Here is a 115,343-nt window from a genome sequence, read left to right on the forward strand (position 1 = left end):
CGATACGTACCTGGTTGCCTTTCACACCCAATACGGTAACCGTCACATTGTCACCAACCATCAGCGTTTCACCGATACGGCGGGTTAAAATTAACATTACCTACATCTCCTTGATCATCCTGTGATTTGGTACGACCGGTTATCCCTGGTCCGCACCTTGGATCATAATAACCCGAGAAGGCCACAAACCGAGAATCTTGTCCGTCACTTTATTCAGTATCGTCCAGACGCGGAAAATCTCAATAGGTCGTACCACACGCCAAGCAACCGAATTGTTATGGTTACCTGGAAGATCCTTCACTTTAGTTATAATCAGTCGGCGATCCTGGATTCGGACAACTCAAAAGCGCTGTGCAACGCACGTACCGCCAGCTCGAGATAGCGCTCATCGATAATGACCGAGATCTTGATTTCGGAGGTGGTGATCATCTGAATGTTGATATTGTCCTGACCCAACGCTTCAAACATACGCGATGCCACATTGGCGTGGGAGCGCATACCGACACCTACGATGGATACCTTGGCGATATTGTCATCCGAGATAACTTCACGAGCACCCAACTCGTCGGCTACGCGCTGGAGTACGCCCTGTGCCTTGCCTGCATCATTGCGGTGTACGGTAAAGGTAAAGTCAGTAGTACCGTCAATGGCGCTGATGTTCTGAACGATAACGTCAACTTCGATATTGGCCGCACCAACCGGGCCCAGGATACGACAGGCAACGCCGGGGGTATCGGGTACACCACGGATTGTCAGTTTTGCCTCGTCACGGTTGAACGCAATGCCGGAGACTACAGGCTGTTCCATATCGTTGTCTTCCTCATCCAGACTAATCAGTGTGCCGTTACCCTCATCAAACGTAGAGAGTACCCGCAGCGGTACTTTGTATTTGCCGGCGAACTCAACCGCACGAATTTGTAAAACCTTGGAGCCCAGGCTCGCCATTTCCAGCATTTCTTCAAAGGTAATGCGGTCCAGTCGGCGAGCGCTGTCTACAACCCGGGGGTCGGTGGTGTACACACCGTCAACGTCGGTATAAATCTGGCACTCGGTCGCATCCAGGGCCGCGGCCAGGGCGACACCAGTGGTATCGGAGCCACCACGCCCCAGGGTAGTAATGTTGCCTTCCTCATCCACACCCTGGAAACCGGCGACTACGACGACCTTGCCGGAATCGAGATCCCGGCGCATGCGCTCCACATCGATACTTTGAATACGCGCTTTGGTATGCGCATTGTCCGTAAGAATTTTTACCTGACCGCCCGTGTAGGAACACGCGTCGTAACCGCGCTTCTTCAGTGCCATGCTCAACAGCGCAATGGTCACCTGCTCGCCGGTGGATACCAGTACATCCATTTCCCGGGGGTCAGGATTTTCCTGAATCTGGCTCGCCAGGCCGATCAGGCGATTGGTCTCGCCGCTCATCGCGGAAAGAACAACAACCATATCGTGCCCCTGGGCTTTGAACCCGGCCACTTTATCGGCAACGGCCTCAATTCGCTCAATGGAGCCTACTGAGGTGCCGCCGTATTTCTGTACGAACAAACTCATCGTTCTAGTGTTCCTTACTACCTTGCTACGCGGTACCAAATCCGCGGGTGCCGCGCACTTAATCACCAAACCGCGGGCAAATCAACTGAAAACAGACAAACTAACCCAGAAAAAATTCGACAAGCTTGCGAACTCCGGAATAATTGGCTGTTAGTTTCATTTGATATTGTTTTTCACCCAATCCGGGATAGTTTTTATCAGCGCGGGCAGCGCGGACACATCGGTACCACCGCCCTGCGCCATATCCGGGCGACCACCGCCCTTACCGCCCAGCTCGCCCGCGGCAAAACGCATCAAATCACCGGCTGCCAGTCGGCCCGTAAGGTCCTTAGTCACTACGGCGACCAAGGCAACTTTCTCTTCACCCGGTGCGGCAAGCAGCAGCACACCACTGCCCAATTTGTTTTTCAGCTGGTCGGCCAGGTCCCGCAGCGACTTCGCATCGGCGCCATCAATAGAGGCCGCCAGCAATTTAACGCCCGCAACTTCTACGGCCTGGCTGGTCAGGTCACCACCTGCACCACTGGCGAGGCGGGTCTTCATATTCGCCAGATCTTTTTCCAACTTGCGATTGCTGGCGATCAGCTGTTCAACCTTCTCACCAAGATTTTCCGGGCGCGCTTTAAGCAGCGCAGCCGCGTGATCAAGACGCTGCTGGGCCAGATCAAACAGTGCCAGTGCGTGGGCGCCGGTGACCGCTTCAATACGACGTTGACCGGAGGCAATTCCACTTTCGGCAACGATACGCAGCAGGCCGATGTCGCCGGTGCGCTCAACGTGTGTACCGCCACACAGCTCTACGGAGAAAGCACCTCCATCGGTGCGCTCACCCATGGTCAACACGCGCACGGAGTCGCCGTACTTTTCACCAAACAACGCCATTGCACCTTTGGCTTTCGCGGTTTCGATATCGGTCTCTTCCGTTTCCACCGCGGTGTTTGCGCGGATCTGACTGTTTACCAGCGCTTCAATCGCACGCAGCTGTTTGCTGGTGACTGCTTCCGGATGAGAAAAGTCGAAACGCAGACGCTCTGAATCCACCAGGGAGCCCTTCTGGGTCACGTGCTCACCCAGCACTTTGCGCAATGCAGCATGCAGCAAGTGCGTGGCGGAGTGGTTTAGCGCGGTGGATTGGCGCACATCGCCGGCAACTTCTGCCGTTACCGCTTCATCGACGGCCAGACTACCGGAGAGCAACTTGCCCTGATGCAGGTGATTGGCCCCGTGCTTAACACAGTCGGCTACTTCAAAGCGGCCAGACTCGGACTGCAGGTAACCACTGTCACCTACCTGACCACCGGATTCCGCGTAAAACGGAGTGCGGTCGAGCACGATGGCTGCAGACTCGCCTTCCTCAATGCGATCGACAAGTTCGCCATCTTTAATAATGGCAACCACATTACCCTGCTCGGTGACGCGGTCGTAACCGAGGAACTCGGTGGCCCCGTCCAGCTCGACGGTATCGGTGTAGTCCTGCTTGAACTTACCCGCTGCGCGAGCGCGCTCACGCTGGGCATTCATGGCTTTTTCATAGCCTGCCATATCCAGCGTCAAACCACGTTCGCGAGCAATATCTTGGGTCAGGTCGGTGGGGAAGCCGTAGGTATCGTGCAGGGTGAACACCAGTTCACCGGGAATTTGCGCCCCTTCGAGGGAAGCCAGTGCTTCGTCTAGCAACGCCAGCCCCTTATCCAGGGTCTTGGCGAACTGCTCTTCTTCCTTGCGCAGGGCGTTTTCGATTACGGACTGTTTTTCTTTCAGCTCGGGGTAGGCATCGCCCATTTCCGCAACCAGTGCGGCGACCAGCTTGTAGAAGAAAATGTCTTTGTGGCCCAGCTTGTGTCCATGGCGCACCGCGCGGCGAATGATCCGACGCAATACAAAGCCACGGCCTTCGTTGGACGGCATTACACCATCGGCAATGAGGAAGGAGCAGGAGCGAATGTGGTCCGCGATGACACGCAGGGACTTCTCTTCGGTGTTGGCACAGCCAACGACCTTGCCTGCCGCGTTCAGCAGCGCCTGGAACAGGTCAATTTCGTAATTGGAGTGCACGCCCTGCATTACTGCCGCGATACGCTCGAGGCCCATACCGGTATCCACGGAGGGTTTGGGCAGCGGATGCAATTCGCCGTCGGCGGAGCGCTCGAATTGCATGAAAACCAGATTCCAAATCTCGATATAGCGGTCGAGATCGTCATTTTCAGATCCGGGGGGGCCACCGGGCACATCTGCGCCGTGGTCGTAGAAGATCTCGGAGCTGGGACCGCAAGGTCCGGTATCCCCCATCTGCCAGAAGTTGTCTTCGTCAAGGCGAGAGAAGCGCTCGGCACTTACACCCATTTCTTTCAGCCAGATATCCGCCGCCTCATCATCGCTGATGTGCACGGTCACCCACAGGCGCTCTTCCGGAAGCTTCAATTCCTTGGTCAGGAATTCCCAAGCAAACTTGATCGCTTCGCGCTTGAAGTAATCGCCGAAGCTGAAGTTACCCAGCATTTCAAAGAAGGTGTGGTGACGCGCGGTGTAGCCCACGTTTTCCAGGTCGTTATGCTTACCACCGGCGCGCACACAGCGCTGTGAGCTGGCGGCGCGAACGTATGGGCGAGACTCCTGCCCCAGGAAGGTATCTTTGAACTGCACCATGCCCGCATTTGTGAACAGCAGGGTCGGGTCATCGCCCGGCACCAGCGAGCTGGAGGGCACACGAGTGTGTCCCTGCTCGGCGAAATAGTTTAGAAATGCTTCGCGTATCTGTGCACTCTTCATTACAGGCTGCTTCCAAATCGTCAGTAAATTCTTGTCAGCCCTGGATCGCTCCGGAACCAACTATTCAATCAGTCTTGCAGGCCTTCAGCGAGCCCTGCCTCGGGCAGCTTGCGCTGCGCGAGTAAATGTATGTGTAAGTGGAACACCGTCTGGCCAGCACCGCGGCCATTGTTGACCACCAGCCGAAACCCATCTTCCAAATGCAGGCGCTCGGCCATTTGCGATGCTACCCACATAAGATGACCGAGCAGTGGTACATCTTCTTCGCGTGCGTCTGCCACGCTCACCAGCGGTTTACGGGGGATGATCAGCAGATGCGTTGGTGCCTGCGGTGCCCGGTCCTCGATGACGATACAGTGCTCATCTTCATACAGCCGCCGCGCCGGCAGCTCTCCGGCAATAATCCGGCTGAATACACTGACATCTTCCATGCTCGTCCCGCCCTGCTCTTCCTTGGCATATGCGCACTGCACCGAAACCCGGCGCAAACTCCGCCTATACCACCTAGGCGGTCACCACTAGGTGTTACTTGGCCAGCTTCTCGTCCGTAGTAAGGGGACGGGCTTCAGACTCCAACATCACTGGAATGCCGTCGCGAATCGGGTACGCCAGGCCGCTTGCCTTGCACACCAGCTCCTGGGTTTCTTCGTGATATTCAAGAGGGGCCTTGCTGACGGGGCAAACCAACAAACTCAGTAATTTCTTGTCCATTTCTATCTCGGAATAACACTCGGATGGCGCCCCAGAACCCGACTCACGGGACTCTCTGGGGCCTTGGAGGGCCAAAAATGACCGCGTATGGTACAACGCTTTTTCGGTGTTTTCACGACTGAGGGGAGAAATCCCCCGCGCAGTCTACCGGCGGGGGTAGATACGGTGGAGAGATGCCTAGAAGTGGCGGCAGGCGGAGACAGCGTTGCGCCACCCCGCGAGAAGGCCCTGACGTGTCTGGGGAGACATCTGCGGCAGAAAATCCTGCTCGATATCCTGCAGTGACGCCGGCAACGACTCACTCTGCCAGATTCCCGCCCCAATTCCGGCGAGCAGCGCCGCCCCAACCGCGGTGGACTCGATCTGGCGGGGGCGTTCGATCCGCAGGCCGGAAATATCCGCCTGGAATTGCATCAGGAAGTTGTTGGCGCTCGCACCGCCGTCGACCCGCAAACACTCGAGCTCAACCCCAAGGGTGCGCGCCATAAGCTCAGCCAGCTCGTGACTCTGGTAAGCGATGGATTCGAGCGTCGCGCGGACAATCTCGGCGCGCCCGGCGCCCCGCGACAGGCCAAATATGGCCCCGCGCGCATCGGCATCCCAATAGGGAGCCCCCAGGCCACTGAAGGCCGGCACCATATAGACACCCCGTGTATTGGGGATTTCCTGCGCCACTTTTTCAGATTCTGCCGCCTGGTGGATGATGCCGAGATCATCCCGCAGCCATTGCACCGCCGCACCGGCATTGAACACCGCACCCTCAATCACAAACTGGGGCATCCCCTTGGCATCACAGCCGATGGTGGTCAGCATGCCCTCCGGAACTAACGGGCGCTCCTGGCCGGCGCTGGCAAGTAAAAAACAACCGGTACCGTAGGTATTCTTCATGGTGCCGGGCTCGAAACATCCCTGCCCATAGAGTGCCGACTGCTGATCACCTGCCACCCCGGCGATGGGTACTGACGCACCGAGAAACGCGGCGGGATCGGTGGTACCAAAGCTGCCTGCGGAAGGCCGGATCTCCGGCAAGATCGCGGCCGGGCAATCAAACATCCGCAGCAGCTCCCTGTCCCACTGGCGGCGATCGAGATCGTAGAGCAAGGTACGGCAGGCGTTGGTGTGGTCGGTGAGATGCTGGCGCCCACCGGTAAAGCACCAGATAAGCCAGCTATCGATGGTGCCGAAGCAGAGCTCGCCGGCTTCCGCCCGGCGATGGAGCTCCGGGGATTCGCGAAAAATCCAGCGCAGCTTGCTGGCGGAAAAATAGGCATCCAGCAGCAACCCGGTTTTAGCCCGCACCATGGGCTCGGCGCCGGCATTGCGCAACTCCCGACAAATACTCGCAGAGCGGCGGCACTGCCACACAATCGCCCGATGCACCGGCTCACCGGTTGCGCGGTCCCACAGCACCGTTGTTTCGCGCTGGTTGGTGATACCCAGTGCTGACAGCTCAGAGGGCTCGATACCGGCCCGCTTAATGGCCGCAGCACACACCTTGAGCGTGACCTGCCAGATTTCACTGGCATCGTGCTCCACCCAGCCCGGTTGCGGGTAGTACTGGGAAAATTCCGAGTAACTGCGTCCGCGCAGGTTGCCGTCGCGGTCGAAGACGAAAGCCGTGGTACCGGTGGTACCCTGGTCAATAGAGAGAATCATGGGCGCTCCTTGCCGTTGTCCTCTATTAAAGTGACGCCTCTTTTACCGCGGGCACACGGGTAAATGGCTTGACCCCAAACTCCGGATACACTTCCGTTGGATAGAAAAACTTGCCATTAGTGGTCACCATCGAGATGGTTTTTATTGCCTTTAGATCCTGAGTAGGGTCGCCAGGTACCAGGAAGAAGTCTGCCTGTTTGCCAACTTCAATACTCCCGAGCGTATTGCCATGCCCCAGATACTCTGCCATATCATAGGTGCCGCGCTTTAATGCTTCCGCAGCACTCATACCAAACTCCTGGAACAGCTCCAGTTCGCGGTGTTGTTCAAAGGCCCCACCGAGATCGGTACCAGGCACCAGCAAGATGCCCTTTTGATGCATCAGTGCCAGAGTATCGATGATTTTTTGATAAGCCGCCTTGTATGCCTGGTCTTCCGCGTCATCTGCCACATTCAACATGGCAACCTTGGCGCGGCGCTGCACGCTCACTGGCATATTTTCGATGTAATCCAGCGCGCCCTGGCGAGTGATTCCATTTCTCGACGTCATGCCAAGTTCGTGAATCACCGTAGTTGGATCAAGCGCAATGTCGTTTTCAACCATCATCTCCAGGGTCTTGGCCACTTTGTCGCTGGTTAAATCCAGGTCGACAAAACGCTTCATCCCCGTAATACGGAACAAGGTGCGCGTGTCCTCTTCTGGGGTCAGCACCCAACCCAACATCAACTGGTTAATATGAGTGATCTCATTGTAGCCAGCCTCAATCATCTGATCGGCGGTATAAAACGCGGGGATATGGCCGGCAACCCGCAATCCCAGTTTATGTGCTTCTTTGGCAACATCCGGGATCCACTCGCCATTCATCGAGCTGTAAATTTTGATCTGCGTGTAGCCATCTTTGGCCGCGTAATCACGCACTAGCTGCAAAGCGTCTTCTTTGGTGGGTGCCAATTCACCGGTTGAATTACTGTATTCACTAACGCCTTCGATAAAACCACTCTTGATAATGCGGGGACCAATCAATTGCCCGCTATCGATTTTTTCTATCAGTGACTCCAGTACATCCGACTCATTACCCATATCGCGTACGGAGGTCACACCGGCAATCACGTTTAGCAGCGCATCGTTGTCACTCATATGGCCGTGCATTTCGTAGAGACCAGCTACCAGAGTGCCGCCCTCACCATCAATCATGACTTCGCCTAGGTTTTGCTCGGCCTGGACATCGTCAATCGCCACGATGACTCCGTCTTTAACCAACACAGACACAGGCTGAGTGAGCCCAAGTGCCTTGGGGTCGAAGACGCGGACGTTATTTACCCGCACCGGCTGTTGGTACTGATGGGTGACCCGACTGGCAATTTCTTCAAACCTGGCGGCGTTCAGTGATGCAGCCAGCTCTCGCAAGCGTTTTTCCTCACCCTCCAATCCCTGGCGAATAAATGCCGCCCGCGGGGACACAATTGCAACGAGTTCCTGCTGCTCATCCAGCACCAGGTATTGTGGATCCATATCGATGCCGCCCACCGCGTACATGGTGGCACTGAGATCTTTACTTTCGCCTTTTAATTGCAGCTCCCGCTTGGGTGTCACAACCAGATCACCCGCCGGCAGAGCCGGATAGCTATCGCGGCCAGATTCCAGCACCGCTTGGGTATACAAAAACAGAGAGTAAGGGCTAGCGTTTTGTGCAATATAGATCGGGTTTGCGGTTACATCTGCTTGCCCCTCACCGGATGCGGAACGCCAGCGTGCGGTACCCTCGGTACGTATATACTCTTCGTCCACCGCATTACCAAAAGTGGTTTTCCCGGTGATTTTCCACTCGGTGGGCACGTTGCCTTCGCCCAATACCAGCGTTTCCTGACTACTCGCACCGCGGCCATTGTTACTGAAGCCAAACTCAATCTGTAGTTGATTGCCGGTGTGAACAACAGTCATATCCCCCACTTTCGTACCACCAAACATGACAGAATAGGTTTCTTCAGTTACGTCTTTTTTCGTTCCCGCGACTTCATCTGCCGGCTTTGAGCAGCCAAACAGAGCAAGCAGGAATAGGCAGGTGGTTAATGTGCGCATGGAAAGTCCTCTGTAATCGTTATTGGGACAGCATTGCATAATCATTTTCGGAAAGCCCATTGCGGGTCGTCCGGACGTTCCCAAAGTATGTATTTGGCATTTTGGCGAGTCAATGTGGCTCGACAAGGCCGGCCTGGCGGGAACTTAGAGAGGACTCAGCCGAGATGGATGCGGCTTTCTGGCATGGCCACGGGTGCATACCGGTTCAAATCAGGCCATCACCGCATCGAGCTTCACGCTCTAAGGTATCCAACGCATAACCGATGGCATCTGCCGAGAAGCCGCGGTATGCCAGAAAGCGTTGGCGCCGAGCGCGTTCGCGCATCTGATGCTCGCGCTTCAGGTTTGCCACCGCACCGCGACCGGCAAACTTACGCTGCAACACTGAGTAGGCCAATTCGAACCAGTCTGTATCGAGGGTGTCGATCGCGCTTGTCGCCATACTGTTGGGGATACCGCGCTGCTGTAAATCCTGACGGATACGCAGGGGGCCGTGGCCACGCTGTACCCGTGAGCGGGCAAACATCTCCGCAAAGCGCTGGTCGGATTGATAGTTGAGTTCTTCCAGCCGCAGGAACAGGGCTGAAAAATCCGCATCGGGGAATTTTGGTGAGAGCTTTTGAGTGAGCTCCCGACGCGAGTGATCGCGTCGGGATAGCAGCTCAAGCGCTGCGGTGAAAAGCGCCTGAGCGGGGTCGGGAGTGGAAAACACTGAAGTAAATAATACAGGGACTAAAATCAGCCCTCTGATACTTCCTCAGCGTCTTCAGCAACCGGCGTTATATCGCCGAGCAGCTGGGAACGCAGCAGGCCTTCAATTTCATTGCGGATATCCACGTTTTCCTTGAGGAACTTCACCGCATTGGCCTTACCCTGGCCAATCTTATCGCCCTTGTAGCTGTACCAGGCACCGGCTTTATCCACCAGTCCCAGCTTCACGCCGTAGTCGATAATTTCACCAATCAGGTTAATACCCTGGCCGTACATGATTTGGAACTCGGTCTGCTTGAAAGGCGGCGCAACCTTGTTCTTTACGACCTTAACGCGGGTCTCGTTACCAACCACTTCGTCGCCCTCTTTTACGGCACCGATACGACGGATATCCAGGCGTACAGAGGAGTAGAACTTGAGTGCGTTACCACCGGTGGTGGTTTCCGGGGAACCGAACATCACACCGATCTTCATACGAATCTGGTTGATAAACACACACAGGGTGTTGGTGTTTTTGATGTTACCGGTGAGTTTACGCAGGGCCTGGGACATCAGGCGGGCTTGCAGGCCAACGTGAGAATCACCCATTTCGCCTTCGATTTCCGCACGCGGTGTCAGTGCCGCTACGGAGTCGACAATCAATACGTCTACCGCGCCAGAGCGCACCAGCATGTCGGCCACTTCCAGCGCCTGCTCACCGGTGTCCGGCTGGGATACGATCAACTCGTCTACGTTTACGCCGAGCTTTTCCGCGTAAATCGGGTCCAGCGCGTGTTCCGCATCGACGAATGCACAGGTACCGCCATTGCGCTGCGCTTCCGCGATCACCTGCAGGGTCAGGGTGGTTTTACCGGAAGATTCCGGGCCGTAGATCTCGACAATACGTCCACGTGGCAGGCCGCCAATGCCCAAGGCTACGTCCAGTCCCAGGGAACCGGTGGAGATTGCAGGGATACGCTCGCGCTCCTTGTCTCCCATGCGCATAACGGTGCCTTTGCCGAACTGACGCTCGATCTGAGACAGCGCCGCCTGTAAAGCCTTGTCTTTATTGGAATCCATGACCCTTCCCATGTGTACCTGAAAATTGGTGAGAAATACTGCAATTGATACTGCTATTGGGGGAGGAGCTTAGAGAAAAATTACTGTATAAGCAACCAGTAATCGGGAATGATCGGTATTCGTTTCGAAGCGGCTAAATTTTGTGCGGAAACAACGAGACACTGGTGCCAACTCTGGTCAGTCGGTATGGCTTTTCGTGATCGCCAGCAGCCCCTCCAGTGCCGTTACCACGGTCTGCGCCTGGACTTCTGCGCGACTGCCGCCAAACTGCATGCACAGGGCCTTTACTTCCAGAGGCTCCTGCCCCTCGCCATGGGCCCAGGCGATCCACACGGTACCAACGGGCTTTTCTTCGCTGCCCCCGTCCGGTCCGGCAATACCACTGACCGCCACAGAAACATTGGCATCCAGGCGATTCAGCACCCCCACAGCCATCTGCCGTACAACCGTTTCACTGACGGCGCCATCGGTGTCCAGCGCGCGCTGATCGACTCCCAAAAACCCGCGCTTGATACGGTCGGCGTATGACACCAGTGCACCATCAAACCACCCCGACGAACCTGCAACAGACGTAATTGCCGCGGCAATGGCGCCGCCGGTACAGGATTCAGCGGTGGTCACCTTCCACTCCAGGCGGGTCAACTCCGCTCCCAGTTCGATTGCCAGGTTTTTGGCCAGGGATAGTTGCTGCGCTGCGCGGTCTTTCACCAGATATCCTTTTCCAAACGCTCTGAACAAATTGAATGCAAATTGGGGCTCAGATACATCTCCCCGAAGTAATAGCGACTATAGCGGTTGCAACTGCCCGTTGAGATACAAGGTCTTGCCACTCTGATCCTGGACCCGGAAACCGGTGCCGCCGTCGCCTCGAGTGTAGAGGAATTGTGCGGACGCAGGCAGTAACACCGGGCGCTTGAACTCTACACTCATGCGGAAGGCAGCCGGCAAACCCCGTTCACCCGTTTTAGATTCCAGGGCAGCGAGACATGCGGCCTTCGTCCACATACCGTGCACGATCGCGCTGGAGAATCCGAACAGGCGCGCCGATGAGGCGAACAGATGAATGGGGTTCCAATCGCCAGAGACTTTGGCATAACTGCGCCCTGCTGCCTCGGAAATGGACCAGGGGATGCTCGAAGCCCCTGCCATATCGGGCATATCCTGAGGGAATGGCGCCAGATTCGCGTGCTTCGGGGCGTCCTTGTCGGCGTGCTTACCTCGCACCAGCATGGCGCTCTCGCACTCCCATACCAGCTCATCCCCCACCTTAACCCGGGTCACCAGGGCAAACTCATAACCGCGCTTTACCGGCACCGGTGCCAGCAAATCACAGTGGATATCCATGGACTCCTCAACCTGGATCGGGCGGTGCTGGGTAATCTGGTTGCGTAGATGCACCATGCCGAGGACCGGGAAGGTAAAGGCATCAGAGACAAGCAGCTTTAAGTGCAGAGGCATGGCCAGCACAAACGGGTAAGTGGCCGGCAGATCAGTCCCCGCGGCAAAGCCACATACATCGCAGTAGGCGCGTACGCGCTCGCGATCCACCCGCTGCTCACGCAGGCTAACGCTGGCCAGAACGGAGGAATTGTGTGCCTGGGTAGTACGCTTTTTACGCGCAGTCAGGGCGCGGAAGTACAACGGCAATACCGCCGGACGGGCATTGAGCTCGATATGAAGGGGGGGTGGTCGGTGGTTTGCCTTGGGCACAGGGATAAATCTCGGCATAAATCTGATGGCTCCAGATAATAACCCGGGCCAGAGTGGCTAGCTAGAGACCATTCGGTCACGCCACTCTGCCCGGCTCACTATGCTATTTGCCAAATACTACCTGTCATAGATGCCGAAACGATGACAAGCAGTCCGGCGATCAGCTCTCCGGAAGCTCGGAGACACCCATATTGAACAGGGTAAAGCCGAAGATGTCCGCGTACTGCTCGATGATCTTCGAGACCGGGGTACCGGCGCCATGGCCAGCGTTGGTTTCGATACGGATCAGGGTCGGCGCAGCGCCTGCCTGCTTGCTCTGCAGCTCGGCGGCGAACTTGAAGGAGTGCGCCGGCACAACACGGTCATCGTGATCGGCAGTGGTCACCAGGGTCGCTGGATACTCGGTGCCCTGCTGTACGTTATGTACCGGGGAATACCCTTTCAGGTACTGGAACATTTCTGCACTCTCTTCCGCGGTACCGTAGTCGTAGGCCCAACCGGCGCCGGCAGTAAAGGTGTGGTAACGCAGCATATCCATTACGCCCACGGCAGGCAGTGCCACCTGAACCAGCTCGGGACGCTGAGTCATTACCGCACCCACCAGCAGGCCGCCGTTGGAGCCACCGCGAATCGCCAGATAATCGCTGGAGGTGTAACCCTGATCGATCAGGAATTCACCGGCGGCGATAAAGTCATCGAATACATTCTGCTTCTGCAGCTTAGTACCGGCGTCGTGCCAGCGCTTGCCGTACTCACCACCACCGCGCAGATTGGGCACTGCGTAGACACCACCAAGCTCCATCCATACTGCATTGGTAATACTGAACGATGGCGTCAGGCTGATATTGAAACCGCCATAGCCGTACAGGATGGTCGGGTTTTTACCGTTCAGCTCCAGGCCTTTCTTGTGGGTAATCAGCATGGGCACACGGGTGCCGTCTTTGGAGGTGTAGAACACCTGCTTGGACTCATAGGCAGATGGGTCAAACTGGGCACCGGACTCCCGGTATACGGCAGATTCACCTTCGGCTACGTCAAACGCGAAAATCGTGGAAGGTGTTTTGTAGTTGGTGAAGGAGTAGTACAGGGTGGCGTCTTCACGCTTGCCGCCCAGGGAGGAGGCACTACCCGGCCCCGGCAGGGCGATTTCACGGACTTGTTCACCGTCGTAGTCGTACTGGTAGATTTTGGACAGCGCATCGACCATGTACTCGGCGAAGAAATAGCCACCGCCGGTGGAGGCCGTCAGTACATTTTCGGTTTCACCGATAAAGTCCTGCCAATTTGCAGGCGCCGGGTTGGCGGCGTCCACGGTGACTACTTTCTTGTTCGGGGCTTCGCGGTTGGTCACCAGGAACAGCTTGCTGCCCTGATTGTCGATTACATAAGTGTCGGAATCGAAATCGGTGAGCACGGGTACCAGCGGAGCATCCGCTTTGGTGAGGTCGCGAATAAACAGGTCGTTGCCGGAAGTGGAGGTCGCTCCGGAAATTACCAGGAAGCCATCATCTTCGGTCACTACACCGGAGACGTAGCGACGTTTTTCTTCCTCGGTGCCGCCGAATACCAGTGTATCTTCTGATTGAGGCTGGCCCAGCTTGTGGTAGTACAGTTTGTGCTGATCGGTTTTTGCCGACAGCTCACTGCCATCGGGCTTGTCGTAGCTGGAATAGTAAAAACCTTCATTCCCTTTCCAGGAAATACCGGAGAACTTCACGTCGACCAGCGGCTGCTCAAGGATTTCCTTGGTCTCGGCATCAATAATGAAGATTTTGCGCCAGTCACTGCCGCCTTCAGATACAGAGTAAGCGGCGATACTGCCATCTTTGGAAAATTTCAGGGTCGCCAGGGAGGTGGTGCCATCTTCACTGAAGGTATTCGGGTCGAGGAAAATTTCCGCTTCGCCGTCGCCCTTCTTGCGCCACACTACATACTGGTTCTGCAAACCATCGTTGCGATAGAAATAAGTGTAATCGCCTTCCTTGAACGGCGAGCCCACTTTTTCGTAGTTCCACAGGGCTTCTAGGCGCTGCTTTAGGGTATCCCGGTAAGGGATCTGATCCAGATAGCCAAAGGTTACCGCGTTCTGTTCTTTCACCCAGGCCTCGGTCTCGGCACTGCGGTCGTCTTCCAACCAGCGGTAAGGGTCAGCCACTTCGGTGTCAAAATAGCTGTCTACCACTTCGCCCATACGGGTTTCCGGATAGGCCAACGCCACTGCGGCAACAGGCTGGGTTGTTTCAGCCTCTTTCGCCACGTCCTGGGACTCTCCCGAGCAAGCTGCCAATACGCCAGCGGCCGCCAAGATGGTTATTTTTTTCACGTATGAGATTCCTTCGGCTGGTGAATGAATAATTAAGCGAGTAACTGCTCAAGTAACTATGCGAGTAACTATGCAAGTGACTATGCGATTAGGTAACCAAGTGGCCTAGGAAACCGAATTCCCGCAGATGAATCAAGGAATTGGTACCCAACGACACCTCACAATGTATTCTCTGGCAAAACTGAAGGTTTAAGGTTTTTTTAACTCCCTATCCTTCAGTTGCCATCAATTATTTCGGATTAAATCTAAACCAACATCACCCAGCAGACGCCGGCGATGATCAGCGACGCCAGCACACTGAGTACGGCCCCCTCACGGACCATCTCCTGAATACGCAGTTTGCCGGTGCCGTAGGCGATGGCATTGGGGGCCGTCGCCACCGGCAGCATAAAGGCACAGCTGGCACACATGGCTGCGGGAATCATCAGCACCATGGGATCAAACCCGGCACTGGTAGCGACTACCGCGAGGATCGGCATCAACAGCGTGGCAGTAGCCGTATTGCTGGTAATCTCGGTGAGGAAGGTGACCGACAGACAGAGCAGAATCATCATCAACCACAGCGGCATGGCGGTGAGGAAGTTCAGGCCCTGCCCCATCATGTCGCTCAAGCCCGAAGCCGAGAAGCCTTTGGCGATGGCGATACCCCCGGCAAACAGCAGCAACATGCCCCAGGGAATACTCTCGGCAGTTTGCCAGTCCAGCAATCGCCCGCCCTTGCCGTTTGGAATCAGGAACATCAACACCACCGCCGCCAGCGCAACGGTGCTATCGCCAGCGCCGGGAACACCCAGCAGATCACTCCAGCCACCAAATGGCTCATTGCGGGTTACCCAAAACAAGATAGCCACCCCGAACACCGCCAGGGTGCGCGCCTCTTCCGGACGCCACGGGCCAACACTGGGCGCCTCGAGGGACTTGTGCAGATGAATCCCGCGGGTGAGCCACAGTGCCATCAGCGGCAGAGTGATCAACACCACTGGCAATCCGATCTTCATCCAGCGGGCAAAACTGAACTCCCGGCCGGTCACTTCCTCGTAAATACCCATAAAGATCACGTTGGGCGGTGTACCCAATGGGCTGCCCACACCGCCGAGACTCGCCGCGTAGGCAATACCCAGAATCAGAGCGACCGTGAGCCGGTGATTGTCGGTGCGGGAGGCAATCGCGAGGGCAATAGGCAGCATCATCAAGGTGGTGGCGGTGTTGGAAATCCACATGCTCAACAGGCCCGCCGCCAGCATGAATCCCAGCACCAGTCGCCGCCCACTGGTAAGACCGACTACACGCAGCATATACAGTGCCAGCCGTTCGTGAGCACCGCTTCTCTCCAGCGCTTTGGAGAGGATAAACGCCCCCATCAGCAACAGGATCACATGGCTGCCCAGCGAAGCGGCCACGCCCTTGTGATCCAACACCCCAAACAGGGGTAAGAGCACAAATGGCACCAGCGATGTTGCCGGAATCGGCATGGCCTCCGTCACCCACCAGATGACGGTCAACAGAGTAATGGCCGCGGTTACCGCGGGCAGATACGCCATACCCGCCGCAGACAGCGCAAAATAGAAGGCTCCGGCGAACAAGGGCCCCAATAGCATTAAAAAGGATTTCTGCACATTCATTTTCTTATTTTCCGTTCTCGCCACGCTCTGCTATCGGCGCTCACCTTATACGCCCGTTTTACTAACAGGGCTCACTCATTTCTTCGGTCTGTGTTGCAGAGTCTTTGGGAGCGATCGGTGGAACTGTCTCCGAATTTACCACCGATCGTTTGCGCAACACCAAATCCTGCATTTCCCAATCCACCGAAGGCGCCTGCTGTGCGTCGCAGCCGGTGATGTTCCAGCACAAAATCTGCACGCGCACATCGCCGTCGACAGTACCGGGCTCGAAACGCAGGGTAACAAAATTGTTGTTACAGCTGTTTGCGGCACGCTTGCCACCGTCACCAATGGCACTGCCTGCCTGCAGATATTCCACCTCAGCGTGGATATGATCGGTCGGACGATCAGGGAAAACCGCAAGAGTCTGATCTGCCCCGGCAACGGCACTGGGAAGGCAAGCTAGCGGCGAAGACACCACCTCTACGACCTGCTTGCCTCCCAGGTCAAAACGGGCGAGACGACTGAAATGCACATCCCCCGCCAGGATCAACAGGTCCTGCGAACAATCGCGTATCGCCCGTACCAGATCCTGGTACTGCCCGGTATCCGCCAGGGAATGATCCCCCAGCCCCAGTTTTACCCGCAGCGACTTGAGCAGGCCCCCGTCGCGGAACTGCCAGCGCGTCAGTAGCGGCGCCGGCAGCACCAGTACCCCGGGGCGGTCCAGCTCTCTGAGCCAAGTGGTGGCCGCAGCAAAGGTCTGGGTATCGGTAAAGTTGGCATCCTGCCCACTGGCACGCTGCAGACGTGTATCCAGCACGAAGAACTTCAATGCATCGGCCACGTCGAACTGGCTGGAAGATGCCCCCGATGGCAGCTGGTATGCGTCGAACAGGTCCCGCGCACAGCTCTGCCAGGTATCACGCACCTTGCGCGACCAGAGCGTGGGTAGGAAACCAGGCGGATTCGGGAAGTCGTTCCAGAATTCGTGATCGCCGGCGAGGAAATAGTGAAAACCCTGCCGCAGCTTGGTGCGTAAACCGCGCCGCCAGTTGCGCAGGTACTCGGCGGTAAATACTGCGTTTAGCTTGCGGCGAATCTTGCTGCGGGAATGGAAACCCAGGGGGGAAAAATTGCGGCTACTGAAGCCGGGGATGACACTGGCACCCCAACCGGTGTTGGAAAATGCCGTATCCAGATAAACCTGGTCACCGCCGAGAAAGGATACCTGGGGGCGATACGCTGCAGGCAACGCGTCCATCGCTTTGCTCAAGGCACCGCCGTCCGCGTCGCCATAAAAACAGGTTCCGTACCAGACATTGAAGCCGTCTTTAAGCGTACTAGGGCGCCCACGGCACTCCGCATCGGCCAATTGATGGGCCGATTCTTGTTGCTGCCACAAAGACAGGCGGTAGCGTACATCCGGAAGTAAGGCGAGGGTTACCAGCGTAAACCCGACGCCGGGTGCGGAGCGATCAAACACAACCGGGATATCCCGGCAGGCTGATTCCCGCGCCAGGGTCGCAGCTGTCCCTTCAATGGGCTCAACCCGCAGCCAGTAACGTAGTGGTGAAGCGACAGCACCCCCGCTTTGCGCATCTGAGGCGGACTCTGGCCCGTTAAAATCCGCTATCCAGACCTGCCCCGAATCACCGGCGCTATACCCGTGCGGCACGATCATGTAGCGATCGTGTTGCGCGCTCTCAGCGGGGTGACACTGCTCCCCACTCGAAACCTCTTCCGCCGCCGGATCGGCCGCGTGCATTTGAATCCTTGTATTCATGCCCCAATAAATTCCCTAAGCACCCTGTTAAATCCTTCTCAGTAAGCGAGAGGCGGGCAACATGGTCGCAGAATTTCACCTCAGGTCAATAATCGACCCGGTAACTCAGGTAACAGGCAGGAACTTCGTGTGGATGCTTTTCTCGTCGTAATTCTCATCGCCGTACTGGCGTGGGTCGTCCCCTTGTTGTGGCAGCGCTGGCGTCGCGACTACCTGCGCTCGCGTCCCCTAAGCGCCAAGCAGGAACGTATTCTTGCGAACCGCCTGGCCCTGTTTCCCTACTTACCTGCAGACAGGCAGCGGGAGCTAAAGGAGAACATCAGCCTGTTCCTGCGCGATAAGGAATTTGTCGGCTGCAATGGGCAGGTAATCACCGACGATATCCGCATAACTATTGCCGCCCACGCCTGCCTGCTGTTGCTGGAACGCCCCAATAACTGCTATCCCGACCTGAAAACCGTACTCGTGTACCCGGATGCGTATGTCGCCAGGGAAACCCGTCACGATGGGCATGTACAGTCGTCACATATGAGTGCGCGCGCCGGCGAAGCCCACTATCGGGGTCCGGTGGTATTGTCCTGGGGAGACTTGATCGATGGACTGCAGAGCCCAGAGAGGGGGCACAATGTGGCGATCCATGAATTCGCACACAAGCTGGACGAAGAAGATGGCTATGTGGACGGACGCCCACCATTCGAGAACAGCGCCGATGGCAAAACTTGGGCGCCGGTCATGCGCGAGGCATTCACCGAGTTGCGCCAGCGAATCCAAACTCTGCACGCAGGTACTGAACTGGCCGCCAGTGAAACCGCGGTAGCGCTTGGGGAAAAACCCTCGGTACTGGACACCTACGGTGCCCAGTCACCTGCAGAGTTCTTTGCGGTAGTGACGGAGGCGTTTTTTATTATTCCGACGGCGATGGAATCGGCGCATCCGGCACTGTATCGGGAGATGCAAAAATTTTTCCGAACAGATCCGGCCGCATTGCTGCGTGGAAGTCGTCCGGGCGGTTGATATCGCAATTGATCGCCGGGTCCGCCACCTCGACATCAATCACCGCATCGGCAAATATGCGCAATACCTTTTCCATACCGGTATTGCGCAAACGGGACAGTGCTGACAAGTATTTGCGACCGATGGCGATCGGGTAACCGCGCGTGCCGGCACACACCGGTACGCAGATACGGTCTTCTTCCGCGGCCTGCATCAGGCGAGTGAGTGTTTCCGGCTCGACAAACGGCATATCCCCCAAACAAACCAGTACCGCCTTGGGATTAGCGCCAGACCGCTGCAACTGTTCGACCACATGGGCCAGGCTGGTACCGATACTCACCGGCCACACCGGCGCATGAATGACCTGAACAGGAAGTTTTTTCAGACCGTTGCCGAGTACGGTATCACGTGCGCGCAATACTACCTGCACCCCCGCATCGTCGAACTTGTCGGCTGCATCCAGCGCCGCCTGCAAGGTGCGCAATATCATGGGCTCCCCATGAATACTCGCCAGGCGCTTGTCGGTACCAAATCGATGAGAGTATCCGGCGGCCAAAACCACGATTGAATATTCCATTATCTTTCTCGCATCGCTTTTTTTTAGAGTTCAGTTTATATAGCTGGTCAGTAGTCCTTCTTCCACTGTAGCTCCACACTTCCGGCACCACTTTCGCTACCGTCGGAGGATTTGATGTCGAGGCGCAAGTTTTTGCGCAGCTCAATTTGCATTTCCGCCTGCCAGGGGTTGAGCGGGTCGGTACTGCGCTGCAACTCCAGATAAATCCGGCTGGTAATGTATTTGCCGAGACTCAAGGAGTACTGATCCCCCTCATCCGTTGCCTCCGAATCGAAGTCCAGCGTATCCAGCCCCACCAGATCGCGGGTGCTGGCCAACGGGTCGAACCCGGTGCCACCAGTCTGCAGAGCGCGCACCACGCTGACCAACCGCACCGCTTGCAGCGGTGAAATATCGGTCAGCGACTTGCCAAACAACAGCTGGGCAAAAATTTCATCCTGGGCGGCCGCCGGGTTCGAACTGAATTCGATTTTGGGATCATCCGTAGTGCCAGAAATTTCTGCGGTAATCTCACCGTCGGTATAGGTGTGCACCCCTTTTACATAAATCGCCGCCACATTATTTTCGAACTGCACCTCACCTTCCTGCAGGTCAAACTTCTTGCCGAGTAAATCGAACTTTCCGCGCACGATGGTGATGGTACCCGCCGCTTCCGGACTGGCCGCGGTGCCGCTGATGTCCACCTCTCCCTTAAGCTGAGAATCCAATCCCAACCCCCTGACGACAGATTGTTGGTCCAGCACAACCTCAATCTGCAAGCCAATATTTTCCAGCAGGCTCGACCCCGTGAATTCGTCTTCCCCGCCATCGACTTCCACCTCAATCACGTCAATTTCCGGCACACTGCTGCCGATAAAGTGCTCCACCTGAACAGTCAACGGCCGTAGGTTAATGGTGCCCGCCAGCAAGGCATCTTCGGTAGTACCTGATAGACGCAGGTCACCGTTAATCGCTCCTTTGGCGCCAGGCATATTGAGCAAACGCGCCCTGCGAGCAGACAGAGTGAAATCCATTGCCGCCGGTGCCGGGGCGTTAAAGCGGGCGGCCCCGGACAATTCAACACGCCCTCGATCCCGGTCGCGGGCACTCGCCTCGACAATTCGCCAGGCACCGGGGGTCAACTCGGCAATAAACACAATACGCCGCAGGCGCGTATTGCTGGGGCGGTGTTCGTAGTAACCCTCACGCAGGTTGATATTGCCGCGCAGGTTGGGCTTGCTGCTGGTGCCTCTGGCAGACAAATCAAAATTCAGGTTGCCCCGCAAGGTATGAATCTCCGGGTCATACAGCACACTTAACGCCGCCAGATCGGCACTGCCACCCGCCTTAAAGTCAATGGGCAGAGGCGGGCGTTCCGACGCTGGTTGTTCGCTAAATAGTTGCGTAAGAATGGGGGCAATGGCGAGCGACGCCCGGGCGTTGGCCGCCTGACGATTTCCGTGGCTTGCACCCAATTGCATCTGCAGGTTTTTCGCAACGGTTTCCCAACTCAGCGACAGAATCACCGGCACTTGCACCAGCGCATCGTCCTGTAACGTCGGCGCCTGCCCGGTAATACGCAGCTCACCGGAAAGGTCTGGGTTGCGCGGAGTACCGGATGCGGTGGCGCGCAAGGACAGCTCACCGGTATCGCTGATATCTGCGTTTAACCACGTATTGAAGTCCGCCAGTACCGCCTGCGCATTCACCTGGAGATCGAGTCCGGAGGCGCTCATGGCGCCATCGATGGAGAGCTGGTTGCGATCGGCCCAGAGTAACTTCACTTCAGACAAGGTGATGGCCGCTTGCCCATAACTCACATCCCCCTGCGCCTGCCAGGGCTCACCCTGAAACTCGCCCATACCCAGCACATTGACACTGGCTTCCACCGACGAGAATGGGCCGGTAAAGTTGCCGTCCAGACTCAATTCACCACTCAGGGAGAGTGGCAACGGCACCCCCACCAGTTCCGCCAGGCCAATGGGAATGTTGCGCCCGGCAACACTGCCATTGACCTGCTGCGCTTTCGGCTCCAGCACGCCGTTTAGTTCCAGCCAAGCGCTGCCTTCTGCGCGGGCGCGCTCTGCGTCCCGCGCTAACGCCCGGGTACCCACTACCCGCTCGGCAGATTGGCGCAATGGATACTCTTCGTCCGGATCGATTACCTCACCCACACGCAGAGACTGTTGATTGGAGCGGCGCGGTATTCCGGCGCTACTGCTAAACAGATCGAGACGCAAACGGTCGAACGTAATCGCATCCAGATTACCGGCGGCACCACCTCTGAGACGATAGCGGTAATCTCGATACTCGCCGTCGGACATAATGCGGGCAGACATTTTGGGGTTATCCCAGGGGCCGGTTACCGATACCACCGCATCCAGGTCAACTCGGGTACCGGGATCAACGGGCACATTAAACTGTTCCGCCGGTTGCAGCCCCCGCGCAGCGACATCCAGCTGCAACTGCAACGTCTTACTCTGCACTGCCACTTCACCACTGCCGCTTACGCGAAGTCCCTCGCCCTCCAGCAGCAAGTCCTGCACCGCAAAGCTTTCCAGGTTACCGCTGGCGTGTGCCTGCGCGTTTACCTCAAAGCTTCGATACTGCAGTGCGCTGGTGACTTCCACGGCGAGATTCGGGTTGTCCCACGGCCCCTTGGCGGTAACACGCAATTGCTCGACGGTGCCGGCAATATCCTCAGGAATCTCCACACTTTGCGTCTGCTCGATTCCCCCGAGTATTTCGCGCACCTCGTCAACCGACAGCTGTTCGAGAGACGCCTTTACATCAATGGATTTCCCTTTAACGTTCACTACACCCGCGACGGCAGCTTTGGCATCCGAGAGTGATAGTTGAGCACTGCGGATATGAATGTCGTCCTCAATGGTTTCCACTTCACCATTGAAGCGAAGCGGCTGGGATTGAAAGGTAGAGCGCAGTTCCAGCGTGCCATTGGCATTCGGCAACTTCAGCGGCCCCTGAATATCGAGCTTGGCCGACAGCCAGCCCCCTTCGAGAAAATTCTGAAACGGCTGCGAAATGGCGACTGGTAAGCGATTTAACCGAACCTTTAAATCAACAGATTCAGCATCGACCTCACCGCGCACGGTGTGGTAGGTATCGTCCACCCGCAAAGTGAGATCGCGAGTGGCGACCGACCAGGGTGACAGGGCCAGCTCCGCCGTTCCCTGCAAACCAAAGCGGTGATTCACCAGCGGCAAGGAAAACTGCTCCACAGTGACTTGCGCATTATTTTCGTCACGCACCTGCAATAGCACACGACCTTTCGCATCCAGGGCTTCCCCATCGGGAAGGTGTAAAAAGCGCCCGAGGAAGCCACCGGATAGCTCACTGGCGGACAGCGTTAAGCGGTACTGTTGCTCCGATATCATCTGCCCGTCGAGACGCAGGTGCAGCTGATGGCCCTGATGCTCGGCAACCTCCAAAGACAGTGCCGACGGCTCTCCGGGCCATTGATAACTTGCCCGTCCATCCACCCGTACGGTGGGTAATCCCGCAACGGCCTCGTCAATAATCGTCAGGCGATTGATCGCCAGCTTCTCCAGCCAGATTGCCGGAATGGAAATTTCGCTGCTTTGTGTCGGCGGAACGTCATCATCCTCCCCTGCGTGCTGCTGGAGATACGCCTGCAGTACCGTGTTATCAAACAGCAGTTTCTCAGCCGTCACTTCCGGAATATGTATCTGCTTGTGCAGCAGCGGCAATAGGTCGACGTGCAGTGTAAGCTGCTGCCCCTCGAGCAACGTGCGCTCCTTGTAGCGCACTCGCAGCAGTTCAAAATACCACTTGCCCCACTGTGGACTTCGCATCCCCTCTTCTTGAATTTCCAGATCGGGCAAGTAATGACGGGCAGCGGCAAGACCAGCGTGAGTTAGGGTTTCCCGACCTTTTTCCGAGCCGAGAAAGACCAGTGCAAAGCACAGTGGTAGTAACAGCAAGACCGCGAGCAAGGTCAGGCGAGGCCGGTTGCGCCAGGGCCGCAATCGTTGCCTGCGCGTTGATTTGGCGGAGCTTGAATCCACCATGGTTCAGAACGCCTGCCCGAGGCTGACATAGATCTGATAACTGCTGTCATCAAGCCCGTCGCGACGATCCAATGGGAACGCGATATCAAACCGCAGAGGTGCAAACGAGGTCATGTAGCGCACCCCAAGCCCGACACCCCAGTAGAGGTCGTCAAAGCTCGGCTGGGGGTCCTCATAGGCATTACCGCCATCCACAAACAGTACCCCGCCCCAGGACTCGGTAAAGCGAAACCGTCCCTCGAGCGAAACTTCACTGAGCGCCCGGCCACCGATGGGGTCAGAAAGTGTCGGTGGCTCCCCCGCAACCGTCGAAGGAATCAGCCGGCGCGGGCCAAGCGCCTGATAGCTGTAGCCGCGCACCGAGCCGCCACCGCCCGCATAAAAGCGTTCGTCAGCGGGGATCTCGAGGTTGTCGATCCCATTGATGACCCCGGCCTTGATGCGCAGTGCGAGCGTCGGGTCAAAGCGTACGTCGTCACCAGTGAGATAACCGGTGGCTACCAGGGTATTTTTGACGAAGCGGGTGCCGCTATTGCGAAGGTCAAAATAGGGCTTCACTTCAAACGCGACGGTGGCACCACGGCGGGCATCCAGCAGATTGTCGGTGGTGTCGATCTTCAGGCCGAGAGGAAACGACAGCAAGTTGTAGTTTTCACTCTCCTCGCCCTCTTCCTGAACCTCACTGAACTTCAGTTCGCTACCGATACTGAAAGTGCGGTGCTTGGTATGGCGGCGGGAAATGGTGCCGCCGATGGTGACGGACTCGGCGTCGTAGGAGTCACGCTCCTCATTGGACGCTTCGGCCTTGGCTGAGAAGTTCTGGTCGTCGCGGAAAAAACGCGGCACCAGAATTTCGGTCTTGATCGACTGCTTTACCTCGTTGACGCGGGTTTCTACTTCGATCTTTTCCCCGCGGCCAAGGATATTGCGATGCTCCCAGCCGGCGGAAACACCCGCCCCCTCGTCGGAGGTATACCCCACCCCGAGGCGTACGGTGCGGTGTTTGCGCTCGGTCAGCAGGAAGGTGATGTCAACGACACCATCATGGGGTTCCGAGACTTCGGTATTCACCCCAGCGATCAGATTGGTGCGCAACAGGCGCAATTTGGCGGCGTCGAGTTTTGCGCGATTGAAACAATCGCCCGTCGACAATTGCAGGCGCTTGCGCAGGTAGGGCTCATTAATACTAGTGACACCTTCCACATAGAGTTGCCCAATGCGGACCTCTGGGCTGGGCGCCACTCGATACTCCAGCCGCGCGGCGTGCTCGCTGTGGATAACCGTAGCTTTGTAGTCCACGTCCAATTCGAGCAGGCAGGCATTTTCCGATAGGTAGGTTTCAATTTTTTTGACGCCCTCGGTGACCTTCACTGCCTCCAGCGGATCACCGACCTGCAGCCCAACACCGGGAAAGCCGGGTTTGAGCCTCAGGGGCATATCGATTTCCAGCGACTTGATCCGAAATACCTGCCCCGGGACTACCCGGTAAAGAATCTCGCCATTGTCGACCGTCTGTCGAACCCGGCCGTCGTAATAACCGCGGGAGCGCAGTAACTTTTCCAGGGTACCGCGCTCGTAGCGGGCCACATCCTGGGGGTCATCGTATGACTTGAGTACGCTGCTGGATTTACGCTGCTCGTTAAGTTGGTCTTTCAGCCATTCCTGCAGTTTGGCGTTTTCCAGTACACGTACTTTGAATTTGGGAAGACGGTCAAAAAATGGAAGTGCAGCAGAGGGGTGCGGCAACAGAAAAAGCACCGACAACAGAACAACAGAAATGTAGTGAAGAAATGCCGCTCCACGAGCGGGAAGAGAATCGCGCAAGACCAAGTCCGTTTGCCAACCACTCCTACTGCGACGCCGTGAAACGAAAAAAGTTGCCTCCGCTTCGACGGCGCCTGCGGTATTTACCGCTGCTTAACCTGTGAATACCCGTGTGCGTCCTGCACCGGGCGTTGAGCCCTCCCCTTGCAATGCTCTCCAGACACCACCTAATTCATTGTTTAGCGAGCGGGAACAGCCGGGCGCTCTTTTGCCTCAATCAATGGATTGCAATTTTTGATGACCACGCGGCCTTCCAGCAGGTTGCCCTTGGAATACTCACTGAAAATACACTCGTTGGTTTCCGGGTTGTAATTCTCAACCCACAGGTTGTCATCTTTCCAGGTGGCGCCGAGGTGCCGCTGGCCGGATGGCACGCTGATATACATCACGCCGCCGAAACGCTTTACAAACACCTGCTCGAAATGGAAGTAGTAGGCGAGCCAACCCACCAGAAAAATGATGGCTGCGACAATCGCGCCTTTGCTGAGGCTGCCCAGGCGCCCACCGGCAAACAAGCTCAAGACCACCAGTGCGATCACTGCGGCCCAATACAGATAGGTAATCATGCAGATCTTCCGTGAATTTATGGTTTATTAGCGGGGAATCACTACCCCACAGGGTAGCGCAGTTTGGCGGATCAGACATGCCCGGGGCAAGCCCCAGCCCTGTAACTCAGCGCAGAAATGGAATGGCGATCGCGGAGGGGGTACCCCTATGAAGCCGTGGCACATGGTGGCGGGAGAATTCGCTGCTCAAATGGGTTATTGCAGGGATTTGTTGTGATATCTGTCCGGGCGCGCATTAAAACCCAGAACCTGCGGGGCGGTTGATCCAAATCAAGTGCGCTCCTGGGCGCCTGCATACACTGGAACCAATCAAGAGTGCAGCAATGCAATAGGAGTAGAAAATGGACGCACTGATCGACCTGTTCACCAGCTTTTCTGGCCTACTGAGCCTCGGCATCATCGGTTTTGTGTGCCTGATGGGCGCTTACTTCACCCGTATGGCGTTGCGCAAGATGGATCAGGAACTCGCGCAGCAGGCGGAACAGCAAGCAGCCTGATCCCATACCTGCCTGCGCAAGACCAGCAAAAAAATGCCGGGCCAATATCCTTTAGCCCGGCAATGTGCTGTTTGAAATTCGGCTAACGGAGAGCGCGCTCTATAGCGCCCTCCCGTGTTCGCTTATCTCGCGGATCTCACTTACTCGCCGGCGAGTGCCTCAAGATCTTCGTAAAGTTTGAGTGCTTCCGGGTTCGCCAGCGCTTCCTGATTTTTTACCGGCTTGCCGTGTACCACGTTGCGCACCGCCAGTTCGACAATCTTGCCGCTAATCGTACGCGGGATATCCGCCACCTGAATCACCTTCGCCGGCACATGGCGCGGGGTGGTATTAGCGCGGATGGTGGTACGGATTTTCTGGATCAGTTCGTCATCCAGCGTGAGCCCTTCACGCAGTACCACGAACAACACCACCCGCACATCGTCACGCCACTCCTGGCCAATACAGATGCTATCCAGCAGCTCCTCGACCTTTTCCACCTGACGGTAGATTTCCGCGGTGCCGATACGCACGCCACCGGGGTTCAGCACCGCATCGGAACGCCCGTAAATGATCACGCCGCCGTGCTCGGTGATTTCTGCATAGTCACCGTGGGCCCAGACACCCGGCCAGCTATCAAAGTAAGCACCGTGGTACTTGCTGCCATCCGGGTCGTTCCAGAAGCCAATCGGCATACAGGGGAAAGACGTCGCACACACCAGCTCACCCTTTTCCTCCAGCACCGGCTTGCCGTCGTCACTCCACACCTGTACCGCCATACCCAGGCCGCGGCATTGCAGCTCCCCCGGATAAACCGGCAGCGTCGGGTTGCCCAGCGCAAAACAGGAAATGATATCGGTGCCGCCAGAGATCGAACTCAGGCACAAGTCGGGTTTAATGTCGCGATACACGTAGCGGAAGCCTTCGTGGGCCAGTGGTGAGCCGGTCGACAACACCGCGCGCAGGCGCTCCAGCTTGTGGCTCTCGCGGGGCTTGCACCCGGCCTTCTCCAGTGCGGCAATATATTTGGCGCTGGTGCCAAACACACTGATGCTTTCTTCATCGGCCATGTCCCACAGGCACTCGGCCGCCGGGTAGAACGGCGAGCCATCGTAGAGCACCAGAGTTGCGCCACAAGCCAGTCCGCTAATCAGCCAATTCCACATCATCCAACCACAGGTAGTGAAGTAGAACAGGGAATCGTTGCGGGAAATATCGGTGTGTAGGCGATGCTCTTTAATGTGTTGCAGCAGTGTGCCGCCCACCCCGTGCACAATACATTTGGGTACACCGGTGGTACCGGAGGAGTACATGATGTACAGCGGGTGATTAAATTCGGTCTGCTCAAAAGTGAGCGGTCGCGCCGGCGCATTTTCCACAAATGCACGCAGGCTCACCGCGCGATCCAGCCCCGCGATATCAGTTTCCGTCTGCTCTGGCGAGCGCGCCACCGGCACCACGACCAGCTGCTGGATCGACTCGATCTGGTCAACGATCTGCTCAAGGCGCGGCAGCGAGTCGATGGTTTTGCCGTTGTAGAAATAGCCCTCGCAGGCAAACAGTACCTTAGGGCCCACCTGACCGAAGCGATCCAGCACACCATTAATACCAAAGTCCGGTGAGCACGAGGTCCAGACAGCGCCCAGGCTGGTGGTGGCGAGCATGGCCACTGCGGTATCAATAATATTCGGCATAAAGCCGGCAACACGGTCGCCCTTGCCCACACCCGCATTGGCCAGCGCCGCAGCCAGCTTCTCCACCTCGGCAAACAGCTCGCCGTAGCTGAGTTCTCGGCGACGACCATTTTCCAGCCGCTCAACCAGCGCCGCCTTGTCGTCGCGGAAGCGCAGCAGGTTTTCGGCAAAGTTCAGACGCGCGTCGGGGAACCATTCCGCACCGGGCATGGTGTCTTTACCCAGGACACGCTCGCCGCGCTCACTGGCGATCACCTCGCCAAAGTCCCACAGCTGGTTCCAGAAGGCTTCGCGGTTATCCACAGACCACTGATGCAGGGCGTGGTAATCCGGCAGCGACTGCTGATGTAGTTCATTTACCTGACGGCGAAACTGGTCCATCTGCGTAGCGGCGATCGCTTCCGCAGTGGGCTGCCAAAGGGGTTGCACGGGATTACTCATTGCGGCGGTTTCTCTCGTTGTTCTATTCCGACGTTCTGCTTCACCCTTATCCACAGTTGTGGGGTCAGGGCCTTAATACGGGGCCGAGTTACGGGGCCAAAATACGGGGTTAGGTCACAGGGCTGCTGCGGAGTTCGTTCGCAGTTTCAGCGCCCGTATGAATGGTTGACCATTATTCGCGGTCTCGCCATGTGCACAATCATGCCTTGGTCTAACACTTTAAACTAATTTAAACTTATTAATATTTATTAAGTTTTACTTATATTTAAACCGAACCTCAAATTACCCATGAGCACCACCATCAAGCAGCTAAGGGCCTTCGTGGCCGTGGCCAAAACCCACAGCCTGGCCGAGGCCAGCGCCCAGCTGCACGTGTCGCAACCGGCGATTTCCATTGCCATCCGCAGCCTCGAGGAATCCCTCGGTGGCGCACTGTTCAGCCGCGATGGCCGCCAGCTGGCACTCACACCCGAAGGCGCTGCCTTTGTGGAGCGCGCACAGCAGCTACTGCACAACTGGGATAACACTCTGGATGCCGCGCAGCAACGTTTTCGCTTGCAGCAGGGGCAGCTGTCCATTGCCGCCATCCCCGCATTCGCCCTGAACCAATTGCCGGGGCTGCTCAAGGAATTTCATCAGCGCTACCCGGATATCAATATTGTGCTGGAAGACATTGTGATGGAGCGTGTAGTGAGCGCGGTGCAGGAGGGGCGTGCGGAGCTGGGGTTCAGCTTCCGCCCGGAGGACTTGGGCAACCTGACCTTCACCGCGCTCGGGGACGATCGCTTTGTCGCGGTACTACCGCAAGGCCACCCACTGCAAGGCAAGAAGCTGGTGCACTGGCGGGATCTGGCGCAAGAGCCCTTCATTGCAATGAACCGGGGATCGGCGGTGCGGCGCTGGACAGATAGCGCCTTCTCCCAATGTGGCAAGCCCGATGATACGAGCCCTCGACTGCTGTGTGAGGCCTATCAGCTCAGCACCATCGGTCGCTTGGTACAAAGTGGACTGGGCGTCAGTGCAGCGCCCAGTTTATGTGTCGAGCAAATGCAGGCTTATGGGCTTATTTGCAAACCACTGGCAGATCCCATCGTAAGCCAGCCAGTGGGCATTCTCGCGCGAGAATTCGGCGCTCTGTCTGCGCCGGCCCAGGCGTTTGTGTCCGTCGCGTTAGACAATAACCCAGGTGCGCGCGCGAACTAAGCGACGCAAGTCCAACAGCAAGTCCCACACCGTAATCGCGATGACAACGCCGACCGCTACCTGCCAGGCACCCTGGCTCGGCTGCCAGAACTCACCGCTTTGCCACTCGACAGAAAACGGCACGGGATTACTGAGGAGGACGCCCAGCAACACTAACCAATAGCTGTGTAGTGCCGCATCCACAATCAAGCGCGAGCGCGTCCAGAAGGGCGAAAGCAGTTTGAACAGTGACATCAATACACTTCCACCCAGCGCTACATTGAGCCAGGGTAGCAGCGACGCCAACAGCGGAGAAAATACCAGCGAAGATGCCCATTCAGAGCCTGCAGACAACCAGATATCATTCAGCCAGGCGATTGCCAGCAGGGTTACAATAAATTCGAATGCTGTATCAAAACGTTTAATCCGGCGGCCACTGTCCACCACCTTCGACATGGAGCGCGGATTCCAGTTATCAAACACGCGGCGATAACCGAAGCCCTCACCGATCAGGTAAAACACCAAAGTAATCCAGGCGAACGAGTGAATCCCGCTTTCATACAAACTGGCAAACCAGCGAATGGTGGCGGACAGCAGGTTCGGGTTTTCATCCACGTACAGCGATGCCACGACACCAATAGCGGAAGCAGCTGCAATGAACAGTAACACCCATTTCAACACCTGCAGATACAGAGGGAACAGTGGTTCACTGATCAGGGCCCGACGCGGCTGGTAGGCCGCCGCCACCGACATGGGGTGCCCCTTTTGCTTCAATAAATCGAGGATATCCTGCTCACCGGGCTCTCGCGCCAGCGAAGCCTGCAGCTCATCCCGCTGATCCTGCAAGTCTGATAGCAGTTCGTTTCCAACATCCTCGCGCAGTCGCGCCGGCAAATAAATGCGGACATTATCGACATAGCGCTGTAACCAATCGACCTGATTCGTCATCGACTTTTTCTCCTAGGTCAGTGTTCTTCTGCGAGATGCCCGATCACTTGATCGAGGCTTTGCCACTCGTCACGCATTGCGGCCAGAGCAACCTCTCCCCCTTGATCGATCTGATAAAAACGGCGTTTACGGCCCTCTTCCTGCTGCCAGTAACTCGACAACAGGCCGTGTTCTTCCAGTCGGCGCAGTAGCGGATAGAGGGTTCCCTCATCGATTTCCAAGCCTTTCGCCGCCAGCTTTTTACGCAGCGAGTAGCCATAGTGAGGCTCGGCGAGCGCGAGCAGCACCGCCAGGGTCAGTGCACCACGGCGCACTTCCATCACCATTCTGTGGAGTTTTTCTGGCGTCTCTACCATTCTCTCGTCATCCATACTGTGCATCACACAGTATATACTGTGCACCACACAGTAAGGATATGCAAGTGTGGATATGCAAGTGAGGATGTGTAAGAAAGGATGTACACAGAAAACTGCGGACATAAAAAAACCGGCCAAAGGCCGGTTTTGATGTGATATCTCTCGATGTCGTTTACTGGGACGTAGCCCGCAACATCCAGGCTGTTTTTTCGTGCTCTCGCATCCGGTCAGAAACCAGAGCCGCGGTCGATTCGTCATCCGCATCCTGCGCCGCCTTCAACACGTCTCGGCAAGTCTTCACGACTTGCTCGTGACCCTGAGTCAGAATACGCACCATCTCCTCCGCCGCAGGTACATCCTCCACTTCCTTGATTGAGCTGAGCTCAGAGAATGCTTTGTACGTACCTGGCGCTACCACATCGAGGGTACGGATCCGCTCGGCAATGTCGTCCACGGCCGTCGCCAATTCCGTATACTGCTCTTCGAACATCAGGTGCAATTCACGAAACAAACGACCGGTCACGTTCCAGTGAAAGTTATGTGTTTGCAGGTAGAGCGTGTACGAATCCGCCAGCAGGCACTTCAGCCCATCGGCAATTTTTTCGCGGTCTTTTTCTCCAATCCCAATATCAATATTGCTCATTAGCAACCTCGTTCGTATGGCTCGATTTCAATCCTTTTGACCGGCACACCACTTCGGATATTCGGTCGTGTTTAACGCAGTCTCGTAGTGAGCAGACAAAAGCATCCCACTCGACTTCCGATAAATCTCCGAACATTTTAAGGTCACAAATTCTGATTCAAACCCCTAACCCCATTGGCAATTTCTAAGCGGCCAATAGGGTCAGGCAATAGACTCTGGCAACAGGAAGGAGCAGTGCGTACTAGCGATTACCAACCACAGTCGCGATCTTTATTTTGCTCTTCCAGATACACCATCAGCGGTTGGAAATAATCCACAATCGCCGTAGCATCCAGCTCGCGCTCACCGGTGAGCGCCTCCATGGCATCCGGCCACGGTTTGCTTGCACCCATAGCCAACATGTTACGCAACTTTTCACCGGCCGCCTTGTTTTTGTAAATGGAACAGCGGTGCAGCGGCCCGGTTTCGCCAGCGGCCTCGCAGAGCGCGCGATGGAATTGGAACTGTTGAATACGCGCTAAAAAGTAGCGGGCGTATGGTGTGTTTCCTGGGATGTGATACTTGGCGCCCGGATCGAAGTTCGCTTCGCTGCGCTCTACCGGCGGGGTAATACCCTGATACTCTTCGCGCAGTTGCCACCACGCCTTGTTGTAATCACCCGGGGCAACTTCACCGTTGAACACCTGCCAACGCCACTTATCCACCAGTAAACCGAACGGCAAGAATGCAATTTTATCCAACGCCTGCTGCATCAGATAACCGAGATCCTTGTCTTCGCCGGGAATCTCGTCCATCAGGCCGATTTCTTTCAGATACTTGGGCGTGATAGATAGCGCAATGGTATCCCCCACCGCCTCGTGGAAGCCGTCATTGGCACCTTCTTTGTACAGGAACGGCTGCTGGTTGTAGATACGTTGGTAGAAGTTGTGCCCCAACTCGTGGTGGACGGTGATCAGGTCTTCACCGGTCTTGTTGATGCACATTTTGATACGGATATCGTCCTGGTTATCCAGGTTCCAGGCACTTGCATGGCAAACCACGTCGCGGTCTTTTGGCTGGACAAACTGAGAGCGCTCCCAGAAGGTATCCGGTAGCGGTTTAAAACCGAGTGAAGTAAAAAACTTCTCGCCGGTCTTCACCATATCCTGTTCCGTCATGCCGGAATTCACCACCAGCTCGGTGAGATCGTAGGGCGCCTCCATATCGTCATCTTTGACGATATCGTAAACGTTGCCCCACTCCTGCGCCCACATATTACCGAGCAAGTGCGCAGGAATTTTGCCACTCGCCGGCGCTACTTTATCGCCATAGTGCTCATTCAGTTTTGCACGCACGTGGCAATGGAGCGCCTCATACAGGGGCTTAACCTTGTTCCACTGGTTATCCATGTCCGCAGAAAATTCGTCCGCAGGCATATCGTATTTGGAGCGCCACATGACGCTGAGATTGTCATAGCCCAGGTCCTTGGCACCGGCATTACCGATCTCAACCTGACGTTCGTAGAGTGGCTTCATCGGCGGCGCAACCTTGCGCCAACCCACCCAGAGATCTTTCAGCAACTTCGGATCGCGGCTGTTGGCCATCATCTGGCCCATTTCCGTAAGGGTGTAGCACTTGCCTTCTTTCTTAACGGTCGGATCCAGTCCCGCCGTTTCCTCAGGGCAGTACTTGCCGGCACCGTACATGCCCTGCATCTTGGAACCAATTTGTGCAAGTTCCGCGGTCATTTCGGGATCATTCGGGGCGGGGAAAACCAGGCCCTGTTTGAGCATGGTCAGCATGCGGCGGGTTTCAGGATCGAGATCTACATTATCGAACTTGGCTGCCTCACCGGCCAGTTCGACCGCAAGTGCGGTATAGCGCTCCATCGCCAGGGCTTCGGTGTACTGGGAATCCAGGTTGATATAAGTAGAAGCTACCCAGCTCGCGTGGCTAGCTTCCTGAGCCATTTTTTCCAGACGGGCCTGGGCTTCATCGAGGAATGCCTTGGCATCCTCCGCACTCGGTTGCCCATTGCTGTCGGCGATGTTCATCTCCGCGTTGGCGGTCGCCGAGTTTTCCGCTGAGCCCTGCACGGTCTCAGAAGTGGCCCCCTCAGAGACTGGTGCCCCAGTTTCAGCAGGGTCACGGTCACAGCCTGCCAGGGTGAAAGTGGCAACAGCGATTACTAGCGCAAGCTTTTTCATCGACTTCCTCGGATCATTTTATGGTGTTATTTGGGATCTCTACCCGGCCAAGCGAGTGGAATGAAGCAAAGATTGTCGTCGTTTTATAGCACACACCAAGCCACGAATTAGGCTCAGCACACGCGTCGCACAACACAACGGCACCAAATTCCCCAAAGATTCGGAGAAACAGAGAAAAATATTGCAGTAGCAAGCGTTAAGAAAAGGGAGAACAGATGGGAGCGGGGGAGAAATGGAGGCAGCCCAACCAGCACACCCTCGGCACATGATGTCACTGCTACCGTTGCTCCCTTCCGGGCCTGGCGGGGTTCACAGCTGATCATTGCGAGGAGACCGGAAGGGCCGCCACAACGTTCGAGCACTCAGATTAGCACTGACGGTTGTGACTGCAAGAATCGCAAATACACACCACTGCGCTCGAAGAGGGCGCGATTATAGAGACTCCTGCCGCCAGGTTCCAGCCCCTATTTTCAGCTTTGTTTTCGCCTCTGCTTTCACCTTTGCCTTCACCCTTGATAGCCGCGCGTCATTTTGTGCCGGGGACAGGTCAAATTGCATGCATAAAAAAGCTATACTGTGCCGCGCCCGATCCGGGCCCATTTCCAGCAATTACCCTAATCTAGCGATTACTCAAGCGAATTTACCGAGTCTCCTATGCACCTGTTCGTCGACAGTCTCACCAATGTGGATTTCAGCTATCTCCACCACACCCGGGGTGTTGTCGGTGAAACCTGGCTGGCTAATGCCGCCCTCGACGGTGCGCTCGACCACCAGGGTATGGTGTGTGACTTCGGCATCGTCAAGAAGACCCTGCGCAACTGGCTGGATCACGAGCTGGACCACCGCTTGCTGGTACCGACCCGCTCGCCGCACCTGACCATGCAGCAAGATGGCGACCAGATTCAGCTGACCTGGGCCCTGCCCGACGGCGAGCACATCACGGTGGGCGGCCCCGCTCAGGCCTTCGCCCTGGTTGCGGTGGAGTCCATCACCCCGAAGTCCGTAGCGGCCTGGTGCGTGAATGAACTGGATGGGATTTTCCCGACCAGTGTGGACAAGCTCAGCCTGAGCTTTAGCGTAGAGTCCATCGACAGCCCGTTCTACCACTACAGCCACGGCCTGAAAAAGCACGATGGCAACTGTCAGCGTATTGCCCACGGCCACCGCTCGCGTATCCGTATCGACATCGATAGCGAACGCAGCCCTGCGCTGGAATCCCAATGGGCGGAACGCTGGGCGGACATCTACCTCGGCACCAGAGAAGATCTCACCGGTGAAGATACGCAGGGCCAAACCACACAATTGCACTTTGCTTACAAGGCACAACAGGGTGAATTCACTCTGACGATTCCAGCGAGCCGCTGTGAGATCCTCGACTGCGACACCACAGTGGAACAGCTCGCGCAGTACATCGCCGATGTACTCGCGGCAGAAAACGCCGGCAAGCAAATTACGGTGCGCGCCTATGAAGGCATTGGCAAAGGCGCGGTAGCGTTCGCCGGGCGCTAACCCCATGAATCTGATCTTACTGGAGCCCGAGGATTTTCAATCCTCCAGCCAGGTAGTACTGCGCGGCCGTCGTTTCCAGCATATGGCGGAAGTACAGCGTGCAGAAGTTGGCGACCGCCTGAAAGTTGGCGTGGTGAATGGACAGGTTGGTGCAGGCGAAATCACCGAGCGCAGCGAAAACCATATCGCCATGACGGTGTCACTTGTGGCAGAACCTCCGGCGGCGCTGCCACTGACCCTGCTCCTCGCCCTGCCCCGCCCCAAAATGCTTAAGCGTACAATTCAGCACGCCACTGCACTGGGGGTAAAAAAGCTCTATCTGATTAACGCCTACCGCGTAGAAAAGTCTTACTGGCAAAGCCCTTGGCTAGCTGAAGAAAAGCTGCGGGAACAGTGTGTACTTGGACTTGAGCAGGCCGTAGATACCGCCATGCCGGAAATCCAATTGCGCAAGCGCTTCAAGCCCTTTGTCGAAGACGAACTCCCCGAAATCGCGAATCAGTCTCTCAAGCTGGTTGCACACCCGGTGACGGACGCGCCCTGCCCGGTGGATATCGAGCAGCAAACCACGCTCGCCGTCGGCCCCGAGGGCGGGTTTATCCCCTACGAAGTGGAAAAGCTGCAGGAAGCCGGGTTTCAGTCGGTTCACCTGGGGCCGCGCATTTTGCGTGTCGAAACCGCTTTGCCGGTACTGCTGAGCCGCCTGTTTCCCGCTCGCTAGTATTACAGCGGGCAAACGCCCCACCCCAACTCTTAATCCTCAGCTCTCAATCCTCAGCTCTCAATCCTCAGCTCTCAATCCTCAGCTCTCAATCCTCAACTTACGGGCATAAAAAAGCCGCGCTAATCAGCGCGGCCATAACGGCAGTGACAAAACTGCCGGGGTCTCACAGAGCGGGGCGTGAAGCAGCCCCAGAAGAGAACCTTTTGCGGAGCGAGGCCGAGACTTCCCTAATTTGAAATCTCACACCACGCTCCAGTCATTTCCATCACGTGACGATGAACAATTTGGCTTAGGCAGCAACACCTGCGTCAATGGCAGACTTCTGCAGTGCCAGCTTCGGATCTACGTATTCGTAGCCCAGTACGTCGGCAACAGCCTTGTAAGTCACCATGCCGGCGTGCACGTTCAGGCCTTCCAGCAGGTTGGCGTCGTCCAGCAGCGCCTGCTTGGCACCCTTGTTCGCCAGAGCAACTGCAAACGGCAGAGTCGCATTATTCAGGGCCATGGTGGAGGTGCGCGCAACGCCGCCCGGCATGTTGGCAACACAGTAGTGCACAACGCCATCAACTACGTAGGTCGGCTCTTGGTGCGTGGTTGCCTTGGAGGTTTCGAAACAACCGCCCTGGTCAATCGCCACGTCTACCACAACCGCGCCTTTCTTCATGCGGCTGATGATGTCGCGGGTCAGCAGTTTCGGCGCAGCGGCGCCCGGAATCAGCACCGCACCTACAACCAGGTCCGCTTCCAGCGCGTGGGATTCAATTGCGTCGTCGGTAGAGTACTCGGTACGTACCGCACCACCGAAAATGTCGTCCAGCTGACGCAGACGCGGCAGGGAGCGATCCAGAATAGTTACGTCGGCACCCATACCCAGGGCCATCTTGGCTGCGTTGGTACCTACTACACCACCGCCAATAATCAGTACTTTAGCCGGCGCTACACCCGGTACGCCGCCCAGCAGCACACCCAGGCCACCCTGAGCTTTTTCCAGATGGTGTGCACCACACTGCACGGACATACGGCCGGCAACTTCAGACATCGGAGCCAACAGCGGCAACGCGCCGAAACGGTCGGTTACGGTTTCATAAGCAATACAGGTTGCACCGGACTTCACCAGCAGCTCGGTTTGCTTGGGGTCTGGGGCGAGGTGCAGGTAGGTGTACAGCAGCTGGCCAGGACGCAGCATTTCGCACTCGTGCGGCTGAGGCTCTTTTACCTTCACGATCATGTCGGCAGTGGCAAAGATCTCTTCCGGAGTGTCGATGATCTTGGCGCCGGCATTTACGTACATTTCGTCGGTAAAGCCGATGGACGCACCACCGTCTTTCTGCACGATCACTTCGTGACCTTGACCAATCAGTTCGCGAACACTCGAAGGCGTCAGGCCAATGCGGTATTCGTGGTTTTTAATCTCTTTTGGGACACCGATTAACATAGCGAATCTCCTCAATTACTCTGTCAGCGCCATCGAGTGCGCATTGCGTTCTTGTTGGATTCCCGCAGTATAGGCACCTATATAAAGTGGATTTTTACACTTATTTAATTATGATTAGTGGAATCCACTGAAAAATTTAGTGAAAGACTATTTTTCAGCCATCCGAAACCGCTTTTTAACCATTGGCCAAGTCAAGCCCACCCAGTTCCCGTGCTGCAGCAGGCAAGCTTGGGCAATATTCGAGAGATTCAGATGAAGAGACGCGCCGGCGAACTCAGCACTATTGACCGCAATATTCTCCGTGTACTGCAGAAAGACGGCCGCACCAGCTACGCAGAACTGGCCCGTCAGGTCGGCCTTACGGCGACGCCTTGCGTCGAGCGGGTCAAAAAGATGGAAAGTGATGGGGTTATTCAGGGCTACACCACGCTGATCAATCCGGAATACCTCGATGCCGCGCTGGTGGTGTTCGTGCAAATCCGCCTGAACCGTTCCGCCCAGGATGCCTTTGAAGCATTTCGCAACGCCGTTGCGGAGCTACCGGAAGTGCAGGAGTGCTATCTGGTGTCGGGCAGCTTTGACTACCTGATCAAAGCCCGAGTGGCCGATATGAGCGCGTACCGAAAATTCTATGGGGAAACGCTACTGACTCTGCCGGAAGTACAGGAATGTACCAGCTACGTAGTTATGGAAGAGGTAAAAGAAACGTTGGAAGTACCGGTGCACTACAACCGGTAAACGAAAAACGGAAGAGAGCCAACTGAGGTAGCAGGAAGCGAGCACCCGAATGTCCGCGGTGCTCGCCGACAAAACTCAGTATTTGATGCCGAGTTTGCGATACAGGAAACCAATTACCCAGGCAGGGCCAATCAACAGGAACTGCAGGTCTTTAAAGAAAGACGGCTTTTTACCCTCGATATGGTGACCAATAAACTGGAATACCCACATCACTACGAACAGGCCCACAGACCACCAGAGCACGCTCAAGCCGGCTCTTTCCAGGGCGCTGCAAATACCCAGGCAGATCAGTGAAAGCGCGATCATACCCAGCCCCACCGGGAATGACATCAGTAGGTAAAAAAGCATAGTGGGCACCATTGCTGCCACCGCCCAGTTTAACCAGGGCAGCGCTGCCATCCAATCTGGCTGAGGGATGGCCCAAAGCAGGCCCACAACGGTGAAGTATATGACCGGCACTGCAATCCAGTGGATGGCCTTGTTGGTGGAGTTCTGATGGCTCTCGCCGTATTCGCTGAACCATTGCTGTGCTGTACGCATCGTTTTCCCTCGCCTTGGTTGTTATATGGGTTGGCTTTTCAGAGATGGTACATTAGAACCAGGCTAGACCAAATGGTCACAAAAATATCTACTTTCCGGGAGGGTTGCCGCCCGGCAACGCCGGGCGCAACGTGAAAATGCAGAGGCAGAATGTTTATAAATTCTGTCGGGCAGGTACAAAACTCGGACTATCTTCGCACGCAGGCATCCAGCTGCATGCGATACAACTCGGCCATATCTTCGTCAATGCAACAGAAAATTACATGGCGCGGTCCACCATCGCGGTCGAGGTGCTGCTGCGCCTGCTCCACGGCAACTTCAACAGCGAGTTCAGGGGGATAGTCGTAGACCCCGCAACTAATGGCGGGAAAGGCGAGCGAATGGGCGTTTTCACGGCGAGCGAGATTGAGACACTGACGATAACAACTGGCCAGTAATTCTGGCTCGCCCAAATTACCGCCGCGCCACACGGGTCCTACCGTGTGATAGATGCGTTTGACCGGGAGACCATAACCTTGTGTGGCGCGCACTTCTCCGACCGGACACCCGCCGATAACACGGCAGGCCTCCAACAGTGCCGGACCGGCCGCGCGGTGAATGGCGCCATCGACGCCACCCCCACCCAGGAGCCTCTGGTTGGCTGCATTGACGATCACATCCACATGCAACCGAGTGATATCACCGAGGTGTACTTCGATCACTCTAACTACTCCAGCCGCGGCACCACCGATCAATACGTGCAACGTTGCACTTGTACCGCAATCTAACTACTGCTTTTGCCCCAGTATTTGACGGTGGCGCGTTGAAATTCCTTCGGGGCAATGCGTCACGGCACTTACTAAAACAATAGCAGCTGCGGAGAGGACAAAACCCGGTAAAAGCTCGTATATATCGAAGATGCCACCAGAGAGCTGTTTCCAAACCAATACGGTTATACCCCCAACAAGCACCCCGGCGATGGCACCGGCGCCGGTCATACGCGACCAATACAGGCTAATCAGTACGGCCGGGCCAAACGCCGCACCCAGACCCGCCCAGGCATAGGCGACCACATCCAGCACTTTCGAACCCGGGTCCATGGCGACGCCCACCGCAATCAGGGACAGCGCCACCACCGCCCAGCGGCCCACTACAACCAGATGCTCAGAGGAAACCTTTCTGCCGAACCAGACGTGGTAAATGTCTTCTGCCAGGGCCGCGGAGGAAACGAGCAACTGCGAGTCGGCGGTACTCATAATCGCCGACAGAATGGCCGCGAGCAGAATACCGGCAATCAGCGGGTGGAACAGGGATTCCACCAGCGCCATAAAAATACGCTCGCCATCGGGCAGCGCCTGGGTCAGTTCCAGGTGCCCAAACAGGCCAACGCTCAAGGCACCGAGGAAACCCGCGAGGGACCAAATTGCAGCCACACTCGCCGCCGCCGGCATATCGTCGGGATGACGCAAGGCCTTGAAGCGCGCGAGGATATGCGGCTGACCAAAGTACCCCAGGCCCCACGCCAGTGAACTCAAGATGGCCGCAACGCCGAGCGCCGCTCCGGTTTTATCCGTCATCAGGTGCATCAATTCCGGGTGTTGCGCCTGCATCTGCGCCCAGGCACCACCTACGCCACCCTCATCGGAAATAATCATGATGGGCACGATCAGCAGTGCCAGGCTCATCAACAGCCCCTGAAACACATCGGTCCAGGACACCGCGAGAAAGCCACCGAACAAGGTGTACGAAATCACCGCAATCGCGCCAATCACCACCGCCCACTGATAGTCCCAACCAAACACCGTCTCAAACAGCTTGCCGCCGGCAATCAATCCAGATGCCACGTAGAAGAGGAAAAACAGCAAAATAAAAAACGCACACACGGTGCGCAGCCACGGTGTATTCAGATCGAACCGCCGGTGTAGATAAGACGGCACCGTCAGCGCATCATCCAGTGCAAAACTGTAAATGCGCAGGCGGCGCGCCATGATGGTCCAGCTCAAAACGATTCCGCCGAACAGACCAAACGCGATCCACGCAGAGGAAAGGCCACTGGCGTAAGCCGCACCGGGCAACCCGAGCAGCAACCAGCCACTCATATCGGAGGCACCGGCACTCAGCGCCGCCACCGCCGGCGGTAGGGAGCGCCCCCCGAGAAAGTAATCGCTCGCATCCTTGGTACGACGGTAGGCGTAGACACCGATCGCAAGAATAAGAACGAGATAAGCAATGAAGGTAAGGGCGACAAGCCATTGTCCAGACATGTGGAATTCCCCGTCAGAATTGGCAGATCCAGCCTCTTTTGGTGAAAGATTAGGCTGATTCCGTCGTTATTGGTCTTTATTGCGCGTAAATCTACCCATTCACTGGCGGTTACTCAATCCGCAAACTAAACCATGGATATGTACAGCTTGTGCAAACTACCACGGACGGTGGTTTCAGACTGAAGTACACAGGGAAAAATTAAACACTATGGGTATTTGCCTGGACGAACTGCGTTTATTCGTCGTTCGTCCCACATTAAAGCAGCTCCGTGCCTGGTCCCCCGGGATGGAAGCGTTGTTACTGGGCACCGCCGCTCAGGAATCCCAGCTCGGCTTTCACCTCAAGCAGGGGCGCCGACACGGCATGGGTATTTTCCAGATTCTGCCGAGCACACACCGCCAGATCTGGGACAAATACCTGATCAACTTTCCGCCGCTCGCCTCCAAGGTGCGCGGCCTCGCCAGCCAGCGCGACTTTTTGCAGCACCCCCACTCGGAACTCGCCACCAACTTGCGCTATGCCACCGCCATTGCGTGGCTGATATACCGCGCGGCCGGTGTCGAACGTGTGGAGACGACCGATTTGCCGCGCATGGCCAAACTGTGGAAAAAACACTTTCACCACGGCCCCAGTGCGCGCTTGCGGGACTTCGTCGACAGCTACGCCAAGCTTGTAAGACCGTCAGAAAATGCCCTACCAGAACTAGAACCCGAAAACGAAACAGCCGCGGTAAAAACCGCGGCTGCTCAAAAAACCGATACGCTACTGGTTGAGGACGAATCGCCTACAGATTCCGCGCCTCAATATACAGCGGCTGAGCCGGCTCCTCCTGAGAAGCTTTTGGAGAAACTTCCGGCTCCTCATCGCGAGCATCTTCAGGAATCCAGGAATCCACATACTGCTCAATCGCGCGCGCGTCCACCGCAGGCGCGGGTTTAGAGCGGTCCAGTTCCAGACTCTCAAAATCGTACAGATCGCGATCCGCCAATTGGGATGGAGATACCCGGGTTAGCGCAGCGAAAATATTGTCGCTGCGGCCGGGATATTTTTTATCCCACTCACTCAACATACCCTTGATCGCCTGACGCTGCAGATTTTCCTGACTACCACACAGGTTGCACGGAATAATCGGGAACTGCTTGTGGTCGGCAAACGCAATCAGGTCCGTCTCGCGGCAATACGCCAGCGGGCGAATCACAATATTGCGGCCATCGTCTGCGCGCAGTTTCGGCGGCATCGCTTTCAGACGGCCGCCGTAAAACATATTCAAAAACAGCGTTTCAACAATGTCGTCCTTGTGGTGACCGAGCGCTACCTTGGTCGCTCCGATTTCTTCGGCAAAACCGTACAAAGTGCCACGACGCAGGCGCGAACACAGGCCACAGGTCGTCTTGCCTTCCGGCACCACTTCCTTCACCACACTGTAAGTATCTTTGTTCACGATGTGATACGGCACGCCGATGGACTGCAGGTACTCCGGCAGGATGTGCTCGGGGAAGCCCGGCTGCTTCTGATCCATATTCACCGCCACCAACTCAAAGTGCACTGGTGCGGTCTTCTGCAGGTTCATCAGGATTTCCAGCATCGCGTAGGAATCCTTACCACCAGACAGGCACACCATCACCTTGTCGCCCTCTTCAATCATATTGAAGTCGGCGATCGCCTTGCCCACATTGCGGCGCAGGCGCTTTTGCAGCTTATTGAATTCCAGCCGGTCGCGGCGGTTTTCCAGGTCAGACATCGGTAAATCTCGAAAATAACGTGCGGTATTACCCGGGGGACAGACAGAAGTGAAAGCTTGCATGCGCAGGCGCTGACACCGGGGAAGCCAGTGCGGGACCGTCTGTGGCCAGGGATGGTCACAGCCGAGCGTTCATGGATGAACTCGTAGCGTGTCCCGCAGTGGCTTCCCCGGTGGCAGTGCCGCCCCGGAACCATCTACGGAGCCCCACTACCAAAGCGGGGCCCGACGAAAATCAGGCCGCGATTGTACGCTTTCCGATCAAGAAGTGCACAAACTATCGGACCGCGTGTCCACACTGCCCTTCAATAGAATTTCAAGGCAAGGCCACACATGGTCCAGCAGAGCAGGCTGCGCTTTCGCCGTGGGATGAATACCATCGGTCTGCATAGCGCCATCTAACAGTGCCACCGTCTCCAGAAAGAACGGCACCAGCGGCACCTTCTGCTCCGCCGCCACCTTAGGGAACACCTCGGCAAACGCCTTGGTATACGCCTTGCCGTAATTCGGCGGCATTTGCATACCCAGCAGCAGCACCTCGGCGCCATGCTCCCGCGCCATCTCCACCATGCGCACCAGGTTCTGCTTTAGCATCCGCGGCGGATAGCCACGCAATCCATCGTTACCACCGAGCTCCAGCACCAGCCAGTCAGGCCCATGCTCGCTCAACAGCCGCGGCAAACGCGCCAAACCGCCCGCAGATGTCTCGCCACTCACGCTGGCATTCACCACCTTCACCGCCAGATCCTGCTCCGCCAGACGGTCGCGCAACAGCTGCACCCAGCCGTCGCGCTCATCAATGCCATAGGCCGCGCTGATACTGTCCCCAAGCACCAACAGAGTGCCTGTCTCCAGCGCACCCCGCTCATCCGCTTTGACTGCTGCCGCGTAAAATAAAACGATCAACAGCAGGCCACGCGAGATAAAACCGGGTACAAGACTCCGGAAAAAAACCGCCGCCATGTCATACTCTCCACTATTCATCTAAAGCGCATTTTGCAGAAATTCCAGGGACTTGCCATGTCAGTGATGCTAAAAGCCGAAAACCTTCACCACCGAGTCAGCACAAGTGAGGGCCCACTAACCCTGCTGAACGACATTTCCTTGCAACTCCCTACCGGCCAGAGCCTCGCCATCACCGGTGCCTCCGGCTCCGGTAAATCCACACTCCTGGGCCTGCTGGCCGGGCTCGACCGCCCCACCGAGGGCAAGATCTGGCTGGCCGGCGAGGAAATCACTGCCATGGACGAAGAACAGCGCGCGGCGCTGCGCGCCCGCTGTGTCGGCTTCGTGTTCCAGACCTTCCAGCTGCTGCCCGGCCTCACCGCGCAGGAAAACGTCATGCTGCCCAGTGAACTGCGCGGTGAACGCAACGCTGGCAAGCGCGCGCAGGAGTTCCTTGAGCGCGTTGGTCTCGGTCACCGTTTGCACCACTATCCGCGCCAGCTCTCTGGTGGCGAGCAACAGCGCGTGGCCATCGCCAGAGCGTTCTGCAGTATCGCCAATGACTCTTCGACCGCCGACAACGGCATTTTGTTCGCCGACGAACCCACTGGCAGCCTGGACGCCCACAACGGCGAAAAGGTGATTGACCTCTTGTTCAAGCTGAATGAAGAGACCAACACCACTCTCGTACTGGTCACTCATGAACAGCGCCTGGCGGAGCGCTGCGGCGCACACCTGCGTATGGCCGCCGGCGAAATCACCACTGCCGATATTCCCGACAACTATCTGGGCGACCAGGCGGAGGTATCTGCCTGATGCTGCCGCTGAAACTACTGGGCCGCGACTGGCGCGGGGGCGAACTGGCCCTGATCGCCACCGCCCTGGTCCTCGCCGTAAGCTGCGTCACCGCGATCGCACACTTCTCCGATCGCCTCACCCGCGCCATGCACATCCAGTCGCAAAGCTTCCTTGCCGCAGAACGGGTAGTGCAGAGCAGCAAAGTGGTTCCGCAGGAGTGGTTAAGCAAGGCGGAAGAATTGGGTCTGGAACAGGCGCAAACCACCACCTTTGCGTCCATGCTCTCCGCCGGTGATGAATTCCAGTTCGCCTCGGTGAAAGCCGTCACCGACGACTACCCGTTGGTTGGCCACCTGGAAATGCGCGCCAACGCCAGCGATGAACCACGCACCGTGCAACAGGGCCCGGCACCCGGCCAAGTGTGGCTGGAAGCCCGCTTGCTGCCGCTGATGGACCTGCAAATCGGCGACCAGCTGCAGCTGGGCGATGGTGACTTTGCGATTACCGGTATCCTCGATCACGAGCCAGATCGCGGTGCCAACCTCTTCTCCATGGGCGCGCGACTGATGATGCATCAGTCGGATCTCGCCGCCACCAACATCCTGCAGCCAGGCAGCCGCGTGACCTATCGCTACCTGTTCTCCGGCGATGATGCAGCGCTCAACAACTACTTCAACTGGCTGAAACCGCAGCTCACCGAACACCAGCGCGTGATCGACCTGGAAGAAGGCCAGCCGCGGGTGGCGCGTACACTGGATCGCGCCGAGAGTTTCTTGTTCCTCGCCGCCAGCCTCGCAGTTCTGCTCGCCAGTGTTGCCGTGGGCCTCGCGGCACGCCGCTACGGCCTGCGCCACGCTAACTACGTAGCGGTGATGAAAAGCCTCGGCGCTGGCAAAAATAAAATCCTCGGTATTTATATCGGCCAGATGACCGCGCTCGCTCTGATTGCCACTGTCATCGGCCTGGCCATCGGCTCGCTGATTCAGTCCCAGGCAGTAAACCTGCTGGAAGGCTTCTTCCCGGTTACCCCGCCCCCCAGTGGTATTCAGCCGTTGTGGGTTGGCCTTGCTACCGGTGTCGCCTGCGTAATCGGTTTCGCCATGCCGCCACTGTTCCGCCTGGCCCAGACCGACCCCATGCAGACCCTGCGTCAGGACTGGAGCAACCCGGACAAGCGCGAATGGCTCGGACTGATTCCCGGCCCGCTGTCGATGTTGCTGCTGATCTGGTGGTTGTCCGGCAGCCTTGCCATCACCCTTGCCCTGCTCGCTGGTCTCGGCCTGCTGATTGCCGGTGCTGCCGTAGTGAACCGACTACTGGTACGCGGACGCCTCGCCTCCCTGGGCGGTAGCTGGCGTATTGCGCTCGGTAGCCTGCAGCGCCGCGCCGGCTTCAACACCCTGTTGATTGCCGCCTTCGGCACCGGGCTGCTGGCCATGCTCTCCATGTTTTACGCGCGCACCGCACTAATCGACGAGTGGCAGATGCAGCTGCCGGAAAATGCCCCCAACCATTTCCTGGTGAATATCGCCCCCTACGAACTGGACGGCGTAAAGCAAAAAGTTGAAGGCAAAAACCTCGAAGGCACCGAGTTCTACCCCATGGTGCGCGGCCGCCTGATCGCGGTGAACGGCACCCCGGTGAATGAACGCGAGCAGAAAGACGGCTCAATCCGCCGCGAGCTCAACCTCAGTTGGACAGATACCGTTCCTGCGGACAATAAAATTGTTGCCGGTGAATGGTGGAGCGAAGACCTGAACGAAGGCGTATCCGTGGAAGTGGAAGTCGCCGCGCGACTGGGCTTGGACCTTGGCGACGTGCTGCGCTTCTCCATTGGCGGCCTCGAAACCGAAGCCACCATCACCAGCCTGCGCACCCTCGACTGGAACAGCATGCGCCCCAACTTCTTTATGCTGTTCGCCCCCGGCAGCCTGGACACCTTCCCGGCCACCTACATCCAGAGCTTCTACCTGCCGCCAGAAGACAAACTGTTCGTCAACGAACTGGTGAAAAACTTCCCCAGCGTCAGCATCATCGAACTGGATAAGATTCTCGAAAACATCCGCGAGACCATTGGCCAGGTTGCCATTGCCGTGGAATCCGTACTCGCACTGATGCTGGTTGCCGGCGTACTGGTGCTGGTTGCCGGCGTGCGCGCCAGTATTGCCGAGCGCTTGCAGGAAGCCGCGGTAATCCGCACACTGGGCGGCCGTCGCCAGCTGCTAATTCGCAGCCTGATGATTGAGTTTGGCCTGCTCGGCGTTGCCGCCGGACTGCTCGCAGCGTTCGGCACCGAAGCAACACTGGTCGTGCTCACCCAGCAGGTATTTGATATGCCCCTCCAGTTCCATCCGGGACTGTGGGTGCTTGGGCCGCTGGTCGGCGCATTGCTGGTGGGCACAGCCGGCACGCTGGCGTGTAGAAGTGCCGTTAGCCAGCCTCCGCTTAAGGTCTTGCGCGAACTCGCCTAAAAATTCAGCTTTCTCTGTTCGCGAAACAAAGAGAAGGCTAACGAAGTAAAAAATTAAATGCGAAGGTGGTGAGCGGGGATTCATTTTCAGAAGCGTCGGCGACATGGACGTCGCCGACGCAGCTTACAGGGATGTATTTATAGCGGTTCTGAAAATGAACCCCCGCTCACTGCCGCCACATCAGATATTCAAAGCACAAAAATGATCGATCTCGAATTCGATAAACAGCACATCTGGCACCCCTACTCCTCCCTGATCAACCCACCACCCGTCTACCCCATCGCCCGCGCCGAAGGCGTCCGAATCTATCTGGAAGACGGCCGTGGCCTGATCGACGGAATGAGTTCCTGGTGGAGCACCCTACATGGCTACAACGTTCCCGAGCTGAACGCCGCCATGCAGAATCAGATGGAGAAAATGAGCCACGTCATGTTTGGTGGCCTCACCCATGAGCCTGCGATCGAACTGTGCAAAAAGCTCGTGGCGCTCACCCCTGAACCATTACAAAAAGTTTTCCTGTCAGACTCCGGTTCCGTCTCCGTCGAAGTCGCTATCAAAATGGCGCTGCAATATTGGCATTCCCAAGGCAAGCCCGAGAAAAGTAAATTGCTGGCACTGCGCAACGGCTACCACGGCGACACCTTCGGCGCCATGGCCACCTGCGACCCGGTCACCGGTATGCACCACCTGTTTGCCAAAATGCTGCCGCAGCACCTGTTTGCCCCCGCACCGACACCAAAATTCGGTGAACCATGCGCGGATAGTGATACCGCAGGGATACAGCAGCTGATCGAACAGAACCATGAGAGCCTCGCGGCCGTCATTCTCGAACCCATCGTGCAGGGCGCAGGCGGCATGCGTTTCTATTCGCCAGAATACCTGCAACGCGTCCGCGCACTGTGCGACCAGTACGATGTGTTACTGATCGCCGATGAAATTGCCACCGGCTTCGGCCGCACCGGCAAACTGTTTGCCTGTGAACACGCAGAGATCTCACCCGACATCCTCACCCTGGGTAAAACCCTGACCGGTGGTGTACTCACCCTGGCCGCCACCCTGTGCACCGACAAAGTCGCCAACGGTATCTGCACCGGTGAAGCCGGCGTATTTATGCACGGCCCCACGTTTATGGGTAACCCCATGGCCTGCGCCGTGGCGAACGCCAATATCGACCTGTTGCTCAAAAGCGACTGGAAGCTGCGCATCAGTGATATTGAACAGCAGCTGCAAAATGAGCTCGCGCCGCTAAAAAATGCACCAGGCGTTGCCGACGTACGCACACTCGGCGCAATTGGCGTGGTGGAAATGCAGCAGCCTGTAGATAATAAAACACTGCAGGAGAGCCTAATCGAACAGGGTGTTTGGTTGCGCCCATTTGGCAAGCTGGTTTACACCATGCCACCTTACGTGATCAGTCCAGAAGAGCTCACGCAATTGACCGGTGCCATGAACAGATCGCTGTCCACCCTCTAAGCCGAGCCGCAAACAATTAGGTCGCATAAAAAAAGGCGCTCCCGGAATCCGGCAGCGCCTTCTTTCTAGCTACGAGCTAGGGCTGTAAATCAGTATTTCACACTGCAGCCATACGCACGCGAGGAAGCCACCTCAATGGCCTTGCCTGCCAGTGATGCATCCAGTGCTGCCGCAACGTAGTTAGCGGAGTCCGGGATCACTGCCGGGTTCGCTGAGTCGTTATCATCAATGGCACCGGCGTACACTACCTCGCCTTGTGGATTGATGATAAACATATGCGGTGTGGTCTTGGCGCCATAGGCACGGCCCATACTGCCATCGCTATCGAGCAGGAACGGCGCGCTGGCTTTCAACTTGTGGTTCTTCGCCACGTCCAGCGCCTCAGCCGGCTCCAGGTAACCCTGCTTGCCCTTTGCAGAAGAAATCACGGTCAGCCAATTGATATCTGCGTCCGCGTACTTTTTTTGCAGCGCCTGCATGTTGCCGCTACCGTAGTGCTTTTTCACGTAAGGGCAGTCTTTGTTAAACCACTCCAGCACCAGCCACTGGCCCTCATAGTCCTTCAGATTGTGGGTTTTGCCGGCGGCATCCACTTCACTAAATGCCGGGGCTTTCTCACCCGGTACCGCGGCCGCCATGGCCAGAGCTGGCAGAGCAAACAGCACGGCGCTGCCCAGGAATTTAGCAATCGAACGTTTACTACGTATACCTTGTTTCATCACGACAGTGCATCCTCTTTGGTTACAGAGTTCCGGGTTAATTCTCACTAAATAAATCTTTAATCATGCTGACCTGCAAAATCTGTGGCAGCAGTACCGGCGTCCGCTCGCCTGCTGGATACCAGGCATACACGGGTACGGAATTGCGCCCCAGCTCGCCCAGTGCGCGGGTAATTTCCGGATCTTGGTTGGTCCAGTCGGCACGCACCAGATAGACATCGTTTTCGCGGAACAGATCTGCAACTTCCGCCGTATCCAGCACCAGTTTTTTATTCACCTGACAGGTAATACACCAGGCTGCGGTGTAATCAATAAATACCGCCTGCCCACTGGCCAGCGCCTGGGCAATAGCATTGCGGTCGTAGGGCTGCCAGCCCGCCGCGGCCTCCTGCTGCTGCACGCTACCACTGGCAACGCCCTGCTCCTGCAGGCGGTTTGCCGCACTAAAACTTGCCGCGAGAGCAGCCAGAACTAATCCCCAGGCCAGCCAGCGGCTACCGCGGAATGCGTGGCGCCCCAACCAGAAGGCGAACACGATCACCAGCATCAGCATCGCGCCGATCAGCCAGCCACTCTCGCCTACCAAACGCCCCAGCACCCACAGCAACCAGATCACCGTGGCATAGAGTGGGAAGGCCAGCGCCTGGCGCAATGTTTCCATCCACGGGCCCGGCGCCGGTAAGCGGTTCAGCAGCGCAGGGAACACACACAGCAACACAAATGGCAGTGCCAGGCCGATACCCAGGCCGAGGAAGATCGCCATGGCACTGTATGCCGGCAACAAGGTAGCGGCGCCCAGGGCCGCGCCCATAAAGGGACCGGTACAGGGGGCCGCGACAAACACCGCCAGCACGCCGGTGGCAAAACTGCCGCCGCGGCTGCGCCCCGCCACATTCATCAGGTGATGGCCAAATTCATACAGGCCACTGAAGGACAATGCCATCACCCAGAACAACAGAATCAGTCCAAGCACCACCGGCGCCGATTGCAGCTGGAAACCCCAGCCAATGGCGGAACCGCCTGCGCGCAACACGAGTAACAGTGCACCGAGTGCGGCAAAGGTCACCAGCACCCCGGCAGCATAGCGCAGCCCTTCCTTCACCCGATGCGCCGCCTGTCCGTCGTGCCCGGCCAAGCTAAACAGCTTGATCGAAAGCACCGGGAATACGCATGGCATTAAATTGAGAATTGCACCACCGGCAATGGCGGCCAGAATCAGTAGCCACAAGGGCTGAGTGCTCGCTGGCGCAGAACCAGCAGTACCGGCAGCAGCAGACGCACTCGCCGCGCCAGCCTGAATTTCCTGATCGTCCAGCTGCCAGCCCCGCTCGCCGTCGCTCACCACAAAGCCAGTGGTTGGGGGCATGGGAGCGCCGGGGACCCGCTCAAAGGTATAGCGGATGTTTTCGCCAGCTTGCGCCACCTCTGGCGCTTTTGCCGTCAGCAATCCGCCGTCGAGGGGAAAAACATCCGGTGTGGATAACTCCACCCCCGCTTCTCGTGGCGCCAGCTCAAGCTGAAGGGTGTTCGCCTGTGGCGAAGCCGCAACCGCCGCTACCTGCCAGGGAAAGTTCTCCGCAGTGGCCTCAGCCGGGACCATTGCCTGAAAGCGGTCGCGCAACTGCACATCCTGTGGCTGCCAGCTCGCTGCTTCGCCCACGGGCCGCGACAGGGTCATGATGCCGTAGCCGGGAATGCAGTCCACTTTGCACACCAACCACTCCAGATTCACCACAATATCCATCGCCCCAGCGTTGGGGGTCACCTCAAACAAATAGGCGACATCGCCCTCGTAACCGAGGTTTGTCAGGTGCTCGATGGGCAGGCGCACAGGAAATGGCCACTGGATAGGCCCCACCTCGCCGGTGGCACCGGCAAAATCAAAGCGCGGCGCGGCACCGGAATCCCCGGCATTGCGCCAGTACACGTGCCAGCCAGGGTCTACCTCAAAGTAAAAACCAATGGTTTCGGCACCTGGGCCAAAGGTATCGGGCACCAACCAGCGCACCTTGACGTGATCGCCACTGGCGGTTTCCTGAGCAGCAGACAAACCACTCCAACAGGCGATCAGCAGCACAGAGGCCAGAAAAACAGTGCGGTTAAAAATCGAAAGCAACAAATGCGACTCCAACTTGCCGTAGTAATCCGGTGGACCGGATCTTTTTTATACTGACCAACTATCTAAATGGATTGCCCGCACCTCCGCAAGTCCCTGATGCTCAATCTCGACGAAACGTGTCGAAGAAAAGACCAAAATGAAAGAACCAACAAAAAGAACCAAGATGAAAGGCTCGACGGGGACACATGCTTCTACAGGCCGCCGCTGGTAAAATTGCCGCCACGCAAATCCCGGAGCCCCCATGAGCGATTCCACACCATCAACCCCAGTACGCCTCACCCAGTACAGCCACGGCGCTGGCTGCGGCTGCAAGATCTCGCCCGCGGTGCTCGACAAGATTCTCGCCGATAGCGATGCGCCGCAAATGGACCCGAACCTGTGGGTTGGTAACCACTCACGGGACGACGCTGCCGTATACGGCCTGGATGAACAGCTGGGCGTGGTTTCCACCACCGATTTCTTTATGCCCATCGTAGATGACCCCTACGATTTCGGGCGCATCGCCGCGACCAATGCAATCAGTGACATCTACGCCATGGGCGCAGACCCACTGATGGCCATCGCCATCCTCGGCTGGCCGGTAAATCTATTGCCGCCTGAGGTAGCCCGCGAAGTAATTCGAGGTGGCCGCGCGGTTTGCGCCGACGCCGGCATCCCCCTCGCTGGCGGCCACTCCATCGATGCGCCCGAGCCGATCTTCGGTTTGGCAGTAACGGGCGTTGTGGAAAAGCAGCGCCTGAAGCGCAACGACAGTGCGCGTGCCGGGGATAAGTTGTTCCTAACGAAACCTCTGGGTATTGGTATTCTGACCACCGCTGAAAAGCAGGAAAAGCTGCGCTCCGAAGATGCCGGCACTGCCCGCGACCTCATGTGCACCCTGAACCGCCCGGGCAGTCGCTTTGCACGTATGGACGCCGTCAGCGCAATGACCGACGTTACCGGCTTTGGCCTACTCGGGCATCTGGTGGAAATGGCCGATGGCAGCAACCTCACCGCACGTATTCGCTACGATGCGGTGCCGCGCATCCCGGGAGTCGACCACTACCTGCAGCAGGGCTGTGTGCCCGGCGGTACTGGTCGAAACTTCGACAGTTACGGGCACCGGGTCAGCCTGTCGAGCGAAGATCAAAAACAGCTACTTGCCGACCCGCAAACCAGCGGTGGTTTGTTAGTTGCGGTTGCGCCACAACAGGAAGCGGAGTTTCTCGCGGCGACCGCGGAATTTGGGCTGGAACTGCAACCGATCGGCGAACTGGTAGCGCCAGACTCTGAAGGTGCACAACGAGGCCCTGCGGTGATTGTGGAATGAGTGGCGCCGGCAGCAGACCCGACAGCACGGACTACCGGGAAATCTTTCTCAGCGATCGGCCACTGATCGACACCCGCGCCCCGCTTGAATTCAATAAGGGCTCCTTCCCCTGCGCCACCAGCCTGCCGTTGATGACCGACGCAGAACGGCAAAAGGTCGGTACCTGTTTCAAGCAACAGGGACAGGATGCCGCCATAAAACTGGGGCACCAACTGGTCAGCGGCGCGATCAAAGAAGAGCGGGTAAACGCTTGGGCCGAATTCGCCCGCAAACATCCGGAAGGCTACCTGTTTTGCTTCCGCGGTGGCCTGCGCTCACAGATTAGCCAGCAGTGGCTGCATGAGGCAGGCGTCGATTACCCTCGGATACAGGGTGGCTACAAAGCCATGCGCACCTTCCTGCTGAATGAAATAGAAAGTGCCGTCAGTGAATGCCAGTTTACCCTCGTGGGCGGTATGACCGGCACCGGCAAAACCGAAGTGCTCAACGTGCTCGCCAACGCAGTAGATCTGGAGAAGCACGCCAACCACCGCGGCTCCACCTTCGGAAAACGAGCTACACCACAACCGTCGCAGATCGGGTTCGAGAATGCGCTGGCTATCGACTTTTTAAAGCGCCGCGCTGCAGCCCAGCACCACTTCGTGCTGGAAGATGAAAGCCGCCTGATTGGCCGCTGTTCCGTACCCTTCTCATTACACCAGCAAATGCGCAGCTATCCACTCGTATGGCTGGATGATGCATTTGAAAACCGCGTTGAGCGCATCCTCGGGGACTATGTCATCGACCTGTGTGCAGAATTTATCTCCGAACATGGTACGGAACAGGGCCCAGAAATATTTGCCACGTCACTCAAGCAAAACCTGTCCAATATCACCAAACGCCTCGGCGGTGAGCGTTACCGCCAGTTAGCCGCAATGATGGACCAGGCGCTGGAGCAACAGCTTGCCACCGGCAATGTCGAGCGACACAGGGACTGGATCAGCAGCCTGCTACAAGAATACTACGACCCGATGTACGACTACCAAATCGAAAAAAATGCTGAACGCATTATATTTCGCGGCAAGCAACAGGAAGTGGTGGAATACCTGCGGGAGCAAGCACCGGCGTAACGACCGCTCATTTACGGTGTGCGAGGTGGAGCAGCTCGTCAAAAGTAGGGATCACTATGATCCGCAGACCATCTTAGAAAGCTCAATGCGGCTTGTTAAATATGGCGAGATTTAGGTCACAGGGCTTCCCAAGCCAATAGACATAATCCGTGTGATCTTTCAGATCATCACCAGTAAGCGCGTGAATCAGCACGCTCAACTCACCGCGATTGCACTCCAACCAGGACACGAAGCCCGCAAAATCTTCACGACCAAAAATGACCTGAAAACTGCCCGCAGGATGTGGCCCTACAGGCTGCTCATGGAACCGCCCAACCTTGAGAGCAAACTCTTTCTGAAGCATACCCCGGAGTTCAGACGCAAATACCGCGCTGTTTTCATCGAAGTAAATATGCGCATGGTACGCAACGTGCTGGTTAATAGGATGTGTTGCCTTAGACATGTGATTCATAGAAATCCAAAAAATCAGAGTCCATCGTGCATCTGCACAACTATTAGATGCCCCGGGCAGCTTACATTGCGCGACAACCAGAAGTTACCTTCATGCCCCTGTCAATCACTAGGAACTTTTCTTCGAAAACCTGACTCCGGCATATACCGACCGTACAACAACATACAGCCCCGCGGCCACGCAAATCGCCACCAGCCAAGCATCACTAATTAAACCTAGATAACTCCCCACAGCAGCAAACAATACCGCAAGACCCGCATAAATCAGGGATCGACCTATGGTATTTGGCAACTCTGGATGCTTTGGCTTATCGCCCTCTTTCCAGCCGACGATCAAATGATATTTCTTCTTAACGGCTATGGCATAACCAAATGCTATTAGTGGAATCGCACCTAGAAGAATCAGTATTAAGGGACCAATAAATGGTTGTTGATTCATGGTACCGACCCCACTCCTTACCCCTGACAAACACAGGCCTGAACAGCAGCAACCCAGTCAATTAGCCTAATGACGCCAAGGTACTGATTCAGTACGCTTGATTGTCACAAGCTCGCTAGCTCCCTAAACAGACCGTGTGCTGTGACACCGATTACCACCAGTATAATCAGGCAAGTCAGCCGATGAAAAAAACGGTATCTGAATGAGCTATACCCAGCAACGAGCCAAACTGCTATCGAGTAAAGAATAAGCTCCCCGAACAATTTTGAAGCGATTAACCGATGCGACGTCCCATCAACCCAAATAGAACTGGGCGCATCTTGAAAATACATATACCAAGATACTTGATACAGCACTGCTACTGGCAATATACATAGCCAAAAAAGTTTCCACAGCTGAAACTTACCTCTTATTGCAAAAACACTCATATACTATTTGTCGTCGCTAGGTATACCCAAGTCACTAAAGCCTCCTCAAAAGATCGCCTGAATTACTGAAAGTCTTAACCAGAGTAGCAACCATAATCTAACCCACCGGACAACCGAAACGAGCCCCCACCAAAGGTCAGCTCAGAAAACGCACCTTGACTGTGCAATTTATACGTAGTGACGACAGCAAATATTCAGCTATTAACTGCAACGAGCCCTGGTAACATCAAAACTTCGGCTATTACAAAACTTATTTTATCTAAAGAGTATAAACAAGATACTCCGAGCCTATGCGCCAATAAAATATAGCCACTTAGAGCTAAGCGAACCTCCGTAAATGAACAAAAAATTACATGTCATTTCACAAAGCTTGAGGGGACACTATTAGCGCAGTAGTATCCATATTAATAAGTCTGAAATTGACACCACTCTTGTTGCACAAAAGCTAGACATTAGGACTTTTGGATGAAAGTTTCCATAGTTGATCTAAATAACTTTTCCCGATATCCAACGTTATCTATCGGATACTTTGTAGCGATTCTACGAAAAGAAGGCATCGATGTTGAAGTATGCTCACCATTGAATTTCGGCGTACATGGATATCCGAGAACAGTGAAGCAACCATATTGGAAAAGATTTTCAGAGTTTTTAAATTACTGGATGGCGGTTTCTAGAGCCTCCCTAGTCAGACGCATCAGAGATACAATCAAGAACTGGTATCGACCAGGAGGAAATAGCGATCAAATACGGATCACCGAAGCAGTTGAAGCACTTATTGCAGATACCCCTGACGTCCTCCTTATCTCTGCGTATACAATGTATCACGATATCTGTAAAAATATCGGACACCTATGCTCGAAGAAAGGAATCCCTGTTGTAGTAGGAGGCAGCGGATTCTATATAGCTGAAACTTGTAGAGAATGGCTTGAAACTTGCGGAATTACAGCTGTGTACTCTGGTGAACCGGAGCAGCACTTTATTGAACTCATTAGCGCACTCGCAAAAGAAGGGGATTTTGAAAATATACCCGGCGTAATTACGAGAAACAAACCATTCAATACAGCTCAGCCACTCACACAACTTGACTCTCCCCCCTTCCCTGACTTCAGCGATTTCCCCTGGAAAAATTACCCCAACAAAATTATTCCTATTATGACGGGAAGAGGATGCGAATGGGGATTATGCACATTTTGCTCTGACGTAAAAACCACATCAGGAAGAACATTTCGATCTCGCGACCTAACACCCGTATTATCAGAAATACAAACTCAACAGCAACGCTACCAGGCCAATCTATTCGTATTCCTAGACCTGAAATTGAATTCTAATGTCACACTATGGAGAGGGTTAGCAAGTGGACTAAGCAAACTCGAGAAGCCCATAAAGTGGACGGCATCAGTTCATGTCGACTCTAGAAACGAAAATGGCCTTTCTTTCCATGACCTGAAAAAAGCTTCAGATTCAGGCCTCGTACGGATCACTTGCGGTCTCGAATCCGGAAGTGAAAGCGTATTACGCCATATGGCGAAGGGTGTAAAGCTAAGTAGAATGTCAAAATTCATCGAAGATGCCCATAGGGCTGAGATCAGTGTTCGCATTACTTGCATGATTGGATACCCCAACGAAACAGCTAAAGACGTACTGGAAACGGTTAATTTTCTAAGAAAACATCGAAATCAGATCGAGAGGGTGACACTTAACCGATTTGCAAACATGCCGAAGACACCAATTGAAAGCAAGCTCCGCGAAGCAGAAAAAGAATACCCCCATATAGCTGTCAAAGAACTCGATATCTCAAACGGAATTATCCCATATGAAAATCGACGAATGAGCTCAACTGCATTTCTTGGAGCGGCCTATCAGCTAATTTCAGAAGTCAATACTATTAACAGAAAACCTTTACTTGAAAAAGCAAAAGAGTTTGAGGGTGCCTTCTAAGTGATAGAGGATTTTTCCAATCTAAATCTCTATGTGTAACGCGGCCAACTGAGACAGCGTACTTTGTGCCTTTACAGCGTAAAAATGGCACTCAATCTCCGGAGGAAACTCAGGAAAGATAAGCTATCCCACAAAGGGCTGCACGCTCAGAAAAATTTTCCGGCCTTGCTAGATATTTGTTGGATTGAGGAGGGACGTTAGCACGTGATCCTCCCAAATCCCATTAATTTTCAAATACCGCTTCGCCTCACCCTCTTTGACAAAACCAAGGCTCTTGAGCAGTATCGCCGACCTACCGTTTCTCGGCATGTAGTTTGCCATAACTCGATTTAACGAGAGGTCCGTAAACGCGTAATCGATGACGTGCTGACAAAGTGCCTTCATGACACCTCTACCCTCGTATCGATGATCAACCGCGTACCCCATATAACATGCCCTGAACGGACCTCGGACGACATTCGTGAGCGAACATGTAGCAACGATTTTATCGCTGCTAGGATCGATTGAAATAAAGTGAAATGAATTGTCGCTTTCGGCTGGAGAGCACCACTCTTGCAAACGTGCCTCCCAGACAGATTCAGAGTGGTACTCTTCAGACTTACTCGGTTCCCAAGCCTGCAGATGCGTCTGATTTACCTCATAGAACCTGGATAACCGGGCGGCGTCATCAATAGCGATTAATCTAACGTCCATGCATAACTCTTAGTGACACAAAACTTGAATGGACGAGAACTCCACTCTCTAACACGAAAAAACAGCATCCCCATTCAGGTCATCCAATATTTCTACTTCTCATGAAGCGAAGGGGAACGCAATCAACTTACCCAGCTCTGTTCCTGGCAATACAGCGATACAAATGATCTGTGTACTGATGTAGAGCGGAATAGTCCATTTAAAGACCGGGTGCACAGCACCAAACTTGAAACGGTCAATCAACACAGGGGCAACCAACAATCCATATGTACTCAGTAAAACGAGAGCCGTACCATCAACAGGAACGCCAGGTAGGTAGGCGACGCGTGTGATAGATGCAGAGACCATGCTTAATGATGCCAGAAGCATAAGACGCTTATGAGTATGGACATCGCTTCTAGCAATTAGAGCCGCGAGATAGAACGCAGAAAAGAAAAGTATCGTGTGGAGAATCCCCCATATCAGGCTCAGCTTGAACTGATCATTGCTTTTCATCACTTCGACTAGCATTTCAATACCGCTGACCTGGAGCAGGACAAAGAAACGATACTTGCATAGCCAAGATTTCTATGCAGGTTTAGCCTCCGCGATTGCACAAAGTTGCATTGCACACTGAACAAAATATACCACCCCAGATACAGGGCAGCGTGGATGATAAAATTTAATGGTACCGCTTCAGATGGACTTGAAATCTTTGAGTAATGAGGCATTACTGTTATAAAAATAACGCCGAGCAAAAATATGGAAAATTTTCCATATATAGGTTCCCTAGTAAAGCCTACGGATTCATTGCGATCACTTCCAGCTACAACCCCTTTCTGAACCTGTTCCATTTGGAACTCCTTTTTATTATTTAGAGGAAAACCCACTAAAGACCGGTATATTCTCCGATCTTATTATTTGACCACAAACTTCTGCGCTACACCTACGGGTATCGAACCTTATAGCCATAAGAATCCTTAAACTCGCCGAAAGCAATAATAATAAAGTCAACCAAAGCCCAAATACCTAAGCCACCCAATGTCAGTAATTGAATAATCGCTGACAAATAGCGCTGAGCATAAAACCGATGCGCACCGAAAACTCCCAGAAAAAATGAGAGAACCAGCATAAGAAATATATTTAAGTCGCTTCTTTTCTGCGCATTACTATCTGAGACAATTCTTCCTTCCGTAGCTGAACTCATAGATTTCTCCTTTCTTAAACTGAGCGATGGCGCCGCAATCATCACCTAAGGCCTATAACAGTCATCAACCCAGCCCTCTGACAATCGACAACATAAAACTTTCTAGCCAGAGATCAGCTTCTTTTTTAGACAAAGAACACTGTGGCGCTCCGGAAAATCATCGAGCTCAGCGTAAACGCGGTATCCATACTTTTTATAGAACTCTGCTGCACTAAAACTAAAGGTATTAAGATATGAATAGCGGCAGCCGTTTCTGCGTGCTTCAGATTCTATAGTAGCCAGCAGCTTAGCTCCGAGCCCCTTTCCGCGAACAGAGCTCGATACCCACAGGGTATCAATCCATAACCAGCTATAGTTCCCATAACTACCCTTAACACCACCAACTACATTATCTTCTATACCCCTAGCGAAGAATGTCAGCTCCTGGCGGTTTTCCGACCCGATGTACTTTTCAGTAAACTCGGCGATACCATCTGAAAGGGTATTGAGCTCACTAACGGTTGGGTTTAGCTCTTTTGTAATTTCGTGGGTGCGCTTTATGCCTAGCGCCTCATTCAGAGGCAAATAACTGTTGGCTAAAATATGCGACGCAGGAGCAAAAGCCAACTGTTATTTGTCCTGTTGCAATGACTTGTTAAGTGCCGATTGTATAGACTCTAAATATCTTATCCGAGCCCTGGTTGTTCGTGCCAAGCAAGCATTAAGCTGTTCATCTGTTGAATAAATTTTGCATTCTGAATTCCTTCTCTTTAACCATGAAATTTGACTCGATTTTATATCAATAGTTAAATTATTGCTTGCAATAATATCTCGATAACCTTTGCTCAGCTCACGATCATAAATCGAAAGGCCTGCACTATTACATATCGCTTTTTCCAGACGGTTAAGCTTCCCGTCACACGAATAACTTGGTTTTATATCTTTTAGTTTTGAATATGTTTTTAACACGCTCTCAAATCCAGACATTTTTTCTTCCGCTGAAAATCTAGGATTTAAGTTGAGATAGTAGTCGAGGTTATTTCCCTTACTATCTTTGATTTTAACATCTGCTCCTGCATCAACCAAAAGTCGCATAACTTCAATAGAAGCATTTTCAGCTGCGTAAGTCAGAGCACTCCTATTAAGACGCTCTAATTTAGAACCACATGAATATCCTGAGTCATGGCTAGTTACTTTATCTACAGGCCAACCAGAATCGAGCAAATATTTTACTGAATCAAAATTATTCATGTGAGCAGCAAACATTAAAACATCTTTCTTGTAAAAAGATTCAATTGAGCTTTGACTAATAGTAGAAGGTAGCATTTCATAGGCTCGAGGAGAGTCTACCATTAACGAAAGCGCAACAAGTGGAACACTGCCGTATTTGAGTTTCAAATCCTGATTAATACTTTCCCAGTTATTGTAAGTTCCATCCACCATTTGTTGAAAAATCGAAAAATCTTTGTCTTGGTTATAATAAACTCCTAGCGAATAATATCTACCAGGTATAGATTGAATAATTTTAGATGCATGTTCATAGGCTTCAGGCTCTGAATAGGAGTAATTAGAAACATAATGATTTTTTAGCTCTGCAATTGCATCAAACATTAAGTTTTTATTTGTAGCATGCTCTCTATAACTCCAGATATCTTGATATTTCCAATCTTCAAAGTGCTTCTGCTGGAATTCAATTCTTGCTGCATCCCAACTATTTTTCGTACTTTTCCATGTTGGCTCAATTGCCCAAGGCCTAATTATTGCCATTGAAGAAAAAAATTGACCACTCCACCTAGCTGCTACTTCAGGTCGAGAAGTCCCACAATCTCCATCAGATAACACAATTTGTTCAACAGAACGCTTATATGCTGTAAACAATGGTAGTGACTCTTTCACGCCATCATCAAAATTCTGAAATATCTTTACTGTGCAAACATTTTTTGATGATCCATCTTGCTGAATTTGGTACACACTTCTTTGCGAGTTGTGACGATGAAAGTCGCCATAGTCAGTTAAAACATACCATTTATCTTTAAATTGAAATGGGAGGTTTTCCCACCACGAAAAATCAGAACCATACGCCAAGGCACCCATTGGATAAAAAGGTACAAAAACATCTGTTTTTCTTTCTATTAAGTGGCTTTCTAAAACGTCTATTTCTTCGGACTCAATAATATAGCCAGTATATATATCACCACGCCAACTGTGTGAACGCTCATGGAATACATACATCTTTTGTGAGCCATAAAAATCAACGATCGCTGTTTTTAAATTTCCTCGACCATTTGAAACTTCTCGTAAGGAAAACTCAGGGAATGTAACCCCCTTAGATTTTTTGAGCCCTTCGGTACTTCTCTGCTTAGACTTAAAAAGTTCGCTATAGTGATTAAGCGCTAGATTACAAACATCACTATCGCTTGATTCAATTATATAGGGTTTAAATGTTTCCCCTCTAACCGAAAAACTGAAACAAGTAAAAAATAACAAGGTGAAGGTGAAAACTTTTTGCATTGAACTCTTCATATGCACTGAACTATCCGTAGGCATTTTACGCTTCAAACAGACGCGCGTGACAGCGCGTCGGCTTGCTTTGAATTGTTAAACCTACGACCAATTTGCACAAAGAATCCCAGCAGTAAGACCAGGAACATGAATGCCATTATGTAGCGAAACCAATTCATATAACTAATCCAATCCGTAAAGCTCATGAAGACTTCAGTTTTGCTCTCAATGCTAACAACATGCTGATCGTACACTTTATATGTTATCTCGAAATCATTTCGCTCCAAGAACTCAGCGTAGGCAGTACATGGTTCGTCATGAGGTATTGCAGAGGTCGAGACCCAATGGCGACCAGAAAGCTCCAATTTCCGTTTCGCTAGACCATCACGGCAATGAACATACTCTGCCTTTTTTGATATAGAAAGGAGGTTATTATCAGTTATCTCGAGCATCGACATTTTCCATGTATCCACGCATAGATAGCCCATGAGCACGCACATCAAGAGCATGATTACATTATTTAATTCTTTGCTTCTCGTCATACTTACTGGTTGGTTTAACGCCCACAGCAGGGGCAGCTTACCTTGTGCGCATTTTGCGCAAAAATGGGAGCGTAGCGACCAGCGCAAAATGTGCACAAGGTAAGCTGTCCCGCGGAGGCTCGTAGGGCCGTAGCTTTACTGCCTGTGATTGTTAGAAATCAAATGGACTCTTTAAGTGGCACTAAGTCCTTTATAGCTACCTCTGTTTCCTTTTGGTAAAGCGCATGCGCACCAGAAGAAAACACATGAGTTCGACCAGCGCTTAATCCTAAGCCGACCTTTTTGATAGCAAGAGCATCATCAGTTACGTTGCCGCTAGTAAAAATGAACTCGTAAAAATACGTTTTTCCTGGCTCCGCAGTGAACTTGTATTCAATTAATCTAGGTCCCATGAAAGCATTAGTTTGAAGCGCTAACTCTTGCTCTCCGGGTGACACCTCCGCACGCAGAAACCCTTGCCCCCAAAGACATCCATGCTCCGCTTCGTTAAGTAAAAATTTAAGGCACGCGGTCACGCCATCATCTGAATATTTTTTGTATATATAAACAACAGATTTTGACTCTTTCGCTTCATCTAGCCCAGAGAATACTGGCCCTTTCGCCACTGTCGATATACAACCGCTGAGAAGCATTGCAAGTATCGCTATCGCTAATTTCTTCATTTTTTTCCTCGATATTTCATTATATTTCTAACGCCCGCAACAGGGGCGACCAATGCTATGCACCTTTTGTGCAAAAATGGGGTCGCAGCGACCAGCACAAAAGGTGCATAGCGTTGGGCGTCCCGCGGAGGCCCAGAGGGCCGAAGCAACTTGCTTGCGCTTGTTATGCTTTTCAGAAGCTGTCATTGCACTCCCACAGATCCGGTACGCATCTTTCAATATCACTCATCTGGCATATAGCCATCTTTCGTTCTGTAGATACTCTGTAGAAGAAAACATTCTCTTCTGGAGCAATGCCACACCTAAATGAAACTATATCGCCACATTGCTTTGGTTTGACACATGCAGAGGCTGTAAATTCATGGTAAGCGGCACCAGTGAGGTCTTCTACAGCTATAGAGTTTGCGCGACGCTCTTGGACTCGATCATAAGGAAATGGAGTACATGCAGATTGCATACAAACGAACACTAAGAGCGATACTAATCTACATGTCATCGAAAATAGGGCCCGAAGCATAACGCCGCTAGCAGGGGCAGCCGGAGCGCAGCGTAGGTTGTCCCAGCCGAGCCCCGAAGGGGCTGGGCGATCCTGCCTAGCCTCGTTATTGCGGCCGCACTCTGAACCCACTACTAGCACTCTGCCAGCCACGGCTTGGCTGGCCACTGCCTAAATTTACGAGGAAAGAATACCGCACTTCCCCCAACTATTTTTTATCTTACTGGCACTCCAGGGAAATGCTCTGGATTGCCTTCCTCTACCGGGCCTGATCGAACACTCTAGGAACGAACATACTTGAATAGCAACCAGCCAAACTAGCTCAATGCCGGATGCTATTTTGAGGTAATGAAACTTCAGCAACCTCGAATAAACGAAAAAAACCTACCGGCACCAATAACGCCGCCGGCAGGGGCAGCTTACCTTGTGCGCATTTTGCGCAAAAATGGGAGCAAAGCGACCTGCGCAAAAGGTGCACAAGGTAAGCTGTCCCGCGGAGGGCCGAAGGCCCGGAGCAAATTGCCCGGCCTTGTTATGTGTGACCAACCACTCTTGCCAAAAGCGCAATGAAAGCCCAACCGACCAGCCCCCAAAAACTAAATTTTTGTACTTGAACAAGCAACCAAAATTTCTCAAATTGCTCTGGCACTATTCTTTCTCTAGCAGCGTCTTTATGCCAGATCGACCCTTTTATTACAAAGCGTGATCCTGGCTTTGAGAATGCCACGATGAAGAGCAAAATCAGAAAAGACGAAACTCCCACCCCAAACACTAATACTTTAGGTATGTACTCATAAATCAAGGTGTAGTTTCCCTGACACATAACGCCGCCAGCAGGGGCAGCTTACCTTGTGCGCTTTTTGCACGAAAATGGGAGCAGAGCGACCTGCGCAAAAGGTGCACAAGGTAAGCTGTCCCGCGGAGGGCCGCAGGCCCGGAGCACATTGCCTGGCCTTGTTAGGCGTGACTGGGGAGCCCCCACTAAAATTCGAGCCGGCCACTTATAACCCTGACATTCGCAGAGGATTCAACTTCTTTAGTTGACAAACTAGACTTAAAGCTAGCTGTATCTTCCCATTGAAACTCAATCTCTCGCGCATCATTTAGAGAAAGAATTTTCCCATCACTAATATCTAGGCAGTACAAATTATGCCAATCACCATAAAATGGAATGAGATTATCTGAAACTTGCCACTCATTTCTTTTTTCGATTCCATCCAGAACCTCATCCCAACTCCAAAAATTTAGAGTTAGCGAGACTAGAGTATCTCCCGCATAAATCGAATGATAATTTGCGGATACTACTCCGATAGTCGCCAAGAAATCCTCGTAGTGCTCGTCGCTCATTCTTACCGCCTAAAGATTAGCCAACGATCCCTGCGCTTTTCGCAGGGTATCGTTCGGCGACTTGTTAGATTTTAGCCGGAGCGAACTGTATTCGTTTATCGCCATCTCCGGCCCTACTTGCCTCTGCTTAAGCAGAACTTAACGAACGGTATGAAAGTGGAGTTTCTACTGAAAGGGATAGTAGATGCGACAAAATTCCTTGCCGTGAAGAGAGGCTTACGTCCGCAACCACTCGTGCTTGCGTGCGGAAGCAGCGCTTCACGGTAACACGAAAAATTTTTGATCGTCATCTTCCTTTTAGAATAAATACCACTGTATATGTTTAGTTATTATTTCCATACTGTATTTACATACAGCTCGTAAAATACTTTATCATTAAAAGGCCAAGTACTCCGCCCCCGACCAAATCTAACAGTTTTATTCATAAGCCTTGGTCTTTTGTTGTAGATGGCTTCTATTTACAGAGCTAACAAGACGCCAAAGAAGCTACCCCCTTTAAAATCAGAGAGTTAGCATTTGTTTGGCGTTATACGCAAATACCAAAAGAAGTCCATGGCTATTATTTCCAGGATTCATCGGGCTCTTTTGTTGTTATACATAGCCTTATAAATCAGACAGTTAGCCTACTTCAATCTGGAAATATAAGCCATAGGCTGCTGAACATGAGAACACCTAGAAATCATGCACAATGTTTGTGCATTATCGGGATTGCTTGCAACGTGATATTTGCGGAGGATCGCGTGTATAAAAGTAGGAGTTACCTTCCCTGGTAAGTCGCCTATCGTAATAAAGCCATTAAAATTTTTAATCGAGCAGCGCAATAGCGTTCTATTCGCTTTTTTGCATCCCACATTTCTTATTGGTTATCGTCAGTCAGTTTTCACCGTAGTTTCAGTCTGAGGCCCGCTGTACCAAAAATCGTAGAAGTCTTCAGTAACACGCTGCTCGATCTCATGTGCCTGTTCACGCGGGCAAAATATGGTGATGCTGACAACATCGTGCCCATGTTCATTGGTAGCGATGCTTACCTTTGGGTCGGTTCCCGCAAGCTCCACACCGGTACGATGCTCAATCATCTGACAATAACGCGCTGCGACATCAATAAAGCTTTCACTGTATTCAAGAATACGTTCTTCTAGGAACCGCTTGGCGGCGAACGGGTTACCGCGGTTGTTTTCCCGTACGATGGAGAAACTGTGCTCGATATAGCGGCGCATAAAGTTCAGGTTCTTTACCGGCTTGGTAAAGAACACATTGTTGGGCATATACAAGGTAATGCCGGTGTACCCATTACCTAGCCCATGCGGGTCAATTTCGAGCAATGTGGTACTCAACCAGTCGCTATCAATGACTTCACCGAATTGGTCACCGACTTTTATCCAGTCGCCAACCTGAAAGGAACGCATACTCGCCTGGTAAATTTTACCGACGAGGCTCTGCACCAACTCTCTCAGTGCAAAAACGATCGCAACCGAAAATGCGGCGATGGAAATCGCGAACTCACGGATTTCCGGCGCCCATACGATGATCACACCAATAACCAACAGCAGGTTGCTGAGGTTGTGTACGGTATTGATTCTGCGCCGACGGCTTTGTTTTTCCCACTGCCTTTGGCGTGAGAAGATCCAGCTCAAGGTAAATCGCAGCAACAGGATTACCGCGACCACCAGCGCAGAAATAACCAATTTGTTTTGCAGTAGCTGCTGCAACACGGGGAGTAGATTCATTGTTTGGTCAAACCCAAAAGATAGTACTGAGTTAAGTCATAACGCCTAACCGCCATCGGGTTAGTGTTGTATGTGTATCCAGAAATAAAAAAACGGCGCCCTAGGGCGCCGTTTTCACGAAAGCGGAGAACCTTTTACGGTCTACACGCTACCCTCTTCGATCTTGTGCTTCCAGATAACTGGGCCGGTGTTGTGCACCGATTCGCCCTGGCTATCTACCGCAACGGTTACCGGCATGTCTTCTACTTCAAATTCGTAGATAGCTTCCATTCCCAGTTCCGGGAAGGCAATAACCTTGGCATCCTTGATCGCTTGCGCTACCAAGTATGCAGCACCGCCCACGGCCATCAGGTACACCGCTTTGTTATCGCGAATCGCCTCGATGGCGGTGGGGCCGCGCTCGGCTTTACCGATCATGCCCAGCAGGCCGGTTTCTTCCAGCATGGTGCGGGTGAACTTGTCCATACGGGTTGCGGTCGTTGGGCCCGCCGGGCCAACAACTTCTTCGCGTACCGGGTCAACCGGGCCCACGTAGTAGATAAAGCGGCCGGTCAGATCCACCGGCAGTTTCTCACCCTTGGCCAGGATGTCTACCATTTTCTTGTGCGCCGCATCCCGGCCGGTCAGCATCTTGCCGTTGAGCAGCAGGGTGTCACCGGGCTGCCATTCCAGTACGTCTTCCGCAGTCACTTCGTCGAGGTTCACACGGCGAGTGTTACCGCCGGCTGCGCGGGTAATTTCCGGCCAGTCTTCCAGCTTCGGCGGAGTCTGATGCGCTGCACCGGAACCATTCAGGGTGAAGTGGGTGTGACGAGTAGCCGCGCAGTTCGGAATGATGGCAACCGCTTTGTTCGCCGCGTGGGTTGCGAAGTCTTTCACTTTCACATCCAGCACGGTGGTGAGGCCGCCAAGGCCCTGGGCACCGATGCCGAGCTTGTTGACCTTGTCGAACAGTTCCAGGCGCAGTTCTTCGGCACGATTAGAGGCACCGCGCTCCTGCAGGTCCTGGATGTCGATCGGGTCCAGCAGGGATTCTTTTGCCAGCAGCATGGCTTTCTCGGCGGTACCGCCAACACCAATACCCAGCATGCCGGGCGGACACCAGCCAGCGCCCATCTTGGGCACCATTTCCAGTACCCAGTCCACCACGGAGTCGGATGGGTTCAGCATGGCGAATTTACTTTTCGCCTCACTACCGCCGCCCTTGGCCGCTACGTATACGTCGACGTTGTCGCCGGGCACGATTTCGTAGTGGATAACCGCCGGTGTGTTGTCGCCGGTGTTCTTACGGGCACCATCCGGGTCTTCCAAGATGGAAGCGCGCAGGACGTTGTCGGGGTTGTTGTAGGCGCGGCGCACACCTTCGTTGACCATGTCGGTCACGCTCATGTCCGCTTCCCACTGCACATTCATACCCACTTTCAGTTTCACGGTCACAATACCGGTGTCCTGACAGATGGGGCGGTGGCCCTGGGCACACATGCGGGAATTAATCAGGATCTGGGCCATGGCGTCTTTCGCCGCGGGATTGGCTTCTTTTTCGTAAGCCTGATTCAGGGCCTGAATAAAGTCCTGTGGGTGGTAATAAGAAATGAACTGCAGCGCGTCGGCCACGCTGTCGATCAGGTCGTCCTGGCGGATAATCGTCATTGCCGGCTCCGGTTGTCGTCTCGTCTCGAAGGCGGCGATTTTACACGAATTATCTTCGGGTGTTGGATAGGACGCAGGTAGGAGATGCGGAGAGCGAATTTCTTTGTGGAAATCCAGCGAGCCATATAGGAATGAGAACGATTAGCGGCGAAGAAGTTCGCCGCTAATCGCTGATTTTAAGCCGTTACCTCAGATCAGGGTGCCGAGGCAGTGCTGGAGCTGGACTGCAGGCTCCGGATGGCGTCGCGCAGCTGGACCAGGTCCTTGTTCACGGTGCGGCGGTAGCTGTCGATGGACTCCACTGCTTCTTCGTTCGCGCCCACGCGCGCGGTCAGGTCAGAACGTACAGAGTTCAGCTGACGCTCCAGGCTGGCCACCTTGTCTTTGGTCTCGCGGGAAGCGTTCACCGTCGACGCCTTCAGGGTAGCAATCTCGGATTCCAGACCAACCAGTTTCTTAACTGTGGTCTCAACGCTACTGACTTTCTTGGCCAGTGCGTTTACTTCTTTCTTGGCAGAGGCTGCAGATGCCTTGTTAGCGGCAATGCTCTTACGGTTGGTATCGTAAGAAACACCCCACAGCTTGCGGATCTCGGAGGCGTTTTCTTTAACCTTCGCATTCAGTACTTCTACTGACGCGGCAGACTCTTCACCGGACATTTCAAAGCGCTTCTCCAGCTGCACGATACGGGCATCGGCATCTTTCAGCTGCGCGACCGTGGCTTGCCACTGGGTATACAGGAAGCCCGCACCACCGAGACCGGCCAGTGCCAGCATCAGCGCAACAATGGCGAGGAACGAAGAACCGCCACCACCACTGGCCTCTTCAGCAGGTGCCGCAGACGGCGCGGTCGGCTGGGCAGGGGCGTGTCGACGGCCACCAATGGGACCGTTCGGGATCTGAGGGTCCATAGAGGATGAACTGTTGCCATCAAATGTGGGCTCTCTGCGTTGCATGCTGTTGTCCTGCGTTGGCTCGGTCTGGGCGACCGAATGTAAAGATGAAAACTGCGGCAGTTATACCAAAAATTGACGAAAAAGTAAGCGGGTCCAGTTATCAGAATAGGACATACCCGGAGGAAAACCCCGCCGTCGCACAATCCACGACCGAGCCGTCATCGAGGCTCAATTGTGGTGAATTGGCTTATCCACAGAAAAATCGTCGTGTGTTAGACCCCAAATGCAGTCTTTTGACCTGCCCGATGGCTTAATAATGACATCAAGCAGGTGTAGAATGCGGCCCATCAATAACTGACCTACTACCGTACTTGGGTCGGTATGGGTCCCAGACAAAGGAAGGAATACCACATGGCACACGTTCTGCCCGAACTCCCCTATGCTATGGACGCACTGCAGCCGCACATCTCCCAGGAAACCCTGGAATACCACTACGGCAAACACCACAAGACCTACGTCGACAAGCTGAACGGCCTGCTGGACGGCACCCCGGAAGCTGACAAATCCCTGGAAGAAGTGATCAAGTCCTCCTCCGGTGGTGTTTTCAACAACGCAGCCCAGATCTGGAACCACACCTTCTACTGGAACTGCCTGAGCCCTAACGGTGGCGGCGCAGCCACTGGCGCCGTGGCTGAAGCCATTAACGCCGCTTTCGGTTCCTTCGACAAGTTCAAAGAAGAATTCACCGCAAGTGCTGTGAACAACTTCGGTTCTGGCTGGACCTGGCTGGTGAAGAAGTCCGACGGCTCCGTTGCCATCGTAAACACTTCCAACGCCGAAACCCCGCTGACCGACAGCAGCGTTACTCCGCTGCTGACCTGCGACGTTTGGGAACACGCCTACTACATCGACTACCGCAACGCGCGTCCGAAGTACATGGAAGCGTTCTGGGCACTGCTGAACTGGGACTTCGTGAACCAGAACTTTGCCTAATCACTGACTCAACCCAGTGATGCGAAAAACGGGCCTTAGGGCCCGTTTTTTTATTTCCGATACACCCTTGCTCCCCCACTACCCTTCGCGCAAAAAGTGACCAGAACGCCACAAAAATTTGCAACTGGCGCCCCTTCTCGTTAAAACACTGAACGCTAAAAAATTCGTTCCACCCTTCATCCATTAACATTGAGACATACCATGAAGCTCAAGCTGACTCTGCTGGCAGCCGCCATAAGCGCGCTGGCCATGACAGGTTGTGACCGTGAACAAGCCGGTCAACAGAAAAACACTGCCGCTAACGAGACCGCACAGGTAACCGAGCAGGCAGCTACCGAGAGCGCAGAAACTGCAACCAGTGCCGCGGCATCTGAGGGCGACGCCGAGGTTATCCAGCAGACCAATGAACTGTTTGAACAACAGTTCCAGACACACGTAAGCCGCAGCCCGGAATTCAAAACCTTCCTGGGCATGAAAGAGGATTACGGTAAGTGGGACGACCTCTCGCCAGAATTTGAGAAAGAAACCCACGAGATCTATAAGAGCCAGCTGGAAGCGCTGAAGAAGATTGACCCGAACAAACTCGATAAGGCGACCCGCCTGTCTCTGGACCTTGCCATCCGCAACCTGGAGCAGAATATCGAGGGCTGGAAGTGGCGACTGCACACTTACCCGGTAAACCAGATGTACGCCGCTCACACTAGCGTGGCATCCATGCTGATCAACCAGCATCGCATCGACGATGCGTCCGATGCGGAAGCCTACATCTCCCGCCTGAACGCCCTGCCCGCACACTTCGACCAGCTGATCGAAAACCTGCAGGCGCGCGCCGACAAGGGCGTGATCGTGCCCAAGTTTGTATTCCCGTACATTATCAGCGACGGTCAAAACCTGATCACCGGCGCGCCCTATGGCGATGGCGAAGACAGCACCCTGTACGCCGACTTCAAGGGCAAGGTGGACAAGCTGGAAATCAGCGACGAGGAAAAAACTGCGCTGGTAGAACAGGCCAAAACCGCGATGCTCGACAGCGTGAAGCCGGCTTATGAAAAACTCATCGGCTACCTGGGCGAACTGGAACAGAAAGCCACCACCGACGATGGCGCCTGGAAATTACCCGACGGCGACGCTTTCTACCAGCACCGTCTGAACGTGTACACCACCACCGATATGACCGCCGAAGAGATCCACCAGAAGGGTCTTGAAGATGTGAAGCGCATTCACGATGAAATGCGCGAGATCATGGCCAAGGTGAAGTTTGAAGGCACGCTGCAGGAATTCTTTGAGTTCATGCGTACCGACAAGCAGTTCTACTACCCGGAAACCGAGGAAGGCAAGCAGCGCTACCTGAAAGAAGCGACTGCGATGATCGACAACCTGAAAGGGCGCCTGGATGAGTTGTTCATCACCAAACCCAAGGCAGACCTGGTCGTAAAAGCGGTAGAGCCCTTCCGTGAAAAATCAGCCGGTAAAGCCTTCTACCAGCGTCCGGCGCCGGACGGTTCTCGCCCCGGTATCTACTACGCCAACCTGTACAAGATGAGCAGCATGCCGGTGTACCAGATGGAAGCGCTCGCTTACCACGAAGGCATTCCAGGGCACCACATGCAGCTGTCCATCATGCAGGAACTGGAAAACGTTCCGAGCTTCCGCAAGTTCGGTGGTTACACCGCGTACACCGAAGGCTGGGGTCTGTACTCCGAACTGGTGCCCAAGGAAATTGGTCTCTACCAGGACCCCTACTCCGACTTCGGCCGCCTGGCGATGGAACTGTGGCGCGCTGGCCGCCTGGTGGTGGATACCGGCCTGCACAGCAAGAAATGGACCCGCGAGGAAACCATTGATTGGCTGGCAGAAAACAGCCCCAACCCCAAAGAGGATGTAGTGAAAGCCATTGAACGCTACATCGTGATGCCTGGTCAGGCCACCGCCTACAAGATCGGCATGATGAAAATCCTCGAGCTGCGCGAAAACGCCAAGCAGCAGCTGGGTGATAAGTTCGACATCCGCGAGTTCCACGATGTGGTGCTGGCCAACGGTGCCGTACCACTGGATGTGCTGGAAGAGCTGGTTACCGACTGGGTAAACAGCAAACAGGCGAACTAAGCCCTGTGTGCGCTGCCGTCACCCCACCGGGTGACGGTGGCAGCACTGCCGACAAACTCCCATTTGTGACATTGATTCACACTCCCCTCGTCCCAATCATCCGTCCTTGCACTCTTTTTACACTTCTTGGGCACCTTAAGCGGTAGCACCCCCCTTCCCCTCTTTTATTTCCGTTGGCGCAATTTACAATGTGTCGCTTCGCGGTCGCGCTCTGCACTTCGCTGATAAGCCGCCACCGCCGCAGTACAACTCGATTGCTCTCACTGGGAATACACGCAAATGGATTTTCGTCGTCTCAAGTTACCCCTTGCCCTGTCTGCTATTTGCGGGCTCACGCTGACTGGCTGCACCCTCGCGCATAAATTCTTTGAACCCAATATCACCGAAGAACGTATTTCTGAGGTGCGCTATCTGGATCAGGGGTGGACGGACGAAGACCGCCAACTGTTTTACAACACACCACAGGGAACGGAACTGCAGGGGCTGCACTTCGAGTGGCTGCAGGCATTGGAACAACCATTTTCCAAAGAAAAGCTGGCCAGCGAAGAAAACATGCGAGGCTGGGGTTTTATTATCGACCCCACCTTCAGCCCCAAATCCAATGCTGGCAGTATTTACCCGGTGGGCATGGGCAGCCACACGAATATCTTTGACGATTCCGAGCGCCTGGACCTGGGCTGCGCCCTGTGCCACACCGGTGAGCTGCACTACAAGGGTACCGCGCTGCGTGTAGATGGCGGCCAGGCTATTCACGGCATGTCCACAAGTGCCCCCGGGGAATTCATTTTCTCCCTGGGCGCCACCACGCTGGAAACAGCGTTCAACCCCCTGAAGTGGTCGCGCTTTGCCGATGAAGTTGCCGGCGACGATAAACAGGCACGGGCGCAGCTAAAGCAGGACTTTTCCGCATACCGCAAACGCTTCTTTGAATTCGCCAAAGGCCCGGGGCGCGATGCAAACTTCCCGGTGGCCGAAGGCCGCGGCCGCACCGATGCGGTTGGACGTATCGGCAACGTGGTGTTCGGCTACAACCTGAATATTGAAGAGAATTATCAGCCGGCAGATGCACCGGTGAGCTACCCGTTTTTGTGGGACATCTGGCGTTTTGACTGGGTGCAATACACCGGCTTTACCAACCAGGCCATGGCACGGAACGTGGGCGAAGGCCTCGGGGTGATGGCGCCAGTAAAACTGGTAGACGAAAAAGGGAACCTGCTTCCCGAGGGCGAATTCGGCCAAACCACCATCGATGTGAAGGGTATGCATTGCGTGGAAACCACTCTGCGCAAACTGCGACCGCCCAAGTGGCCGGAAGATGTGTTGGGTGAAATTGATCTCGCACAGGCCCGCGAAGGCAAGGAGCTGTTCGCCGACCAGTGTGCCCACTGCCACGGCCCGCACCCATCCAAACCTTACCAGTGGGCGGTCGCCGCCAATCCCGGTGACAACCCCACCAACCAGCGCGACGTAAACTGGCAGTGGGATATGTCGGGCCAGATCAGTTATGACGAACAAGACCATCCCCTGCGTGAAGACTGGCGCGAGTCTATTTGGGCGGTGCCGTGGATTGATGTGGAGGTGATCGGAACCGACCCCACTGCAGCGAACAACTTCGTCGATCACACCTACGATCCGGGTCCACTGGTGGCCAAAAACCCAAACGACCCGGACGACGCCGTTAACCGTCGTGTGAATGCCGGCGACGGTTTGCAATTGCTGATCAATGAATTGGTACCGGTGCTTTACGAGAACAGCGGTATTTCCAGCGACGCCAATGGCGTCGCCGATTACGACGGGCTGAATGTGCCCTTCCGCATCGTCAATAAAGCGGCGTACAAGGCTCGGCCGCTGCACGGTGTCTGGGCCACGCCGCCCTTCCTGCATAACGGCTCGGTGCCCACTATTTACGACCTGCTCTCACCGAGAGAGGTTCGCCCGGTACGTTTCGGTGTCGGCCACCGGGAATACAACCCACGGAAGCTGGGCTATATGACCGAGATGCGCCGCGGCAATTTCGAATTTGATACCACGCAAAAAGGTAACAGCAATAGCGGCCACCAGTTCACCGATGCCGATGTACCCGGCCGTATCGGCCGGCGCTTCAAAGAAGGCGAGCGACTGGCACTGCTGGAGTACCTGAAGATAATGGGCAACCCGGACTTCTCGGAACGTTTAGGTGGCGACCCGCAAAACTGGGATCAATACCCGGAGCCGCCGGCCAGCGCCATCGGCGACCAGGCCTGCGCGCCCTTCCGCCACGATGCTGCACCGCAACTGGTTAACAGCGAGGTAACACCATGAAGTTGCCGCGCTCCTACACAGGTTTTATTGCACCAATACTCGCCGCAGTTTTTTGCGCTTCCACAACATTCGTCGCTACTGCTAAAGAAACCGCGCATGAAGTGAAGCCTGCCGAACTGGATACACTGGGAATGGACATCTCCCCTGCCGAGCAGGCCGCCATTGCGTCGGCAATTCAGTCGGCAAGGGAGATTTCTAAAGCAGCGCACGCGCTCAACAGCCCCCAATACGGCGATCAGTATCGGAGAGATGCCCACGCCAAAGCCACCGGTTGCGTGCGCGCCGACTTCGAAATCAACGGCGATATTCCAGCGCAATTCCGTCACTCCATTTTCAGTGAACCCGGCCGCAGCTACCGCGCGTGGATTCGCTTCTCCAATGGCGACATGCAGGTACAGCCAGACGGGAAAGGTGACGCCCGTGGCATGGCGGTGAAAGTGATGAATACTCCGGGCACGCCCATTGCCCCGGAACTGGCCGATGCAGGCAGCACCAACCAAGATTTCATCATGACCAACATGCCGGCGTTTTTTAATCGAAATATTTTCGATTACGCGGACAATATGCATTACCTCGCCAAGATGGATCGCGGCGGCTGGTTTATGGGCATATGGCCGCCGCGGCTGCACCCAATCGAAACCCTGCGTGCCTACCAGACCGTATCCTCAACCATCAATAATCCACTGCATGCGCAGTACTTTTCCATGCTGCCCTATCGATTGGGGAATACCCCGGTAAAATTCTCCACACGCCCCTGTCCTGGCAGCCGCTACCCTGTCACCGTTCAGCAGAGTGACGACAATTTTCTTACCGAGCAGATGGCCGACACCCTGAACACAGGCAGTGCCTGCTTTGAATTTATGCTGCAACCGAAAGTTGCAGAAGCGAGCGAGGCAGACATGCCGCTGGATGACGGCACCGTGATCTGGCAGGAATCGCAATCTCCATTTATTCCCGTGGCACGCGTACATATTCCACCGCAGGAATTTACCGGCGAAGCCCAGCAGACCTTTTGTGAAAACCTATCGATGAACCCGTGGCGCGGTGTTGGCGAGTGGGAACCGCTGGGCAGTCTGAATCGGGCACGCCGACTGGTGTACAACGCGGTTTCCCAGTTTCGCCACCAGCGCAATGACGCACCGCGAGCGGAGCCGGGCAACTGGTGTTTGAACAGGGATGATCAAGCCTGCGACGAATCTCAGGGCTTGCGCATTCGCAAGCCACGCTGGCCGCTACCGCGGTGTTTCGATGGGCATTTCCGTCCAGAGGATGGCAGTGAGGTCAGCAGCCAATGTGAAGGCTACGGCGCGGTCAAATATTGAGGACCTGCTTGACGAAAGGAATGGTGACTTTGCGCTGCGCCTGCAAAGAGGCGCGGTCGAGTTGCTCCAGGCAGGCGAACAGAGCGCGGGTATCCCGCGGCGCCCGGTGCAGAATGTATTGGGCCACATCCTCTGGCAGGTCGAACCCGCGCAACTTGCTGCGCTGGATCAGTGCGCCCAGCTTGTCGCTGTCGCTGAGGGGATGAAGCTGAAAGGTGAGGCCCCACTGCAGGCGGGACTGCAGGTCCGCCAGGGTAAGATTCAGGCCGCGCGGTGACTTACGCGCGCCCAACAGCAGCTGTCGGCCGCTATCACGCAGGCGGTTGTACAGGTGAAACAGCGCCGTCTGCCAGTGTGCGCCACCCTCGATCTCCTGCAGGTCATCGATACAGACGAGATCCAGGTTCTCCAATCCTTCGACAATCTGCTCCGGGTCGGCGTGAATAAGATCCGTCAGCGGCAGGTACTGGAAGCGGCGCCCGGTGGCTTCAGCCACCTGACAGGCGGATTGCAGCAGATGCGTCACCCCACTGCCGGACTCCCCCCAGAGGTACATTGCCTGCTCCGGACTTTGCCCACTGGCAAAGGCCTGCAACATACCTACCACCTGACGATTGCCATCGTCCGGCGACTGGAAAAAGTTGGCAAAGGTGGCGTCGTCGCGCAGGGAAACTCCTAAAGGGAGTTGCTGCGGCACACCACCGGATTGACTGCTACCTGCCACGAATCTTACTGCCAGCTGTATCGCAACGGATTCTGTGCACTGCCCAGCGGCGCGCGGTAGCCGGAGAGGTCGACCAGCCCGTCGTCTCGGGCCGACTGCAGGTTGCGGTTCAGGGAGAGGAGATTCTGCAGGGTTTGCAGCTGAGTACTGGTGGTCAGAGCCAGAGTCAGGCGGTCGCCATGCACAGCAAGCACGTCTGCGCTGCTGACCTGGGCCAAGCCGTGCAGGTAGGAAGTCGCCGCGGAGTACTGGGCGAAGCTGCGAATGCCGGAGATTTCTACCAGCACCGCGCTGGTTACGCCGGTATCAGAACTACGCACCGCGTAGCGCTCAGCCAGCAGATTGGCCGCACCGTTCACACCGCGCAGAGCCACTTCTTCCATAGAGCTACCACTGGCGTCGAAGGCATAGCTGCGACCGCCGTGGATCAACAGCCAGTTGGCTTGCCAGCGCTGGCCAGAAGTCTGGAGCAGGCGCCCCATCAGGGTGGCATCCGGGCGGTAGCGCACGCCGGCGCGCTCGGCCGCACCTTCATCTTGTGCCCACAGGCTGCCCAGTGGCATGTTGCGTTGGTCATTCAAATCCATGACGGGAAAGTCGAGAGGCAGGCCGCGCTCCATGGCGAGACCGTCAAGCAGGCCGAACAGCTCCGGGTAGTCTTCCTGGCGCAGGGAGTCGCGTCCGCCCTGCAGGGTATCGACCGCCATCCACACCAGAGTACCCGGGCGGTTGTTGGGCCACAGCGGCAATTGCAGCTTGTGCACCAGGTCGCCCACCGCCTGCGGGTCAAACGCCAGGTTCAGGTAGAGCTGGTTGCCGTCGCTTTCATAGCGGTAGCTCTGCACCAGCTTCTGGGATTGCTGGAGCACCGGTGCGATCTTGGGATCTTGGGCTATTTCCAGGTCACCGGTTACCCGGATAAATACGCGTTCCAGGCCGCGCGCCGTGGCACTCGCCCGGTCGCTGGCGCCGCGGCTGGCAACCGCCTCGCTGACATCGTAGAGGTCTGGCATCACGCGGGCCGAAGCAGGCAGGGCCAGCAGTACCGCCAGCATGAAAGCGAAACAGAGTAATACCCGGGGGGTTATGATCGATGGCATTGGCTCGCGGTCCCCTTTTACCTCTATATATGTCACAGACACTGTTTAGTCACAGACGTTAATACTGGTCCAGACATGTTATTACATATTAGGCGCACATTTGATCGCTATCTCTCAGCAGAATTCTCTGCCGCGGAGGGCAATCGCGCAGTGCGTTCCCACGCCGAAGACGAACCTCGGCAGTCAATTACCGGCTATTGTATCAGTGTCGGCTGTTTCTCCCAGCCTTCAGTTCGCACATTCAGGTAAATTTCTACTAGAATACGCGCCCTTCTTATCTAGGCCCTTATCAGGTTGAACCATGAGCGACTCCAAGCCCAACTCCTCCACAAGCCCTTCTCTCAACTATAAAGACGCCGGTGTCGATATCGACGCGGGTAACGCTCTGGTTGAGCGTATCAAGCACGTGGCCAAGCGCACCACGCGCCCGGAGGTCATGGGCGGCCTGGGCGGCTTCGGCGCCCTCTGCCAGCTGCCGAGCGGTTATAAAGAGCCGGTACTGGTGTCCGGCACTGACGGTGTCGGCACCAAACTGCGCCTGGCTATGGATCTGGGCATCCACGACAGCATCGGTATCGATCTGGTCGCCATGTGTGTCAACGATCTGGTAGTGGCCGGCGCAGAACCTCTGTTCTTCCTGGACTACTACGCCACCGGCAAACTGAACGTCGACATTGCAGCCGACGTAGTCACCGGCATCGGCAAAGGCTGTGAACTGGCCGGCGCGGCACTGGTGGGCGGCGAGACCGCTGAAATGCCCGGCATGTACGAGGGTGAAGACTACGACCTGGCAGGTTTCTGTGTGGGCGTGGTAGAAAAATCCGAAATCATCGACGGCAGCAAGGTTAAGACCGGCGACAAGCTAATTGGCCTCGGCGCCTCTGGCCCGCACTCCAACGGCTACTCCCTGATCCGAAAGGTGCTGGAAATCAGCGGTGCGGACCTGAACAAGGACCTCGAAGGCAAATCCCTGGCCGAATCCCTGATTGCGCCGACCCGTATCTACGTGAAGAGCCTGCTCGCCCTGATGAAGGAAGTGCAGGTTAACGCGCTGAGCCACATTACCGGTGGCGGCCTGCTGGAAAATCTGCCGCGGGTACTGCCGGACAACGCCCGTGCGGTTATCGATACCAAGAGCTGGGACCTGCCTCCGGTATTCCGTTGGCTGCAGGAAGCCGGCAACATTGAAAGCCGCGAGATGTACCGCACCTTTAACTGTGGTGTGGGCATGGTGATCTGTGTGCCCGCTGAGCAGGCAGACAAGGCCGTTGCCAAGCTGCAGGAACTGGGCGAAGACGCCTTTATCGTCGGCAGCATTGAAGCAGCCGACGGTGGCGAAGCGGTTGAGCTGGCGGGCCTGTAATCTCATATGTCTGCCGATTCCTCTTCTCCAACGCGCAAGTGCCGCGCCGTAGTCCTTATCTCCGGCAGCGGCAGCAACCTGCAGACGTTCCTCGATGCAGCGGCAAACGCGGAATGCGAATACGCCGTTGAAGCCGTCATCAGTAACAAAGCCGATGCCTACGGGCTCACCCGCGCGCAAAATGCGGGTGTATCGACCGAGGTTCTGAGCCACAAGGACTTCGCCGACCGCGACAGTTTCGACCGGGCCATGGTCAAGCTCATCGACAGCTATGAACCGGACCTGGTCATACTGGCCGGGTTTATGCGCATCCTTACCCCGGACTTTGTACGCCACTACAGTGGACGGCTATTGAACATTCATCCATCTTTGCTGCCAAAGTACCAGGGCCTGCACACGCACAAGCGTGCACTGGAAGCGGGTGACGATGAACATGGCGCCACCGTGCACTTTGTCACCGAGGAGCTGGATGGTGGCCCGCCTATTTTGCAGGCTGCCGTCCCCATCGAAACCGGTGATACGCCAGAGTTGCTTGCACAACGGGTGCTGGTGCAGGAACATAAAATCTACCCGCAGGTGGCCCAGTGGTTTGCCCAAGGGCGTCTTCGCATGGTCGGCGACCGCGCCGAATTCGACGGAGAGCTACTACCTCGCAGCGGGTTGCGGTTGTAGGGCCGGTACAACTTCCGGTCTGAGACCATCCATATAGATGGAAGTCCAATAACAGGCCGGAGGTTATCTCTTGAATCGTTGCGCCCGCACTATTGCGTCCACTTCTTTCCTTTTACCTTTTTTCACAACCGTCCTCGCCTCCTTCCTGCTAGGCAGCCTGGCGAGTGTTGCCGAGACAAGCGCTCAACCTGCAGCGCCCCGCGTCCTACTCCCCTTCACCGCCACCTACGAAGCCAAGTTCAGCGGTTTTGCCGTCAAGGCGGAGCGCACCCTCAGCGGCAACCCGCAAAGCTGGCGCCTGGATTTTTCCGCACACTCCATGTTCGCGAAAATTGAAGAGTACTCCCGCTTCGCACAGAAAGGGCTGCGCCTGATCCCGCAACACTACGATTATCAAAAATCCGGCCTCGGCCGCGATCGTCACACCGCGCTCAGTTTTGAAGATGACGGAAAACGTGTCGTCAATATTTACAACAAGTCCCGCAGCATTGAAAAAGCACCGGAAAATATTCAAGACAAGATAAGTTATCAGATGCAATTGGCCATTGACGTTGCCAATGGAAAACAACCATTGAAGTATCTGGTGGCCGACGGAAAAAAAATTCGTGAGTACGAATTTGAAGTGGCGGGCAAGGAAACCGTCAAAACACCAATGGGCGAGATTGAAACAATAAAGGTGCAACGCATTCGCGACGAAGGTGCACAGCGCGTCACAAACATATGGTTCGCGCCAGAGTGGAACTATGCACTCGTAAAACTGATGCAACGCGAAGAAAATGGCAAAAGCTACCAGATCACCCTGACAAAATTACTCATTGATGGAAAAGAAATTTCCATCAAAAAATAATTTTTAAAAATTTCCCACACTCTCCAAAAAAATTACGTCAAAGCGTAGATTTTTCCGCAATTCGTCTCTATAAAGACGCCGCATTTATCTAGTAGGTAAATTTGACACTGCTAGACTCCATCTACTAGGAACATGTTTGCTGTATGCAAACTTTTTCCGGAATAGATTCTCAGCCAAGTTTCGGAGTGGGCTTCCACACCAACTGGCATTCTTTTCAGTAATTGAGTGGGACCTCATGAACACTAAAACTCTGCGTAAAGCCGCATTAGCCGCAGCGATCTGTTCCGTAACCGCCGGTACTTATTCGAGTGGCGCATTTGCAGCTGGTTTCGCCCTCCAGGAATCCAGTACCTCCGGTTTGGGCCGCGCGTTTGCCGCGGAAAATGCCATTGGTGATAACGCCGCCATTCTCGCTCGCAACCCGGCAGGTTCTGCGCTGTTCAATGAAATGGCTTTCTCCGTAGGCGTGACCTACGTAAACCCGGAAATTGATGCCGCGGGCACCACAGACTACTACCTGCTGACCCAGCAAGGCCCGGTGCTGGCCGCGTCTGTATTCGATACAGCAGACGACTACGCCAGCTCCGCATTCGTACCCAATGCCTACCTGGCGATTCCGGTAGACGACTGCTGGTCATTCGGTATTGCCATGAATACCGACTACGGCCTGGAGACCGATTTTAATTCCAGCTGGCCGGTAACCCACATCTCCGACAAAACTGAGCTGCTGTCTGTCACCATCGCGCCGTCTGTTGCGTTTGACTTCAACAACCAGTTCAGCATCGGGCTGTCTGCGAACTTCCTGTATGGCGACGCCACACTGAAGACCAAAGTCCCGAACAACTTCGTACTGGAAGATGCTGCGGAGCAGCTGCTAGGTTTCCCTGTCTCCAACGCCAAAATCCTCGACGCCGATGGCGATGACTGGTATGTAGGGTGGAGCATCGGCGGTCTGTGGCGCAGTGCAGACGGCCACACCCACGTGGGCGTTTCCTATCAGTCCGAGCTGCGCCCTGAGATTGATGCAGACGTAAATTCCGATCTGCTGCCTTCCTTTGTCGATGGACGTCCATTTGACAATGAGCGCGCTCGACTGACTCTGGACCTTCCCGACACTCTGGAAATCGGCATCTACCACCGCTTCGATGAGCACTGGGGCATCGCCATGGGCGCCCTGTGGACCGACTGGGACGACTTCGAGCGCCTGCAAGCCTTCTTCCCGGATCAGCGTATCAACGATGAGCCTGTAGATCGTTACAACCCACTGCTGATCAAAGAAGAAAACTTTCAGAGCGGCTGGCGCTACAGCCTGGGTGCGGAATACTACCCGTGTGAAGAAATCACCTGGCGCGTGGGCTACGCCTACGACAACGGTGCAGCACGCGATGGTCTGAACGAAGATGGCCGCATCGAATCCGCTGCTGTGGGCCTGAATGGCGGCTTGGGTCTGCCGGTAACCTGGCGCACCCTGTCCATTCCGGACGCGGATCGTCAGTGGGTTACCTTCGGCGGCACCTACAAGTTCAACGACCAGCTGAGCGTCGATGGTGGTCTGGCTTACATCTGGGGTGATGACGAGCCCATCCAGGAGTTCCAGGCTCTGCCGCTGACTCCAGACATCGGTCTCGGCACCTACTTTAACGGTGGCACCACCAACCTGGAAGCCTGGCTGGTAGGTGCATCTCTGAACTACAGCTTCTAATCCCTCGATTAGTACTGGAACGTTCAAAAGGCCGGGTGGCAACACCCGGCCTTTTTATTTCCCGGTCAACCATTCAGACAAAATCTGACGAGAAATGTACAGTGAGTATGCATTCGCACCAAAACAACCCCACCCGCGCACCGTTTAAGCCTCTCCCCACTCAATAGCCTGCACCAAATCTATCCCCACATTCACCACCCTGCACTGAAACGGTCGTCTGAGCCAAACCGGCCAAAGCCCCGATCACACATAACTCCAGGCGCAGTGGCGCAGCATTCCCTTTGCCTGAATAGCGTAACAAGCTGGACCGACGGCCCTTTGTCGCCAATTAGTTTTCGCTGCATGCAGTTCAGTAAACCTTATAAAAACAGGGGCTTTGGCGAATGTGAGTATTTCCTCACCCCATATATACCTCCCCCATAAACCACCAAACTCCCGACTGGGCAAACACATCTCAGAAAAAGTTGGCACGGAGTCTGCAATGGTGAGAGTGAGCGCGTAACAAACCACGCGCACCACAAATGACCGGCCGCTCACAGTCAGCTGCCCGTCGACGAGCTACAAGTAGCTCACAAAAAATTAGTCAGGCAACGCACCTAGGTGCTTGTCTTAGAGCAGAGGCGCTCACCGATCCCGTCGAACGTAACGGGCAGTCGGTGAGCGCTTTTTTTTGGCCTGAATTGCAGTCACCAGATTCACTGGCCGCTCAACATAGAGTTTTACAACTACATCGCTGACAAAACTTGGAGCAAACTAACCATGACCTGGAACAAGCCATTTAAAACTCTTGCAGCGTCTCTAGCGCTGGCAGTGGGCTTCAGCATTTCGCCCGCTACCGCCGAGGAGCTGGGCTACCCGGAAAAAGAAGAACTGACGTTTGGTTTTATCAAGCTGACCGATATGGCCCCCATCGCCATCGCTTACGAAAAGGGCTACTTCGAAGATGAAGGCCTTTACGTAACCATCGAAGCGCAGGCCAACTGGAAAGTATTGCTGGACGGCGTAATCGATGGACGCCTGGACGGTGCCCACATGCTCGCAGGCCAGCCAATCGCCGCGACCATGGGCTTCGGCACCAAAGCCGAGATCATCACTCCCTTCTCCATGGACCTGAACGGTAACGGCATTACCGTTTCCAATGCCATCTGGGAAGAGATGAAGCCAAACATTCCCAAACAGGCGGATGGCAAGCCGGTACACCCGATCAAGGCAGACGCGCTGAAGCCGGTTGTTGAAAAATACAAAGATGAAGGTAAGCCCTTCAACATGGGTATGGTATTCCCAGTATCCACGCACAACTATGAGCTGCGCTATTGGCTCGCCGCTGGCGGTATCCACCCGGGCTACTACGCACCGCATAAAGGCGACATCTCCGGCCAGATTGATGCAGACGCCCTTCTGTCCGTAACTCCGCCACCGCAAATGCCAGCCACTCTGGAAGCCGGCACCATCTACGGCTACTGCGTAGGTGAGCCCTGGAACCAGCAGGCGGTATTTAAAGGCATTGGCGTACCGGTAGTAACCGACTACGAAATCTGGAAGGACAACCCGGAAAAAGTCTTCGGCATCACCAAAGAGTTTGCTGAAAAATATCCGAACACCACCGTTCGTGTTACCCGCGCTCTGATTCGTGCCGCTATGTGGCTGGACGAGAACAACAACGCGAACCGCCCGGAAGCGGTGAAGATTCTCTCCCAGTCTAACTACGTGGGCGCCGACTACGACGTAATTGCCAACAGTATGACCGGTACTTTTGAGTACGAAAAAGGCGACAAGCGCGAAGTACCAGACTTCAACGTATTCTTCCGCTACAACGCGACCTACCCCTACTACTCCGACGCTATCTGGTACCTGACTCAGATGCGCCGCTGGGGCCAGATCTCCGAAGACAAGCCTGACGACTGGTACAAAGAACTGGCAGCCAAGGTATACCGCCCTGACATTTACCAGGCAGCCGCCAAGTCCCTGATTGAAGAGAAGCTGGCTACTGCAGCGCAATTCCCAGACTTCGAAACCGAAGATGGCTTCCGCAACCCGCAGACCCACTTCATCGACGGTATCGTCTACAACGGCAAAGAGCCAAATGCTTACATCGAGAAATTCGATATTGGCCTGAAGTCCGGACAAAAACTGTAATCAAGCCTCGAAAAGCACTGGCCTGTGATACAGGCCAGTGCCCTCCTCAAAACAATAATACTTTCAGGCTCATAACTAACGCTCAACTCGTGTGCTGAGGTAACAGGAATGAATACCGCTACTGTAATCGCCACAAAATTCAGCGGCCTAAAGCTGCCGCAACTGGACGGAACCTTTTTCAGCAATGCCATCCGACTGGTGGCACTGCCCGCCGCAGGCATACTCGCTTTCCTGCTGCTATGGTCCGTCACTGCACAGAATATTGATACATCATTGGGTAAGTTTCCCGGTCCCGCTGCAGTCATGGAGCAGTTCAATGCCCTGCATGATGAGCACCAGCGCTCCCGCGAAAAAGAGCAGGCCTTCTATGAGCGCCAGGAAAAGCGCAATGCGGAACGTGTAGCAAAAGACCCAAACTACCAGCCCAAAATCCGCGCCTACACAGGTAAAGAAACCTTCTTGGATCAGATCATTACCAGTCTGGTAACCGTCATGAGCGGCTTCCTGCTGGCAGTAGCTATCGCCATTCCACTGGGTATCACCATTGGTTTGAGCCAAGCGCTGAACAACGCAATCAATCCGATCATTCAGATCTTCAAGCCGGTATCGCCACTGGCCTGGCTGCCGCTGGTGACCATGGTGGTCTCCGCACTGTATACGTCGCCAGACCCACTGGTAGCCAAATCGTTTCTGAATTCACTCATCACAGTAACCTTGTGCTGCCTGTGGCCAATGGTTATCAACACCGCGGTCGGTGTTGCCGGTATTGATAAAGACTTGGTGAATGTGAGTAAAGTACTGCGCCTGCCCGCCCTGCGACACGTGCAAAAAATTGTTCTGCCAGCCTCCGTACCCATGATCTTTACCGGCATGCGTCTCTCCCTCGGCGTGGCCTGGATGGTACTCATCGCAGCGGAAATGCTGGCACAGAACCCCGGCCTCGGAAAATTCGTATGGGACGAGTTCCAGAATGGTAGCTCCGACTCCCTGGCCCGCATCATGGCCGCAGTACTGGTCATCGGCTTGATTGGCTTCCTGCTCGACCGCGGCATGCTGGCCCTGCAAAAACTGGTTTCCTGGGACAAAACAGCGAACTAATCCCGGTACCAGGTGAAACAATTTTTAAGGAGAACGAGACAATGAGCGTACTTCTAGATATCAGCCATATCGATATGGAATTCCCGACCCCGAATGGTCCCTTCACCGCCTTGCGCGATGTGGACCTGAAGATTTCCCAGGGCGAATTCGTATCGCTGATCGGCCACTCCGGCTGCGGTAAATCCACCGTCTTGAATGTTGTAGCAGGCCTTTATCAAGCAACCCGTGGCGGCGTTATCCTGAACGGGAAAGAAGTGACCGAGCCGGGCCCGGAGCGGGCTGTTGTATTCCAGAACCACTCCCTGCTGCCTTGGCTTACCGCGTATGAAAACGTGGAGCTGGCGGTAAAGCAGGTGTTTGGCAAAAACAAATCCAAAGCCGAAATGCGCGAATGGATCGAACATAACCTCGATCTCGTACACATGAGCCACGCCATGCACAAACGGCCGGACGAGATTTCCGGTGGAATGAAGCAGCGTGTCGGTATCGCCCGCGCCCTGGCCATGCAGCCAAAAGTTTTGCTGATGGATGAGCCATTTGGCGCACTGGACGCACTGACCCGTGCACACATGCAAGACTCACTGATGGAAATTCAGGCAGAACTCAACAATACCGTGATCATGATCACCCATGATGTGGATGAGGCAGTGCTACTTTCCGATCGCATCGTAATGATGACCAACGGCCCGGCCGCCACCATAGGTGAAATTCTGGAGGTGGATCTGGAACGCCCGCGCCATCGACTGGAACTGGCAGATGACCCGCTCTACAACCAATACCGGGCCAAGGTACTGAAGTTCCTGCACGAGCGACACAGTAAACCGGACGTGCCGACCAAGAAGTCTGTACCGGCAAAATCAAATACTGCACCAGCGCAAACAGCCGGGGATATCAAAGAAACCGTCGATAACGCGGCCTGAGTCCGCTCGGCAACATTACAGAAGTTTCGCTTTCCCACTCACACTTTTGCAGTGCGTGAGTGGGAGCCCAAAAGTTAACACGCGGTAACGTTTCCTCAGGGCAATAACCAAACACTTTTACTCTCCTTGACAGGAACACAATATGAAAAACCAAAAAACTTCCACCCAACCGCTTCTGACCAAAAGCCTGCTGGCCCTGACCATGGGCGCCCTGATCGCCTCACCGGCCTTCTCCCAGGAAATGACCGAAGAGCAGGCGCCCCAAGTTGCGAGCTTTGCCGACGCACTGGCCCAGGCTGACGTCACTCTGGGCCTGCGCGCGCGCACCGAAATGGTTGATGTCGACGGCGTCGATTATGACCTCACCAGTGTGCAAACCCGACTGACCTTTTCCTCCGCATCTTACGAGGGTTTCAGCACTCTGATTGAGATGGATGATGTAGCCCACATCACCGATTTCGAAGGTGGCGTTGCAGACCCGGAAGGCACCGAGGTGAACCAGGCCTATCTCGCTTATACCACTGGTGCCACCACAGCGAAGTTTGGTCGCCAGCGTATCTTGCTGGACAACCAGCGTTTTGTTGGTGGTGTAGGCTTCCGTCAGAATGAGCAGACGTACGACGCCTTCAGCGTAACCAACACCAGCCTGGAAGACACCACCCTGTTCCTGGCACACGTAAATAACGTGAATCGTATTTTTGGTGAAGACAGCCCGCTCGGCGACCACACCAACAACACCGTCCTGCTGAACGCTAAATATGCAGGCCTTTCCGCTGGCACGCTGAGCGGCTACGCCTACCTAATCGACAATGAAGATGCCACTCACTTTTCTACCGACACTTACGGTGTGCGCTTTGCCGGTGGCCAGGGCGGCCTGAAGTACGCGCTGGAGTACGCCATGCAATCCTCCGCAGCGGATAACCCGGCTGACTACGACGCGGACTACCTGCTGGCGGAAGGCAGCTACAAAGTAGGTTCTGTAAACATCTCTGGTGGCTACGAAGTACTGGGTGCTGACGGCGCCGACGGCCAGTTCATCACCCCTCTGGCCACCCTGCACAAGTTCCAGGGCTGGAATGACAAGCTGCTCGGCGGTGGTACCGGCAACATTGCCGGCGGTGTTGAAGATGTTTATCTGTCCGTGGGCACCAGCCTGGGCGCTGTGAAACTGGCGTTCAACTACCACCAGCTGAGCTCCAATGATAGCGGCATATCCGGTATGGACAAGCTCGGTAGCGAAGCTGGCTTCCTGGTTGCAGGCAAACTGGCCGGTGTAAACCTGAGCATGAAGTACAGCAACTACACCGCTGACGACTTCAGCGTAGACACCGACAAACTGTGGCTGACCGCTGCAGCTAAATTCTAAGACGGCCTTTCAGGTGGCTCCGTATGCTCAACATGAATGCGGAGCCCGCCTTTGATTTGACTATTGGGTTCATACCCACACGTTGAGCACTTACCCGGCCGCAAGGCCGGGGCTTTTTCTCCCACTCAAACCTCCGTTTCAGGAAAGTGATTATGAAATACGCTTTATCCCTGATCCTGCTCGTTATTTTCAGCGGTGCCGAACTCGCGGCAAGTGCAGATCCCGAGTACGCAACGTCAACGCCAGGATTCAATATGGGCGATGCCATCAACATCGCCGGCAGACAGCGCATGCTTTCGCAGCGCATCACGCAAACCTATATCCTGCAGGGCATTCAGCCCTCCGTAGAAAAGCACCGTCAGGTATTCGAGCGTTCGATGTCAGAGTTTGAGCGCAATCTGAACCAGCTGGCAAACTTTAAACCGGCTGCCCCGGTAACCAGTACGCTCCGTCTGGTACAGGAGGAATGGAAGGGTTTTGCGGAAATTGCGCGCGAACCCGTGAGCAAGTTCAACGCGGCAGAATTATTTCGACGCAGTAATACGCTGCTGCCGGCGGCGCACACCTATGTGATGCGGCTGCAGGCGCTAGCCAACCACAGCAGTGCCGAATTGGTAAACGTTTCCGGCCGCCAGCGTATGTTATCCCAGCGTATCGCAAAGAATTATGTGGCCCAGTACTGGGGTGTGGCAGGCAGCGAGGGCACGCGCTTACTGTACGAGGACCTCGCGGAATTTGAACAGATGCTGAGCTTCTTGCTCGACAGCCAACTCAACACGACTGAGATTACCCGCAACCTGCTGAAGACCCAGGGACACCTGAGTTATGCAAGCCGCGGGTTCGATGGGGAGATGCAGATGTCGGAATCACGCCAGATTCATGTGATTACTGGCACCACCGACATTATGCTGCGCAATATGAATGTCGTTACGGGCCAGTACGCAGAACTGCTTAACGCAGTAGAGGTAGCAGCCCGCTAACGGAGACTGGGGGCTACTTGGGGCTTGCCATATATTCAATCAGCGCCACGTAGTCCTCATCGGTACAGCTAAAGCACAAGCCCGCCGGCGGCATCGCCTTGAAACCATCCCGGGCATGAGCAACCAGCGTGTCCATACCTTTCGCCATACGCGGCTTCCAGGCCTCAACGTCGCCAGTCCGGGGCGCGCCTACCAGGCCTCTCTCGTGGCAGCTGCCACAAGTCTGCTGATACATTTCCAGATGCTTTTGAGAAACCTGACCCGGTTTCGCTTTGGCTGCGGGCTGACTAGCCGTCTCACTGCCCCCCGACGCTGCCATTTCCTCAGCCACAATTTTCTGGCCTGCAGTCTGAGTTTCGGCTGCCGACGTTTCAGCAGTCGGTGTGGAAGTTTTTTCACTACAACCCAATGCAAATACACTGAGCGCAAAGATCGCGACAACGCGAGGCAGTGAGTGGAAAAGTGAACGGGGCAGAGGATGATTCAACAAGAGGAGCTCCCTATCATTATTAGGTATTCCTCTTTTTTACTGGTTATCCGCACACGGGGCAAGTACTGTTTTGCGATAGCCCCAGAGAACGCCACTCAAGGCTGCCGGCCTCGAACAGCTGCAATTGGTTCAAGCTGGTGAACGGCAAGCCCACAATAGACTTGATTGCCTCCAACGCCTGAGCGCTGCCAATCATGCCCAGCGCGGGCCCGATCACGCCTACGGTTGCGCAGTTCTCCGCCTCGGGCAAGTCCGTTGTTTCGCCAGCCGGCGGAAACAGACAGGCGTAACAGGGGGAATCTGAACTTCGAAAATCGAAGCTGACAAGCTGCCCCGAAAAACCCCGCACCGAAGCCATCACCACGGCTACCTTCTGTGCCCGGCACACACGATTAATGATATGGCGAATATTCAGGTTGTCGGTACAGTCCAGCACCACATCAAAGTTCTGCTCGGACAACAACGCTGACAGCCAGGCTTCATCGGCCATACGACTGTGGGCGTGCACACGGACCTCAGGGTTGGTTGCCGTCAATTGCTGCGCGGCAACCACAGCCTTGTCCTTATCCCGGTGATTGGTCTTGTACAGTACCTGACGCTGGAGATTAGAGATATCCACCTGGTCGCCATCCACCAGATGTAGTTCACCGATACCGGCCGCAGCAAGGTATAGCGCGGCGGGACTACCGAGACCGCCCAGCCCAATAATGAGCACACGTGCCGAACCCAGCTTCTCCTGACCGGTTTCACCGATCTGCGGCAACATGATCTGCCGGCTGTAGCGCTGTAGTTGTTTACGACTCAACACGGGCTCGACTCCAGTGAACCAGATTATTCACGTAACTATTCACATAACTATTCAATAACAGCGCGCAGTTGCGTAACTGCGGCTTGGTAATCGGGGGCCTGGGTAATCGCAGTTACCACAGCAATACTGCCGACGCCGCTCGCCGCAACATCCGGTGCGCGCTCGACATTGATCCCGCCAATCGCCACCAGCGGGTAATCTGGCAGAAGCGTCGCCATACGCGCAAGCTTTCTCGGCCCCTGCAGCTGCCCGCTCATATCTTTAGTGTTGGTGGCATAGATGGCGCCGGTCGCCAGATAACTGGGACGGTACTGCCAGGCATACAGCATTTCGAAAAAGCCGTGCGTACTGATACCTAGCTTCAACCCCGCACGCTGAATCGCCTGCAGATCAGCAGCCTGCAAGTCTTCCTGCCCCAGGTGCACACCGTAGGCACCACACTCGATCGCCAACTGCCAGTAATCATTGATAAACAGACGCAGATCAAATTTCCGGCCGATAGCTACCGCGCGTTCAATCTGCTCACGCAGGTCATCGCCAGGATTCTTGATCCGCAACTGCAGCGTCCGTACGCCCTCACGGGCTAGCTTTTCAATCCACTCCACCGTTTCCACAACCGGATACAGTCCCAGACGGGTGGTGTCGGGCTGCACAAATTCAGCGGCATAATTTTCTGCTGCGGCTGCGTCAAAGGTTGCATAGTGTTTGGCTCGCTCGCTTCCAGCGACGAGCACTTCCGGAAAATCCTGCAGTTCATTCGGCCAGCCGCAATGCCCTACCGGCCCCGGTCCTTCACCAATTTGTGAACTATTACCCAGGCGTAACCCACGGCGCACATAGGCATTGGCTACCACGCAAGCGTCTTTGAGCGGATATCCCTGCGCAAGTATCGCAGCAACCGCTGAAGAATAAGTGCAGCCGGTGCCGTGAGTATCGCGGGTATCGATTTTCCTGCCGATCAACCAGTCGCTAGTGATGCCGGTCTCACCGGGAACACATAGCAGGTCTGCGGTGGTTCCCGGCTCAATATCGAAATGCCCACCGGTTACGGCGAGCGCAATTTCATTGGCCCCGGCGAGTTTTTTTGCGGCGATCAAGATGTCGCCGGCACTGTCTACCTCGGCCGACGCCAACCACTCCAATTCCACACGGTTGGGAGTGAGCACATCACACAGGGGTAATAGTTCGCTCACCACCGCTGCACCAGTACTGCCTTCGGTCATCGATGCACCACTGCTGGCAACTGCAACCGGATCGTACACCACAGGTACTTGGCAACCCTGAGCCCGCAACCCGCGCAAAAAGTCCGCCACAATGTGAACCTGGGCAGTATTGGCTAACAAACCGATTTTAATGGCCAACGGTGGCAGATCACTGAGCAGCGCATCCAGCTGTGATTGCAAAGCGGACTCTGGCAATGGATTGATCGCGGCTACGGTCAGCGTGTTTTGCGCAGTATTTGCGGTGATGGCGCTACAGCCATGGACACCGAGATCGTGAAATGTCAGCAGATCGGCCTGAATACCGGCGCCGCCACCGGAATCACTGCCGGCAATCGTCCACACAACCGGACGTGTTTGCATTGGCAATGACATTGGCACAGCCTCGCTCATGCGTTTTCCCCCGCAGTCACGGTTTGCTGCCAGAACGGCATATCCAGGGTTGGGGTGCTCGGGCTGGCGGTCTGGCGCTTGAGCATCAGTCCCGCGTTGCGCGCGGCGCGCCCGGATTCAATGGCCAGCTTGAACGCCTGCGCCATCAATACCGGGTTCTGGGCTTTGGCGATGGCGGTATTCAGCAGCACCGCATCAAAACCCATTTCCATCGCCTCACCGGCCTGCGAAGGCGCGCCAATACCGGCGTCGATAATCAACGGCGTATCCGGCAAGCGCTCGCGCAGGGTCTGCAGATTGTATTTGTTCATCAGGCCACGACCGGTGCCGATGGGGGAACCCCAGGGCATCAGTACTTCACAGCCAACTTCCAATAGTTTGCGACACACCACCAGATCGTCGGTGCAATATGGGAGCACTTTAAAGCCGCGCTTGACCAGCTCACGCGCCGCTTCGATCAAACCATAAGGGTCCGGCTGCAGATTGTAGTCATCACCGATGACCTCCAGCTTGAGCCAGTCAGTTGCGAAAATCTCGCGGCTCATTTCTGCAAGGGCAATTACTTCTTTCGGGGTCTTGCAGCCGGCGGTATTCGGCAAAAGCTGGCAGCCGGACTCCTGAATGTAATCCCAGATCATCTTGCCCTGCTGCTGCTCCGGATTCTGGCGGCGCAGGGACAAAGTAATAATTTGTGAGCCTGATGCGCTCACCGATTCGCGCATGACCGCAGGCGACGGATACAGTGCGGTACCTACCAACAGGCGACTATCGAACTCTTTGCCGTACAGTTTGAGTTTATCCGTCATGCTTAACCTCCCACCACTGGCGCAACAATATCCAGCTGGTCACCAGCGCTCAGGGTTGTTGCGTCATAGGTCGCACGGGGAACGAAGTCACCATTGACTGCCACCGCAAAAGTTTCACCGGTGTAACCAAGCTGCTGCAACAGCGCGGCAACCGAAGCGCCGTCATTCAAATTTACATTCTCGCCATTGACCAGTAATTGCATCAGGTCACCTGTTCCGTTTCTTGGGTTAATTTGGACAACGCATCCTCGACCTGCAGCACCAGCGCCGGCGCCAGCAGATAGCCGTGGCGAAAGAGGCCATTCACGCGTATCAGCCCTGGCTCACTTTCCACGACAGGAAGGTTGTCCATGGTGGCCGGCCGACAGTTCACACGGGTTTCGATCACCCGCGCTTCAGCAAACGCCGGATGGATCGAATACAGTGCACTGGAAAGCTCCATACTGGAACGCAGCGAAATCGGGCTCATATCCTCGCTCTCGATCTCGGTCGCGCCGATCACCGTTTGGTGGTTCGCACGAGGTACTGCGTAAAGCTGGTAACGCGGGTGTAGCAACCGCACTGGGCGCTGCAGCTGTACCTCTGCGGTTTCCACCACCATCACTTCACCGCGCACGCCGCGCAGGCCATGGATAGCACCATTGGCGCCGAGGCCACGGGCGTCTATCACCAGGTCAAACGCTTCGCTACCACGTGCCGTAAGCACTTCGTTCGGGGCGCATTCGACGGCAGTATGCTCGTACAGCCTTACCCCGTTTTGCATCACCGCCTGTAGTAATGCCGGAAGCAGCTTGCGGTTATCCACATCCGCTTCCGAGGCTAAAAACAAGCCTTGCTCGAAGCGATCCAGCTCCGGTTCCAGCGCACTCAGGCCACGGCTATCGAGCCAACGCAACTGGTCACCGCCTGCACCACCCAATTTGGCCGTCAGCTCCTGCTGAAACTGCAGCAATTCACTGCGGTCCTGCGGGTGGGCGACCAGCACACTACCGGATTGACGGTAATCAACACTCACCCCCACTTCCTGCTCCAGCTGTGCCACCCAACGCGGCCAGTTTTGCAGGCTGTGCATACCAAGCTCGTAGATAGGGAGCGGGCAGTGAAACAGCTCGGAGAGTGGGGAGATCATGCCGGCCGCGGTGTGACACGCGCCCGAGGGGTTATCCAGGCTACCGGCGTCAAACAAGCTGACTCGATAACCCTCTGTGGATAACCGCCAGGCCAGCAGGCGCCCCATCAAACCGGCGCCTGCAATTGCGATATTTAATTCAGCGTGTGCCACAACTTCCTTCCGAACCGGCAACTGGGGCATTACCCCTTGTGGTAAATCTCGGCGCCCATGTCCTTGAACTTGATGGACATCTCTTCCATGCCTTGTTCCGCTTCCTGCTTGGCAGCGTACTCACGCACGTCCTGCGTAATTTTCATGGAGCAGAATTTCGGTCCGCACATGGAGCAGAAGTGGGCAATTTTGCCGGATTCCTTGGGCAGGGTTTCATCGTGGTAAGCACGCGCGCGCTCCGGATCCAGACCCAGGTTGAACTGGTCTTCCCAGCGGAATTCAAAGCGGGCTTTGGACAACGCATCGTCACGCTTGTACGCGCGCGGGTGGCCCTTGGCCAGGTCTGCCGCATGCGCCGCGATCTTATAAGCCATCAAGCCTTCTTTTACGTCTTCCTTGTTTGGCAGACCCAGGTGCTCTTTCGGTGTTACATAGCACAGCATTGCGCAGCCCATGCTGCCGATCATCGCCGCACCGATACCAGAAGTAATGTGGTCGTAGCCCGGAGCAATATCGGTGGTCAAAGGGCCGAGGGTATAGAAAGGCGCACCATGGCAGTGCTCCAGCTGCTCGTCCATGTTTTCCTTGATCTTGTGCATGGGCACGTGGCCCGGGCCTTCGATCATGGTCTGCACGTCGTGCTTCCAGGCAATTTCGGTCAGCTCACCCAGAGTGCGCAGTTCGCCGAACTGGGCTTCGTCGTTAGCGTCAGCAATACAGCCCGGGCGCAGGCCGTCACCCAGGGAGAAGCTCACGTCGTACGCTTTGAGGATTTCACAGATATCTTCGAAGTGGGTGTAAAGGAAGTTCTCTTTGTGGTGGGCAAGACACCACTTGGCCATGATGGAACCACCGCGGGACACAATGCCGGTAACACGCTTAGCTGTCATTGGAACATAACGCAGCAGTACGCCAGCGTGAATGGTGAAGTAATCCACACCCTGCTCCGCCTGTTCGATCAGGGTATCGCGGAACACTTCCCAGTTCAGGTCTTCGGCAATGCCGTCGACTTTTTCCAGCGCCTGGTAAATCGGTACGGTGCCGATCGGTACCGGGCTGTTACGCAGGATCCACTCACGGGTTTCGTGAATGTTCTGACCGGTAGACAGATCCATCACGGTGTCACCACCCCACTTGATGGACCACACCAGCTTCTCCACTTCTTCTTCAATAGAAGAAGTAATCGCGGAGTTACCAATGTTGGAATTTACCTTCGCCAGGAAGTTACGGCCGATAATCATCGGCTCCAGCTCGGTGTGGTTGATGTTGGCCGGGATAATCGCGCGACCTTCAGCCACTTCACGGCGTACAAATTCTGGGGTGATCTGCGGTGGGATATAGATACCATCGCGCGCTTTCTGGTAATCCGCGTCGGTCAGCTGTTCAGCCAGCTCGGCACGCCCCATGTTTTCGCGGATCGCAATAAATTCCATTTCCGGAGTGATAATGCCCTGACGCGCATAGTGCATCTGGGTAACATTCTTGCCAGCCTTTGCCTTGCGCGGCGCCGGCAGGTTATCGAAACGGATGTGGTCGAGCCCCTGATCTGCCATACGCTTCTGACTGTAGGCCGCCTGACGGGTATCCAGCACCTCGGTATCACCACGATTCTCCACCCACGCCTGACGCAACTTGGGCAGACCTTCGCGGACATTCGGCTTGTAGTTGGGATCAGAGTATGGACCGGCAGTGTCATACACCTGCAGCGGCTCATTCGGCTCAAAAATGGGGTTCTCTTCGTCACCACCCACCAGGCTCTTGCCCAGGCAGATTTCGCGTACACCCACTTTTACGCCTTCGTTTTCCCCTTCCAGGTAAACCTTGCGCGAGTTGGGAAACTGCTGTGCGGTGAGGTTATCCAGAAACTGCTTCGCGCTTTCCTGCTGCTGCGCACGGCTGCTTTTACTCGCACTGTTCTGGGTTTTATTTTTCGGTTCGGCGACCTGAGACATGCTGACCCCTTTACGTCATTAGCTGACGCTTGTTTCCATTTAATGGTATCCGTGAATGGAATATCGGGGTGCAGAAAGGGAGAGAGAGGCTCGAGCGTGGAGAGTGGTTCCAGCGCACGAAAAGTAGCGAATTCAGATCTTGTTCCCTACGCAGGGGTTACCCTGATCAGGTTCAACGGATCTCGCGACAGCGATCTCAGCCCAAAAGGCACTCCGACAAGTTGGCGCTGAGTATAGGGGATGAGGCCGGGTTTGAACAGAAACCGAGGTGACGTTTCGCGACTTGTAACTTCCGTGGAGTCGCCCAGCTCTGACCACAGAGCACCCTCTGATGCCTTTTTCGCCACCTTATACTGGCCCCATGAAGCCAGATACCAGCACCGTGATGCGCAACATCATCTCAGAAGTACGCGCCACCCTGCCTTTCACCATGCCGGCCGCCGAACTCTGCGCCGGCCCCTGTCAGGGGTGTGCGAAGAAACTGCTGGAATATCTGGATCAGGAAATCGACGAGTGGGAACACCGGCTGGATGCGGATGAAAAACCGACAATTGGGGAAGTGGCGAAGTTTGGCAAAACCTGCAGTCGGATTCACAAGGCCATCGCCGCAAACGGCTTGATCACGTCAGATCGAGAACCGGGAAAAAATACAGATGCTAAATGAGAAGGCGAATTGTCGGGCAGGGCTTTTCAGGATCGTCGCAAACAGGATGTTTGCGACGAAGCGCCCAGGGATGGGTCTACAGCGGTCCTGAAAAGCCCTGCGCGACAGTTTGCCGCCACAGAATCAATTCAGAACCACCTAAGGCCTTAGAGAGGCCAAAAATTAGCTAACAACGTTGCCGTAGCTCATAAGACGCTGGTAACGCTTCTCCAGCAGCTCATCCAGAGGAACAGCACTCAGCTTATCCAGCTGCTCAGACAGACGATCGCGCAGACGCGCTGCCATCAGGTCCGGATCGCGGTGCGCACCACCGAGAGGCTCAGGCAGGGTTTCATCCACAATGCCGAGTTCCTCAAGCACACTGGAAGTTACACCCATGGCCTCGGCCGCCAGCGGCGCCTTCTCCACAGTCTTCCAAATAATATTCGCGCAACCTTCCGGGGAAATCACAAAGTAAGTGGAGTACTGCAGCATGTTCAGCTGGTCGCCCACACCGATCGCGAGTGCGCCACCGGAAGAGCCCTCACCAATCACCGTACAGATAATCGGCGTACGCAGACGGGACATTACCGCCAGGTTCTTGGCAATCGCCTCGGAAATACCGCGCTCCTCACTATCGATACCCGGGTAGGCCCCCGGAGTGTCGATCAGCGTCAGCACCGGCATCTTAAAGCGCTCCGCCATCTCCATCACGCGCTGCGCCTTGCGGTAACCTTCCGGCTTCGGCATACCAAAGTTACGCTTCACCTTCTCGTTTACCGAGCGGCCCTTCTCCTCACCAATCACCGCCACCGGGCGGCCTTCCAAACGGCCGATGCCAGCGATGATCGCCTTGTCATCACCAAAGTGACGGTCGCCGTGGAGTTCATCCCAATCGGTGAAAATACGCTCAATGTAATCCTTCGCATAAGGACGCTGAGGATGACGGGCTACCTGGACGATCTGCCAGGGAGAGAGGTCGGAATACAGGGATTCGGTGAGCTTCTCGCTCTTTTCCCGCAGGCGGGTGATCTCTTCAGCAATATTGAGGTCATTGTCGTCCCCGACGTGCTGAAGCTCCTTGATCTTGCTTTCCAGTTCCGCAATCGGCTGTTCAAACTCGAGAAAACTGAAGTTCATGTAATTCGCGCCTTGATAATTCTGTGGGCCTGCCAAATGTTGGAAAATGCGACCAAAATACCCCGAACGGTCGCAAACAGGCCTCGTCTACTGAAAATGGCCGCTAGCTTACCGGGCCAGGACCAGCCAGTCGAGTGCACAGCGCACTAACCGGCATCTCCTGTGTCCAATATGCCTATGTTGCTGGCGAGGTTGCTGGAGCGTGAGCAAAGAGAAACTGGCGACAGCGAATTCTCCCCTGCAACCAAGGCGGCAGGCCTAATTTACTGCCGCTGATTGTAGTTGAGCTGTACCCGCTCCCGCCCAACTACCTCGCGCAGCGACTGAATCAACTGATCGTTGGGTTCCACTTTCCACTCATCCGCCAGACGGAAAGTACCCTTCGCATCACTGCGCTCCACCTCGACCATCACCGGGCAGCTGCCACCCACGTAGGGGCGCAGGCAGGCACTAAGGCGTTGGCCCATCTTCGGCATCGCCTGAGCGCTGTCGATTTTCAAGGTCACGCCGATCACGCTGCCACTGCGCAGGTCATCCAGAGTGGACACGTTGTTCACGCTCATCTTCAAGCCACCACTGTAATCGTCGTGGGAGATAGAGCCTTCCAGCACCAGCAGTGAATCCTTCACCAGCTTCTCGCGGTGTTCGCCAAAAGCCTCGCTGAACACCGCTGCCTCAATACGCGCACTGCGGTCATCGAGGGAAACAATGGCCATGGAATCACCGCGCTTGGTCTTCATCACACGCATGCCCACCACCAGGCCGGCCACCTTCTGGTTTTCCCGTCCGGGCTTCAGGTCGGCGATGCGCGCATTCACCAGGTGCTTCAATTCTTCTTCGTATTCGTCGATAGGGTGGCCGGTGAGGTACAGGCCAAGGGTGTTTTTCTCCCCTTCCAAACGCTCGCGAATACTCCACGGACGTGCGCCGCGGAAATCTTCGTACACATCACCGTCGGACGCAGAGCGCACCACCTCACCGAACAGATCCATCATGCCGGCGCTGTCGTTTTTGCTCTGCTGTTCTGCAGACTTCACCGCCTCGTCCAGCGCGTTGAACAGCACCGCGCGGGAGTAGTCGAGGCCATCGGCACTGTTGGTATCCGGGCCGATGCTGTCCAGCGCACCGGAACGCACCAGCGCTTCCAGCGCGCGCTTGTTGACCTTGCGCGGGTCGATACGCGAGCAGAAGTCGAACAGGTCTGTAAACGGACCGCCGCTTTCACGCTCGGCGATGATGTTATCGATCGGGCCTTCACCCAGGCCCTTGATCGCACCCAGGCCATAGATGATGCGGTTATCCACATCCACCGAGAACTGGTAGCTGCCCAAGTTTACATCCGGCGGCACCAGGTCCAGGCCCATGGCCCGGCACTCTTCAATGAAGATTACGACCTTATCGGTCTTGTCCATGTCCGAAGACATGGTGGCCGCCATAAACTGCGCCGGGTAATGGGCCTTCAGCCACGCGGTTTGGTAGGAAACCAGTGCATAGGCAGCGGAGTGCGATTTGTTAAAACCGTAACCGGCGAACTTTTCCACCAGGTCAAAGATCTTAATCGCCAGATCGGGATCTACCCCCTGGTCCTTGGCACCCTCTTCGAAGGTGGCCCGCTGCTTGGCCATTTCTTCGGGCTTTTTCTTACCCATGGCCCGGCGCAGCATGTCTGCGCCACCCAGGGTATAACCCGCTAGTTCCTGGGCGATCTGCATTACCTGTTCCTGGTAAACAATAACGCCGTAGGTCGGTTCGAGAATTGGCTTCAGTTTTTCGTGCTGATACTTGGCATCCGGATAGGCCACCTGCGCACGGCCGTGCTTCCGGTTAATGAAGTCGTCCACCATGCCCGACTGCAGCGGGCCCGGACGGAACAGGGCCACCAGGGCGATCATGTCCTCGAGGTTATCTGGCTGCAGACGTTTGATCAGGTCCTTCATACCGCGGGATTCCAGCTGGAACACCGCGGTGGTTTCGGCACGCTTGATCAGTTTGAACGTCTCGGTATCGTCCAGCGGCAACGCCTCGATCACCAAAGGTTCTTTACCCTCACGCGCGCGTTGCTCGTCCACCATCGCCTTGGCCCAGTCGATGATGGTCAAGGTCCGCAGACCCAGGAAGTCGAACTTCACCAGACCCGCGTCTTCCACGTCGTTCTTATCGAACTGGGTAACCAGACCGGCACCGGTCTCGTCACAGTACAGCGGAGCAAAATCGGTGAGCTTGGTCGGGGCGATTACGACACCACCGGCGTGCTTACCCACGTTACGTGCAACACCCTCGAGCTGCAGCGCCATCTCCCAGATTTCCTGGCCTTCCTCGTCGTTCTCGAGGAATTCACGCAGTATTTCTTCCTGCTCGAAGGCCTTTTGCAGGGTCATGCCCACATCAGCGGGGATCATCTTGGACAGTTTATCGGCCAGGCCGTAAGACTTGCCCTGCACCCGCGCCACGTCCCGCACCACCGCCTTCGCGGCCATGGTACCGAAGGTAATAATCTGGCTTACCGCGTTGCGGCCATAGTTTTCCGCAACGTAGTTGATCACCCGGTCGCGTTTCTCCATACAGAAGTCAACGTCGAAGTCGGGCATGGAAACCCGTTCCGGGTTCAGGAATCGCTCAAACAGCAGATCGTACTGCAGCGGATCGAGATCGGTAATTTTTTGCGAGTAGGCAATCAGCGAGCCCGCACCGGAACCCCGCCCCGGGCCAACCGGAATATCGTGATCCTTCGCCCACTGGATAAAGTCCATTACGATCAGGAAGTAGCCCGGGAATCCCATCTGGATAACGATATCCAGCTCAAAGCGCAGGCGGTCTTCGTATTCTTTCTTACGCGCCTCGTAGTCGGGCGCGGACTTATCGAGGATATGCTCAAGGCGCTCGTAGAGGCCGTCGAAAGAAATCTTCTCGAAGAACTGGTTTTCGGTCATGCCCTCCGGAATCGGGAACTGGGGCAGGAAGTATTTACCGAGCTGGATGGGCGAAGAACAACGACGGGCTATCTCTACCGTGTTTTCCAGCGCTTCCGGAATATCCTTGAACAGCTCGCACATTTCTTCCGGAGTACGCAGGTACTGCTCGGCAGAATAGCGGCGTTCGCGGCGCGGATCGTCCAGTGCACGGCCTTCACGAATACACACGCGTACTTCGTGGGCTTCAAACTCGCTGTCTTCGATAAAACGAACATCGTTGGTAGCCACCACCGGCAGGTTCATCTTGCCGGCCAGCTCCACCGCCGCATGCAGGTACTCTTCATCACCCGCGCGCCCGGTGCGCTGTAACTCCAGGTAATAGCGGCCCGGGAAAATGCTGGACCACTCCTGAGCCAGTGCCTCGGCCTGCGAAGTTCGCCCGGCAACCAGCGCGCGGCCTACATCACCGTACTTGGCACCGGACAACATCAAAACGCCTTCCGACGCTTCCTTGATCCACTCCCGCTCCACAAATGCGTGGCCATGGTATTGCCCTTCCATCCACGCGCGGGAAATCAGCTCGGTAATATTGCGGTAGCCGTCGGCATTCATTGCATACAGTGATACCAGCGTCGGCTGCTCTTCACCACCTTCTTTCAGCCAGAAGTCGGCGCCGGTGATCGGCTTGATACCGGCACCCATACAGGCTTTATAAAACTTAACCTGTGCATAGAAGTTGGTTTGATCGGTGATCGCCACCGCCGGCATTTCCAGCTCCGCAACGCGGCCGATCAGCGGCTTGATACGTACCAGGCCGTCAATCAGGGAGTATTCGGAGTGGACTCTTAAATGTACGAAGGGTTGGGTCATATTTTTCTATTTAATTTGGTTCCGGGGCTCTTACAGCGCTCTGTTCCGGCAATACATCAAGGGGAAACAGCCCCTCTATGTACAAAATATTTTGATCAATAACTTCTTCTCAAGCCCACATCATTTCATGGACTTGGCAGGCAAATTCTATAGCGAAGTAAAGTGGTCGCTGCGCAGGTGGAGCAGTGGGTACGAGTTTTCAGGAGCGTCGCAAACAGGAAGTTTGCGCCGCAACGCCCAGGGATGGGTTCACAGTGGTCCTGAAAACTCGTACCCACTGATCCGCCGCCTCAAACGGACAGACAAAACGAAACCAGGTCGAGGTTCAGTCAGTCCACCAAACCCGCTTCATCTCAACAGCCCGCTCCTGGCACTTACTCAGCACCTCACGCTTCTGGGCGTTGTTCATCTTCCCCCACTGGCTGATCTCCGTACCGGAACGAAAACACCCCTCACAGATGTCCTCACTGTTCAACGCACACACGGAAACGCACGGAGACTTTACTGGAAACTCAAACATCGGCTCAGGCTCTTTATCCTTTACGCGGCTCCAGTCACTCTCAGACATGACTCAGACCTCAACCAGCTCTTCCGCAAAGCGCTGGCCGTTCGCCACATACACATCACTACTCAATTTCAGCAACTCAAACGTCGACTCGTCCAACGTCTTCATCACCTTGGCGGGGCTACCCAGTACCAGCGAAAAATCTGGAATCTCCATATTTTCCTTCACCAGCGCATTCGCCCCAATGATGCAACAACGCCCAATCTTGGCCCCATTCAACACCACCGCGTTCATCCCCACCAGGGAATATTCGCCAATCTCGCAACCGTGCAAGGTCACATTGTGCCCCACGGTCACACCAGTACCGATGGTCAACGGTTTGCCCGGATCGTTGTGCAGCACCGAGCCATCCTGAACGTTGGCCCGCTCGCCGATGGTAATTAGCTCGTTATCGCCGCGGATCACCGCGTTAAACCACACCGAACTGTGGGGCATCATCAGCACATTGCCGATTACCCGCGCGCCGGGCGCGACATAATGGCCTTCACCCTCAAGCTGTGGCTGTTTATCGCCCAATCTGTACAGCATGCGACCTCCGGCAATCAGTGCTACGTCGTTGAAATAAGCCGCGTATTATCCCGCCCGCCGGGTTGGATTGCCACCCTCAGGGCACCCCAGCCACCCGTGACCAGCCAGACAAATCAGCCAATCAGAACCCCTTCCAGCGCCAACAGCCGCGCCTTCATCTCGATGCCCCCCGCATACCCGGTCAGCGACCCGTCGGCGCCGATGACCCGATGGCAGGGAACGACGATGGAAAGCGGGTTGGCACCATTGGCCCGGGCCACTGCGCGCACCGCTTTGGGGTTGCCAATCGCCTCTGCCAGCTCGCGGTAACTACGGGTCTCGCCAAAAGGGATCGCACACAGTGCGCGCCACACGGACTGCTGAAATGGTGTGCCCGCGGCACCCTGCGGGAGATCAAAAGACTGCAGCTCGCCGGCGAAGTACGCCTCGAGCTGCTCAAACGCCAAATCCGTATGCGGTGTCGACGCTTGTAACCAGCCTTCTCGCACCGGTAAGGGCCGCTTGCCAGCCTGCAGGTCAATACCCACAAGCCCCGCTTCGCTCGCAGCAATACCAAGTTCGCCAAAGGCACTGGGATAAATTTGGTACCAGATCATGTTGAGGAGTTCTCTTTGGTCTTCAGTTTGAGGGACTGCCACAGCAGCAATGCCCCGTAAGCACGCCAAGGCCGCCAGGATTCTGCCCGCGCCAGCGCCTGTTTGGGGGTCGCTTTTTTCTCACTATCACCAAGCGCGATTAAAATCCCCAGATCTGACGCGGGAAAGGCATCCGGCATCGAAAGGCCGCGCATCGCCGTATAGTGCGCAGTCCAGTCGCCGATACCAGGGAGTGCCGTCATCTGCCGGCAAAACGCCTCCAGCTCCGGCTCATCAAAATCGACATCCCCGGCCAAGGTGGCGGCGACAAAATTACGCAACGTGGCGGCGCGAGTACGGGTTACCCCGATATCGGAAAAATCGGCATCGCGCAGCTGTTCTGCACTGGGGAATAACAGCTGCTCACCACTTGGGCCGGTAAACGCTTCGCCATACCCCCTGGCCACACGCCCGGCAATGGTGGTCGCGGCGGCAACGGAGATCTGCTGACCGATAATCGCCCGCAAGGTGTATTCAAACGGGTCCCAGGCGCCGGGTAAACGCACGCCCGGCGTTGTGCCCAGCACCTGCCGCAACAGCGGGTCCGCCTGCAAGTGCTCACGGATCTCCTCACTGTCCGCATCCAGGTCGAATAGCCGCCGCAATTTTTCCCGCAGCGGGTACAACACAGCACCACAACCTTCAGTGCCGCCTTCGCCAAAGACGCCCACCCGCAGGCGGCACTTTTCAGGCTCGTGCGCAACGCGCAGCACACCGCGCTGACCGTGCAGCGCGAAACTGCGCTGGTATTCTCCCTGTTCCGGATCCTCCGCCGCTATCACCTGCTCCACACCGGGCAGCGCGCGGGCAGCAAAAAACGCCAGCAGCGCGGGCCAGTCGAAGGGCGGGCGATAACTCAGATAAATCTGCACTCCGTTACCAGAATCCGACTGCTGAGCGCGCTTGGTCGATTCCCGACGTACTTCGCTCGGCGTGCGGTGATAAATGGATTTGAACACCCCATTGAAGCGACGTAGGCTATTGAAGCCCGAGGCAAAGGCAATGTCGGCTACCGGTAGGTAGGTATCCCGCAGTAGCCCGAACGCAAACAACGCGCGCTCCGTCTGCCACACCTGCAAGGGGCTCAGCCCGATATGTTCGGCAAAGAGTTTGCGCAAATAGCGGCTAGTAATCCCCAGACGCTCGGCAAGCTGCTCAATGGACTGCGCTTCACGCTCCGCGCGCATCAACGCCAAAGCGCGCTGCACGGTGGTGGATACAAGCCCCCAGGCGGCACTGCCCGGAGCCGCGTCCGGTCGACAACGCAGACACGGGCGATAGCCCGCGGCGGTGGCTTCCGCAGCGGTGTTGAAGTATTCGACGTTCTTCTCCAACGGCGGCCGCGCCGGACAGATCGGACGGCAAAAAATACCGGTGGTCTTCACCGCAGTGAAGAAGCGCCCATCGAAGCGCTTGTCGCGCGCAAGACGCGCACGGTTACAAATGACCGGATCTGGCTGCACAGTATGCTCACAAATTAAACCGTATACCGGCAGTCTATGATCTCGCCGCGCAGAAGACTAGTCAGATTCGGAACTGACAAGAAGACCCAGATATGGGCAAAGAATTAGCGGGGTTTACCGATACCCGCTGGAAGTGAAGTAGCGCGATAAACGATTGCTACAGGGTACCCCAGACTTTCTGCAGAACCAGGAACAGAAAGGCGGTAGAGCATCCAAAAATCAGTAGCCCGTTAACGGCCAACAGCGGCCCTAACATGCGCCAGGGTGGTTTCAGCACCACATCACCATAACCCAGGGCAGTAATCGATGAGGTGGCAAAGTACACCCCTTCGACAAAATTCGGCACCAGGCGCTTGCGCCAGAAAAACAAACCCCACAGGGCGGCTTCAATCACGTGGGTAATGAATAACGAAACAAAACAGAGTGTTACCAGTACTGTGTCCGCCCTACCGCTGCCCAGAACATCGGCAAACCACTGATGCACACGCGACATATGATGGGCAAATTCCAGCAATACCGCAGCGTGAAACAGAAACGTGGTTACCGCCAGTATCAGCGCCGTTGCGAGCACATGTGGCCGGTGGCTCATTTACTGCCTCCCGGGCCTGGCGCTGCCAGCGCGACCGCTTCAAACCCACCACCCAGCGCCAGGTGCAAGCGAATCCGATTGGCTACACGCGCATTGCGCAAGCGGATTACATTTGACTCCACCAGCAACTGCTCCGCCTGAAGCTCACCCACCCACAACAAATCCCGCTTGCCTGCGCGGTACTGTTCGATTGCGATTTCCACTGCGCGGGTGCGGTCCTGCAACGCACGCTGCGCGTAATACAGCTCGCTGGCTAACAGTGATTCACTGGCCAATAGCGTTTCTACTTCGCGGAATGCGTTCAATACAACGCTGCCATAATTGGCCACCGCCTGCGCCTGTTCCGCGGTGGCGATCCGCACGTACGCACACAGGGCACCACCTTCGTAAATCGGAATGGTTGCGCCCACTTCCGCAGATGCCCAGTAAGGACTCAAGCGGAGGATTTTCAACAAGTGATCACCGAGACGCTCGGCAGTGAGTTCCAGAGAAAAGTCTGGCAACAGTGTCAGGCGCGCGGATTCTTCCTTGCGAAAGGCAGCCAGAACCAGATATTCAGCAGCAATAACATCCGGGCGGCGTTCCAACAGTGTCACGGGTAGCCCCGCCGATACTGGTGGTGGCAGCGGCGGATACTTCTCGGCACCACGAAGTTCCGCTGATGGGTAACGTCCAAGTAGCACTTCAAGCGTGCGCACCAGCTCGCCGTAATTAATCTTGGCCTTTTCGCGTTCACTTTCCGCATTTTGTAGACGCGCACGTGAGTCCACCACGTCCAGCTGCGAACTCTTGCCACTCTGGTTACGCACTTCCGACAGCTCGAACAACTGGGAGTAAATACGCACAGCGTCGTCCGCAAGCTGAATCAACTGCAATGCCTCGGTCACCAGATACCAGTTCAGCGCCACCGTTGCGGCAAGGGACTGGCGCGCGTATACGAGATCAAATTCACTGGCCTCGTAGTCGGCGATGGCAGCCGCGCGATTCGCGCGCAGCTTGCCCCACAGGTCCATCTCCCAGGTCACCCCGAGCCCGGCGATGGTATGACTGAAGGTATGTTTGAAACGATCATCGTCACCGAAGTCGTGGGTTCGCTTGGCACCGATTTTCCCGCCCACTTGCGGTTTCAGCGGAGCACCGGCCACAACCACCAGCTGCCGTGCAATTTCCACATCTGCTATGGCCTGGTGTAAATCCAGGTTGTTGGCCATGGCTTCCGCGACCAGCGCAGTCAACACCGGATCATCGAAGGTCCCAAGCCAGTTATCCACAACCGGCAAATTGCTGGTGCGCGCCACCCACTCCAGGGGCACCTCGGTCTCCGGTGGCAGGGCAGCGTCGAGATTTTCTACGGGCGACGGTGGTGTACGTAACGCACAGCCCTGTGCAGCCAGGCCTAGCACCAGAGCCAGCAGCAAGTAGACGAGTGGAAGCGTGCGACTGTTCATCCGGCGAAGGGGTACAGATAGTTTGCCCAGGAGTAGGCGCGGATACCGATCTTGCGCAGTATCACGAAGCCGCTGGATGTATCGGTATAAATGGCCGCGCGCCCCTGAGTGCCAATGGGGAATTTGGACTGATCGTCCCCGTCCATACGGATAGCGACGACAAACTGCCCCTGCGGCATCTCCAACGGCCGGAAATGAAACTTGGGCAACTTGCCGCTGGGAAGCAACTGGCCATGTCCACTGCCACGCCAGATGGCCTCTACCTTGCCGGTAAAAATCTGCCCCGGGTACAGGTCGAGGGCGACTTCCACCACCTGCCCTTCCTCCACATGTTTCAGGTTCTCCTGAAAATAATTCGCCAGCAGATAACGGTCAGACTCGCACACAAAGGTTGCGATGGCGCCGATACGAAAAGAGCCGGCAACCATGCCCGGGCGCACCTGCAGGTTCATCACATGGCCGTCTTCCGGGGCGGTCATCAAGGTATTGTCGAGATAGAACTGGGCCAGATCGAGTTTCGCCTGAATCGTGGCTACGGTGGTATTGACCCCATCAATGCGCGAGTTGTATTCGAGTTCCGCTCGCTCGACTTCGGCCATGGCCTCGCGAATACCGGCTTCACTGGCAACGACACGGGCGCTCCATTTTTCCACATCTTCCTGGGGGCCGGCGCCGGTGCGCGCGAGTTTCTCCGACAGCGCAAGTTCATAGCGCGCATACACCAGCTCGGCCTCCTTCTGCACCACTTTCTGCGACGCCAACTGAATGTCTGCTTCCAGTACCTTTACATTTTGTTTGGCCTTCGCCAGTTCCGCTTCATATTCCCGCACCTTGTATTCGTACGGGCGGCGGTCAAACTGAAATAGCGGCTGGCCTTTTTTGACCAACACATTCGGCTCCACCAATACATCGGTCACCAGCGTTGGTTCATTCAAGCGCGGGGTCAGCTGAATGGTGTGCTGGATCATGCGTGCATTGGTGGAATACGGGGTAATAAAGCGCAACCCGATCAGGAAAATCAGCAACAGATGCAGGCCCACCGACAGGGACACAATGCCCCAGGCGATATTGAACTTCATCCATTTAAATTTAAAAAACGTCAGCCAGACGGCGACGATGTAGACGAACAGTATGACGAAGCCCAACAGCATTAATGCGGCCCCTTAAGCGTCTGTATCGCCATTATTGTGCGGGGGAGTGTCATGCGGGGGATTACCACCGGATGATCTCTTCTTTTTGTCGCCCTCATCCCCTTTCAAACGCGCGATATTTTCATCGATTGCCTGCGCCTCTTCTTCGGGCAACCGGCGAATATCGATGGTATCGGTCGGTTTAAACGCCCAGATGAATGCATTGATCCACGGCACCACGGCGAGGAAACCCGCGTACCCCATTATGCGCACCGCTTCTGCGTCCGGGTGCTTGCGGGCAATGGCAATGCGACCGGGCAACCCGGCGATCCACAGCAAAATCACGAGAATACACAGGCAGGCGCCGATAATGACGAGGAAGGTCAGGTAGTCCCAGTGATCAAGCTTGAATCCCATAGAAAATCCTCTTCTGCCGACTCAGCCGCGGGCGCAGAGAAATGATCTTCTTCCCGGAATCTGCACCACGTAGAAGGCTGCCCGAGAATTATTAATCACACTATTGCACTTAAATTGCTTTTAAATTCATTTAAGTGCTCTTGGTAGGCGTCCATGAGATTGTAGAGTACTGGCGGTCAAACGCTGCTAGCGAGAACACTACTGGCACTCGAGTGTTCAAGAAAAGCGGATATGCCGACACGCTTTGACGCATCCCAAAATAGCTGGAACAGGGACCGGATTAGGAGTGGGAATAAGCAAGTATTTACCACGCCTGATCAATGCACCCCGGCGCAGGCAACATATACTGATTTCAATGACTTATCGCCGCCGTGGCACTCAAGTGTGCAGCGACGGAATTGCCGCAAGCGCACTTGACCAACAACGATATCGAGCCAACTTCACGCTGGACCACTTCATGGCAGAACTGGAGAAAAAGCCGCACGCTGACTGGCGACGCTACATCGAAAAACCCCTACCGTTAGCAGAAGCCCACGACCTCATTATTCCGGGCTCCGTACCGTCGCTCAGTTTCTACCTGATGATGACCGCGTCCACGGTCATCGCCACCCTCGGCTTACTCGCCGACAGCGCTGCAGTAATTATCGGCGCAATGCTCGTGGCACCCTTGATGGCGCCGATCATTTCCCTCGCCTTCGGTGTCGTTTCCTGGGACGGGCACTTGATGCTGCGCTCGGTATTGATCGCAATCTCCGGGAGCCTGCTGTGTATCGTCATCGCATACCTGACGACCCATGCCATCGGCTATCAGATGGCGGGCCCAGAGATTGTCGCGCGCATGCGCCCTAGTATGCTCGACCTCGACGTTGCCATTGCCGCGGGTGCGGCGGCGGCCTATACCCTCACCCGCCCGAGCACCTCTGCGACTCTGGCGGGAATTGCCATTGCCGTGGCCCTGGTCCCGCCTCTGTGCACGGTAGGCATTGCCCTTGCACTGGACAATGAGGCCAGCATCGAGGTGGGCGTGGCGTGGGACTACCTCAGTGCAAAACGCCCATTTATCCTGTTCTTAACCAATCTGGTGGGTATTGCCTTTGCGGCAACGGTGGTTTTCTTCCTACAGTATTTTCGCAAGCAACCCAGAGCGATTGCCGCGCTTGCTGCTGCCTTTGTCAGCCTATTAATCGTCGTCCCCTCCCTCACCCACGGCCTGGAAGAACTGCTGGTGCGCAATATGGTCCAGCGTTCACTGATCTCCGAAAGTCACGAAATTATTGGTACCGATGCGGAGCTCCGCTTCACCAGTATCACCACACGTTTTGACGAGGACAGTATTGTGATCCGCGTCGATGTGGTGGATGGCGCAGAGGTGATTACGCAGGAATTTGCTGATGCTTTGCAACGGCGCATGGGGGAACTGGCCGAAAGGCCCGTGCAACTCGAAATCGGGGTCATGCCCGAGCTCATACTTCGCAGCCAGGGAACGGATCTGGATGTATCGGGATCACCCGGAGTATCTGGCGATAGCGCCCGCTAGGTAATGCCTCTGCCGCAAAATAAAAAGCCCCGCTCTTGGCGGGGCTTTTTATTAGGGTTCTATATTGGGGCTCTTTAGTAGAACTTAACAGAAGCTCAGAAGCTTTCGACTTACTGAATACCGAGGATTTCCTTGCCCTGAATAAAAGTCACATCCACGGGAATATTCGCGGCTTTCAATCGATCCAGATCAGATTGCAGCTCTGCGCCAACCACGCCCATTTCCTCCAGTAGCGCTTTGGACTTTTTATAGTCGCCATCGCCTTGGATGGTGAGAATCAGGTTCGACAACTTCGCCATGGCTTCCTGCATTTTTTCGAAGTCCACGCTGTACAGGCCAGATGCTTCATCGCGGGTAAAGGCACCTTCCTGCTTGAAGAAGTTGAAGCGCATCATATTCGCCTTACCGTGGGCACTGGCCGCGCCGAAACGCACGCTGCGGAAAATACCGGCCAGGAAGGTCACGTAGTTATCCATCAGCTCGCCGTCTTCCAGTTCACCTTTTCCGTGCAGTTCGGTGATCATGTACAGGCCGAGAATATCCGCCTTGCCCTCTTCCAACGCAGAGGAGGTTTCCTTTAGCGCCTGACGCACATTGGCGCCATCGGTAACCGTTTTCTTGATCCCCAAGCCATGCGCCACTTCGTGGAACATGGTATTGGCAAAGAAGGCATCAAAGGTAATGTGTTTGCGCTGATCTTCGGCAATCAGAACGCCACCAATCGGCACCAGGATCTGGTCGAACTTCGCGCGCATGGCATTTTTTAGCTGCAGGCGGCGAGTCCCTTTTTTCAGCTGTACTTCTTCGTCATTCGGCAAGTTGATTGCAATGGTCTTGGAGCCAGCATTACTGTCACCTGCGTAATACAAGACGTCGTAGGCGTTCAGGTCAGAGTCGGTGCCCGGGGTTTCCGACTTGTACTTTTCATCCACCGGTAAACCGCGCTGCAGTTCTGGTAAGAACGCGGCAAACTTCGCCAGTTTTTCGCTCCATACCATGTCTTTAAGCAATACATACGATGAGTAGGCCGTGCGATAGGCAAACAGCTTATCCTCGTAGTTTTCGATGGGGCCGATCACCACGTCGATGCGGTTGTTTTTCATATCCATCCACGCCATATCACTTTCGCGGAACTCGTCATTTAACAACGCATCGGCACGCAAATTCAGATAACCGGCAAACTCGGCGTCTTCTGCCAGCGCGGCTGCTTCACGCAATAGCGTGGCCGCTCTTTCCAGTTCCGCCTTATAGGCTTCGTGGTACGGAGTGAGGGTCAGGTTGCCGTTCTCATCGCGGCGCACCAATGAATAGAGGCCGTCTTTGCCCGGCTGCTGCCACGCATCAAACTCCTGCTTGGTCATGTCTTCCGGGTAGAACTCGGCACCCAGCGGTTTATCACCATAGCCGGCAATAAACGGCTTGTTGTCGTTCAAGCGATCCCAGGGGCCATAATTAATTTCAGCGAATTTTCGCGCGGCACTATCGTCGATGCCGCTCAGCAGCTCCTGTGCAGGGCCGTAAGACTGCAACCAGAACAACTGATCCATGATCTTGCTCGCATCGATCAGTTTGCCAATCAACTGGCGCTGGTTGTCCGACAGGGAAGACAAGTCGGCGTTCAGTTCCACCGGTGCATAAATATTGAAACGGGCGGGATCCACCCCCTCCGCGATACCGCCGGCCTGTGGACCGGTGGCGGGCTGCACGGTTTGCTGTGCTGGATCCACAGCCTGTTGCGCAGTCGTATCTGCAGGCGCATCCTGCTTCGTGGTGGAGGAGGATTTATCGCCGGAAGAACAACCGGCAGCAAGAACAAGCGCCAGTGCCGACGCAGCAAAGAATACAGGTTTCATGCAGATTCACGCCCAAGGGTTTTCGTTATTTGTGCGCGCCACATTAAATATGGCGTCTGAAGATGTCCACAGTACCGGAGGCTCACCTCCGGCACCGGATATTCGACTGCAATTATGGGCAAATTAAGAAATTTACGTGGCGTGAACAGGTGAGAGAAAAAACAATTCACGCCAAGAAGTGAACAGTGGTTCGTCAGGGTGAGGAGGTCACGCTCTCGGCGCCTTGTTCACGGGCACGCTCCTGTTGTTGCATGCGCCACAGGGCGGCGTAGTGGCCATCGGCTTCGATAAGCTGCCGGTGATTCCCCTGCTCAACCACACGCCCCTGATCCATTACCAGAATCTGATCCGCATCCACCACGGTGGACAAGCGGTGAGCGATCACCAGCGTGGTCTGCTCCTGGGAAATTTCCTGTAATGCGCGCAAGATGCCCTGCTCGGAATGGCTATCCAGACTGGAGGTCGCCTCGTCAAACACCATAATCGGCGGGTGCTTGAGGATTGCCCGGGCAATCGCCACGCGCTGTTTTTCACCCCCGGAGAGTTTTAAACCGCGCTCACCCACAACCGTATTCGCGCCTTCCGGCAACTGACGGATAAAGTCGTCCAACTGTGCGTGGCGAATCGCGTCTGCCACGTCTTCGTCACTGGCGTCGACGCGACCGTAACGTACGTTCTCATGGATAGACTGATTGAACAGCACCGTATCCTGGGGCACAACGCCGATCGCCCCGCGCAGCGAATCCTGACTGACTTCGCGAACATCCTGTCCATCCACAAGGATGCTGCCTCCGGTGACGTCATAGAATCGGAACAGCAGTTTGAACAGAGTCGATTTACCCGCGCCACTGGCGCCAACAATGGCGACCTTTTCTCTGGGCGCGACACGAAAGCTGACACCTTTGAGGATTTCCCGGTCGGCGCCATAGCCAAAATGCACATCGCGGAATTCAATACCGCCCTGCTGTACATCGAGGTTCGCGGCCGAAGGTACATCCTCAATCGCCGGCTTTACGTCGAGAATGGAGAACATCTTTTCGATATTTGCCAGGGCACCCTTCATCTCCCGATACACAAAACCGAGGAAATTCAGTGGGATAAAGATCTGCATCATGATGGCGTTGATCAGCACAAAATCACCAATGGTCATGGTGCCATTGGTGACATTCACCGCCGCCATTACCATGGCGCCACACATGGCCGCTGCAGTGATAAATGCCTGACCAGCATTCAGCCCAAATAACGACAGGCGATTCTTGCGCCGCGCCTGCTCCCAGGCGGCCAGCTCGTGATCGTAATGTTGTGCCTCATGCCGCTCATTGCCGAAGTACTTCACCGTTTCGTAATTCAACAGGCTGTCTACCGCGCGGCTGCTGCTCTGGGATTCGGCCTGATTCAATTCACGCACAAAGCGCGTACGCCACTCTGTAGCGACGACGGAAAAGCTGATGTAAGCCACAACCGCACCCAGCACCAGCAAGGCGAAACTGGCGTTGTAGTTCCACCACAACAGGCCCACCACCATCAGGATTTCTACCAGTGTGGGAACTATGTTGAACACCATAAAGCGCATCAGGAAGCCGATGCCGGAATTACCGCGTTCAATATCCCTAGACAAGCCGCCGGTGCGGCGATTGAGGTGGTAGTCGAGGTCCAGCTTGTGCAGGTGCTGGAACACTTCGAGTCCGACGCGACGCTGCGCGCGTTCGGTGACACGGCCGAAGATGGTGTCGCGAAGCTCACCGAACAGAACCGATGAAAAACGGACAAATCCGTAGGCGAGCAATAGCCCCAGAGGCAGGGCAATCGCCGCGGCCACGCCACCGGCCTGATCCAGATCGTCAACGATATGCTTCAACAGGAAAGGCAGGCCGACACTGGCGGCCTTGGCGCCCACTAGGCACATCAACGCCAGTATTACCGGGCGTTTGAACTCTAACAGATAGGGGAATAGTGTTTTCAGGGCGCTCCAGTGGACATCTTCCAGAGCGACGGCGGACTTGGGTCTGGGCATGGGCAATCTCGGTAAATCAGGCGCGCAGTATACCCAATCAACCGACTCAAGGTTGGGAGAACTCGTGTTACGAGTCTTCGTTCTCGCTGAGGGCTCTGACGGGCACGTCATCTCTGCGCCCAATGGGCGCATCCAGTACGCGCACCAGGAATTCTGTCAGAACCCCGGCGGTAAACCCCCAGATTTCATAGCCCTCGTAGTTATAGGCGGGCAGGTAGATACGGCGCTTATCGATGGTAATACGGTCGGTACGAATGCGCGGATCATCAAAAAACCACGACAGGGGAACCCGAAAAATCGCGTCCAGTTCACCCGGGTTGGGTGTCAGGGATGCATCGGCGGGCACAATGCCGAGCCACGGCGTAACTTCTACCTGCCAGCGGGTGGTGCGGGTCCACAGCGGGCCGAGTATACGGACCTGGTCTGCGGGCAGGCCAATTTCCTCGTGTGTCTCGCGCAGCGCGGTGTATTCGAGGGATGGGTCGGTATCATCCCAGCGACCACCGGGAAGGGATACTTCACCGGAATGACTGGATAGATGCTGGGAACGCAGAGTCAAAATGACCTGAGGGTCTTTTTCATCGGTCAGCGCGAGTAAGACAGCTGCGTGACCATGCAGGTTCGAGCCGCTCGGCACCTGGGCGTGCAGCTCATCTTTGATTTTGGCGAAGCGTTTTTCGATAAGATCCAACATGCTTGTACGATTTTCGCCGTACCGGCGTACTCCTGCTTACCGCTCTATCCACACTATACGCGTTACTGCGCCGACCTACACCTGCTCAGGTCGCAGAATCTTTGCTGTCCCTCTGTTCACCAGCACCGGTGTGGCCGGTGAACTTCTCGCGCACAGACTGTACCAGTGCGAAATAAATCGGCACCAGGAAGGTGGAAACAATACTCGCCGCGAGCATACCACCGAATACCGCGAGCCCGAGGGATACACGGCTTGCCGCACCTGCCCCGGTGGCAACCACCAACGGGAAGATCCCCAGCACAAATGCCAGCGCCGTCATCAGCACCGCGCGAAAACGTAGGCGCGTGGCTTCCAGTGCCGACTCTTCGATACTTTTACCCGAGGCGCGCTGCACCGCAGCGAATTCCACCATCAGGATCGCGGTCTTGGCAGAAATACCAATTAGTAGAACCAAGCCAATCTGCGTGTAGAGGTCGTTGTTATGTCCCATGATAAAGTTGGCAAACAGGCCACCGGAGATCGCCACAGGAATCGCCAGCAATACTGCGACCGGAATACTCCAGCTCTCGTACTGAGCCACCAGAAACAGGTAGGCAAACAATACCGCCAATGAAAACAGAATCGGCGCTAGATTACCGGCACTGATTTCTTCCAGACTCTGCCCGGTCCACTCATAGGCGTAACCATCGGGCAGTTGGCTGCCGATGTCCTCCATGGCATCCATGGCTTCACCACTGGAATAGCCCGGCGCCGGTCCACCATTGATGGTGACACTGTTGTACATGTTGTAGCGCTGTACTGTCTGTGGTGCGACGACCGGTGCAACTTCGGCAACAGAACTAACGGGAACCAGTCCGCCACTATTGGCTCGTACAAAGAATCCGGTGAGGTCGTCCTCGCTGTCGCGAAATTGCGAGTCAGCCTGCGCCAGCACCTGAAATACCTTGCCGTAGCGATTGAAATCATTGATGTAATAACTGCCCAGATAGGTTTGCAAGGTGAGATACACATCGGACAACCGCAGGCCGAGGATATGCGCCTTGTCTTTATCGACTTCGAGCTCAAGCTGTGGCGAGGCGGCCTGATAAGTGGTGAATGCCTCGGCAATTTCCGTACGCTGATTCGCCTCACCCAACACCGCATAAAGCACGCCGGCCAGTTCCTGAATATCCCGGCCCTGTAAATCTTCCAGTACGAATTCAAAGCCACCAATGGTACCCAGCCCCGGAAGGGCCGGTACCGGGAATGCCTGGACTTGCGCTTCGGCTATCCCGGCACCCATTTTTTGCACTTTATCGAGAATCACAAACTGGTTGAGCTCTGGCGCCTCACGCTCGTCCCAGGGGTGAAGAATCACGATCATAAATGCCGTGTTTGACGAGAGGCTATTGGACAACAGGCTGTATCCGGGCACCGCCATGACATGCGCCACACCATCCAGCTGACGAATATCTTCACTGAGCTTTCTTACTACAGGTGCCGTTCGCTCCAGAGAAGCGCCATCGGGCAACTGTACGTTCATCATGAAATAACCCTGATCTTCGTCAGGGATGAAAGCGGTGGGCACGGCAGAAAACAGCCAGAAGCAGAGCGCGCCCAAACCAAAGATTGTACCGAGACCGATTAAAGGCCTACGCACACAGA

96 protein-coding genes, 1 other RNA gene and 1 riboswitch (2 of these 98 running past the window's edge) are annotated in these 115,343 nt (G+C 55.3%); of the genes, 27 read left to right on the top strand and 70 right to left on the bottom strand.

Features of this window, described 5'->3' with window-relative positions:
• From csrA to Mag101_RS12160, 14 genes are all read right to left on the bottom strand, one after another.
• Window positions 1-97, bottom strand: partial view of a carbon storage regulator CsrA gene (gene csrA, locus Mag101_RS12095; protein WP_010131831.1) — the 5' portion only. Its footprint begins 98 nt before the window's first position; 97 of the gene's 195 nt are visible here — the first part of the coding sequence; it begins with the start codon at window positions 95-97; the stop codon falls past the left edge of the window.
• A gap of 215 nt (window positions 98-312) precedes the next feature.
• Window positions 313-1,551: an aspartate kinase gene (locus tag Mag101_RS12100; RefSeq protein ID WP_077405312.1), complete on the bottom strand. Its 1,239-nt coding sequence runs from the start codon at window positions 1,549-1,551 to the stop codon at window positions 313-315.
• Window positions 1,552-1,707: 156 nt separating this feature from the next.
• Window positions 1,708-4,320 (bottom strand): alanine--tRNA ligase, encoded by a 2,613-nt coding sequence (gene alaS, locus Mag101_RS12105; protein WP_077405315.1) that lies wholly within the window; start codon window positions 4,318-4,320, stop codon window positions 1,708-1,710.
• A 68-nt stretch (window positions 4,321-4,388) separates the two neighbouring features.
• The gene (locus tag Mag101_RS12110; protein ID WP_077405318.1) at window positions 4,389-4,751 is read right to left on the bottom strand and encodes a histidine triad nucleotide-binding protein; all 363 of its coding nucleotides are present in this window, start codon (window positions 4,749-4,751) and stop codon (window positions 4,389-4,391) included.
• A gap of 94 nt (window positions 4,752-4,845) precedes the next feature.
• Window positions 4,846-5,031, bottom strand: coding sequence for a Trm112 family protein (locus Mag101_RS12115; protein WP_010131836.1), 186 nt, complete (start codon window positions 5,029-5,031; stop codon window positions 4,846-4,848).
• A gap of 177 nt (window positions 5,032-5,208) precedes the next feature.
• On the bottom strand, window positions 5,209-6,687 hold the full coding sequence (glpK, locus tag Mag101_RS12120) for a glycerol kinase GlpK (RefSeq protein WP_077405321.1): 1,479 nt from the start codon (window positions 6,685-6,687) through the stop codon (window positions 5,209-5,211).
• A 25-nt stretch (window positions 6,688-6,712) separates the two neighbouring features.
• Window positions 6,713-8,767 carry an amidohydrolase family protein gene (locus Mag101_RS12125; protein ID WP_077405323.1) on the bottom strand — a complete coding sequence of 685 codons (2,055 nt, stop codon included), beginning with the start codon at window positions 8,765-8,767 and terminating at the stop codon, window positions 6,713-6,715.
• Window positions 8,768-8,972: 205 nt separating this feature from the next.
• Window positions 8,973-9,479 carry a regulatory protein RecX gene (locus Mag101_RS12130; protein WP_077405326.1) on the bottom strand — a complete coding sequence of 169 codons (507 nt, stop codon included), beginning with the start codon at window positions 9,477-9,479 and terminating at the stop codon, window positions 8,973-8,975.
• Window positions 9,480-9,505: 26 nt separating this feature from the next.
• Window positions 9,506-10,537 carry a recombinase RecA gene (gene recA / locus Mag101_RS12135; protein WP_077405330.1) on the bottom strand — a complete coding sequence of 344 codons (1,032 nt, stop codon included), beginning with the start codon at window positions 10,535-10,537 and terminating at the stop codon, window positions 9,506-9,508.
• A 177-nt stretch (window positions 10,538-10,714) separates the two neighbouring features.
• Complete coding sequence (locus Mag101_RS12140; RefSeq protein ID WP_077405333.1) at window positions 10,715-11,245, bottom strand: CinA family protein; 531 nt, start codon at window positions 11,243-11,245, stop codon at window positions 10,715-10,717.
• Window positions 11,246-11,323: 78 nt separating this feature from the next.
• Window positions 11,324-12,265, bottom strand: a complete 942-nt coding sequence (locus tag Mag101_RS12145) for a MaoC family dehydratase (protein ID WP_077405336.1) — start codon at window positions 12,263-12,265, stop codon at window positions 11,324-11,326.
• Between the two features lie 142 nt (window positions 12,266-12,407).
• Window positions 12,408-14,570 carry a prolyl oligopeptidase family serine peptidase gene (locus Mag101_RS12150; protein WP_232325009.1) on the bottom strand — a complete coding sequence of 721 codons (2,163 nt, stop codon included), beginning with the start codon at window positions 14,568-14,570 and terminating at the stop codon, window positions 12,408-12,410.
• Window positions 14,571-14,815: 245 nt separating this feature from the next.
• Window positions 14,816-16,192 carry an SLC13 family permease gene (locus tag Mag101_RS12155; protein ID WP_077405339.1) on the bottom strand — a complete coding sequence of 459 codons (1,377 nt, stop codon included), beginning with the start codon at window positions 16,190-16,192 and terminating at the stop codon, window positions 14,816-14,818.
• A 61-nt stretch (window positions 16,193-16,253) separates the two neighbouring features.
• Window positions 16,254-17,957, bottom strand: coding sequence for a hypothetical protein (locus Mag101_RS12160; protein ID WP_157520354.1), 1,704 nt, complete (start codon window positions 17,955-17,957; stop codon window positions 16,254-16,256).
• 129 nt (window positions 17,958-18,086) lie between these two features.
• Here Mag101_RS12160 and Mag101_RS12165 point away from each other — a divergent pair, with 129 nt between their 5' ends.
• Window positions 18,087-18,971, top strand: coding sequence for a zinc-dependent peptidase (locus tag Mag101_RS12165; protein ID WP_077405345.1), 885 nt, complete (start codon window positions 18,087-18,089; stop codon window positions 18,969-18,971).
• Here the strand turns inward: Mag101_RS12165 and Mag101_RS12170 are convergent.
• From Mag101_RS12170 to Mag101_RS12185, 4 genes are all read right to left on the bottom strand, one after another.
• Window positions 18,862-19,527, bottom strand: coding sequence for a nucleotidyltransferase family protein (locus Mag101_RS12170; protein ID WP_077405348.1), 666 nt, complete (start codon window positions 19,525-19,527; stop codon window positions 18,862-18,864). The genes Mag101_RS12165 and Mag101_RS12170 overlap by 110 nt on opposite strands.
• A 47-nt stretch (window positions 19,528-19,574) precedes the next feature.
• On the bottom strand, window positions 19,575-23,339 hold the full coding sequence (locus Mag101_RS12175; RefSeq protein WP_198039984.1) for a translocation/assembly module TamB domain-containing protein: 3,765 nt from the start codon (window positions 23,337-23,339) through the stop codon (window positions 19,575-19,577).
• Between the two features lie 219 nt (window positions 23,340-23,558).
• Window positions 23,559-25,379, bottom strand: a complete 1,821-nt coding sequence (locus tag Mag101_RS12180; protein WP_077405352.1) for an autotransporter assembly complex protein TamA — start codon at window positions 25,377-25,379, stop codon at window positions 23,559-23,561.
• A 179-nt stretch (window positions 25,380-25,558) separates the two neighbouring features.
• The gene (locus Mag101_RS12185) at window positions 25,559-25,945 is read right to left on the bottom strand and encodes a hypothetical protein (RefSeq protein ID WP_077405354.1); all 387 of its coding nucleotides are present in this window, start codon (window positions 25,943-25,945) and stop codon (window positions 25,559-25,561) included.
• 341 nt (window positions 25,946-26,286) lie between these two features.
• Between Mag101_RS12185 and Mag101_RS12190 the strand changes: the two genes are divergently transcribed.
• Window positions 26,287-26,442 (top strand): DUF3149 domain-containing protein, encoded by a 156-nt coding sequence (locus Mag101_RS12190; RefSeq protein ID WP_077405356.1) that lies wholly within the window; start codon window positions 26,287-26,289, stop codon window positions 26,440-26,442.
• A gap of 140 nt (window positions 26,443-26,582) precedes the next feature.
• Here Mag101_RS12190 and Mag101_RS12195 read toward each other — a convergent pair whose 3' ends face one another.
• Window positions 26,583-28,556, bottom strand: coding sequence for an acetoacetate--CoA ligase (locus Mag101_RS12195; RefSeq protein WP_077405358.1), 1,974 nt, complete (start codon window positions 28,554-28,556; stop codon window positions 26,583-26,585).
• Between the two features lie 288 nt (window positions 28,557-28,844).
• Here Mag101_RS12195 and Mag101_RS12200 point away from each other — a divergent pair, with 288 nt between their 5' ends.
• Window positions 28,845-29,759 (top strand): LysR family transcriptional regulator, encoded by a 915-nt coding sequence (locus tag Mag101_RS12200; protein ID WP_077405360.1) that lies wholly within the window; start codon window positions 28,845-28,847, stop codon window positions 29,757-29,759.
• Here Mag101_RS12200 and Mag101_RS12205 read toward each other — a convergent pair.
• The 5 genes from Mag101_RS12205 to ffs all read right to left on the bottom strand — a co-directional run bounded on the left by Mag101_RS12205 (window position 29,727) and on the right by ffs (window position 34,210).
• Window positions 29,727-30,686 (bottom strand): hypothetical protein, encoded by a 960-nt coding sequence (locus Mag101_RS12205; protein ID WP_077405362.1) that lies wholly within the window; start codon window positions 30,684-30,686, stop codon window positions 29,727-29,729. The genes Mag101_RS12200 and Mag101_RS12205 overlap by 33 nt on opposite strands.
• Before the next feature lie 17 nt (window positions 30,687-30,703).
• Window positions 30,704-31,057, bottom strand: a complete 354-nt coding sequence (locus tag Mag101_RS12210; protein WP_232325010.1) for a PadR family transcriptional regulator — start codon at window positions 31,055-31,057, stop codon at window positions 30,704-30,706.
• A 157-nt stretch (window positions 31,058-31,214) separates the two neighbouring features.
• Entirely contained in the window at window positions 31,215-31,685 is a 471-nt protein-coding gene (locus tag Mag101_RS12215; protein ID WP_077405366.1) for a Dps family protein, read from the bottom strand.
• A gap of 248 nt (window positions 31,686-31,933) precedes the next feature.
• Complete coding sequence (locus Mag101_RS12220) at window positions 31,934-33,871, bottom strand: M2 family metallopeptidase (RefSeq protein WP_157520357.1); 1,938 nt, start codon at window positions 33,869-33,871, stop codon at window positions 31,934-31,936.
• A gap of 242 nt (window positions 33,872-34,113) precedes the next feature.
• Window positions 34,114-34,210: signal recognition particle sRNA small type (gene ffs, locus Mag101_RS12225), an RNA gene on the bottom strand.
• A 315-nt stretch (window positions 34,211-34,525) separates the two neighbouring features.
• Between ffs and Mag101_RS12230 the strand changes: the two genes are divergently transcribed.
• Both Mag101_RS12230 and Mag101_RS12235 read left to right on the top strand, forming a co-directional pair.
• Window positions 34,526-35,380 (top strand): 6-carboxytetrahydropterin synthase, encoded by an 855-nt coding sequence (locus tag Mag101_RS12230; RefSeq protein ID WP_077405369.1) that lies wholly within the window; start codon window positions 34,526-34,528, stop codon window positions 35,378-35,380.
• A 4-nt stretch (window positions 35,381-35,384) separates the two neighbouring features.
• Complete coding sequence (locus Mag101_RS12235) at window positions 35,385-36,101, top strand: 16S rRNA (uracil(1498)-N(3))-methyltransferase (RefSeq protein ID WP_077405372.1); 717 nt, start codon at window positions 35,385-35,387, stop codon at window positions 36,099-36,101.
• A gap of 292 nt (window positions 36,102-36,393) precedes the next feature.
• On the opposite strand, the gene ald is transcribed toward Mag101_RS12235, so the two are convergent.
• A complete protein-coding gene (gene ald, locus Mag101_RS12240) occupies window positions 36,394-37,539 on the bottom strand; it encodes an alanine dehydrogenase (protein WP_077405375.1) in 1,146 nt (381 codons plus the stop codon).
• 252 nt (window positions 37,540-37,791) lie between these two features.
• On the opposite strand from ald, the gene Mag101_RS12245 reads away from it, so the two are divergent.
• Window positions 37,792-38,277 carry an Lrp/AsnC ligand binding domain-containing protein gene (locus tag Mag101_RS12245; RefSeq protein ID WP_077405377.1) on the top strand — a complete coding sequence of 162 codons (486 nt, stop codon included), beginning with the start codon at window positions 37,792-37,794 and terminating at the stop codon, window positions 38,275-38,277.
• Between the two features lie 75 nt (window positions 38,278-38,352).
• Here the strand turns inward: Mag101_RS12245 and Mag101_RS12250 are convergent, their stop codons facing one another.
• The 6 genes from Mag101_RS12250 to Mag101_RS12275 all read right to left on the bottom strand — a co-directional run bounded on the left by Mag101_RS12250 (window position 38,353) and on the right by Mag101_RS12275 (window position 43,765).
• A complete protein-coding gene (locus Mag101_RS12250; RefSeq protein ID WP_077405380.1) occupies window positions 38,353-38,817 on the bottom strand; it encodes a DUF962 domain-containing protein in 465 nt (154 codons plus the stop codon).
• Between the two features lie 188 nt (window positions 38,818-39,005).
• Window positions 39,006-39,518, bottom strand: a complete 513-nt coding sequence (locus Mag101_RS12255) for a macro domain-containing protein (RefSeq protein ID WP_077405384.1) — start codon at window positions 39,516-39,518, stop codon at window positions 39,006-39,008.
• 66 nt (window positions 39,519-39,584) lie between these two features.
• Complete coding sequence (gene putP, locus Mag101_RS12260; protein WP_077405388.1) at window positions 39,585-41,060, bottom strand: sodium/proline symporter PutP; 1,476 nt, start codon at window positions 41,058-41,060, stop codon at window positions 39,585-39,587.
• 298 nt (window positions 41,061-41,358) lie between these two features.
• The gene (locus tag Mag101_RS17875) at window positions 41,359-41,682 is read right to left on the bottom strand and encodes a hypothetical protein (protein ID WP_157520360.1); all 324 of its coding nucleotides are present in this window, start codon (window positions 41,680-41,682) and stop codon (window positions 41,359-41,361) included.
• Between the two features lie 163 nt (window positions 41,683-41,845).
• The gene (gene ttcA / locus Mag101_RS12270) at window positions 41,846-42,802 is read right to left on the bottom strand and encodes a tRNA 2-thiocytidine(32) synthetase TtcA (RefSeq protein WP_077405391.1); all 957 of its coding nucleotides are present in this window, start codon (window positions 42,800-42,802) and stop codon (window positions 41,846-41,848) included.
• A 261-nt stretch (window positions 42,803-43,063) separates the two neighbouring features.
• Window positions 43,064-43,765 carry an arylesterase gene (locus tag Mag101_RS12275; protein ID WP_077405394.1) on the bottom strand — a complete coding sequence of 234 codons (702 nt, stop codon included), beginning with the start codon at window positions 43,763-43,765 and terminating at the stop codon, window positions 43,064-43,066.
• Window positions 43,766-43,822: 57 nt separating this feature from the next.
• Between Mag101_RS12275 and Mag101_RS12280 the strand changes: the two genes are divergently transcribed.
• From Mag101_RS12280 to bioA, 3 genes are all read left to right on the top strand, one after another.
• A complete protein-coding gene (locus tag Mag101_RS12280; RefSeq protein WP_077405397.1) occupies window positions 43,823-44,563 on the top strand; it encodes an ABC transporter ATP-binding protein in 741 nt (246 codons plus the stop codon).
• Window positions 44,563-47,016 carry an ABC transporter permease gene (locus tag Mag101_RS12285; protein ID WP_077405400.1) on the top strand — a complete coding sequence of 818 codons (2,454 nt, stop codon included), beginning with the start codon at window positions 44,563-44,565 and terminating at the stop codon, window positions 47,014-47,016. The genes Mag101_RS12280 and Mag101_RS12285 overlap by 1 nt, the downstream gene beginning before the upstream one ends.
• A gap of 201 nt (window positions 47,017-47,217) precedes the next feature.
• Window positions 47,218-48,489, top strand: a complete 1,272-nt coding sequence (gene bioA, locus Mag101_RS12290; protein WP_077405403.1) for an adenosylmethionine--8-amino-7-oxononanoate transaminase — start codon at window positions 47,218-47,220, stop codon at window positions 48,487-48,489.
• Between the two features lie 89 nt (window positions 48,490-48,578).
• Here bioA and Mag101_RS12295 read toward each other — a convergent pair whose 3' ends face one another.
• Together Mag101_RS12295 and Mag101_RS12300 are read right to left on the bottom strand one after the other, a co-directional pair.
• On the bottom strand, window positions 48,579-49,208 hold the full coding sequence (locus Mag101_RS12295; protein WP_077405406.1) for a thioredoxin family protein: 630 nt from the start codon (window positions 49,206-49,208) through the stop codon (window positions 48,579-48,581).
• A 37-nt stretch (window positions 49,209-49,245) separates the two neighbouring features.
• Window positions 49,246-51,327 carry a protein-disulfide reductase DsbD family protein gene (locus Mag101_RS12300; RefSeq protein ID WP_077405409.1) on the bottom strand — a complete coding sequence of 694 codons (2,082 nt, stop codon included), beginning with the start codon at window positions 51,325-51,327 and terminating at the stop codon, window positions 49,246-49,248.
• Between the two features lie 241 nt (window positions 51,328-51,568).
• Between Mag101_RS12300 and selD the strand changes: the two genes are divergently transcribed.
• Window positions 51,569-52,636, top strand: a complete 1,068-nt coding sequence (gene selD, locus Mag101_RS12305; protein ID WP_077405413.1) for a selenide, water dikinase SelD — start codon at window positions 51,569-51,571, stop codon at window positions 52,634-52,636.
• Complete coding sequence (mnmH, locus tag Mag101_RS12310) at window positions 52,633-53,745, top strand: tRNA 2-selenouridine(34) synthase MnmH (RefSeq protein WP_077405416.1); 1,113 nt, start codon at window positions 52,633-52,635, stop codon at window positions 53,743-53,745. The genes selD and mnmH overlap by 4 nt, the downstream gene beginning before the upstream one ends.
• Before the next feature lie 82 nt (window positions 53,746-53,827).
• Here the strand turns inward: mnmH and Mag101_RS12315 are convergent, their stop codons facing one another.
• Together Mag101_RS12315 and Mag101_RS12320 are read right to left on the bottom strand one after the other, a co-directional pair.
• The gene (locus Mag101_RS12315) at window positions 53,828-54,187 is read right to left on the bottom strand and encodes a DOPA 4,5-dioxygenase family protein (protein WP_077408287.1); all 360 of its coding nucleotides are present in this window, start codon (window positions 54,185-54,187) and stop codon (window positions 53,828-53,830) included.
• A gap of 117 nt (window positions 54,188-54,304) precedes the next feature.
• Complete coding sequence (locus tag Mag101_RS12320) at window positions 54,305-54,634, bottom strand: hypothetical protein (RefSeq protein ID WP_077405420.1); 330 nt, start codon at window positions 54,632-54,634, stop codon at window positions 54,305-54,307.
• Between the two features lie 893 nt (window positions 54,635-55,527).
• Here Mag101_RS12320 and Mag101_RS12325 point away from each other — a divergent pair.
• On the top strand, window positions 55,528-57,000 hold the full coding sequence (locus Mag101_RS12325) for a B12-binding domain-containing radical SAM protein (RefSeq protein ID WP_157520363.1): 1,473 nt from the start codon (window positions 55,528-55,530) through the stop codon (window positions 56,998-57,000).
• A 168-nt stretch (window positions 57,001-57,168) separates the two neighbouring features.
• On the opposite strand, the gene Mag101_RS18325 is transcribed toward Mag101_RS12325, so the two are convergent.
• The 12 genes from Mag101_RS18325 to Mag101_RS12385 form a co-directional block, all read right to left on the bottom strand.
• Window positions 57,169-57,693: a GNAT family N-acetyltransferase gene (locus Mag101_RS18325; protein ID WP_077405427.1), complete on the bottom strand. Its 525-nt coding sequence runs from the start codon at window positions 57,691-57,693 to the stop codon at window positions 57,169-57,171.
• Between the two features lie 99 nt (window positions 57,694-57,792).
• On the bottom strand, window positions 57,793-58,203 hold the full coding sequence (locus tag Mag101_RS12335) for a hypothetical protein (RefSeq protein WP_077405430.1): 411 nt from the start codon (window positions 58,201-58,203) through the stop codon (window positions 57,793-57,795).
• Window positions 58,204-58,618: 415 nt separating this feature from the next.
• Window positions 58,619-58,879 (bottom strand): TM2 domain-containing protein, encoded by a 261-nt coding sequence (locus Mag101_RS12340; protein WP_077405433.1) that lies wholly within the window; start codon window positions 58,877-58,879, stop codon window positions 58,619-58,621.
• 102 nt (window positions 58,880-58,981) lie between these two features.
• On the bottom strand, window positions 58,982-59,485 hold the full coding sequence (locus Mag101_RS12345) for a GNAT family N-acetyltransferase (RefSeq protein ID WP_077405436.1): 504 nt from the start codon (window positions 59,483-59,485) through the stop codon (window positions 58,982-58,984).
• A gap of 3 nt (window positions 59,486-59,488) precedes the next feature.
• Window positions 59,489-61,369 carry an ankyrin repeat domain-containing protein gene (locus Mag101_RS12350; RefSeq protein ID WP_198039985.1) on the bottom strand — a complete coding sequence of 627 codons (1,881 nt, stop codon included), beginning with the start codon at window positions 61,367-61,369 and terminating at the stop codon, window positions 59,489-59,491.
• Between the two features lie 44 nt (window positions 61,370-61,413).
• Window positions 61,414-61,998 carry a hypothetical protein gene (locus Mag101_RS12355; protein ID WP_157520369.1) on the bottom strand — a complete coding sequence of 195 codons (585 nt, stop codon included), beginning with the start codon at window positions 61,996-61,998 and terminating at the stop codon, window positions 61,414-61,416.
• Between the two features lie 62 nt (window positions 61,999-62,060).
• Window positions 62,061-62,564, bottom strand: a complete 504-nt coding sequence (locus Mag101_RS12360) for a DUF2846 domain-containing protein (protein ID WP_077405446.1) — start codon at window positions 62,562-62,564, stop codon at window positions 62,061-62,063.
• Between the two features lie 1,028 nt (window positions 62,565-63,592).
• On the bottom strand, window positions 63,593-63,862 hold the full coding sequence (locus Mag101_RS12365; RefSeq protein ID WP_157520371.1) for a hypothetical protein: 270 nt from the start codon (window positions 63,860-63,862) through the stop codon (window positions 63,593-63,595).
• Window positions 63,863-64,041: 179 nt separating this feature from the next.
• Window positions 64,042-64,407, bottom strand: a complete 366-nt coding sequence (locus Mag101_RS12370; RefSeq protein ID WP_077405452.1) for an SMI1/KNR4 family protein — start codon at window positions 64,405-64,407, stop codon at window positions 64,042-64,044.
• Window positions 64,408-65,276: 869 nt separating this feature from the next.
• Window positions 65,277-66,134: a mechanosensitive ion channel family protein gene (locus Mag101_RS12375; RefSeq protein ID WP_077405455.1), complete on the bottom strand. Its 858-nt coding sequence runs from the start codon at window positions 66,132-66,134 to the stop codon at window positions 65,277-65,279.
• Between the two features lie 141 nt (window positions 66,135-66,275).
• Window positions 66,276-67,784 (bottom strand): fumarate hydratase, encoded by a 1,509-nt coding sequence (locus Mag101_RS12380; RefSeq protein WP_077405459.1) that lies wholly within the window; start codon window positions 67,782-67,784, stop codon window positions 66,276-66,278.
• Window positions 67,785-67,978: 194 nt separating this feature from the next.
• Window positions 67,979-68,740, bottom strand: coding sequence for a hypothetical protein (locus Mag101_RS12385; protein WP_077405462.1), 762 nt, complete (start codon window positions 68,738-68,740; stop codon window positions 67,979-67,981).
• Between the two features lie 351 nt (window positions 68,741-69,091).
• Between Mag101_RS12385 and Mag101_RS12390 the strand changes: the two genes are divergently transcribed.
• The 4 genes from Mag101_RS12390 (at window position 69,092) to Mag101_RS12405 (ending at window position 75,402) form a co-directional block, all read left to right on the top strand.
• On the top strand, window positions 69,092-69,673 hold the full coding sequence (locus tag Mag101_RS12390) for a superoxide dismutase (RefSeq protein ID WP_010131551.1): 582 nt from the start codon (window positions 69,092-69,094) through the stop codon (window positions 69,671-69,673).
• Window positions 69,674-69,874: 201 nt separating this feature from the next.
• On the top strand, window positions 69,875-71,779 hold the full coding sequence (locus Mag101_RS12395; protein ID WP_077405465.1) for a DUF885 domain-containing protein: 1,905 nt from the start codon (window positions 69,875-69,877) through the stop codon (window positions 71,777-71,779).
• 279 nt (window positions 71,780-72,058) lie between these two features.
• Window positions 72,059-74,080, top strand: coding sequence for a c-type cytochrome (locus tag Mag101_RS12400; protein ID WP_077405468.1), 2,022 nt, complete (start codon window positions 72,059-72,061; stop codon window positions 74,078-74,080).
• Window positions 74,077-75,402 carry a catalase family protein gene (locus tag Mag101_RS12405; RefSeq protein WP_077405471.1) on the top strand — a complete coding sequence of 442 codons (1,326 nt, stop codon included), beginning with the start codon at window positions 74,077-74,079 and terminating at the stop codon, window positions 75,400-75,402. Before Mag101_RS12400 ends, Mag101_RS12405 begins: the two co-directional genes overlap by 4 nt.
• On the opposite strand, the gene hda is transcribed toward Mag101_RS12405, so the two are convergent.
• On the bottom strand, window positions 75,392-76,126 hold the full coding sequence (gene hda / locus Mag101_RS12410; protein ID WP_232325011.1) for a DnaA regulatory inactivator Hda: 735 nt from the start codon (window positions 76,124-76,126) through the stop codon (window positions 75,392-75,394). The two genes, Mag101_RS12405 and hda, sit on opposite strands and share 11 nt — an antisense overlap.
• 5 nt (window positions 76,127-76,131) lie before the next feature.
• Entirely contained in the window at window positions 76,132-77,226 is a 1,095-nt protein-coding gene (locus Mag101_RS12415; protein ID WP_232325012.1) for a DUF2066 domain-containing protein, read from the bottom strand.
• Window positions 77,227-77,527: 301 nt separating this feature from the next.
• Here Mag101_RS12415 and purM point away from each other — a divergent pair, with 301 nt between their 5' ends.
• The 9 genes from purM to Mag101_RS12460 all read left to right on the top strand — a co-directional run bounded on the left by purM (window position 77,528) and on the right by Mag101_RS12460 (window position 88,310).
• Entirely contained in the window at window positions 77,528-78,589 is a 1,062-nt protein-coding gene (gene purM, locus Mag101_RS12420) for a phosphoribosylformylglycinamidine cyclo-ligase (RefSeq protein ID WP_077405477.1), read from the top strand.
• A 6-nt stretch (window positions 78,590-78,595) separates the two neighbouring features.
• A complete protein-coding gene (purN, locus tag Mag101_RS12425; protein ID WP_077405480.1) occupies window positions 78,596-79,261 on the top strand; it encodes a phosphoribosylglycinamide formyltransferase in 666 nt (221 codons plus the stop codon).
• 157 nt (window positions 79,262-79,418) lie between these two features.
• The gene (locus Mag101_RS12430; RefSeq protein WP_077408291.1) at window positions 79,419-80,108 is read left to right on the top strand and encodes a DUF3108 domain-containing protein; all 690 of its coding nucleotides are present in this window, start codon (window positions 79,419-79,421) and stop codon (window positions 80,106-80,108) included.
• Between the two features lie 235 nt (window positions 80,109-80,343).
• Complete coding sequence (locus Mag101_RS12435) at window positions 80,344-81,810, top strand: OmpP1/FadL family transporter (protein WP_077405483.1); 1,467 nt, start codon at window positions 80,344-80,346, stop codon at window positions 81,808-81,810.
• A 759-nt stretch (window positions 81,811-82,569) separates the two neighbouring features.
• Window positions 82,570-83,946 carry a CmpA/NrtA family ABC transporter substrate-binding protein gene (locus Mag101_RS12440; RefSeq protein ID WP_077405487.1) on the top strand — a complete coding sequence of 459 codons (1,377 nt, stop codon included), beginning with the start codon at window positions 82,570-82,572 and terminating at the stop codon, window positions 83,944-83,946.
• Window positions 83,947-84,054: 108 nt separating this feature from the next.
• Window positions 84,055-85,044 (top strand): ABC transporter permease, encoded by a 990-nt coding sequence (locus tag Mag101_RS12445; protein ID WP_157520374.1) that lies wholly within the window; start codon window positions 84,055-84,057, stop codon window positions 85,042-85,044.
• A gap of 41 nt (window positions 85,045-85,085) precedes the next feature.
• Window positions 85,086-85,964 (top strand): ABC transporter ATP-binding protein, encoded by an 879-nt coding sequence (locus Mag101_RS12450; protein ID WP_077405490.1) that lies wholly within the window; start codon window positions 85,086-85,088, stop codon window positions 85,962-85,964.
• A gap of 142 nt (window positions 85,965-86,106) precedes the next feature.
• Entirely contained in the window at window positions 86,107-87,330 is a 1,224-nt protein-coding gene (locus Mag101_RS12455; protein ID WP_077405493.1) for an alginate export family protein, read from the top strand.
• Window positions 87,331-87,482: 152 nt separating this feature from the next.
• On the top strand, window positions 87,483-88,310 hold the full coding sequence (locus Mag101_RS12460; RefSeq protein WP_077405497.1) for a type IV pili methyl-accepting chemotaxis transducer N-terminal domain-containing protein: 828 nt from the start codon (window positions 87,483-87,485) through the stop codon (window positions 88,308-88,310).
• 13 nt (window positions 88,311-88,323) lie between these two features.
• Here the strand turns inward: Mag101_RS12460 and Mag101_RS12465 are convergent, their stop codons facing one another.
• From Mag101_RS12465 to thiC, 7 genes are all read right to left on the bottom strand, one after another.
• The gene (locus Mag101_RS12465; protein ID WP_077408295.1) at window positions 88,324-88,629 is read right to left on the bottom strand and encodes a c-type cytochrome; all 306 of its coding nucleotides are present in this window, start codon (window positions 88,627-88,629) and stop codon (window positions 88,324-88,326) included.
• A gap of 214 nt (window positions 88,630-88,843) precedes the next feature.
• Window positions 88,844-89,608, bottom strand: a complete 765-nt coding sequence (locus Mag101_RS12470; RefSeq protein WP_077405500.1) for a HesA/MoeB/ThiF family protein — start codon at window positions 89,606-89,608, stop codon at window positions 88,844-88,846.
• 47 nt (window positions 89,609-89,655) lie between these two features.
• A complete protein-coding gene (gene thiE, locus Mag101_RS12475) occupies window positions 89,656-91,221 on the bottom strand; it encodes a thiamine phosphate synthase (protein ID WP_077405503.1) in 1,566 nt (521 codons plus the stop codon).
• Complete coding sequence (locus Mag101_RS12480) at window positions 91,218-92,027, bottom strand: thiazole synthase (RefSeq protein ID WP_077405506.1); 810 nt, start codon at window positions 92,025-92,027, stop codon at window positions 91,218-91,220. Before Mag101_RS12480 ends, thiE begins: the two co-directional genes overlap by 4 nt.
• 2 nt (window positions 92,028-92,029) lie before the next feature.
• Window positions 92,030-92,230, bottom strand: coding sequence for a sulfur carrier protein ThiS (gene thiS, locus Mag101_RS12485; RefSeq protein WP_077405509.1), 201 nt, complete (start codon window positions 92,228-92,230; stop codon window positions 92,030-92,032).
• A complete protein-coding gene (gene thiO / locus Mag101_RS12490) occupies window positions 92,230-93,309 on the bottom strand; it encodes a glycine oxidase ThiO (protein ID WP_077408297.1) in 1,080 nt (359 codons plus the stop codon). The genes thiS and thiO overlap by 1 nt, the downstream gene beginning before the upstream one ends.
• Before the next feature lie 29 nt (window positions 93,310-93,338).
• A complete protein-coding gene (thiC, locus tag Mag101_RS12495; RefSeq protein WP_077405512.1) occupies window positions 93,339-95,261 on the bottom strand; it encodes a phosphomethylpyrimidine synthase ThiC in 1,923 nt (640 codons plus the stop codon).
• A 126-nt stretch (window positions 95,262-95,387) separates the two neighbouring features.
• Window positions 95,388-95,487, bottom strand: a riboswitch (TPP riboswitch).
• Between the two features lie 135 nt (window positions 95,488-95,622).
• Between thiC and Mag101_RS12500 the strand changes: the two genes are divergently transcribed.
• Window positions 95,623-95,925 (top strand): hypothetical protein, encoded by a 303-nt coding sequence (locus tag Mag101_RS12500; RefSeq protein WP_198039986.1) that lies wholly within the window; start codon window positions 95,623-95,625, stop codon window positions 95,923-95,925.
• 162 nt (window positions 95,926-96,087) lie between these two features.
• Here the strand turns inward: Mag101_RS12500 and Mag101_RS12505 are convergent, their stop codons facing one another.
• From Mag101_RS12505 to Mag101_RS12550, 10 genes are all read right to left on the bottom strand, one after another.
• Complete coding sequence (locus tag Mag101_RS12505) at window positions 96,088-97,044, bottom strand: acetyl-CoA carboxylase carboxyltransferase subunit alpha (RefSeq protein ID WP_077405520.1); 957 nt, start codon at window positions 97,042-97,044, stop codon at window positions 96,088-96,090.
• A gap of 263 nt (window positions 97,045-97,307) precedes the next feature.
• The gene (gene dnaE, locus Mag101_RS12510) at window positions 97,308-100,826 is read right to left on the bottom strand and encodes a DNA polymerase III subunit alpha (protein ID WP_077405522.1); all 3,519 of its coding nucleotides are present in this window, start codon (window positions 100,824-100,826) and stop codon (window positions 97,308-97,310) included.
• Window positions 100,827-101,151: 325 nt separating this feature from the next.
• On the bottom strand, window positions 101,152-101,394 hold the full coding sequence (locus tag Mag101_RS12515) for a DUF1289 domain-containing protein (protein WP_077405525.1): 243 nt from the start codon (window positions 101,392-101,394) through the stop codon (window positions 101,152-101,154).
• 3 nt (window positions 101,395-101,397) lie between these two features.
• The gene (locus Mag101_RS12520; RefSeq protein ID WP_077405527.1) at window positions 101,398-101,919 is read right to left on the bottom strand and encodes a gamma carbonic anhydrase family protein; all 522 of its coding nucleotides are present in this window, start codon (window positions 101,917-101,919) and stop codon (window positions 101,398-101,400) included.
• Window positions 101,920-102,032: 113 nt separating this feature from the next.
• Complete coding sequence (locus Mag101_RS12525; RefSeq protein ID WP_077405530.1) at window positions 102,033-102,515, bottom strand: methylated-DNA--[protein]-cysteine S-methyltransferase; 483 nt, start codon at window positions 102,513-102,515, stop codon at window positions 102,033-102,035.
• Window positions 102,512-104,017: a DNA-3-methyladenine glycosylase 2 gene (locus Mag101_RS12530; protein WP_077405533.1), complete on the bottom strand. Its 1,506-nt coding sequence runs from the start codon at window positions 104,015-104,017 to the stop codon at window positions 102,512-102,514. The genes Mag101_RS12525 and Mag101_RS12530 overlap by 4 nt, the downstream gene beginning before the upstream one ends.
• Window positions 104,018-104,174: 157 nt before the next feature.
• Window positions 104,175-104,606 (bottom strand): ion channel, encoded by a 432-nt coding sequence (locus Mag101_RS12535; RefSeq protein ID WP_077405536.1) that lies wholly within the window; start codon window positions 104,604-104,606, stop codon window positions 104,175-104,177.
• Entirely contained in the window at window positions 104,603-106,054 is a 1,452-nt protein-coding gene (locus Mag101_RS12540; protein WP_077405540.1) for a TolC family protein, read from the bottom strand. The genes Mag101_RS12535 and Mag101_RS12540 overlap by 4 nt, the downstream gene beginning before the upstream one ends.
• Window positions 106,051-107,205, bottom strand: a complete 1,155-nt coding sequence (locus Mag101_RS12545) for an HlyD family secretion protein (protein WP_077405543.1) — start codon at window positions 107,203-107,205, stop codon at window positions 106,051-106,053. The genes Mag101_RS12540 and Mag101_RS12545 overlap by 4 nt, the downstream gene beginning before the upstream one ends.
• Window positions 107,206-107,217: 12 nt before the next feature.
• A complete protein-coding gene (locus tag Mag101_RS12550; protein ID WP_232325013.1) occupies window positions 107,218-107,601 on the bottom strand; it encodes a DUF3302 domain-containing protein in 384 nt (127 codons plus the stop codon).
• 355 nt (window positions 107,602-107,956) lie between these two features.
• Here Mag101_RS12550 and Mag101_RS12555 point away from each other — a divergent pair, with 355 nt between their 5' ends.
• The gene (locus Mag101_RS12555; protein WP_077405546.1) at window positions 107,957-109,138 is read left to right on the top strand and encodes a DUF389 domain-containing protein; all 1,182 of its coding nucleotides are present in this window, start codon (window positions 107,957-107,959) and stop codon (window positions 109,136-109,138) included.
• Between the two features lie 110 nt (window positions 109,139-109,248).
• Here the strand turns inward: Mag101_RS12555 and Mag101_RS12560 are convergent, their stop codons facing one another.
• The 4 genes from Mag101_RS12560 to Mag101_RS12575 all read right to left on the bottom strand — a co-directional run.
• A complete protein-coding gene (locus Mag101_RS12560) occupies window positions 109,249-110,991 on the bottom strand; it encodes a dipeptidyl-peptidase 3 family protein (RefSeq protein WP_077405549.1) in 1,743 nt (580 codons plus the stop codon).
• A gap of 193 nt (window positions 110,992-111,184) precedes the next feature.
• Window positions 111,185-113,005 carry an ABCB family ABC transporter ATP-binding protein/permease gene (locus Mag101_RS12565; RefSeq protein WP_077405552.1) on the bottom strand — a complete coding sequence of 607 codons (1,821 nt, stop codon included), beginning with the start codon at window positions 113,003-113,005 and terminating at the stop codon, window positions 111,185-111,187.
• Window positions 113,006-113,072: 67 nt separating this feature from the next.
• Window positions 113,073-113,699, bottom strand: coding sequence for an NUDIX hydrolase (locus Mag101_RS12570; protein WP_077405555.1), 627 nt, complete (start codon window positions 113,697-113,699; stop codon window positions 113,073-113,075).
• Between the two features lie 85 nt (window positions 113,700-113,784).
• Window positions 113,785-115,343: the final stretch of an efflux RND transporter permease subunit gene (locus tag Mag101_RS12575; protein WP_077405558.1), read on the bottom strand. 1,603 nt of this gene lie beyond the right edge of the window; 1,559 of the gene's 3,162 nt are visible here — the last part of the coding sequence; the start codon falls outside the window, past its right edge — the gene reads right to left on this strand; it ends in the stop codon at window positions 113,785-113,787.

The sequence above is a fragment of the Microbulbifer agarilyticus genome (assembly GCF_001999945.1).
Taxonomy (GTDB): domain Bacteria; phylum Pseudomonadota; class Gammaproteobacteria; order Pseudomonadales; family Cellvibrionaceae; genus Microbulbifer; species Microbulbifer agarilyticus_A.

Bases quoted from the DNA above. Each gene is read 5' to 3' on its own strand.
- Mag101_RS12480 (WP_077405506.1), bottom strand. From the start codon at position 92,027: ATGACGGATAAACTCAAACTGTACGGCAAAGAGTTCGATAGTCGCCTG.
- Mag101_RS12450 (WP_077405490.1), top strand. From the start codon at position 85,086: ATGAGCGTACTTCTAGATATCAGCCATATCGATATGGAATTCCCGACC.
- Mag101_RS12440 (WP_077405487.1), top strand. From the start codon at position 82,570: ATGACCTGGAACAAGCCATTTAAAACTCTTGCAGCGTCTCTAGCGCTG.
- Mag101_RS12570 (WP_077405555.1), bottom strand. From the start codon at position 113,699: ATGTTGGATCTTATCGAAAAACGCTTCGCCAAAATCAAAGATGAGCTG.
- Mag101_RS12175 (WP_198039984.1), bottom strand. From the start codon at position 23,339: ATGCGAAGTCCACAGTGGGGCAAGTGGTATTTTGAACTGCTGCGAGTG.
- Mag101_RS12275 (WP_077405394.1), bottom strand. From the start codon at position 43,765: ATGGCGGCGGTTTTTTTCCGGAGTCTTGTACCCGGTTTTATCTCGCGT.
- Mag101_RS12250 (WP_077405380.1), bottom strand. From the start codon at position 38,817: ATGCGTACAGCACAGCAATGGTTCAGCGAATACGGCGAGAGCCATCAG.
- Mag101_RS12385 (WP_077405462.1), bottom strand. From the start codon at position 68,740: ATGCAACGCAGAGAGCCCACATTTGATGGCAACAGTTCATCCTCTATG.
- recA (WP_077405330.1), bottom strand. From the start codon at position 10,537: ATGGATTCCAATAAAGACAAGGCTTTACAGGCGGCGCTGTCTCAGATC.
- Mag101_RS12190 (WP_077405356.1), top strand. From the start codon at position 26,287: ATGGACGCACTGATCGACCTGTTCACCAGCTTTTCTGGCCTACTGAGC.
- alaS (WP_077405315.1), bottom strand. From the start codon at position 4,320: ATGAAGAGTGCACAGATACGCGAAGCATTTCTAAACTATTTCGCCGAG.
- putP (WP_077405388.1), bottom strand. From the start codon at position 41,060: ATGTCTGGACAATGGCTTGTCGCCCTTACCTTCATTGCTTATCTCGTT.
- selD (WP_077405413.1), top strand. From the start codon at position 51,569: ATGAGCGATTCCACACCATCAACCCCAGTACGCCTCACCCAGTACAGC.
- Mag101_RS12405 (WP_077405471.1), top strand. From the start codon at position 74,077: ATGAAGTTGCCGCGCTCCTACACAGGTTTTATTGCACCAATACTCGCC.
- Mag101_RS12465 (WP_077408295.1), bottom strand. From the start codon at position 88,629: ATGGCAGCGTCGGGGGGCAGTGAGACGGCTAGTCAGCCCGCAGCCAAA.
- Mag101_RS12155 (WP_077405339.1), bottom strand. From the start codon at position 16,192: ATGAATGTGCAGAAATCCTTTTTAATGCTATTGGGGCCCTTGTTCGCC.
- Mag101_RS12505 (WP_077405520.1), bottom strand. From the start codon at position 97,044: ATGAACTTCAGTTTTCTCGAGTTTGAACAGCCGATTGCGGAACTGGAA.
- Mag101_RS12515 (WP_077405525.1), bottom strand. From the start codon at position 101,394: ATGTCTGAGAGTGACTGGAGCCGCGTAAAGGATAAAGAGCCTGAGCCG.
- Mag101_RS12555 (WP_077405546.1), top strand. From the start codon at position 107,957: ATGACTTATCGCCGCCGTGGCACTCAAGTGTGCAGCGACGGAATTGCC.
- Mag101_RS12110 (WP_077405318.1), bottom strand. From the start codon at position 4,751: ATGGAAGATGTCAGTGTATTCAGCCGGATTATTGCCGGAGAGCTGCCG.
- Mag101_RS12565 (WP_077405552.1), bottom strand. From the start codon at position 113,005: ATGCCCAGACCCAAGTCCGCCGTCGCTCTGGAAGATGTCCACTGGAGC.
- Mag101_RS12195 (WP_077405358.1), bottom strand. From the start codon at position 28,556: ATGAGTAATCCCGTGCAACCCCTTTGGCAGCCCACTGCGGAAGCGATC.
- Mag101_RS12200 (WP_077405360.1), top strand. From the start codon at position 28,845: ATGAGCACCACCATCAAGCAGCTAAGGGCCTTCGTGGCCGTGGCCAAA.
- Mag101_RS12115 (WP_010131836.1), bottom strand. From the start codon at position 5,031: ATGGACAAGAAATTACTGAGTTTGTTGGTTTGCCCCGTCAGCAAGGCC.
- Mag101_RS12550 (WP_232325013.1), bottom strand. From the start codon at position 107,601: ATGGGATTCAAGCTTGATCACTGGGACTACCTGACCTTCCTCGTCATT.
- Mag101_RS12500 (WP_198039986.1), top strand. From the start codon at position 95,623: ATGAAGCCAGATACCAGCACCGTGATGCGCAACATCATCTCAGAAGTA.
- Mag101_RS12350 (WP_198039985.1), bottom strand. From the start codon at position 61,369: ATGCAAAAAGTTTTCACCTTCACCTTGTTATTTTTTACTTGTTTCAGT.
- thiS (WP_077405509.1), bottom strand. From the start codon at position 92,230: ATGCAATTACTGGTCAATGGCGAGAATGTAAATTTGAATGACGGCGCT.
- Mag101_RS12235 (WP_077405372.1), top strand. From the start codon at position 35,385: ATGAATCTGATCTTACTGGAGCCCGAGGATTTTCAATCCTCCAGCCAG.
- Mag101_RS12125 (WP_077405323.1), bottom strand. From the start codon at position 8,767: ATGCGCACATTAACCACCTGCCTATTCCTGCTTGCTCTGTTTGGCTGC.
- Mag101_RS12380 (WP_077405459.1), bottom strand. From the start codon at position 67,784: ATGACGATTATCCGCCAGGACGACCTGATCGACAGCGTGGCCGACGCG.
- bioA (WP_077405403.1), top strand. From the start codon at position 47,218: ATGATCGATCTCGAATTCGATAAACAGCACATCTGGCACCCCTACTCC.
- purM (WP_077405477.1), top strand. From the start codon at position 77,528: ATGAGCGACTCCAAGCCCAACTCCTCCACAAGCCCTTCTCTCAACTAT.
- Mag101_RS12320 (WP_077405420.1), bottom strand. From the start codon at position 54,634: ATGAATCAACAACCATTTATTGGTCCCTTAATACTGATTCTTCTAGGT.
- Mag101_RS12335 (WP_077405430.1), bottom strand. From the start codon at position 58,203: ATGCTAGTCGAAGTGATGAAAAGCAATGATCAGTTCAAGCTGAGCCTG.
- Mag101_RS18325 (WP_077405427.1), bottom strand. From the start codon at position 57,693: ATGGACGTTAGATTAATCGCTATTGATGACGCCGCCCGGTTATCCAGG.
- Mag101_RS12185 (WP_077405354.1), bottom strand. From the start codon at position 25,945: ATGATTACCTATCTGTATTGGGCCGCAGTGATCGCACTGGTGGTCTTG.
- Mag101_RS12370 (WP_077405452.1), bottom strand. From the start codon at position 64,407: ATGAGCGACGAGCACTACGAGGATTTCTTGGCGACTATCGGAGTAGTA.
- Mag101_RS12360 (WP_077405446.1), bottom strand. From the start codon at position 62,564: ATGAAGAAATTAGCGATAGCGATACTTGCAATGCTTCTCAGCGGTTGT.
- Mag101_RS12535 (WP_077405536.1), bottom strand. From the start codon at position 104,606: ATGAGCCACCGGCCACATGTGCTCGCAACGGCGCTGATACTGGCGGTA.
- Mag101_RS12545 (WP_077405543.1), bottom strand. From the start codon at position 107,205: ATGCTGTTGGGCTTCGTCATACTGTTCGTCTACATCGTCGCCGTCTGG.
- mnmH (WP_077405416.1), top strand. From the start codon at position 52,633: ATGAGTGGCGCCGGCAGCAGACCCGACAGCACGGACTACCGGGAAATC.
- Mag101_RS12395 (WP_077405465.1), top strand. From the start codon at position 69,875: ATGAAGCTCAAGCTGACTCTGCTGGCAGCCGCCATAAGCGCGCTGGCC.
- Mag101_RS12415 (WP_232325012.1), bottom strand. From the start codon at position 77,226: ATGCCATCGATCATAACCCCCCGGGTATTACTCTGTTTCGCTTTCATG.
- Mag101_RS12540 (WP_077405540.1), bottom strand. From the start codon at position 106,054: ATGAACAGTCGCACGCTTCCACTCGTCTACTTGCTGCTGGCTCTGGTG.
- Mag101_RS12445 (WP_157520374.1), top strand. From the start codon at position 84,055: ATGAATACCGCTACTGTAATCGCCACAAAATTCAGCGGCCTAAAGCTG.
- Mag101_RS12100 (WP_077405312.1), bottom strand. From the start codon at position 1,551: ATGAGTTTGTTCGTACAGAAATACGGCGGCACCTCAGTAGGCTCCATT.
- Mag101_RS12520 (WP_077405527.1), bottom strand. From the start codon at position 101,919: ATGCTGTACAGATTGGGCGATAAACAGCCACAGCTTGAGGGTGAAGGC.
- Mag101_RS12285 (WP_077405400.1), top strand. From the start codon at position 44,563: ATGCTGCCGCTGAAACTACTGGGCCGCGACTGGCGCGGGGGCGAACTG.
- Mag101_RS12205 (WP_077405362.1), bottom strand. From the start codon at position 30,686: ATGACGAATCAGGTCGATTGGTTACAGCGCTATGTCGATAATGTCCGC.
- Mag101_RS12245 (WP_077405377.1), top strand. From the start codon at position 37,792: ATGAAGAGACGCGCCGGCGAACTCAGCACTATTGACCGCAATATTCTC.
- Mag101_RS12315 (WP_077408287.1), bottom strand. From the start codon at position 54,187: ATGTCTAAGGCAACACATCCTATTAACCAGCACGTTGCGTACCATGCG.
- thiE (WP_077405503.1), bottom strand. From the start codon at position 91,221: ATGAGCGAGGCTGTGCCAATGTCATTGCCAATGCAAACACGTCCGGTT.
- Mag101_RS12400 (WP_077405468.1), top strand. From the start codon at position 72,059: ATGGATTTTCGTCGTCTCAAGTTACCCCTTGCCCTGTCTGCTATTTGC.
- Mag101_RS12560 (WP_077405549.1), bottom strand. From the start codon at position 110,991: ATGAAACCTGTATTCTTTGCTGCGTCGGCACTGGCGCTTGTTCTTGCT.
- glpK (WP_077405321.1), bottom strand. From the start codon at position 6,687: ATGATTCTCTCTATTGACCAGGGTACCACCGGTACCACGGCTTTCGTC.
- Mag101_RS12375 (WP_077405455.1), bottom strand. From the start codon at position 66,134: ATGAATCTACTCCCCGTGTTGCAGCAGCTACTGCAAAACAAATTGGTT.
- Mag101_RS12230 (WP_077405369.1), top strand. From the start codon at position 34,526: ATGCACCTGTTCGTCGACAGTCTCACCAATGTGGATTTCAGCTATCTC.
- Mag101_RS12215 (WP_077405366.1), bottom strand. From the start codon at position 31,685: ATGAGCAATATTGATATTGGGATTGGAGAAAAAGACCGCGAAAAAATT.
- Mag101_RS12390 (WP_010131551.1), top strand. From the start codon at position 69,092: ATGGCACACGTTCTGCCCGAACTCCCCTATGCTATGGACGCACTGCAG.
- Mag101_RS12295 (WP_077405406.1), bottom strand. From the start codon at position 49,208: ATGAAACAAGGTATACGTAGTAAACGTTCGATTGCTAAATTCCTGGGC.
- purN (WP_077405480.1), top strand. From the start codon at position 78,596: ATGTCTGCCGATTCCTCTTCTCCAACGCGCAAGTGCCGCGCCGTAGTC.
- Mag101_RS12525 (WP_077405530.1), bottom strand. From the start codon at position 102,515: ATGATCTGGTACCAAATTTATCCCAGTGCCTTTGGCGAACTTGGTATT.
- Mag101_RS12160 (WP_157520354.1), bottom strand. From the start codon at position 17,957: ATGAATACAAGGATTCAAATGCACGCGGCCGATCCGGCGGCGGAAGAG.
- Mag101_RS12460 (WP_077405497.1), top strand. From the start codon at position 87,483: ATGAAATACGCTTTATCCCTGATCCTGCTCGTTATTTTCAGCGGTGCC.
- Mag101_RS12455 (WP_077405493.1), top strand. From the start codon at position 86,107: ATGAAAAACCAAAAAACTTCCACCCAACCGCTTCTGACCAAAAGCCTG.
- Mag101_RS12170 (WP_077405348.1), bottom strand. From the start codon at position 19,527: ATGGAATATTCAATCGTGGTTTTGGCCGCCGGATACTCTCATCGATTT.
- ttcA (WP_077405391.1), bottom strand. From the start codon at position 42,802: ATGTCTGACCTGGAAAACCGCCGCGACCGGCTGGAATTCAATAAGCTG.
- Mag101_RS12145 (WP_077405336.1), bottom strand. From the start codon at position 12,265: ATGCCGAGATTTATCCCTGTGCCCAAGGCAAACCACCGACCACCCCCC.
- dnaE (WP_077405522.1), bottom strand. From the start codon at position 100,826: ATGACCCAACCCTTCGTACATTTAAGAGTCCACTCCGAATACTCCCTG.
- Mag101_RS12280 (WP_077405397.1), top strand. From the start codon at position 43,823: ATGTCAGTGATGCTAAAAGCCGAAAACCTTCACCACCGAGTCAGCACA.
- thiC (WP_077405512.1), bottom strand. From the start codon at position 95,261: ATGTCTCAGGTCGCCGAACCGAAAAATAAAACCCAGAACAGTGCGAGT.
- Mag101_RS12210 (WP_232325010.1), bottom strand. From the start codon at position 31,057: ATGGATGACGAGAGAATGGTAGAGACGCCAGAAAAACTCCACAGAATG.
- Mag101_RS12435 (WP_077405483.1), top strand. From the start codon at position 80,344: ATGAACACTAAAACTCTGCGTAAAGCCGCATTAGCCGCAGCGATCTGT.
- Mag101_RS12340 (WP_077405433.1), bottom strand. From the start codon at position 58,879: ATGAGTTCAGCTACGGAAGGAAGAATTGTCTCAGATAGTAATGCGCAG.
- ald (WP_077405375.1), bottom strand. From the start codon at position 37,539: ATGTTAATCGGTGTCCCAAAAGAGATTAAAAACCACGAATACCGCATT.
- Mag101_RS12325 (WP_157520363.1), top strand. From the start codon at position 55,528: ATGAAAGTTTCCATAGTTGATCTAAATAACTTTTCCCGATATCCAACG.
- Mag101_RS12220 (WP_157520357.1), bottom strand. From the start codon at position 33,871: ATGAAAAAGCTTGCGCTAGTAATCGCTGTTGCCACTTTCACCCTGGCA.